Raw genomic sequence first — 115,096 nt, 5'->3', positions numbered from 1 at the left:
GACGAGGTGCTCCTCGACGCGCCCGACGACCGACTCGGGCCCGCGCTGGTCGCGGCCGGCCGGGGCGAGTACCGGGCCGCGTCCGAGCTGCTCACCGCCACCCGCGCGGCCGCGGACTGGGAGAACCGCGACCGGTACGTGCGCCGGCTGGCGGCCTTCGCCGGCTCGCGGGACGAGTGGTACGACGACTGGCACAGGGCCGCCCCACACGACCCGGACGCGCTGCTGGTCGGCGCCCAGCTGGCGGTGGACCGCGCCTGGCGGTCACCGGCCCGGGCGGAACTGCTGCGCGAGGTGAGCCCGCTGATCACGGCCGCCGCCCGCGGTGACGACCGCGATCCCGTGCCCTGGCGCCTGGCCCTGGACCACGCGCGCGGCGCGAGCGCCGGGCACCGGTACTTCGAGGAGCTGTGGGAGGCGGCGATCCGCCGCGCCCCGCACCACTACGGCTGCCACGTGGCCGCCCTGCGCTACCTCGCCGCCTCCTGGCACGGCTCCCACCACGCCTGCTTCGACTTCGCCGAGCTGGCCGCACAGGACGCGCCGGCCGGCTCCTTCGTCCAGGCACTGCCCGCGCGGGCCGCCCTCTCCTACCTGACCGACGGCTGCGGTCCCGAGGTGCCGGGCGCCCGGCTGGACGCGGCGGCCGACCGCGCGATCGCGTTCTCCACCCGGTTCCCGGCGGCCGACCCCTGGCCCGCCGAGGCCCGGAACAAGCTGATGTACGTCCTGGTGAGGCTGGAACGCTGGGCGGACGCCGGCGAGCAACTGCGCCTGATCGGCCCGTACGCCACCTCCTTCCCGTGGAGCCGGTTCTCGGACGACCCGCTCGGCCGGTTCCTGGAGATCCGCGACCTGGTCCGCCACCAGACCGCCTCCGGCCATCCACGAAGTGGGCACGGCGGACGCGCCCGCTCCGGCGACCATTAGGCTTTTGCGTCGTGACCACCGTCCGGCTCCCGCTCTTCCCCCTGAACACGGTGCTGTTCCCGGGGCTCGTGCTTCCTCTGAACGTCTTCGAGGAGCGCTACCGCGCCATGATGCGCGAGTTGCTCAAGACACCCGAGGACGAGCCGCGCCGGTTCGCCGTCGTGGCGATCCGCGACGGCCACGAGGTGGCGCCGAGCGCACCCGGCATGCCGGACCCCACGGCCGCGCCCGACCAGGGCCCCGGCGCCGGCTTCGGCGACGAGCCGCTCAAGGCGTTCCACGGGTTCGGCTGTGTCGCGGACGCGGCCACGCTCCGGGAGCGGGCCGACGGCACCTTCGAGGTGCTCGCGACGGGCACGACCCGGGTGCGGCTGCTGTCGGTCGACGCGTCGGGTCCCTTCCTGACGGCGGAGCTGGAGGAGCTGGAGGAGGACCCGGGCGACGAGGCGGGGGCGCTCGCGGAGGGCGTCCTGCGGGCCTTCCGCAAGTACCAGAAGCGCCTGGCGGGCGCCCGGGAGCGGTCCCTGTCCACCGGCGCCGACCTGCCGGACGAACCGTCGGTGGTCTCCTACCTCGTGGCCGCCGCCATGATGCTGGACATCCCGACCAAGCAGCGCCTGCTCCAGGCGCCGGACACCGCGTCCCGGCTGCGCGACGAGCTGAAACTGCTGCGCGCCGAGACGGCCATCATCCGTAATCTGCCCTCGTTGCCCGCGGCGGAGCTGACGCGCGGTCCGACGAGTCTCAACTGACGCACCACCTCCGGAAACTGGCGGAACAGGCGGGAACAGGCCGCGATGGCGAAGAAGTCGAAGAAGCAGCAGTCGGGCGGCACGCCCGCCACGGTCGCCCTGACGGCGGCGGGAGTGGCGTACACCGTCCACTCCTACGACCACGACCCGAGCCACCCCTCCTACGGCGAGGAGGCGGCCGAGGCGATGGGAGTCCCGCCGGAACGCGTCTTCAAGACGCTGGTGGCGGACGTCGACGGCGCGCTGACCGTGGCGGTCGTCCCGGTGGCCGGCCAGCTGGACCTCAAGGCCCTCGCGGCGGCGGTCGGCGGCAAGCGCGCCACCATGGCCGACCCGGCGCTCGCCGAACGCACCACGGGCTACGTCCGCGGTGGCATCTCACCCCTGGGCCAGCGGAAGAGGCTGCCCACGGTGCTGGACGAGTCGGCGGCCGCCCACCCCACGATCTGCGTCTCCGCGGGCCGCCGGGGCCTGGAGGTCGAGCTGTCCCCCGAGGACCTGGCCAAGCTCACGGAAGCGGTGGTGGCGCCCGTCGGGCGTGCGTGACCCTCGACGCGGGTCGGTTCGTGGGTTGAGTACGAGGACATGTCGAAGGGAACACGCAAGCGCAGGTGGCGCGTCAGGAAGGGCCGCTCCCACCACGGAAGGCGGCCCGCGTAGCGGGTCGCTACGCCGGCGGGCCTCCGTACCCGTCCTTCGGAGCCAGGCCCTGCTGGTCGGCGTAGGGATCCGGGTCACGGGGCCCGAACAGCCCCGTCAACCCCAGGTGCACCACCAGCGCGGCGATCGGCCACGCCAGCAGCGCGCCCTTCGCCCCCAGCTTCAGCGGCGCCGAGAACACGACCCCCTTGCCCACGTCTTTTGCGTGCGCGACGACGTCCTGGGTGGGGCCGAGCCAGACGCCGAGCCGCCACGCGAGGAGCGAGCCGAGCAGCCCTCCGACGGCCAGCGCCACCACCAGCGGCACTCCACCGCGCCGCCGAACCAGGAACACGGCGAGGGCGCTCAGGAGGCCGAAAGCGAGCGCGAGCAGGGTGAACGTTCCGTCGACGCCGACGGCCTGTTCGCCCTCGGTGTCCTGGAGGTAGACGACCCAGTTGCCCTGCTCGTCCAGACCGCCGATCAGCGGCACATGCGGAGCCAGCCACCACCACAGCAGCCCGAGCAGCACCCCGCCGAGCGCCACCGCCACGGTGACGACGGCGGCCTCCCGCACTTCGGTCTTCATCCCGGGACCGTCCTGTCCGTACGAACCGTGCTCGCCGTACGCGGCATCCCGCGCGGGAGTCCCGTACCCGGGGGGCGCGGCCTGCCACGCGCCGTGCGGGGTCGGTTCGTGCGGGGGCGGAGGGGGAGTCAACGGTGCGGTCACCCTGACATCGTGCCAGGCCCGCCTGTGCGACGCGTCATCGGACGGCCGCCCGGCGGTAGGCCCAGGTGGCGACGGCCAGCGAGACCACGCCGACCCCGCCGCACACGGCGAGGTCACCGAGCACGAGTGCCCAGTCGGGGTCCGGTCCGAAGGTCCGCGCCAGGGCCTCGACGCCGTACGTCGACGGCAGCAGGTCCCGCGCCAGCCGCACCACCTCCGGCATCCGCTCCGCCGGCAGGACGCCGAGCAGCAGCGCCGCGGACATGCCGAGCTGCCCGAGCAGCGTGGCCAGTTCCGGGCGCGGCGCGAGCAGCCCGAGTGCGGCCCCCAGTCCGGCGAGCGCGGCCCCCGCGAGCGGGATGACGGCGAGGAGCACCCACAGGTGGGTGAGCGGCAGCCCGAACAGCACACACCCGAAGACGGCGGTCACCACGGTCCCGGGCACGGTGAACGACGCGTACGCGCCCGCCGCCCCCAGCACCACGGCCGCCGGGGGCACCGGCAGCGTCGCGTAGTGGTCGAGCCCTCCGCTGGCGCGGAGCTGGCCGAAGTACTGGGCGAGCAGGTTGAGCGCGACGAAGGCGACGACGAGCACGGACGAGCCGGCGACGACCGCCTGTGCCTCGGCCCCGCCGTCCACGACCCCGCGCATCAGGATCATGATCCCGACCGACTGGAAGGTCGCCACGAACAGCAGGGGGATCCGCGCCACCCGCGCACGGGACAGCTGCGCCCGGTACACGGCCACGAGGGCCGGCCACAGCCGTGCGCGCGGTCCGAGCTCGGCCGCCTCCCGGACCGTCCCCTCCACGGCCAGGGTGCTGCCCGGCAGAACCTCGACGGGTACGACACTCACCTCGCGCGGCTCCCCTCTCTGGGTTTCACTGCGGCCCTCGTCCCGTTCCGTACGGATTCGACGGTCGGTGTACTCAAGGTGCTCAAGCCTTCACCAGCCCCTGTTGCGCGGCGCCGCCCAGCGCCAGGTACACGTCCTCCAGGCTCGGCGTGGTGAGCGTGAAGTCGTCCAGCGCGGCGAACGCGGCCCCGCCGGTCACGGTGGCGACCACCGTACGGGCTTCCTCGGGGGCAAGCCTCAGCGTCCAGCGGCGCCCGGACTCCACGGCCCGGTCCTGCAGCGCGGCGACCTCGGGGACGTGCAGCGGGGCCGCCTCGCGCCACACGAGGTCGACCCGCACCTCGCCGGCGACCTGCTCCTTGAGGCCGGTCGGGGTGTCGCAGGCGATCACCCGCCCCCGGTCCAGGACGGCGACCCGGTCCAGGACGGTCTCGGCCTCGATGACGTTGTGGGTGACCAGCAGGACGGTCGTACCGCGTTCGGCCCGGCGCCGGTCGACCGCGGACCACACCGCGCGGCGTGCCACGGGGTCCATGCCGGACGTCGGTTCGTCGAGGACCAGCAGCGGCCGCTCCCCCACCAGGGCGGCGGCGAAGCAGGCGAGCCGGCGCTGGCCGCCGGACAGTTTCCTGAGCGCCCGCCCGGCGAGGGACGTGAGGCCCAGCTCCTCCAGTACGGCGTCCCGCTCGGCCCGCGCCTCGGCGGCCTCCAGGCCGCGCAGCCGTCCGGTGGTCTCGGCGGCGAGCGACACGGTGAGCTCGTCGAGGGCGGTGGACTCCTGGCCGAGGTAGGCGAGGATGCGCGCGGCCCGCTCCGGGTGGCGCACGATGTCGTGCCCGAGGATCTCGACGCTGCCGTGGTCGGGCCGCATCAGGCCGGTCAGCTGGCGGACGAGGGTGGTCTTCCCGGCACCGTTGGGTCCGAGGAGTCCGAAGATCTCCCCGCGCCGGATGTCCAGCCGTACGTCGTCGGTGGCCCTCACCTCGGGCGTCGCCGGAACGCCGCGCCGTCCCCGTACCGGCGGATAGGTCTTGGTCAGTCCGCGCACCGCGCACACGACATCGTCACCGTGCCGAAGTGCCTGTGCCGCGCGCGTACTCACAAGGGACGAGACTACGGGGTCCGCGCGGCCCGCCGGTTCCCGGGGCTGCCCATAACGGCAAAACCGGCGGTAAAGATCCCAGCCGGCGTCTCAGTCGCCGGCGGGGGCGTGCTCCGCGGCCGTCCGTACGTCGATCTCCCGCCAGAACCCGGCCCGGATCGCGTACCGGTCGTGCTCGTCGATCTGGTCGTCCTTGTGGGCGAGCAGCCCGAACCGGGCGGCGTACCTCAGCAGCTCACCGTCGATCCGGTGCGGGATGCGGGGGTACATTCCGGACAGTTTCTGCAGGTGGCCCTGGTCACCGAGGCGCTCCATCCACCGGCGCGCGAACACCTGTCCGACCTCGTAGGGGTCGCCGCCGACGGTCGTGATGTCCTCCTCCCGGTCGGCCCACCGCTGCTCCGCCGTGGTCACCTGCGCCAGCGTCGGCATCGAGGCGACCTCGGGGGGCTCGGCCGCGCCGCCGGGCCGGTCGACCCACCCCTTGTCGGAGGACCAGCGCAGGGTCGCGGACTGTGCGGGCTGGGCGGGGTGGATGCCGGGGGCGCGCAGGGCGGCCAGGTCCTTCGGTGTGGGCACGCCCTTGGGCGCGGGCACCCGCTCCTGCGTGCCGTTGTCCGAGCCGGTGGCCGCCTGGGCGTGCTCCTCCTCGGCGGGCCGCTCGGCCCCCGACGAGGGCGCGGACTCCGGCAGCGGCGCGGAGAGGATCGCGGCGATCTCGGGCCGGGGCACGGGCTGGGGCGCGCAGACGCCGCCGAACTCCTTGGCGCGTACGGCCTTGGTGATCCACGCACGGTCGAGCACGCGCCGCTCGTCCGCCTCGGCGACCAGGTCCTCGGACTGGTTGTAGTCCCCGTCGGCGGCCTGGACGGCCCACAGGTGCACGGCGACGCCGTGCTCCTTGGCGGCCATCATGCCCGGCAGCAGGTCCCCGTCCCCGGTGACCAGGACGATGTCGGAACAGGCCCGGTTGCGGGCCAGCTCGGTCAGCTCCGCGTGCATCGCGGCGTCCACGCCCTTCTGGGCCCAGCGTCCGTCGCTGCGGGTCAGGGCGCCGAGGCGGACGGTGACCCGGGGCATCACGCGCAGCCTGCGGTGCTCTGGCTGCGGGACCCGGTCGGGCGCGCCGTCGAACCAGTAGATGCGCAACAGGGGCCGTTCCGTGTCGGACTCGGCGCGCTCACGCAGACCCTGGATGAGGGCGGCGTGGTCGACGGTGATGCGGGAGCGGGAGGGCTCCCCGGCAAGGAGACTGGCGGCGGCCCCCAGCAGATACCCGGCGTCCACCAGGACGATGCAGCGGTCCACGCGATCCACCCTCTTTCCGGGAGGTTTGCTTCGGGCTTCCTTCGAGTCTGCCCGACCACGCGGGGGTTAACGGCCCGAACTCGATCTTCGGCGTGGCGTTTCCGGCGTTCTCCCCCCGACAAGCCCTGTCACAGACGGTAATTATCCGAAATGCGCTCGTTGTCAGCCTATGTGAATCTGATCCCGGCCCTGGCCCCTAGAACCCCCACAGGAGGCATCACCATGGCCAAGAACAAGAACCGTGAACGCAAGCAGTCGCAGTCCGAGCGTGGCCCTCAGACGGCCCGGCAGTCGCCGATGGAGCCGCAGGTCGAGCCGCACGCCACGCAGGTGACTCCCGGCGACATGGCCCGCAAGGGGCGCCAGAAGCGCTTCGGTCACAACTGACATCTTCACAACGGGCTGTTGAAGCCCAGGCACACACCGAGGGGCGCGTCCGGTCACGGATGCGCCCCTCGTACACGTCAACAGCCCGCTGTCAGCAGCGCTGCCGGCAGCCCGCTGTCATAGCCCTGTCAGTAGCCCCTGCCAGCGGCAGGCACCGCGTCAGCCGGCCAGGCAGGACGGCCCCAGCAGCACCTTGAGGTCGCCGAAGAGCGCCGGGTCCGGCTTCACCCGGTGCCGGTCGAGGCGCAGCACGGTCGTCTTGCGCGGGCCCTGGAGCTTGATCCGGACCTCGCTCTCGCCCTTGTGGTGGGTGAGGATCTCGCCGAGGCGGCTCACCATCGGCGGGGTGACGCGGGTGGCCGGGATGGTGAGGATCACGGGCGCGTTGGTGCCCGCGTTCGACAGGTCCGGCACCTGGAGCTCCATCGCGACCAGACGCGGCACGTCCTCGCGCTTGTCCAGGCGCCCCTTGACGAACACCACGGCGTCCTCGACGAGTTGGGTCGACACGAGCTGGTAGGTCGCCGGGAAGAACATGCACTCGATGGAGCCGGCCAGGTCCTCGACCGTGGCGATGGCCCAGGCGTTGCCCTGCTTGGTCATCTTGCGCTGGAGGCCGGAGATGATGCCGCCGATGGTGACGACCGCGCCGTCGGAGTGCTCGCCCCCGGTGAGCTGGGCGATGCCCGCGTCGGCCTTGTCCGACAGCACGTGCTCCAGGCCGAAGAGCGGGTGGTCGGAGACGTAGAGACCGAGCATCTCCCGCTCCTGGGCGAGCAGGTAGGTCTTGTCCCACTCCTCGGTGGTGAACTCCACGTCGAGCCCGAAGCCGGGCTCGCTGGTGTCCTCCTCGCCCATGCCGCCGAAGAGGTCGAACTGCCCCTCCGCCTCCTTGCGCTTGACCGCCACCACGTTGTCGATCATCGGCTCGAAGTGCGCGGTGAGGCCCTTGCGGGTGTGCCCGAGGGTGTCGAACGCACCCGCCTTGATCAGCGACTCGGTGGTGCGCTTGTTGCAGGCGACCGCCTCGACCTTGTCGAGGTAGTCGGGGAAGGAGGCGTACTTGCCCTTGGCCTTGCGGCTCTTGATGATCGACTCGACCACGTTGGTACCGACGTTGCGCACGGCCTCGAGGCCGAAGAGGATCACGTCGTCGCCCTGCGCGGCGAAGTTGTGCACCGACTCGTTGACGTTCGGCGGGAGCACCTTGATGCCCATGCGCCGGCACTCGTTGAGATAGACGGCCGACTTGTCCTTGTCGTCCTTGACGGAGGTGAGCAGCGCGGCCATGTACTCGGCGGGGTAGTTCGCCTTCAGGTACGCCGTCCAGTACGAGACCAGGCCGTACGCGGCGGAGTGCGCCTTGTTGAAGGCGTAGCCGGCGAAGGGGACCAGCACGTCCCACAGGGCCTGGATGGCCTCGTCGCTGTAGCCCTTGTCCCGGGCGCCCTTCTGGAAGAGGACGAAGTTCTTGGCCAGCTCGTCGGGCTTCTTCTTGCCCATCACGCGGCGCAGGATGTCGGCCTCGCCGAGCGAGTAGCCCGCGATGATCTGGGCGGCCTTCTGCACCTGCTCCTGGTAGACGATCAGGCCGTAGGTGACCGCCAGGACCTCTTCGAGGGGCTCCTCCAGCTCCTTGTGGATCGGGGTGATCTCCTGGAGCTTGTTCTTGCGGAGCGCGTAGTTGGTGTGCGAGTCCATGCCCATCGGGCCGGGACGGTAGAGCGCGGAGACGGCGGAGATGTCCTCGAAGTTGTCGGGCTTCATCAGGCGCAGCAGGGAGCGCATGGGGCCGCCGTCGAACTGGAAGACGCCGAGCGTCTCACCGCGCTGGAGCAGTTCGAAGGTCGTCGGATCGTCGAGGGGCAACGAGAGCAGCTGTAGGTCGATGCCCTTGTTGGACCTCACCATCTTGACGGCGTCGTCCATGATCGTCAGGTTGCGCAGGCCGAGGAAGTCCATCTTCAGCAGGCCGAGCGACTCGCACTGCGGGTAGTCCCACTGCGTGATGGTCACGCCGTCCGTGTGGCGCACCCAGATCGGGGCGTGGTCGACGATGGGCTCGCTGGACATGATCACGCCGGCGGCGTGCACACCCATCTGCCGGACCAGGCCCTCGACGCCCTTGGCGGTGTCGATGACCTTCTTCACGTCCGGCTCGTTCTCGTACATCGCGCGGATCTCGCCGGCCTCGCTGTAGCGCGGGTGCGAGGGGTCGGTGATGCCGTTGAGGTCGATGCCCTTGCCCAGGACGTCGGCGGGCATCGCCTTGGTGAGGCGGTCGCCCATCGCGTACGGATAGCCCAGCACGCGCGCGGAGTCCTTGATGGCGTTCTTCGCCTTGATCTTGCCGTACGTGCCGATCATGGCGACCTTGTCGGCGCCGTACTTCTCCGTCACGTACCTGATCACCTCGACGCGCCTGCGCTCGTCGAAGTCGATGTCGACGTCGGGCATGGAGACACGCTCGGGGTTGAGGAACCGCTCGAAGATCAGGCCGTGCGGGATCGGGTCGAGGTCGGTGATGCCCATGGCGTACGCGACGATCGAGCCGGCCGCGGAACCACGGCCCGGACCGACCGCGATGCCCTGGTTCTTGGCCCACATGATGAAGTCGGCGACCACGAGGAAGTAGCCCGGGAACCCCATCTGGATGATGACGTCCATCTCGTACTCGACCTGCTTCTGGCGGTCCTCGGGGACGCCGCCCGGGAAGCGGCGCTCCATGCCGCGGCGGACCTCCTCCTTGAACCAGGTGATCTCGGTGAAGCCCTCGGGGATGTCGAACTTCGGCATGAGGTTCTTCGCCTCGAACATGCCGGTGGTGTCGATCTGCTCGGCGACCAGGAGGGTGTTGGCGCAGCCCTCCTGCCAGGCGTCCGAGGAGTCGATGGCGTACATCTCCTCCGTGGACTTCAGGTAGTAGCCGGTGCCGTCGAAGCGGAAGCGGTCCGGGTCGGAGAGGTTCTTGCCCGTCTGGATGCACAGCAGGGCGTCGTGCGCGGTCGCCTCGTGCGCGTACGTGTAGTGCGAGTCGTTCGTCACCAGCGGCGGGATGCCGAGCTTCCTGCCGATCTCCAGGAGGCCGTCACGGACCCGGTGCTCGATGTCGATGCCGTGGTCCATCAGCTCCAGGAAGTAGCGATCCTTGCCGAAGATGTCCTGGTACTCGGCGGCCGACTTCAGGGCCTCGTCGAACTGGCCGAGGCGCAGCCGGGTCTGGAGTTCGCCCGAGGGGCAGCCGGTGGAGGCGATGAGCCCCTCGGACCACTGGGAGATGGTCTCCTTGTCCATCCGGGGCCACTTCTGCAGCCAGCCCTCCGCGTACGCGTCGGAGGAGAGCTTGAAGAGGTTGTGCAGTCCGGTGGAGTTGGCCGCCCAGATCGTCTTGTGGGTGTAACCACCCGAACCGGACACGTCGTCCCGCTTCTGGTGCGGCTGGCCCCACTGGATCTTGCGCTTGTTGCGCCGGGACTCGGGCGCGACGTACGCCTCGATGCCGATGATCGGGGTGACCCCGGCCTTCTTCGCCGTGTGGAAGAAGTCGTACGCCCCGTGCAGGTTGCCGTGGTCGGACATCGCGATGTGGGTCATGCCCATCTCGTTGCACGCGTCGAACATGTCCTTGAGCCGCGCGGCACCGTCCAGCAGCGAGTACTGGGTGTGGACGTGCAGGTGCGTGAACGGCGGCTTTGACACGGCTTCGGCCTCCAAGGGAACGTGCGTCGACTGTGGTCCGGCAGGCTGCGATCAGTCTGGGGGACAGCGTCGAAGTCTATGCCTCGGGACTGACACCCGACGGGCACTCCCGCGTACCTTCGGACGTTGCAAGAAGGCGGACGGCCGTCCGGGGGAAGCCGACCCGTCCGCACCACACGTCACGCACCACCTGTCCCAGGAGGCACCCAGCGATGTCGGTTCCGCAGCTCAACGACGAGCACCGCGGCGAGGAGATCCTCGCCGTCTTCGACACCGCCTTCGGCCAGCTCCTGGCCGCCGACCCGGCCGCGTTCCGCGTGAAGTTCCGGAAGATGGCGGCCTCGGCGTTCGCGTTCTACCGCGGCACGGCCTGCCTCTTCTACCACGACCTGACCGCGAACAACGGCTTCGGGTCGCAGCGGGGCGGCCCGTACCTGGACGAGCGCACCTCGCGCGTGTGGATCCACGGCGACCTGCACGCGGAGAACTTCGGCACGTACATGGACTCCCAGGGCCGGCTGATCTTCAACGTCAACGACTTCGACGAGGCGTACGTCGGCCCCTTCACCTGGGACCTCAAGCGCTTCTCCGCCTCGATCGCCCTCCTCGGGTACGCGAAGGCGCTCGGTGACGACCAGATCACCGAGCTGGTGCAGGTGTACGCGGACGCGTACCGCGAGCGGATCCACGCCCTGGCCGCCGGCGCCAAGCGCGACGAGGTGCCGCCCTTCACCCTGGACACGGCCGACGGCCCGCTGCTGGGCGCGCTGCGTGTCGCCCGCTCCCTCACCCGCTTCGGCCTGCTCGACTCGATGACGGAGATCCGTGACTTCGAGCGCCGCTTCGCCCCGGGCGGCGGCTCCATCGAGCTGGACGCGGCCACGCGGTACAAGGTCCTCGCCGCCTTCGACGGCTATCTGGAGACGCTGCCGGACTCCTCACTGGCCCGCCCCGACTCGTACCGCGTGAAGGACGTCGTCGGCCGCCGCGGCATCGGCATCGGCTCGGCCGGTCTGCCGTCGTACAACATCCTGCTGGAGGGGCACAGCGACGCCCTGGAGAACGACGTCGTGATCTACATCAAGCAGGCCCAGACCCCGGCCGTCTCCCGGCACATCACCGATCCGGCGATCCGTGACTACTTCCAGCACGAGGGCCACCGCACGGTGATCTCCCAGCGCGCGCTCCAGGCACACGCCGACCCGTGGCTGGGCTGGACCGAGCTGGACGGCTCGGGCCAGCTGGTGGCCGAGGTCTCGCCGTACGCCGTGGACCTCGACTGGAGCGACCTCGACGACCCCGAGGAGATCGCGGCGGTCGTCGCCGACCTGGGCCGGGCCACCGCCACCATGCACGGGGCGGCGGACGACCAGTCCGGCGAGTCCCTGGTGCCGTTCTCCACCGAGCGGGCCATCGACGCGGCGATCGCCGCCGACGAGGACGGCTTCGCGGACCTCCTGGTGGACTTCGCGCACGGCTACGGCGCACGCGCGCGTGCCGACCACCAGATCTTCGTGGACCTCTTCCGCAACGGCCGGATTCCGGGTCTGTGACGGAACGGCCGCACACAGGGACCCTTTAGGGGTCCCTTACAGGCCTACGTGACAGACTCTCCTCCGCCATGGACATATCCGGGACCCAGCTCAGAGCCGTACGCGCGGCGCTGTTCACGGCTGTCGTCGTGACGCTCAGCACCGCGTCGCACGTTCTGCTGTCCCGGGCCCCGCTGCCGCTGAACACGGTGGCGGTGGTCACCGCCGCCGTGTTCGTGATCGCCTACGCGCTGGCCGGCCGCGAGCGCGGCTTCGGCCGGATCGCCGCCCTGCTGATCCCGCTGGAGCTGGCCGCCGACACGGTGTTCACCACCGGCCAGCACGTCTGCTACGGCGCCGCCGGTGGCCCGGTCGCGGGCCCGCTGCGCTCCGTCGGCTTCGACGTGCTGTGCGGCGGCGGCACCAGCGTGGGCGCCCCGCTGGCCCGGATGACCGGCACCGACACCGAGCGGCTCGGCGGGCTGCTCGCCCACGCCGACCCGGCGACCGCCTGGCTGCTGCTCGGCGCGCACGTCGGGGTCGGTCTTCTCGCCGCCGCCTGGCTGCGCCGGGGCGAGCGTGCGCTGGCCCAGCTGCTGCGGGCCGTGACCGCGACCACCTTCCGGCCCCTGCTGCTGGCGGTCGCGGCGGTGACGGTACGGCCGGCGCCCTCCGTTCGCCGCCCGCGGCGCCCCGGCCCCCGCACCACCACCGCGCGCGAGCGGCTCCTCGTGCACTCCTTGGGACGGCGTGGACCGCCGTGCTCGGCCGCTTCCGCCTGAGTACCACAGTCCCCCTTACGTATCCCCGCACACGACGTGTGCGCGTCCCCTTTACGGAGATCAACCATGAGCAAGCGGAACAGCCAGGCCGCGAAGACGGCCGCCCGTGAGCGGCTGCGCGTGGAGCGCGAGCGTCAGGCCAAGCGCGCCAAGGTCAAGCGGCAGCTCATCGTCGCCGGCTCCGTGGTCGGCGTGCTGGCGATAGCCGGCGGCATCGGCTACGCGGTCGTCCAGGGCAACAAGCCCGGCTACTGGGAGGCCGCGAAGGACGACAAGCTCGTCAAGCCGGCCAACACCACGGGCACGAACGGCACCACCGTCGTCATCGGCGAGAGCAGCGCCAAGAAGACCCTCGTCATGTACGAGGACCCGCGCTGCCCGGTCTGCGCCCAGTTCGAGCAGACCGTCGGCGCGACCCTGGACAAGGGCGTCGAGGACGGCAAGTACAAGGTCCAGTACGTCGGAGCGACCTTCCTCGACAACGGCCTGGGCGGCGAGGGCTCCAAGAACGCGCTCAGCGCGCTGGGCGCGGCGCTCAACGTCGACTCCAAGGCGTTCCTCGCGTACAAGACGGCGCTGTACTCGGCGAAGTGGCACCCGGAGGAGTCCGACGACAAGTTCAAGGACGACTCCTACCTGATCAAGGTGGCCGACACCGTCCCCGCCCTGAAGGGCAACACGAAGTTCCAGAACGCCGTGAAGAACGGCACCTTCGACAAGTGGGCGCTGGACATGTCGGCGAAGTTCGACGACAGCGGCGTGAAGGGCACCCCGACCCTGAAGATGGACGGCAAGACGCTGACCGGCTCCGACGGCGAGAACGCGCCGATGACGGTCGCCGATTTCAACAAGGCGATCGAGGCGGCCCTGAAGGCCTGAGCCGTTCCTGAACCGACCGTCAGCAAAAGAGCGGGCGAACTTTCCGAGTTCGCCCGCTCTTTTGTCGTACTGGTCAGTAATCTGATCGTCCGTGACCAGTCGATACAGATCACCCGAGAGCGCCAACTCCACGCCGAAAAGCGCCTCCTCGCCCTCTGCGAGCGGCAACTCCCTTTCCCCGCGCCGCCGTACGGTCGTCAAGGCCGCGGCCGCCACCGCCGTCCTGGCCGGCCCGCTGGCCGCCGCCCTGCCCGCCCGGGCCGCCGAGGACGCCCCCTCCTTCCTGCACGGCGTCGCCTCCGGCGATCCGCTCCCCGACGGCGTCCTGCTGTGGACCCGGGTGACGCCCACCGCGGCGGCGACCCCCGGCTCCGGACTCGGCCCGGACACCCCGGTCGACTGGGTGGTGGCCCGCGACAAGGCGCTGACGAACATCGTCGCCAAGGGGACCGTCACCGCGACCGCCGCCTCCGACCACACCGTCAAGGCGGACGTGCGCGGCCTGGCACCCGCCACCGACTACTGGTTCCGCTTCTCCGCCGGGGGCACCGACTCCCCCGTCGCCCGCACCCGCACCGCCCCCGCCACCGACGCGGCCGTCGCGGGCCTGCGCTTCGGCGTGGTCTCCTGCGCCAACTGGGAGGCCGGCTACTTCTCCTCGTACCGCCATCTCGCGGCCCGCGGCGACCTGGACGCCTGGCTGCACCTGGGCGACTACATCTACGAGTACGGCACCGGCGAGTACGGGACGCGCGACACCGTCGTACGACAGCACGCGCCCACCCACGAGATCATCTCCCTCGCCGACTACCGCGTCCGGCACGGGCGTTACAAGACCGACCCCGACCTCCAGGCGCTGCACGCGGTGGCGCCCGTCGTCGCCATCTGGGACGACCACGAGTTCGCCAACGACGCCTGGTCGGGCGGCGCCGAGAACCACACCGAGGGAGCCGAGGGCGCCTGGGTCGCGCGTCAGGCAGCCGCCAAGCAGGCCTACTTCGAGTGGATGCCGGTGCGCACGGCGATCGCGGGCACCACCTACCGGCGGCTGCGCTTCGGCAAGCTCGTCGACCTCTCGCTCCTGGACCTGCGCTCCTACCGCTCGCAGCAGGTCTCCGTGGGCAACGGCTCGGTCGACGACCCGGACCGCACGCTCACCGGCCGCGCCCAGCTCGACTGGCTGAAGGCCGGGCTGAAGGCGTCCGACACCGCCTGGCGGCTGATAGGCAACTCGGTGATGATCTCGCCGTTCGCGATCGGCTCCCTCACCGCCGACCTGCTCAAGCCGCTCGCCGAGCTGCTTGGCCTGCCGAAGGAGGGCCTCGCCCTCAACACCGACCAGTGGGACGGCTACACCGACGACCGCCGCGAACTGCTGGCCCACCTGCGCTCGAACGCGATCCGCAACACCGTCTTCCTGACCGGCGACATCCACATGGCGTGGGCCAACGACGTGCCGGTGAACGCCGGGACGTACCCGCTGTCCCCGTCCGCCGCCACGGAGTTCGTGGTCACCTCGGTCACCTCCGACAACCTCGACGACATCGTGAAGGTCCCCCAGGGCACGGTCTCCGCGGTCGCCGCCCCGATCATCAGGGCCGCCAACCGGCACGTCCACTGGGTCGACACCGACCGTCACGGCTACGGCGTCCTGGACATCACCGCCGACCGGGCGCAGATGGACTACTACGTCCTGTCCGACCGCACGCAGCCGAACGCGACCTCCTCCTGGGCCCGTTCGTACCGCACGCGGACCGGGACGCAGAAGGTGGAACGCGCCTACGACCCGGTCTAGGCGCCCCACCTACAGCGAGTCGAGGAAGCCGAGCGCCACCCGCCAGGTGGCCTCGGCGGCCTCCTCGTCGTAGTCGGGCAGGTCCGGGTCGGTGTACAGGTGGCCGGCCCCGGCGTATCTGTACACCTCCACGTCCGCACCCGTGCGGCCCATCTGGAGATACCAGGCGCTCAGCCAGTCGTCGGTCTCGAAGGCGTCCGGCTCGGCGACGTGCAGCTGGACGGGCAGGTCGTCCACGGTCGCGTTCGGCGCGATGTCCGAGGTGCCGTGCAGGAGCAGCAGCCCGCGGGCCCTCTCGTCGCCGAGCGCGAGGGTCTGGGCGATGGACGCGCCGAGCGAGAACCCGGCGTAGACCAGTCCCCGCTCCGAGTAGGGCGCGGCGGCCAGCACGGCCCGCTTGAGCAACTCGTCCTTGCCGATCTCGTCCTGGAAGGCCAAGCCCTCCTCGACCGAATCGAACGTACGCCCCTCGTAGAGGTCGGGCGTCCACACCTCGTGCCCGGCGGCGCGCAGCCGGTCCGCCGCCGCGCGCACCGCGGGCCTCAGGCCGAAGGTCGAGTGAAAGAGCACGATGTTCATGAGGCCCATGGTGCCAGCCGGGTACGACAACGCAGGTCACGGCATCGCGCCCGCGCCGTACCCACCCTGAGCGCGAAGTCACATGTTCATGAGTCCCCGAGGCCGGTTACGTTCGTGGTCATGGAGAACCTACTCCGCCCACTGATCGTGGTCGGCGGGTCGGTCGCGCTCACGCTGCTCATCGGCTGGGCCACCGACCTGCTGCTGCGCAAGGCCGACGCCCGGCATCACGAGACCCCCATGTGGGGTCTGCTTCGCCGTGGCCGCATCCCCTACCAGCTCGTGCTCTGCGCGGCCATGCTGAGAGGTTCGTTCGACGAGGCGCAACTGCTGCGGCAGCACAGCTCCGGCATCGGCAGGACGCTCACCCTGGTCCTCATCGGGGCCGCCGCGTGGCTGGTGATCCGCATCGCCGCCGCGGTGGTGGAGACGTCCTACAGCCGCTACGCACGCGCCCACCGCGACCCGGCCCGGGTCCGGCGCGTCCGCACCCAGGTGACGCTGATCATGCGGGTGGTCTCGGCGGTCGTCGGGGTGGTGGCCGCGGCCACCATGCTGCTGACGTTCCCCGCGTTCCGCGCGGCGGGCGCCTCGCTGCTGGCCTCGGCCGGAATCCTCGGCATCGTCGCCGGTGTCGCCGCCCAGTCCACGCTGAGCAACATGTTCGCGGGTCTGCAGATCGCCTTCGGTGACATGGTGCGCATCGGCGACACCGTCGTGGTGGACGGCGAGTGGGGCACGGTCGAGGAGATCACACTGACCTTCCTGACCGTACGGACCTGGGACGAGCGCCGGATCACCATGCCTGTGTCGTACTTCACGTCCAAGCCCTTCGAGAACTGGTCGCGGGGCACGCCCCAGATGACCGGGATCGTCTTCTGGCACGTCGACCACGGGGCGCCGGTGGAGGCGATGCGCGACAAGCTCCGCGACATCCTGCGCGAGTGCCCCGCCTGGGACGGCCGTGCCTACGGCCTGGACGTCACCGACACCACCCCGAACACCATGCAGGTGCGCGCCCTGGTCACCGCCAAGGACGCCGACGACATCTGGACGGTGCGCGTCACGGTCCGCGAGCAGATGATCAACTGGCTGGCCACCTACCATCCGTACGCCCTGCCCCGGGTCAACACGGCGGACGCGGCCCTGCCGCCGAGCCGCAGCAACGGCCACATCCCCCACGACCGGGCGCCCCGCGACGACGTGGCCCGCGACGGCGTGGCCGCCCGAAGCGCCCACGAGTCACCCCGAGGAGCCAACTGACCCAGCCCGCGCCCGGCCCGGCCCTCGACCGCCCCGACGGTCAGCGGCCGGGCCGCGCGCATTCCCCTCCACGACGCACAGCCGCCGACGGCGCGCCACCCCCGCAGCACCCCCACCCAGCCGCACCCGACTCACAGCCCACCGCTGACAGCTCACAGCCCACCGCTCACAGCCCACAGCCCACAGCCCACCGCTCACCGCTCACAGCTCACAGCTCACAGCTCACAGCTCGCTGTTCACAGCTCACAGCTCACAGCTCACAGCTCACAGCTCACCGCAAACTACGCACATCAAGATGCCGCAGCACCCGATCCACCACCTCGGGATCCGCCCCCGGCTCACTCCGCGCCGCCATCACCTCGTGCCGGGCCGCGCTCAGCATCTCCCCCTGGATGCGCCGCACCCGCTTCAGCCTCCGCACCCGCTGCTCATGCGCTTCCCGCCGCTCGTCATCGTCGATGTCCGGACTGATCCGCACCCCGATGTCGTGCGCCCGCCGCACCATCTGCTCGGACAGCTCCTCCGGCAGCTCCTCCGCCGCCTCGATCTCCCTGAGCCGCGTCTTCGCCGCCTTGGCCGCCCGCACGGCCAGCGCCTTCTCGAACTCCTTCTCCCGGTCGGTGTCGGCCTGTACCCCCAGCCGCTTCACCAGCCACGGCAGCGTCAGCCCCTGAAGCACCAGCGTCGCCATGATCACCCCGAACGCGATGAACACCATCTCGTCCCGGTCGGGAAAGGCCGAACCGTCGTCGGTCTCCAGGGGAATCGCCAGCACCAGCGCTACCGACGCCACGCCCCGCATCCCCGACCACCACATGACGACGGTCTCCCGCCAGCTCGTGGGGATGTCCTCGTCGTGGTCCCGCCTGGCGTGCAGCCGCTTGGTCAGCCAGGTGGCCGGCAGCAACCACGCCAACCGCACCAGTACGACGACCCCCACGACCGCCGCCGCCCACCCGAGCATCTCGCCCCACCGCCCGGACGCCGTACGGATCGCGTTGTGCAGCTCCAGCCCGATCAGCCCGAACGCGACCCCGGTGACCAGTGTGTCGACGATGTCCCAGAAGGTGTGCCCGGCGAGCCGTGTCATCACGTCGTCGGGGTCGGTGGCGTACTCGGCGAGGAACAGCGCGGTGGTGAGCACGGCGAGCACACCGGACCCGTGGAACTCCTCGGCCAGCACGTACGAGGCGAACGGCACCAGCAGCGTCAGCCCGATCTGCAGGGTCGGGTCCCCGAGCAGGTCCATCAGCCGGTTGGCGCCCCATCCGAGCGCGATACCGGCGATCACCGCCACCACCGCGGACAGGACGAGGTCCAGCCCCGCCTTCCACGGCGAGAAGGTGCCGCTCACGGCCGCGGCGATCGCCACGTGGTACAGCACGATGGCCGTCACGTCGTTGAAGAGCCCCTCGCCCTCCAGGATGGACACCAGCCGCCGCGGCAGCCCCAGTTGGCCGGCCACGGCGGTCGCGGCGACCGGGTCGGGCGGCGCGACCAACGCCCCCAGCGCGATGGCGGCGGCGATCGGCAGCCCCGGCACGATCGCGTGGGCCACGGCGGCCACGCACACGGTGGTGACGAACACCAGCGCCACGGCCAGCAGCAGGATCGGCCGGACGTTGGCGGCGAACTGGCGCCAGGACGTCCGCCGCACGGCCGCGTAGAGCAGCGGCGGCAACAGCAGGGGCAGGATGAGGTCCGGCGGGACGTTCACGTTCGGCACGAACTCGAGCAGCGCGAGGACGATCCCGAGCAGGGTCATCAACACCGGCGCCGGCAGCCCAAGCCGGTCCCCGACCGGGACGCTCACCACAGCCCCGAGCAACAGCATGAACAGCAGGGCCAACTGATCCACGGTCAGCGCTCCGGGGGCGTCTCGGCATCACACGACAGGCCTCAAGCGTGCCACGCCCCCGTCACCACCAGCACCATCCGCCGTCCGGCTCCGCGGTGGGAACCGAGGTCAGAGCGGGCGCCGCATCGCCCGGTGCGCGATCCCCGCGTCCGGGAACTCCGGCCCGTAGGCCACGTACCCCAGCCGCTCGTAGAAGCCCAGCGCGTGTGTCTGCGCGTGGAGATCCACGGCCTGGAGCCCCCGCGCGCGTGCGGCGTCCTCGACCGCCCGTACGAGCGCGGCCCCGACGCCGAGCCCCCGTGCGTCCTGCGTCACCGCGAGCCGCCCCAGCGCGCCGACCGCCGGGTCGCCGTCGGTCTTGGCCGCGGCCGCCTCGCCGTACAGCAGCCGTCCGGTCCCGAGCGGCGTCCCGTCCTCCCGCACCGCCAGCACGTGCACGGCATCGGCGTCGTACGCGTCGTACTCGATCTCCGCGGGAACCCCCTGCTCGCCGACGAAGACCTCCTTGCGCACCGCGAAGCACGCCTCACGGTCGGCGAGGTCATCGGCGACCCGGACGACGTACGACACGCTCACGCGTAGGTCTCCTCGCGAACCTGGTCCAGGGCCTGCTGCAGATCGTCCGGGTAGCCGCACTCGAACTCCACCCACTGCCCGTCCCCGGGGTGCTCGAAGCCCAGCCGGACGGCGTGCAGCCACTGCCGGGTCAGCCGGAGCCGCTTGGCGAGCGTGGGGTCGGCGCCGTACGTCAGGTCGCCCACGCAGGGGTGGCGGTGGGCGGCCATGTGAACGCGGATCTGGTGGGTGCGGCCCGTCTCCAGCTTCACGTCGAGGAGGGAGGCGGCGCGGAACGCCTCGATGAGGTCGTAGTGCGTGACGGACGGCTTGCCCTCAGCCGTGACCGCCCACTTGTAGTCGTGGTTCGGGTGGCGGCCGATGGGCGCGTCGATGGTGCCGCTGGTCGGGTCCGGGTGTCCCTGGACGAGCGTGTGGTACCGCTTGTCGACCGTGCGCTCCTTGAACTGGCGCTTGAGCGACGTGTACGCGTACTCCGACTTCGCCACCACCATCAGGCCGGAGGTGCCCACGTCCAGGCGGTGCACGATGCCCTGGCGCTCGGCGGCGCCCGAGGTCGAGATGCGGTACCCGGCGGCGGCGAGGCCGCCGATCACGGTCGGGCCACTCCAGCCGGGGCTGGGGTGCGCGGCGACGCCGACCGGCTTGACGATCACGACCACGTCATCGTCGTCGTGCACGATCTCCATGCCCTCGACCGGCTCGGCGACGATCTGCACCGGCGCGGGCGCCTGCGGCATCTCGACCTCCAGCCAGGCCCCGCCGTGCACCCTCTCGGACTTCCCGACCACCGACCCGTCGACCGTGACCTTCCCCGCGGCGGCGAGCTCGGCCGCCTTCGTACGGGAGAAGCCGAACATGCGGGAGATGGCGGCGTCGACGCGCTCGCCCTCCAGGCCGTCGGGCACGGGCAGGTTTCGGATCTCGGGAATCGTGCTCACCCGTCGAGTATGCCGGACGGGGCCGACACTCTCGTACGAGAGTCCGGGGCCCTCAGTCCTTGTGGACGGTGCCGTCCGGGTCGAGGCCCTTGAAGGACAGCAGCACGATCAGGATGCCGCCGCACACGATCGCCGAGTCGGCGAGGTTGAAGACGGCGAAGTGCTTGGGCGCGATGAAGTCGACGACCGCGCCCTCGAACACGCCCGGCGAACGGAAGATCCGGTCGGTGAGGTTGCCGAGCGCGCCGCCGAGCAGCAGTCCGAGCGCGATCGCCCAGGGCAGGCTGTACAGCTTGCGGGCGAGCCGGGCGATGACCACGATCACGGACGCCGCGATCACCGTGAAGATCACGGTGAAGGCCTCGCCGAAGCCGAAGGCCGCGCCCGCGTTGCGGATGGCCTCGAACTTCAGCCAGTCCCCGATGATCTCGATCGGCGCGTGGTGCTCCAGCTTGGCGACCACGATCAGCTTGCTGATCAGGTCGAGGGCGTACGCGACGGTCGCGACGGCGAACAGCACGGCGATCCGCCGCCTGCCCCGGGGCCGCTCCGCCGCAGCCGGGACCTCCGGCGCGTCCGCGGGGGACGGCTCGCCCGACGCCGGCTCGCCCGACGCCGGCTCGCCCGACGCCGGCTTCCCGACGTCCTCGGCGTGCGCGCCGGACTGCTCCGGCCCGCCTCCCGCCGCCCCTGGGATATCCGGCGTACCGATGATGCGCTCCGCCTCTGCCACGTGAGTCCCTCAACCTAGGTACCTGACTGAGGACGAGGGTACGTCACGCCCCCCGGCGCCCACGTGATCAGTACCGGCGTTCCTGCTTCTGCTTGCACTCCACGCACAGCGTGGCCCGCGGGAAGGCCTGCATGCGGGCCTTGCCGATGGGGTTGCCGCAGTTCTCGCACAGGCCGTAGGTGCCCGCCTCGAGCCTTTCCAGGGCGCGCTCGGTCTGGAGGAGCATCTCGCGCGCGTTGGCCGCCAGGGCCATCTCGCTCTCGCGCGTGATGTTCTTGGTGCCGGTGTCCGCCTGGTCGTCGCCCGCGCCGTCCCCGGAGTCCCGCATCAGACCCGCCAGGGACCGCTCGGACGAGGTGATCTCGTCGCGCAGCCGCGTCGCCTCGGACGACAGCTCGGAGCGGGCCTCCGTCACCTCTTCCGGCGTCCAGGGGTCCTCGCCGGGGCGCACCGCGAGCTCGCCGGGCTCCGCCGCGGCGAGCCGTGCCTTGGGAACGGCGGTCTGCGCCGCCGTGGCCGTGCCAGGAGTCTTCTTCGCAACCACTGTCGTGGCTCCCGTCTGCTCCGCGGCCTGCGCCGCGCCCGCCTTCTTGGACGTGCTCTTCTTGGCTGTGCTCTTCTTGGCCGCAGCCGTCCTGGCCGCGCCCTTCGTGGACGTGCGCTTCGTGGCGGCGCTCTCAGCGGGGGCGCTCTTCGAGGAGGATTCCTTCCGGGCGGCCTTGTGAGCGGTGGCCTGGTGGGCGGTGGCCTCGTGGGCGGCGGTGGCCTTCTTCGCGGACGCCGCCTTGGCGCCCGCCCCGTCCACCCCGTCCGCCCCCGTCGCCTTGGCGCCCGCCGCCTTCCTGGTCACCGTCTTCCGGGCGGACGCCTTCTTGGCCACGGTCTCCCCGGCCGCCGCCTTTGCTCCGCCCGCCGCCTTGCCCCCCGGTCTCTCCGTCTCCGCCGCCACCGCGGTCCTGGAAGCCGCCGCCTCGGCCGCGACGGCCTTCTTGGCCGCGGCCTTCTCGGCCGTGACCCTCTTCGCGGTGACCTTCCTCGGCGCCGCCTTCTTGGCGGTCGCCTTCTTCGCCGTGCCCCCCTGCGTGCTCTTCTTCCCACCTACGTCCTTGGCCGTACCGCCGGAGGCACCGGTGGACCCGGACGCCGACTGCTGTACGGCGGTCTTCTTCGCCACCATGGCCGCGGCCCCTTCACATATCGTGATCTTGCACGCGAATCGTGCTGGGACGATAAATCGACTTCAGGCCCGCGGCAACGGGGCGCACCGCCCATTTCGCCCGCCTCGCGGATACAGCGCGGCAAACCTGCATGCGTTGTGCCCAGCTCCCCGCCGGGTAATCCGCCCGGCCGGGCGTCCCGGGATGCGAACACACGCACGTCGCCATTCGGGTCATCCCGGTCCCCGCCGGGCCCCCGTCCCCCGCCGCCGGAAAACCGGTCGGCCGCCGTCCTCACGGCGCCGTACACTGGGCGCAGCGAAAAGCTTGGATGGGGACGAGTAGCGGCGTACGCAGCCCAGAGCGACCCGGGGACGGTGGAAGCCCGGGGGCGAGCGCGACGTGAAGATCACCCCGGAGCCGCCGGAAGAACGCCCGCGAGGGCAAGTAGAGCCGGCTTCGCGACCCCAATGAGGGGGCTCACCGGCGTGCACTGCGCACCGGAGGGCCAAGGAGGGTGGTACCGCGGGAGCGCGCCGACGGCGGCGCAGGGAATGACACAGCTCTCGTCCCTCCGGACGGAAGGCAGAAAGTCCGCCGGAGGAAGCTCGCTGATGACAACGCCGACGTACCGCCAGGTGCCCGCCCAGGTCGACCTGCCCGCGCTCGAGCACGCGGTGCTCGACTTCTGGCGCGAGCAGAAGATCTTCGCCAAGACCCTGGAGCAGTCCGAGGGCCGCCCCGAGTGGGTGTTCTACGAGGGCCCGCCCACCGCCAACGGCATGCCGGGCGCCCACCACATCGAGGCCCGCGTCTTCAAGGACGTCTTCCCCCGCTTCCGCACCATGCGCGGCTACCACGTGGCCCGCAAGGCCGGCTGGGACTGCCACGGCCTCCCGGTCGAGCTCGCGGTCGAGAAGGAGCTCGGCTTCAGCGGCAAGAAGGACATCGAGGCGTACGGCATCGCCGAGTTCAACGCCAGGTGCCGCGAGTCCGTGCTGCGTCACACCGACGCCTTCTCCGACCTGACGACCCGCATGGGTTACTGGACGGACCTCGACAACGCCTACGTCACGATGAACCCCGAGTACATCGAGTCGGTCTGGTGGTCGCTCAAGGAGATCTTCAACAAGGGCCTGCTGGTCCAGGACCACCGCGTCGCGCCGTGGTGCCCGCGCTGCGGCACCGGCCTGTCCGACCACGAGCTGGCCCAGGGCTACGAGACGGTCGTGGACCCCTCGGTGTTCGTCCGCTTCCCGCTGACCTCCGGTCCGCTCGCCGGCGAGGCCGCGCTCCTGGTGTGGACGACGACCCCCTGGACCCTCGTCTCCAACACGGCGGTCGCCGCGCACCCCGAGGTCACCTACGTGGTCGCGACGAACGGCGAGGAGCAGCTCGTCGTCGCCGAACCGCTCGTCGGCAAGGCCCTCGGCGAGGGCTGGGAGACCACCGGACAGACCTTCACCGGCGCCGAGATGGAGCGCTGGGCCTATCAACGGCCCTTCGAGCTGGTCGCGTTCCCGGAGCCCGCCCACTTCGTGGTGAACGCCGAGTACGTCACGACCGAGGACGGTACCGGTCTGGTCCACCAGTCCCCCGCCTTCGGTGAGGACGACCTCAAGGTCTGCCGCTCCTACGGCCTGCCGGTGGTGAACCCCGTCCGCCCCGACGGCACCTTCGAGGAGGACGTCCCCCTCGTCGGCGGCGTCTTCTTCAAGAAGGCGGACGAAAAGCTCACCGAGGACCTCCAGCAGCGCGGCCTCCTGTTCCAGCACATCCCGTACGAGCACAGCTACCCGCACTGCTGGCGCTGCCACACCGCGCTCCTCTACTACGCGCAGCCGTCCTGGTACATCCGCACCACGGCCGTCAAGGACCGCCTCCTCCAGGAGAACGAGAACACCAACTGGTTCCCGGACACCGTCAAGCACGGCCGGTACGGCGACTGGCTGAACAACAACATCGACTGGGCGCTGTCCCGCAACCGCTACTGGGGCACCCCGCTGCCGATCTGGCGCTGCGAGGACGACCACCTCACGGTCGCCGGCTCCCGCGCGGAACTGACCGAGCTGACGGGCACGGACCAGTCCGGCCTGGACCCGCACCGCCCGTTCATCGACGACGTCACCTTCGACTGCCCGCAGTGCCAGAAGACGGCCACGCGCGTGCCGGAGGTCATCGACGCCTGGTACGACTCGGGTTCGATGCCGTTCGCGCAGTGGGGCTACCCGCACAAGAACAAGGAACTGTTCGAGTCCCGCTACCCGGCGCAGTTCATCAGCGAGGCCATCGACCAGACCCGCGGCTGGTTCTACACGCTGATGGCGGTCGGCACCCTGGTCTTCGACAAGTCGTCGTACGAGAACGTGGTCTGCCTCGGCCACATCCTCGCCGAGGACGGCCGCAAGATGTCCAAGCACCTGGGCAACACCCTGGAGCCCATCCCGCTGATGGACCAGCACGGCGCCGACGCGGTCCGCTGGTTCATGGCGGCCGGCGGCTCCCCGTGGGCGGCCCGCCGCGTGGGCCACGGCACCATCCAGGAAGTCGTCCGCAAGACGCTCCTCACGTACTGGAACACGGTCGCCTTCCAGGCCCTGTACGCCCGTACCTCCGGATGGGCGCCGTCCGAGGCCGACCCGGCCCCGGCCGACCGTCCCGTCCTGGACCGCTGGCTGCTGTCCGAGCTCCACGCGCTCACCGACCAGGTGACGCAGTCTCTGGAGGCCTACGACACCCAGCGCGCCGGCAAGCTGCTCTCGGCGTTCGTCGACGACCTGTCCAACTGGTACGTCCGCCGCTCCCGTCGCCGCTTCTGGCAGGGCGACAAGGCGGCACTGCGCACCCTGCACGAGGTCGTCGAGACCGTCACCCAGCTGATGGCCCCGCTGACCCCGTTCATCACCGAGCGGGTCTGGCAGGACCTGGTCGTGCCCGTCACGCCCGGCGCGCCGGAGTCGGTGCACCTGACCTCCTGGCCGCAGCCGGACCTGTCCGCCATCGACCCGGAGCTGTCGAAGCAGATGGTCCTGGTCCGCCGCCTGGTGGAGCTGGGCCGTGCCACGCGCGCGGAGTCGGGTGTGAAGACGCGTCAGCCGCTGAGGCGCGCGCTGGTCGCGGCGACGGGCTTCGACGCGCTCGACCGGGAGCTGCACGCGCAGATCACGGAGGAGCTGAACGTCGAGTCGCTGGCGTCGCTGTCCGAGGTGGGCGGCTCGCTGGTCGACACCACGGCGAAGGCCAACTTCCGTGCGCTCGGCAAGCGGTTCGGCAAGCGGGTCCAGGACGTGGCGAAGGCCGTCGCGAACGCGGACGCCGCCGCCCTGTCCCTGGCGCTGCGCGAGGGCACGGCGTCGGTGGAGGTCGACGGCGAGACGATCACCCTCGCCCCGGACGAGGTCATCATCACGGAGACCCCGCGCGAGGGCTGGTCGGTGGCGTCCGACTCGGGCGCGACGGTCGCCCTGGACCTGGAGATCACCGAGGAGCTGCGTCGGGCGGGCCTGGCCCGTGACGCGATCCGCCTGATCCAGGAGGCCCGCAAGAACAGCGGCCTCGACGTGGCCGACCGCATCGCCCTGCGCTGGTCGTCCACGGACCCGGCGGTCGTCGCGGCGCTCGGCGAGCACGCCGAGCTCATCGCGGACGAGGTCCTCGGCACGGACTTCGCCCAGGGCGAGGCGGACGACGCCTACGGCGCCCCGTTCACGGACGAGGGCCTGTCCCTGACGTTCCGCCTTCGCAAGGCGTAGACCGCACCCCCCAGGGCCCGGTCTCCCCTCTCGGGGGGGGCCGGGCCCTGCGCTCGCGTCCCCGAGCGCGGCCCGTGAAACCGCCCGGCGGTCAGGACGGCTCTCATCACTCACGTCGGCCCTCGAACCGCCCGCCACCGACACCACCCCCAACGCGCGTAAAAAGGGCGGGACCCCGGATCGAAATCCGGGGTCCCGCCCTTTGAACGCTGCCGACGCCTAAGGCGTACTACTGGCCGTCAGTTGTCGTCCTCGTCGATGAGGAAACCGCGCATCGGCGAGGGAGCCTGCCCCATCGGCGACGGGCCCTGCGGCCGTACCGGCGCCATCGGCTGGGTCATCGCCGGGGACATCTGCTGCTGGCCGCCGTAGGACGGCGGGGCCGGAGCCGGGCCACCGCCCATGCCCTGGTTGCCGCCGTATGACGGGGCGCTCGCACCGGCCGGGGCCATGGAAGGCGCCGGGGACGGCGGCAGCGACGCGGTCGCCGGGGTACGCGGCGGGGCCAGCGAGTCGTCCGCCTGGGTCTCCAGCTGACGCAGCTGCGACTCCAGGTAGGACTTCAGACGCGTGCGGTACTCGCGCTCGAAGCCGCGCAGGTCCTCGACCTTGCGCTCCAGCGTGGCGCGGGCGGACTCCAGGGAGCCCATCGCGACGCGGTGCTTCTCCTGCGCGTCCCGCTCCAGGGCGTCGGCCTTGGCACGGGCGTCACGCTCGAGACCCTCGGCACGCGAACGCGCCTCGCCGACGATCTTGTTGGCCTCGGAACGGGCCTCGGCGATCGCCTGGTCGGCGGTCTGCTGGGCCAGCGAGAGGACACGGGCGGCGCTGTCGCCACCGGGGCCCTGACCGGGGCCGCCCATCGGGCCACCCATGGGACCGCCCATCGGGCCGCCCATCTGCTGCTGCATGGGCGGCTGACCGCCCATCGGACCCTGACCCATCGGACCCTGGCCCATCGGACCGGGACCCTGCGGGCCGCCCTGGCCACCGCTGGGGCCTGCAGGCAGCTGCGGTGCACCGCTCGGCAGCTGGGGCGGGCCACCCATGGGGCCACCCATCTGCTGCTGCGGCGGGCCAGATATGCCGGCAGGCACCGGTCCGCCGGGACCGCGCATGCCCTGCTGAGGCATGCCCTGCTGAGGCATACCTTGCTGCTGCATACCCTGCTGTTGCTGATCCTGTGGCTGTTCCGGAGGCTTGCGCATGTTCTGCTGGTTCTGAGCAGCAGCGCGCGTGGCCGCGGCCAGCTTGGCGCGCAGGTCCTCGTTCTCGCGGAGCAGGCGCGTCAGTTCGGCTTCGACCTCATCGAGGAAGGCATCGACCTCGTCCTCGTCATAGCCTTCTCGGAGGCGGACGGTCGTGAACTGCTTGTTCCGCACGTCCTCGGGGGTCAACGGCATCTCTTCACCTCAACGTAGTCATCGGCAGTCGGCAAGACCGTATCGTCCACAGTCACCTCGCGAGGTTCCCCACGACGGTGATCATGATGTAGACGATGATCATCAGGACGAAGAAGGACAGGTCGAGCGCCACGCCCCCGAGACGCAACGGCGGGATGACCCGCCGCAGAAGCTTGAGCGGTGGATCAGTGACAGTGTAGGTGGCCTCCAGAACGACCACCATCGCCTTGCCGGGTTGCCACGAGCGGGCGAACTGGAAGACGTAGTCCATGACCAACCGGAAGATCAGCACGATGAGGAAGCACATCAGCGCGATGTAGATGACATCCAGAACCACGCTCATTACCTGTGCTTCCCTCTCCCCTGTTCCGTGCTACTGGGTACTACTTGTACTGCCATTTCCGGTCGTGCGTCTCAGCTCTGGTTGAAGAACCCGCCCTCTGCGATACGGGCCTTGTCCTCCGCCGTGACATCGACGTTAGCAGGCGACAACAGGAACACCTTCTGCGTCACCCGCTCGATGCTGCCGTGAAGACCAAACACCAAACCGGCCGCAAAGTCGACAAGTCGCTTCGCGTCTGTGTCATCCATCTCAGTCAGATTCATGATCACCGGGGTGCCCTCACGGAAGTGTTCCCCGATGGTACGGGCCTCGTTGTAGGTCCGGGGGTGGAGTGTGGTGATCCGGTAAGGCTCTCGTTCGGACACGACCTTGGGCATGATCACCGGTGCGTTCTTCTCCAGGCTTGCGCGTTCTTGTGTGATGGATGCCACGGGCGCGATGCGCGCCGGACGCCCGGATTCCGCGCCTAGCGAAGCGGAACGGGGCAGCGGGTCGCGCGGTGCCGGGGCCTGCACCACTCGTACTGATTCGTCCCTTTCAGGCTGATGTGCCTGATGGGACTGGTGTGAACCGAGCGGCTGATGTGACAGCTCGTGCCGTCGCCGGTCCCGCTCGGGCTCCGGGTCCAGCTCGGGTTCGAAGTCGTCGTCGGGGTCGAAACCGCGGCCGTCGTACCCATCGTCCTCCACGAGGCCGAGGTAGACCGCCATCTTGCGCATCGCGCCGGCCATTCTCTGAGTCCTCCGCTCTGTGGTGGATCGGCTGACGACTGCCAAGTGCCCGCGATCCACGAGGTCGTTATGCCCGCTGTCCTGCGGTAATGACCATATTTTCTGCTGTGGTCCGACTTCCTGGCGACGTTACCGGAGCCTGGGGCGTACTCCGAGTACCGCGGTGCCGACGCGTACATGTGTCGCTCCGGCCGCCACGGCCTGTTCGAGGTCCGCACTCATCCCTGCGGAGACCATGTTCGCAGCCGGATGCGCTCGGCGCAGGTCGGTCGACAAATCCATCAACCGCCCGAACGCCGCCTGTTCGCGCCCCGCGTACTCCCCGGTGAGCGGAGCGACGGTCATCAGCCCGTCAAGTCGCAACCCCGGCGCGTCGGCCACGAGGCCGGCCAACTCCGCGACGCCGTCAGGACCCACGCCTCCCCGCTCGCCCCTTCCGCTCGCGCCCGCGTCGAGCGCCACCTGGATCAGGCAGCCCACTTCGCGCCCGGTCCGCTCCGCCTCCCTGGACAGAGTTGTGACGAGCTTGGAACGATCGACGGACTGCACGAAGTCCGCGTAACCGACCACGGAGCGCACCTTGTTGGTCTGCAGTTGACCGACGAAGTGCCAGACAAGGGGCAGATCCGCGCATTCGGCGGCTTTCGGCGCCGCGTCCTGGTCCCGGTTCTCCGCCACGTGCCGGACGCCGAGTTCCGACAGCATGCGCACATCGTCCGCCGGGTGGGTCTTGGTGACCACGATCAGCGTGACTTCCTCGCGGCTGCGCCCGGCGGCCGCACAGGCGGCTGCGATGCGCTCCTCGACTTTCGCCAGGTTTGCGGCGAGTTCGTCCTTACGGTCCGTCATGCCCCTTCAGCCCAACCAGACATATCCCGCGAGTCGCCCCGTGGTGCGATCGCGACGGTACGAGAAGTGGTCGCCCGACTCGCGTGTGCACACCGGCGACTTCTCCCGGTTTCGCACTCCGAGCCGTTCGAGCTGGGCGTGCACCCCGGCGGTCACGTCGACCGCGGGCGTCGACCAGCTCGTCTCGGCGTGTGCGGCCGGTTCCACGGCGGCCACCTCGGCGCGCATGGCCTCCGGCACTTCGTAGCACCGCCCGCAGACGGCGGGTCCGGTGCGGGCGACGATCCTGGACGGGTCGGCGCCGAGTTTGACCATGGCCCGTACGGCGGCCGGGACGACCCCGGCGACCATGCCGGGCCGGCCTGCGTGAGCCGCGGCGGCGACCTGGGCGACCGGATCGGCGAGCAGAACGGGAGTGCAGTCCGCGGTGAGGACGGCGAGCGCGAGTCCGGGCCGGGCGGTGACGACCGCGTCGACCGGGGCGACGGCCGAAGCGGCACCCCAAGGGCCGTCCACCACGGCCACGTCCGCCCCGTGCACCTGGTTCATCCAGACCACCTCGGCGGGGTCGAGCCCCAGGGACTTGGCGGCCAGTTCACGATTGGTCCGTACGGCCTCGGGGTCGTCACCGACCGCGCCCCCGAGGTTGAGCTCCTCATACGGAGCGGCGCTCACCCCGCCCCACCTGTCGGTGAAGGCGAAGTGCGCGCCGCTCACGGTCTCGCGCTGTCTTATCACTTCAGGAAGTCCGGCACGTCCAGCTCCTCGGCCGCGCTGTCAGAGTAGGCGCGCGACGGCGGGACCGGCGGGGCGACCGGGATGTCGGCCACCGGCTCGGGCGCCGGCTCCAGGTCCTCCTTCGGCGTGACGCTGCCGAGCGAGCCGAACGACGGGCGGCTCTCCGACGGCCGCGCCGGAGTGGGCTCCTCGCGGCGGGCCGAGGACGAGGACGAGCCGAGGACGGTGTCCCGCCGGGCCGGCGGCTGGCCGCCGTCGAAGCCGGCCGCGATCACGGTGACCCGCACCTCGTCGCCGAGGGCGTCGTCGATGACCGCGCCGAAGATGATGTTGGCCTCGGGGTGGGCGGCCTCGCTCACCAGCTGGGCGGCCTCGTTGATCTCGAACAGACCGAGGTCGGAGCCGCCGGAGATGGAGAGCAGGACGCCCCGGGCGCCGTCGATGGACGCCTCCAGGAGCGGCGAGGAGATCGCCATCTCGGCCGCGGCCACCGCGCGGTCGTCGCCGCGGGCCGAGCCGATGCCCATGAGGGCCGAACCGGCCTCGGACATGACCGACTTGACGTCGGCGAAGTCGAGGTTGATCAGACCGGGCGTGGTGATGAGGTCGGTGATGCCCTGAACACCGGAGAGCAGGACCTGGTCGGCCGACTTGAAGGCGTCCAGGACCGAGACCTGGCGGTCCGAGATGGACAGCAGCCGGTCGTTCGGGATGACGATGAGGGTGTCGACCTCTTCGCGGAGTTCGGCGATGCCGTCCTCGGCCTGGTTGGCGCGGCGCCGTCCCTCGAAGGTGAACGGACGCGTGACCACGCCGATGGTGAGGGCGCCGAGGTTGCGTGCGATGTTGGCCACGACGGGGGCGCCGCCGGTGCCGGTGCCGCCGCCTTCACCGGCCGTCACGAAGACCATGTCGGCCCCCTTGAGGACCTCCTCGATCTCCTCGCGGTGGTCCTCGGCGGCCTTGCGGCCCACGGCCGGGTTGGCTCCGGCGCCGAGTCCGCGGGTGAGTTCGCGGCCGACGTCGAGCTTGACGTCGGCGTCGCTCATCAACAGCGCCTGCGCGTCGGTGTTGATGGCGATGAACTCGACGCCCTTGAGACCGACCTCGATCATCCGGTTGATGGCATTGACACCACCGCCGCCGACACCGATGACTTTGATGACTGCGAGGTAGTTCTGCGGTGCTGCCACGTCGAAGGCCTCTCGCCTCGAGTTACGTGTCGCCGCTTCGCGGCCTTGCCGCGGTCCGACGACTGATGCCGATTGGGGCGGTCCGTATCGCCGACCCGAACCCTAACGTTGAAGTTTAGGGTTACCAGTGTGTCTGTTCCCTGGAGTCTTCTGAACAGGACACTAAGTCGACAAGTGGCGCGCGTTCAACGAACACGCCGAACCTCCCGTTTTTCTTTTCACCCTATGTGATCAGGCGTAGCGCTGCCCAACCAGGGTGCTGGCCTGCGCTGATGTGCGTCAACTCCCTGATGACGCAGGCGCGGTGGGAACACTGACGTCGAAGTGCCGCGCGGCGGGAGCTGCTTTCATGAGAGCCGTGAGCGTACGGGCCTTGGTGGCCCCCTTCTCCCCGCTCCCCCAGGCCACGGTCCGGCCGTCCCTCAACTCCAGCGAGATGTCGTCGTAGGAAAGCACCTTGACGGCCTGGGTCCGGTGCGCGACGGCGGCCGGAAGGGCACCGGCGACCCGGACCGCCTCCCGCACCAGCCGGCTCTCGCCGAACCGGCGCAGGCTCGCGGCGCGCGAACCCGGCTGAGACAGCGTCAATTCCAGCGCGGGTACGCCTTTCGGGGCCTCGGAAACCGTGGCGAAACGGACACCCCCGTCGTCCACTTCGACAAAGTTTCCGCCCTTTTGGACAAGCAGAACCGGAGTACGCTCAGTCACTTTCAGCCTGATTCCATGGGGCCAGGAACGCACTACGTCAACCACGTCAATTCGGGGCAATTTCCGGCGCAGTCGTGCCTCGATCGCGTCGGTGTCGACGGAAATCAACGGGTCCCCGACCGGAACGTCGGCGGCCTCGCGCACCTGCGCGGGCGTCAGCACCCTGGTCCCGGAGACCGTTACGCCTTCCACGCGGAACCAGTCGGAGCCGTACAACGCCCCGAACGTGCCCGACCCGAGGAACACCAGCGCGACCGCGAGAATGATGATCGTACGAAGCCGGGGAGGTGTGACCCGCCGGGCGGGCGGCGGGCCGGACGACTCCTGCTGGCGTTCACCGCGCTCGGCGGTCGTCGATCCGGCCACGCTCCCTGCCTTTCACCTACACGGAAACTCGGTCCCTACCGGTGTGCACGGCTGGCGGCGATCGCCTCGTACACCATGGCGACGAGCAGGTCGTCGGCGTCCCGGCGGCCGAACTCACTGGCGGAGCGGGACATCTGGTACAGCCGGTGCGGGTCGGCGAGCACGGGCAGCACGTTGTGCTGCACCCACTCGGGCGTCAGGTCCGCGTCGTCGACCAGGAGTCCGCCACCGGCCTTGACCACCGGCTGGGCGTTCAACCGCTGTTCGCCGTTGCCGATGGGCAGCGGGACGTAGGCGGCCGGGAGCCCGACGGCGGAGAGTTCGGCGACGGTCATCGCGCCCGCGCGGCAGAGCATCATGTCGGCCGCGGCGTACGCGAGGTCCATCCGGTCCACGTACGGTACCGGGATGTACGGGGGCATTCCCGGCATCTGGTGCACCTGCGGCAGTTCGTTCTTCGGGCCGACCGCGTGCAGGATCTGGATCCCGGCCTGCTGGAGGTACGGCGCGACCTGCTGGACGACCTCGTTGAGCCGTCGGGCGCCCTGCGAGCCGCCGGAGACCAGCAGCGTCGGCAGGTTCGGGTCGAGCCCGAAGGCGGCGCGGGCCTCGGGGCGCACGGCCGCCCGGTCGAGGGTGGCGATCGAGCGGCGCAGCGGGATGCCGATGTAGCGGGCGTCACGCAGCTTGCTGTCGGGCGTGGAGACGGCCACCTGGGCCGCGTACCGCGAGCCGATCTTGTTGGCCAGGCCGGGGCGGGCGTTGGCCTCGTGGATGATGATCGGCACCCCGAGGCGCTTGGCGGCCAGATAGCCGGGCAGGGCCACGTATCCGCCGAAGCCGACGACGGCGTCCGCCCTGGTGCGCTCCAGGATCTGCTCGGCGGCCTTGATGGTGCCCCGCAGCCGGCCCGGAACGGTGATCAGCTCGGGGGTCGGCTTGCGTGGCAGCGGTACCGCGGGGATCAGCGCGAGGTCGTAACCCCGCTCCGGTACCAGCCGGGTCTCCAGGCCGCGCTCCGTGCCCAGGGCCGTGATCCCCACGGTGGGGTCCTGCCTGCGCAGGGCGTCCGCGAGGGCGAGCGCGGGCTCGATGTGGCCGGCGGTCCCCCCACCGGCGAGTACGACATGCACCGAAATTCACCGCTCTCCGGACGAGCGCGCCGCCGAGGCACGCCGTCGCATCGTGTTCCATCTCCGAGGCTCCCGCACAGGGCCCCTGGCCCGCTTTCTACCAAAGCGGGGTTGCCGCATAGAAAGCGCCATCCGCGCAGCGGGATCCTCACGCGCGAAGGCGATCAGCAGTCCGATGGCGAACATGGTCGGCAGCAGGGCGGACCCTCCGTAGGAGAACAGCGGGAGGGGGACACCGGCGATCGGCAGCAGACCGAGCACCGCACCCATGTTGATCACAGCTTGAGCGGTGATCCAGGTGGTCACGCCTCCCGCGGCATACCTCACGAAGGGGTCCTCCGTGCGTCCGGCCACGCGGATACCCGCATAGCCTAGAGCCGCGAACAGGGCGAGTACCGACAGCGTCCCCGCCAGGCCCAGTTCCTCACCGGTGACGGCGAAGATGAAGTCCGTGTGTGCTTCAGGGAGTTGGCCCCATTTTTCCACACTCGCGCCGAGCCCGGAACCGAAGAGTCCGCCGGAGGCCAGCGCGTAGATTCCGTGCACCGCCTGCCAGCAGTCGGCCACGCCCGCCTTCGGCTCGGTGGCGCCGATGCACTGGAGGCGGGCCATCCGGTTGGGGCTGGTCTTGATGAGGATCACACCGAGGGTCGCGGCGATCGACAGTACGCCGACGAACAGCCGGGTCGGCGCGCCCGCCAGCCACAGAAGGCCGAACAGGATCGCGGTGAGGATGATCGCCGTGCCCATGTCGCCGCCGAGCATGATCAGCCCCAGCAGCATGAAGGCGGCCGGCACCAGCGGCACCAGCATGTGCTTCCACTGGGACAGCAGCTTCCTGTCCTGCTTGCGGGCGAGCAGGTCGGCACCCCAGAGCACCAGGGCGAGCTTGCCGAACTCGCTGGGCTGGATCTGGAAGGAGCCGCCGAGCGAGATCCAGTTCTGGTTGCCGTTGACCGACATCCCTATCCCCGGCACCTGGACCAGGGCCATCAGGAAGACGGCGCCGGCGAGGATCGGGTAGGCGAGGGCCCGGTGCAGCTTCACCGGCATCCGCGAGGCGACCAGCAGCAGCACCGCGCCGATGACGGCCGCCAGGAGCTGCTTGCGGAAGAAGTAGGAGCCCGGCAGGGACATCTGGAGCGCCGTGATCTGGGAGGCCGAGTAGACCATCACCAGCCCCAGCACGGTGATCAGCAGACTGCCGCCGAGGATCAGGTAGTAGGCGGTCAGCGGCCGGTCCCAGGCGCGGTGGGCGCGCAGGTACAGGCCGAGCAGCGGGTTCTCGCTCCGCGTACGGGGGGCGGCGGGGCGTTTGACGGCCCGCTGCACGGGCGGCCGCCCGGTACGGCTACCGGGCATCGGTGCCTCCCGCCGGATCGATCCCGGGCCACATCCGAGTCACGCGTCCCTCCAAGGGTCCCGATGCACCCGCCGTGGCCGAGATCCGCCGTCAGGTGCCCGCGCCGAGTTCGCGAACGGCCTCCGCGAACGCGTCACCGCGCTTGTTGTAGTTGGTGAACATGTCCATGGAGGCACAGGCCGGGGCCAGCAGGACCGTGTCGCCCTCGGCCGCGAGGCGCTTCGCCTCCTGGACTGCCTGGAGCATCGCCCCAGTGTCGGTCCGGTCGAGGTCGACGACGGGTACTTCCGGGGCGTGTCGCGCGAGGGCTTCCCGGATGAGCGCCCGGTCCGCGCCGATCAGGACGACACCGCGAAGTCGCTTTGCCGACTTGGTGACCAGTTCGTCGAAGGTCGCGCCCTTGGCGAGTCCGCCGGCGATCCACACGATCGACTCGTACGCCGCCAACGAGGCTTCCGCCGCGTGCGTGTTGGTGGCCTTGGAGTCGTCGACGTAGGCGACGCCGTCGACGTCCGCCACGTGCGCGATGCGGTGGGCGTCGGGCGTGAAGGCCCGCAGGCCGTCCCGTACGGCTGCCGCGGGCACCCCGAAGGCACGCGCGAGGGCCGCTGCCGCAAGGGCGTTGGCGACGTTGTGCGGGACGGGCGGGTTGACGTCGGAGACCTCGGCGAGCTCCTGGGCGTTCTTGTGCCGGTTCTCCACGAAGGCGCGGTCCACCAGGATGCCGTCCACGACACCGAGTTGGGACGGACCTGGCGTGCCCAGCGTGAAGCCGACGGCCCGGCAGCCCTCCTCGACGTCCGCCTCGCGCACCAGGTCCTCGGTGGCCTTGTCGGCGACGTTGTAGACGCAGGCGACACGATTGCCCTCGTAGACACGACCCTTGTCGGCGGCGTACGCCTCCATGGAGCCGTGCCAGTCGAGGTGGTCGGGCGCCAGGTTCAGCACGACGGCGGAGTGGGCGCGCAGCGAGGGCGCCCAGTGGAGCTGGTAGCTGGACAGCTCCACGGCGAGGACGTCGTACTCCTCCTCGCCGAGGACCGCGTCGAGGAGTGAGACGCCGATGTTGCCGACCGCTGCCGTGCGCAGGCCCGCCGCCTTCAGGATCGAGGCCAGCATCTGCGTGGTGGTCGTCTTGCCGTTGGTGCCGGTGACGGCCAGCCAGGGCGCGGCGTCCGGGCCGCGCAGCCGCCAGGCGAGCTCCACGTCGCCCCAGACCGGCACGCCCGCCTCGTGAGCCGCAGCGAACAGCGGCTTGTCGGGCTTCCAGCCGGGAGCCGTGACGATGAGCTCGGTGCCTTCCGGCAGGGTCGCGCCGTCGCCGAGGCGCACGGTGACGCCCAGGGCCTCCAGTTCGGCGGCCTGGGCGCGGGCGCGCTCGTCGTCGCCGTCGTTGACGACCGTGACGAGAGCACCGCGCGCGTGCAGCGCCCTGGCCGCCGGGATGCCGGAGACGCCGAGGCCTGCGACGGTGACGCGCTTGCCCTGCCAGTCGGTCACTTGTCCGCCGCCCATCCCGCGTAGAAGAGGCCCAGGCCGACGATCACGCAGATGCCCTGGATGATCCAGAAGCGGACCACCACCAATACTTCGGACCAGCCCTTGAGTTCGAAGTGGTGCTGGAGTGGCGCCATGCGGAAGACACGTTTGCCGGTCAGGCGGAAGGAGCCGACCTGGATGACGACCGACATGGTGATGAGGACGAACAGGCCGCCCATGATGGCCACCAGCAGCTCCGTGCGGGAGCAGATGGCCAGGCCCGTGAGGACACCGCCGAGCGCGAGCGAACCGGTGTCACCCATGAAGATCTTGGCGGGTGACGTGTTCCACCACAGGAAGCCCAGGCAGGCCCCCATCAGCGCGGCGGAGATGACGGCGAGGTCGAGCGGGTCGCGCACCTCGTAACAGGCGCCCGGGTTGGTCAGGTTCTCGCCGTTGGCGCAGGACTCCTGGAACTGCCAGACGCCGATGAAGGTGTAGGCGCCGAAGACGAGGACGGAGGCGCCGGTGGCGAGGCCGTCCAGACCGTCCGTCAGGTTCACGCCGTTCGACATCGCGAGGATCATGAACAGCGCCCAGACGACGAACAGCACCGGTCCGATCGTCCAGCCGAAGTCCGTGATGAACGACAGCTTCGTGGAGGCCGGGGTGTTGCCGCGGGCGTCCGCGAACTGCAGCGAGAGCACCGCGAAGCTGATGCCGACGATCAGCTGGCCGGCCATCTTCGCCTTGGCCCTGAGGCCCAGCGAGCGCCGCTTGACGATCTTGATGTAGTCGTCGAGGAAGCCGACCAGGCCCATACCGACCATCAGACCGAGCACCAGCAGGCCGGTGTAGGTCGGGGAGTAGCCGGTGATGGCCTTGGACAGGAAGTACGCGGCGACCGTCGCGAAGATGAAGGCGATACCGCCCATGGTCGGCGTTCCGCGCTTGCTGGCGTGCTCGCGCGGGCCGTCGTCGCGGATGTACTGGCCGTAGCCCTTGCGGGCCAGCAGCTTGATCAGCAGCGGGGTGCCGACCAGGGTCAGGAAGAGGCCAATGACTCCTGCGAACAGGATCTGCTTCATCATCGGGCGGCAACCTCACCCTCGGTGCCGCCGGCGAGCAGCGCCTCGGCGACGCTCTCCAGACCGACCGAACGGGACGCCTTCACGAGTACGACGTCCCCCGGGCGCAACTCGCTGCGCAACAGGTCGACCGCCGCCTGTGCGTCGGACACGTGCACCGACTCCTCACCCCACGAACCCTCGTTATATGCGCCCAGTTGCAGCCAGGACGCTTCCCTGCCCCCGACCGCGACGAGCTTGCCGACATTGAGCCGGACGGCCAGCCGTCCGACCGCGTCGTGCTCGGCGAGCGCCTCGTCCCCGAGCTCGGCCATCTTGCCGAGCACCGCCCAGGTCCGCCGCCCCTTGCCCATGGCCGCGAGCGCGCGCAGGGCGGCTCGCATGGACTCGGGGTTCGCGTTGTAGGCGTCGTTGACGACTGTCACGCCGTCCGGGCGCTCGGTGACCTCCATACGCCAGCGGGAGAGGGAGCCCGCCTCGGAGAGCGCGGTGGCGATCTCAGCTACGGACATGCCCAGTTCGTGGGCGACGGCGGCCGCGGCGAGCGCGTTCGACACGTGGTGCTCACCGTACAGGCGCATGGTCACTTCGCTTGCACCGGAGGGTGTGTGAAGCAGGAAGGCAGGCTGTCCGCTGTCCGTGAGTCTCACGTTCTCGGCGCGTACGTCCGCTTCGCCGGACTCTCCGAAAAGGATCACCTTCGCCTTCGTACGGGACCGCATGGCCCGTACGAGGGGATCGTCGGCGTTGAGGATCGCCGTCCCGTCCTCGGGCAGCCCCTCGACGAGTTCGCCCTTGGCCTGGGCGATCTGCTCCCGGCCGCCGAACTCGCCGATGTGGGCGGTCCCGACGTTGAGCACGAGGCCGATCTTCGGCGGGGTCAGGTCGGCGAGGTAGCGGATGTGGCCGATGCCCCGGGCGCCCATCTCCAGGACGAGGAACCGCGTCTCCTCGGTGGCGCTGAGGGCGGTCAGCGGCAGTCCGATCTCGTTGTTGAGCGAGCCGGGCGTCCACACCGTGGGCGCCTTGTGCTGGAGCACCTGGGCGATCAGGTCCTTGGTGCTGGTCTTGCCGGCGGAGCCGGTGAGGGCGACCAGGGTCGCGCCGAGCCGATGCACGACATGACGTGCGAGGGCGCCGAGGGCCGTCTGGACGTCGTCGACGACGATCGCGGGCACGCCGACGGGGCGCGACGCCAGTACGGCGACCGCGCCCGCCTCGACGACCGCGGCCGCGAAGTCGTGGCCGTCCACGCGCTCGCCGACGAAGGCGACGAAGAGGGTGCCGGGCCGCACCTCACGGGAGTCCCGGACGACCGGTCCGGTGACCTGGACGGACGGATCGGGTATGTCGTGCGTCTGCCCGCCGACGACTGCTGCGATCTCGGCGAGGGAGAGGGCGATCACAAGTTCATCCCTGGGTCTTCTGGATAGCTTCGCGAAGCACCTGGCGGTCGTCGAACGGACGGACCACCCCGGCGATGTCCTGGCCCTGCTCGTGGCCCTTGCCCGCGACCAGCACGGTGTCTCCGGGCCGTGCGCGGGACACGGCGGCGGCGATCGCGGCGGCCCGGTCCTCGAAGACCTGGACCTCGCCGCGCTCGTGTGCCGGTACGGACGCCGCGCCCTGGAGCATGGTGGCGAGGATCGCGAGAGGGTCTTCGGAGCGCGGGTTGTCGGAGGTCAGTACGGCGGTGTCGGCGAGCCGGGCGGCGGCGGCACCCATCGGCATCCGCTTGGTCTTGTCCCGGTCCCCGCCGCAGCCGAGCACGAGGTGCAGGCTGCCCTCGGTGACCTTGCGCAGGGCGCGCAGGACCGATTCGACGGCGTCCGTCTTGTGGGCGTAGTCGACGACCGCGAGGTAGGGCTGCCCCTCGTCCACCCGCTCCAGGCGCCCCGGTACGCCCGGCACGGCGGCGATCCCGTCGGCGGCTGCCTGCGGGTCGAGGCCGGCGGCGGCGAGGGCGACGATCGCGGCGAGGGTGTTGGCCACGTTGAAGGTCCCGGCGAGCGGCGACCTGGCGGTGATCCGCTCCTCCTTGGGGCCGATCACGGTGAACGTCGAGTCCATGGGGCCGCTCTGGACGTCCTGGGCGCGCCAGTCGGCGTCCGGGTGACCCTCGGCGGAGTAGGTGATGACGGGGACGCCGGCCTCCTTGGCCAGCCTGCGTCCGTACTCGTCGTCGACGTTGACGACGCCGAGCCTGCTGCGTTTCGGCGTGAACAGCTGCGCCTTGGCCCGGAAGTAGTCCTCCATGTCGGAGTGGAACTCCATGTGTTCCGGGCTCAGGTTGGTGAAGACGCCGATGTCGAAGACGCAGCCGTCGACCCGGCCGAGCACCAGGGCGTGGCTGGAGACCTCCATGGCGACCGCCTCGACCCCGCGCTCGCGCATGACGGCGAACAGGGCCTGGAGGTCGGTGGCTTCGGGAGTGGTGCGCTCGGACTTGATGCGCTCGTCGCCGATGCGCATCTCGACCGTGCCGATCAGACCGGTCGACCTGGCGGTCTTCAGGCCGCCCTCGACGAGGTAGGCGGTGGTGGTCTTGCCGGAGGTGCCGGTGATGCCGATCTGGAGCAGGTCGCGGCCCGGGCGGCCGTAGATGGTGGCCGCCAGCTCGCCCATGTGCGCGCGCGGGTCGTTGACGACCAGCACCGGGAGGCCGGTCGCGGCGGCCCGTTCGGCGCCCGTGGGGTCGGTCAGCACGGCGACCGCGCCGAGGCCCGCGGCCTGGGTGACGAAGTCGGCGCCGTGCAGACGGGCGCCCGGGAGGGCGGCGTACACGTCGCCGGGGCGGACGGCACGCGAGTCGTGGGTGATGCCCGTGACTCCCGCGCCGGTCCGTGGCGCTTCGGCACCCAGCTGGTCGGCGAGTTCCGCGAGGGGTGTGGCGGAGACCCGCATCGGCCGGGGCGGTCCGGGATATGTCACGGGTGCGCCCTTATGGGTGGTTTGGGACTGATCAGCGTGTGGCACGGCGGTGAGCGTACCGGGCGTACCCGCCTGGGGGCGAAGTGAGGGGCCGGGCTCGCCCGGGTTGCCGGAATGAGGGGTGATCGTCGTCACGAGCTGTTCCTGGGGGGTCCGTGCTGAACAGTGCTGAACAGTGCTGGTCAGGGTTTGAAGGCGACCGGCAGCTTCGCGGCCGGGGCGCCGGTGGGCGGTACCTGGAGGGTCTTCAGGGCGAACTCCATCACCTGCTTGTAGACGGGGCCGCAGATCTGGCCGCCGAAGTAGCTGCCCTCGGTGGCGTTCTGGATCGCGCAGTAGACGGTGACGCGGGGCTTGTCGGCGGGCGCGAACCCGGCGAACGACGAGGTGTATCCCTTGTACTTGCCGGTGTCCGGATCCACGCGGTTCGCCGTGCCCGTCTTGCCCGCGACCCGGTACCCGGGAATGCGCGCCTTGGTGCCGGTGCCCTCCGCGTCGTCCACGACGGACTCCAGCATCCGGGCGAGGGTCTTGGCCGTCTTCGCGCTGACGACCCTTGTCTGCTTTGGCTTCTCGGCCGGAGTGAAGGCTCCATCGGGCCCCTTGGTGCCGCGGACGATCGTGGGTTGGACCCGTACGCCGCCGTTGGCGATCGTCGAGTAGACGGACGCCGCCTGCATCGCGTTGATGGACACGCCCTGGCCGAAAGGAATCGTGTACTGCTGCGAGGTCGACCACTCGTCGGGCGCGGCGAGGATGCCCGGCGTCTCGCCGGGGAAGCCCAGCCCGGTGTAGCTGCCGAGGCCGAACTTGCGCAGGTACGAGTAGAGGACCTGGTTGGCCGCCTTCTGTGTCTTGCCGAGCTGGCCGGTGGCCAGGATGGTGCCGATGTTGCTGGACTTGGCGAGCACGCCGTTGAGCGTGAGGTACCAGGTCGGGTGGTCGATGTCGTCCTTGAAGAGCCGATCGCCGCGGTGCAGCCGGTTGGGTACGACGACGTGCGTGTCGGGCGTGGCGACGTTCTCCTCCAGTACGGCGGCCATCGACATCACCTTCGCGGTGGAGCCGGGCTCGAAGGCGTCCTGGAGCGCCGCGTTGCCCATGTTCAGCGAACTGGCCTTGGACAGGTCGTTCGGGTCGAAGCCGGGCGAGTTGGCCATGGCGAGGATCTCGCCGGTCCGCGTGTCCTGCACTATCACGTACCCGCGGTCCGCCTTGGACTCCTTCACCTGCTCGGTGATCGCGTTCTGGGCGGCCCACTGGATGTCGCGGTCGATGGTGAGCTCGACGTCGCTGCCGGGCACCGCGGGCGTCTCGGTGGAGCCCACCGTCGGCACCTGCCGGCCCCCGGACTGGGCGTAACGGATCTTGCCGTCCTTGCCGGCCAGCAGCTTGTTCAGTTGCTGCTCGACCCCGCCGCCGCCCTTGCCGTCGGCGTTGACCCAGCCCAGTATCCCGGCGGCGAGGTCTCCGTTCGGGTACACGCGCTTGCTGGTGGGGACGGCGAGGACGCCCGCGAGGACGTTGGCCGTGCCCGCGTCGCTCTCGGCCTTGGTGGCCAGCGCGGACTTCAGGTCCTTGATCTGCTTCCAGACCTGCGGGGTCTGGCGGTTGGCGAGCACGACATAGCGGAGGTTGCGGTCGGCCGGCCTGAGCTTCTTGACGAGGGTTTCCTGGTCCTGCCCGAGGATCGGGGCGAGCAGGGCGGCCGCCTGCTCGGGCCCGTCGTCGATCTTCAGCTGCTTGCGGTTGAACAGTGTGGGGTCCGCGGTGATGTTGTACGCGTCCACGCTGGTCGCCAGGGCCACCCCGTCCCGGTCGGTGATCCCGCCGCGCTCGGCGGCCAGGGTGTAGCCGACGTACCGGTTCTGCTCGGCCTTGGCCGCGTAGGTGCTGGCGTCGACGGCCTGCACCTGGAGCAGTCGCACGACGAAGGCGATCAGCACCAGGGTCAGCGCGAGGCCGACCATGCGCAGCCGCGGGCGGGGGCTGCCCAGCCGGATGACCTTGGGGGCCGCGGGGCGGGCAGCCGCCGGGCGGCGGGCCGGGCGGGCGCCCGGACCCGGACGTCGGCCGGCGGAGCGGGAGGGACGCTCGGGGCGTGCGGGTCCGGGCACGCGGCGGCGCGGCGGTTGCCTGTCGGACACTTCCGTCACCTGCCGGAGGTCGGGGGCGTGGGGGTCTGGGCGGGTTGCGCGGGGTCGAAGGGCCGCACGGGCTCGACCTGCTGTGGCCGGACGCCCTGCGGCGCGTCGGCCGACGGCGTCGGGGTGGGGGCCGGGGTCGGTACGGTCACGTTCTCGATCGCCTCGGGAGCGAGGACGAGCGGCGTGAACGCGGAAGCCGACCGGGCCGCGGAGGCGGGGCTAGGTACGCCCCTGACGGTGCCGTCGGGGTCGAGGAAGGCCGGGTCGCCACCGGGGACCATGCCGAGCTCGCGGGCGCGGCGCTGGAGGGCCTCGGGGGCGGAGTAGGCGTCGATGTCCCGCTGGAGCGCCTGTTCCTCGTCGGTGAGGGTCTTGGTCTCCTTCTGGAGGTCGTCGAGCTTGAACGAGCCCTCGCTGAGCGCCGAGTTCAGCACCAGCAGCCCGATGAGACCGCCGCCGAGGAGCAGGACGACGAGGAGCACGAAGGGAGTGCGGGCCGCCTGCCCGGAGCCCGTCGATCCCGGAATGAGCCGCGCGAGCCGGGCGGCCCGGCCCCTCAGCTGGGGTTTCGTACCCACTCGCCCTCCCCCGGAGTCCGCTTCCCCAACCCGCTCACTCGATGTCCTCCCTGATGCGCTCGGCCCCGCGCAGTCGCGCCGGTGCGGCCCGCCGGTTCTCGGCGACCTCTTCCTCGGTGGGAAGTTCGGCACCGCGCGTCAGCAGCTTGAGCCGGGGCTGGTACCGCTCGGGGACGACGGGCAGCCCGGGCGGGGCGGTGGTGGCGGCACCGGCCGCGAACACCTGCTTGACCAGCCGGTCCTCCAGCGAGTGGTACGACAGCACGGCGATGCGTCCGCCGACGTCGAGGGCCTTCACGGCCGCCGGGATCGCCCGCTCCAACACCGAGAGCTCGCCGTTGACCTCGATACGCAGGGCCTGGAAGGTGCGCTTGGCCGGGTTGCCGCCGGTGCGCTTGGCCGCCTGGGGCAGCGAGTCCCGGATGAGCTCGACCAGCCGCGCGCTGTTGGCGAACGGCTCCTTCTCGCGTTCGCGTACGACCGCCGACACGATGCGCTTGGCCTGCTTCTCCTCGCCGTACGCCCTCAGGATCCGCACGAGCTCGCCGGGCGGGTAGGTGTTGAGGACCTCGGCGGCGCTCATGCCGGTCGTCTGGTCCATGCGCATGTCGAGCGGGGCGTCCTGGGCGTAGGCGAAGCCGCGGTCTGCCTCGTCGAGCTGCATGGAGGAGACACCGAGGTCGAAGAGGACGCCCTGCACGCGCGCGATGCCGAGCCGGTCCAGGACCTCGGGCAGCTCGTCGTAGACCGCGTGCACGAGGGTGGCGCGCTCCCCGTAGGCCGCCAGGCGCTCGCCGGACAGCCGCAGGGCCTCCTTGTCGCGGTCGAGCGCGACGAGCCGGACCTCCGGGAACCGCGCCAGCAGGGCCTCACTGTGACCGCCCAGGCCGAGGGTGCAGTCGACGACCACCGCTCGCGGCCGCTCCACCAGAGCGGGGGCCAACATGTCCAGGCACCGCTGGAGCATCACCGGGACGTGTCGACTCTGGCTCAAGGGGCCCTCTCAGGTCCGGCGCGGGCGCCGTACGCACCGCCGGGTCCCCGCCCGCTCGTGAAGGGGAGGGCCTGCCGGCGCCGAAAGCGTCAGCCGGCCGGGAGCGGGAGGAGGCCGAGCCGTACGTACGCGCCGCGCACGTGGGGAGATCTCCGCAAAATCGCCGGAGTCTCCGGGGAATTCAGTCCGCAGGGAGGCCTCGCCTCCCGCTTCGCGTCACTTTAGTCCACGGTGTCGCGCGGTCAATCAACCGGCCTGCGCGTCGCGCACCCGGCTGCCGGCGAAGCGACGAATCCGGAAGAATCACTCGTGCGGTGGCTCTCACGCCACCCGTGTGGATTAGCTCACAACAAGGATCATTGACGTTCTTTGTCCTCTCTCACAGCGGGCCGGGACCGGAGGTGACCAGTACCGTCATGGGTATGACGACTTCCGCATCGGTTCCCGCAGGTCCCGAGGCCGCCATAGTCACCGGCGGCACTGTCACCGACCGTCTGGTCGAGGCGAACGAGCGCTACGCCGACGCCTTCACCGACCCGGGTATGGACGCCCGTCCCGTGCTGCACGTCGCCGTGGTGGCCTGCATGGACGCCCGTCTCGACCTGCACGCCGCGCTCGGCCTGGAGCTCGGCGACTGTCACACCATCCGCAACGCCGGCGGTGTCGTCACCGACGACGTGATCCGCTCGCTCACCATCAGCCAGCGCAAGCTCGGCACGCGGAGCGTCGTCCTCATCCACCACACCGGCTGCGGTCTGGAGGCGATCACCGAGGACTTCCGCACCGACCTGGAGATGGAGGTCGGCCAGCGTCCCGCCTGGGCGGTGGAGTCCTTCCGGGACGTCGACCAGGACGTCCGGCAGTCGATGCAGCGCGTGCGGACCTCGCCCTTCCTGCTGCACACCGACGACGTCCGCGGGTTCGTCTTCGACGTGAAGACCGGACTGCTGCGCGAGATCGACCCCTCGTAGACCTCGCACAGGCCTCTTCAGGCCCCTCGCAGGTCCTCACGCAGGCCCCTCACAGGCCCTCCCCGGACCCCCGTGAACCCCGCGCGATCGCCGCCCAACCTGTCGTTCAGCTGTTGATTTCGGGCCTGAGACTGCCCAAAACACCCTAAGACCCGACATAGTGCGGGCAGTTGTCCACAGGCGAGTGACACGAATCGGTAACGGCAGCAAGAATGCGGGTGTGGCGTCGCGCGGAACTTTTCACGCGTGGTGTCCGTGATTCGGGGTGGGCCGGTCGCGCATCGAGCGCGCCGGCCGGAAAGAACGGGCCGAGGAGGGCCGGGTGACGACCTATGACGATCGAGCGAGCCTCACTGATCTGACCGCCACTGTGGAGCGAGTCCGCAGTTCGGTGGAGGGTGTGATCGAGGGCAAGCCCGAGGTCGTACGGCTTTCGCTGACCGTACTGCTCGCCGAGGGACATCTTCTGATCGAGGATGTCCCCGGCGTCGGCAAGACCATGCTGGCCAAGGCGCTGGCGCGTTCCATCGACTGTTCGGTGCGGCGCATCCAGTTCACTCCCGACCTGCTCCCGTCGGACATCACGGGTGTGTCGATCTGGGACCAGCAGCGCCGGGACTTCGAGTTCAAGCCGGGTGCGATCTTCGCGCAGATCGTGATCGGCGACGAGATCAACCGCGCCTCGCCGAAGACCCAGTCCGCGCTGCTGGAGTCCATGGAGGAGCGGCAGGTCACCATCGACGGCCAGACCTACGAGCTGCCCAGCCCCTTCATGGTGGTCGCCACGCAGAACCCGGTCGAGATGGAGGGCACCTACCCGCTGCCGGAGGCCCAGCGCGACCGCTTCATGGCCCGCGTCTCCATCGGGTACCCGAGCGCCGAGGCCGAGCTGCAGATGCTCGACATCCACGGCGGGGCGAGCCCTCTGGACGACCTCCAGCCGGTGGCGCACGCGCACGACGTGGTGAAGCTGATCGACGCCGTCCGAGGCGTCCACGTCGCCGACACGGTCCGGCGGTACGCGGTGGACCTGGTCGCCGCCACCCGCACTCACCCCGACCTGAGACTCGGCGCCTCCCCGCGCGCGACGCTGCACCTGCTGCGCGCGGCGAAGGCGTCCGCCGCCCTCAGCGGCCGGGAGTACGCGCTGCCGGACGACGTGCAGGCACTCGCCGTCGCCGTCCTGGCCCACCGGCTGCTGCCCACCGCCCAGGCGCAGCTGAACCGCCGCACCTCGGAGCAGGTCGTGCAGGAGATCCTGCAGCACACCCCGGTGCCCGCGGCCGGGCCCCAGCAGGGCGGCATCGGCCTGGGCCGCACCGCGCCGGCCTACGGCCAGCAGCCGCCGCGGAGGCTGTGATGACCGCCGGGGGAACCGGGCACGCGGAGGTCGACCGGGGCGACAAGGGCGGTGTGCGCACGGCTCTGGCCGGTCTGACCACCCGCGGCCGCTCCTTCTTCGCGGCGGGCATCGCCGCGGCCGTCTGCGCCTACGTCCTCGGGCAGAGCGACCTGCTGCGCGTCGGACTGCTGCTCGCCGTGCTGCCCCTGCTGTGCGCCGCCGTGCTCTACCGCACGCGCTACCGGGTGGCCGGCAGCCGTCGGCTCTCCCCCGCGCGGGTGCCGGCCGGCAGCGAGGCCCGTGTCCATCTGCGGATGGACAACGTCTCGCGGCTGCCCACCGGCCTGCTGATGCTCCAGGACCGGGTGCCGTACGTCCTCGGCCCCCGTCCCCGCTTCGTGCTGGACCGGGTCGAGCCGGGCGGCCGCCGCGAGGTGTCCTACCGGGTCCGCTCCGACCTGCGCGGCCGCTATCCGCTGGGTCCGCTGCAACTGCGTCTGACCGACCCGTTCGGGATGTGCGAGCTGACCCGGTCCTTCTCGACGTACGACACCCTGACGGTCATCCCGCGCGTGGAGCCGCTGCCGCCGGTGCGGCTGACCGGCGAGGCGAAAGGATACGGCGACGGGCGGCAGCGCTCGCTCGCCCTGGCCGGCGAGGACGACGTCATCCCGCGCGGCTACCGCTACGGCGACGACCTGCGCCGGGTCCACTGGCGCTCCACCGCACGCTACGGCGAGCTGATGGTGCGCCGCGAGGAGCAGCCCCAGCGCTCCCGCTGCACGGTGCTCCTGGACACCCGGGGCCTCGCCTTCCAGGGCGCGGGCCCCGAATCCGCCTTCGAGTGGGCCGTGGCCGGCACCGCGTCCGTCCTGGTGCACATGCTCGAGCGAGGTTTCTCGGTACGTCTGCTGACGGACACCGGCAACTCGGTGCCCGGCGAGGGCGCCGACGGGTTCGCGGGCGCGAGCCAGGAGTCGGCGGACGCGGCCGGGTTGATGATGGACACCCTCGCGGTGATCGACCACTCGGACGGCACCGGCCTGTCGAGGGCGTACGACGTGCTGCGCGGTGGGAACGAGGGGCTGCTGGTGGCGTTCTTCGGCGACCTCGACGAGGAACAGGCCGCGGTGGCCGCCAAGATGCGCCAGCGCAGCGGCGGCGCGGTCGCCTTCCTGCTGGAGAGTGACTCATGGGTGCGGGAACCGAGCGATGTGCCCGGCCCGTCGGACCGGAGCGGGGAACGGCTGCGGATGCTGCGTGAGGCGGGCTGGACGGCACTGAGCGTGCCACGGGGCGCTCCTGTGGACGAGCTGTGGCGTCAGGCGGACCGGGACCGGACGGGCGTCGGCGCGGCTGGCGTCGGGGAGGGGTCGGCATGAGCGGACGGGCACGACTGGCGCTGTGCGCCTGGGCGGCCACGCTGATGGCGGCGTGTGCCCTGCTGCCGCTGGTCGAGCCGGTCACCTGGCTCCTGCAGGCGGCGTTCCTGCTCGGCGTGCAGACGGCCGTGGGCGCGGCGACCCGGCGGATACCGCTGGCCCGGCCGCTGACCGTGGCCGCGCAGACCCTGGTCACGCTGGTGCTGCTGACCCTTCTGTTCGCCCGTGAGCAGGCCTTCTTCGGGCTGCTGCCCGGGCCGGACGCCTTCGTGCACTTCGCCGACCTGTTGCGGCAGGGCACCGACGACATCGCGCGGTACGCGATTCCGGCGCCGCTGTCCTCTGACGGCATCCGACTGATGATCATCGGCGGGGTGCTGGTGATCGGGCTGGCGGTGGACACGCTCGCGGTGACCTTCCGCAGCGCGGCTCCGGCCGGACTGCCGCTGCTCGCGCTGTACTCCGTGGCCGCCGGGCTGTCCGACGGCGCCGCCGACTGGCTGTGGTTCCTGGTCGGGGCGGCCGGCTATCTGCTGCTGCTCCTGGCCGAGGGGCGGGAGCGGCTCTCGCAGTGGGGCCGGGTCTTCGGCGCGGCACCGCGCACGCCGGGCGGCGACGCCGGCGGGCCGGTGGCCCCGGTCCGCACCGGCCGCCGTATCGGTGTGGTCGCGCTGGGCGTCGCCCTCGTGGTGCCCCTCGCCCTGCCGGCGATGAACGGCGGTCTGCTGGACGCGGCCGGGGCGGGCGTGGGCTCCGGCAGCGGGGGCGGGGGCACGATCTCGGCGGTGAACCCGCTGGTGACCCTGCGGGACAGTCTTAACGTGGACGAGGACAGCCAGGTCCTGTCGCTGAAGACCGACGACAACACCGACGTCTCGAGCCTCTACCTGCGGATAGTCTCCCTGGACGACTTCGACGGCACCACCTGGAAGCCGTCCAAGCGGTCCATCACGGGGGTGCCGGACGGCGCGTTCCCGACGCCGATCGGCCTCGGCCCGGACGTCAAACGCACGGAGATCGACACCGTCGTCACAGCGTCCCGCGACTACGCCCAGAACTGGCTGCCGATGCCGTACCCGCCCAGCGGCGTCAGGATCGACGGCAACTGGCGCTACGAGCCCGAGGGCATGACCCTGGTCGGCGACCACGGCCAGACCACGCGCGGTGTGACCTACGAGGTGAAGAGCCTGGAGGTGCAGCCCACGGCCGAGCAGCTCTCTTCGGCACCGAAACCGTCCGCGGCCATGGAGCGCGAGTACACCGAGCTGCCGGACTCGCTGCCGTCGGTGGTGGCCGACACCGCTCGCGAGGTCACCTCGGGCGCCAAGAACCCCTACGAGCAGGCGGTCGCGCTCCAGGACTACTTCTCCGTGACCGGCGGCTTCGAGTACGACACCCAGGTGAACGTGGGCAGCGGCTCGCAGGCCATCGCCCGCTTCCTCAGGGACAAGCAGGGCTTCTGCGTCCACTTCTCCTTCGCGATGGCGGCCATGGCCCGGTCCCTAGGCATCCCGGCCCGGGTCGCGGTGGGCTTCGCGCCGGGGTCCCCGCAGGCGGACGGTTCGGTCTCGGTGGGGCTGAAGGACGCCCACGCCTGGCCCGAGCTGTACTTCGAGGGCGTGGGCTGGACCCGCTTCGAGCCGACCCCGAACCGTGGTTCGGTGCCGTCGTACACCGTGCCGGACGTGCCCGGCAGCAACCTTCCGGATGTGGAGCTGCCCTCCCAGGCTGCGTCCACGGCGCCCTCCGCCGCGCCGTCGGCGAGCGAGAGCTGCACGGCGGAGCAGAAGAAGCTGGAGGCGTGTGAGAGCGAGGCCCCGCTGGCCGCGGCCGGCGGCGGTGGCGACGGCCCGAAGTGGTGGGTGGCCCTGTTGTGGGCGCTGGGTGGGCTCGCCGTTCTGGTGCTCCCCGTCGCGCCGATGCTGGGGCGGCTGCGCACCCGGGCCGTCCGGCTGGGCGGGCACGGCCGCTCGGAGGCGGACGCGGTGCCGCACACGCTCGCGGTCTGGCAGGAGTTGACCGACACGGCGTGGGATCACGGGATCCTGCCGGACGAGTCGCAGACTCCGCGCAAGGCGGCCGCCCGGATCGTCAGGCTCGGCCACCTCGACCCGACCGCGGCGGCCGCGGTGCACCGCGTGGCGGACGCCGTCGAACAGGTGCTCTACGCGCCGCGGCCCCGTCAGACGGCGGGGCTCGCGGAGGACGTCCGTCAGGTCGTGGCCGGGCTGCGGAGCACGGTCAGCCGGGGCACGAGGCTGCGTGCGACGCTCGCTCCTCGTTCCACCGCACGAGTGGTGTGGGCGATGTCGGAGTGGTGGGCGGGCGTCACGGCCCGCGCGGCGGCGGCCCGGCCAAGCCTGCGCAAGCCGTCGAGTCAGCACAGCTGAGCATCGGCCACGTCGCACGGTACGCGGCGGGCCCCGGACCGCGTCATGGTCCGGGGCCCGCCGCGTTCCGCGTGTGTGACTCGGCCATCGGCGCATGAGGCGGCCGCGGGCCGAGGGGGCCGACGTGTCCGCGCGGCCGGTCACCCGTCGCAGATCATCCGAACGGGGACGTGCGTGAGGGGGTGACCACCAAAGCGGTGGTCACCCCCTCACGCAAGGTGCGTGCTGTTCGTCGGGCTAATGGCCCTGTTGTTCGTCGCGGCGCTTCTGCCAGCGCTGCTCGATCCGGTCCATCATGGAGCGCCGCTGCCGTCCCTGGCGGCGGCCCTGAGGACCACCGGCCGGGCCACCGGCGGGCTGTTCGCCCGGCTTGGGGGCCTTACGCCAGCCGGTCACCGCGAGTACCGCACAGCCGAGCATGACCAGGAAGCCGACCACGCTGAGCCAGACCTGCTTGGCGACCATTCCTGCCATGAGGAGCGCGATACCCACGAGGAAGCCCGCGACCGCTTGGTAGACCCGTCGCCGGGTGTACGTACGCAGCCCGCTTCCCTCAAGCGCTGTCGCGAACTTGGGATCTTCGGCGTACAGCGCTCGCTCCATCTGCTCGAGCATTCGCTGCTCGTGCTCCGAGAGCGGCACGGAGTCCTCCTCATCGTGCAGTCGCCGGGGCGACCCGGGGGTCCCTTCAGGATAGGCAGGGAATCGCCCCCGTGAAACCCGCCCCTCTACGCCAATTGGCCAACCGAATCCGCCATGAGCGTCTCGGCTCGCTGAAGATTCCATTCCCCAGCAGCCGACCCGTCATGCCGGGTGGTCTCCCTCGATCATACGGCGCACCGCGCCCGATCGGGGGGCCTGTGGCGTACTCCATGTGCACCCAAGTACCTGATCAGCAGCACGGCACGGGAGCGCGCTCAGCCCTCGGCGGTCCCCGCGGTCTCCCCGAGCACATGAAGCTGCGTGGCCACGGAGTGGAAAGCCGGAAGTTCGGCCGCCGCCTCCTCCAGCTTCAGCAGCGCCTCCACCGCGCCGGGCTCGGTGTCGACGAGCACGCCGGGTACGAGGTCGGCGAAGACACGCACGCCGTGCACGGCGCCGACCGTGAGGCCCGCTCCCTCGACCAGCCGGGTGAGCTGCTCGGCGGTGAAGCGGTGCGGGACGGGGTCGCCGTCGCCCCAGCGGCCGTTCGGGTCGTCGAGGGCCTGCTTGGCCTCCTTGAAGTGACCGGCGAGGGCCCGGGAGAGGACGGCGCCGCCCAGACCGGCGGCGAGCAGGCTGAGAACGCCCTCGGACCGCAGCGCGGCCACCGTGTTGCGGACGCCCTCGGCCGGGTCGTCCACGTACTCCAGGACGCCGTGGCACAGCACCACGTCGTAGCCGCCGCGCTCGACCACGTCGAAGAGGCCGTGCGCGTCGCCCTGGACGCCGCGCACCCGCTCGGCGACGCCGGCTTCGGCGGCGCGGCGCTCCAGGGCGAACAGCGCGTTGGGGCTGGGGTCGACGACGGTGACCTTGTGGCCGAGGCGGGCCAGGGGCACGGCGAAGTTGCCGCTGCCACCTCCGGTGTCGAGGACGTCCAGCGCCTGACGACCCGTGGCCTTGACCCGGCGGTCGAGGGCGTCCTGGAGGACCTCCCAGACCACGGCGGTACGGAGAGAGGCGCGGGGGCGCATCGGGTCCGACACGGCAGTTGACTCCTCGGCGCGGCACCGCCGCTGGCACGGCGGCGCGAACGAAACGGGGGCGCCTCCCCGCCCCGGGTGCCGGGACTGGGAAGGCTTCAGGCGCTGTCCACCCTATTGCCTCCGCCGCCCCGGCCCTCACCGCGGTGTCGTGCCCGCCGGGGCGGCCGGGCGGGACGTCAGCCCGCGTCCGGGTAGTCGCGGTCGCCGGTGGCCCCGGCCTCCGGCTGGTCCCCGTCCTGGCGTGGCTGGGGCAGGACGGGCTGGAGCACCAGCAAGCGTTCGACGAGCCGTAGGAACATCGCCACGTCGCGGATCAGATCGTCGGCGTCCCGGCGGCCGGCCGCGCCCTGGATGCCCGCCTCCGCCCGGGCCCGGCGCCGGGCGCCGGAGGCGAAGAGCGCGCTCCACTCGGCGAGCTCGGGCGCTATCTCGGGGAGCACTTCCCAGGCGCTCCGGATCCTGGCCCTGCGCCGGGGCGTGGGCTCCGGGCGCCCCCGCGCGGCGAGCACGGCGGCGGCGGTGCGCAGGGCGGCCAGATGTGCCGTGGCATAGCGCTCGTTCGGGGTTTCCAGTGTGGTGGCCTCGTCGAGGCCGGCGCGGGCCTGGGCGAGCAGGTCGAGGGCGGCCGGTGGGGCAGTCGTCCGGCGGAGCACGGGGTGCACGTCGCTCGCCGGGCCGTTCAGTGAGGGGGCAGGGCCGGAGGCGCGGCGCCGATGGGCGGCGGCTGCGTGGTAGCTGGCCATGACGAACCTCCTGTCGTCTGTGTGACGGCATGTCCTGTACGGGATGCCGTATGCGCCCATCGTGCGGTATGCCACTGACAATCCGTTCTGAGCTGGGCTTTTGCTTCGATCGAAGGTTCGGGCTAGTTTTTGCACTGACCAGTCAGTTCAAAAACCGTGTCGGTCCGGAAGCACGATGCGGAGACAGGGGGAGCTGTGGACGCAGTCGCTGTCACAGCCGAGGGGTTCGGGCTCAAGGGCCCGCGCGGCTGGGCGTTCCGCGGGGTCCACGTCGACGCGGCGCCCGGCTCGCTGACGGCCGTCGAAGGGCCCTCCGGGTCGGGGCGCACGTGTCTGCTGCTCGCGCTCACCGGGCGGATGAAGGCCACCGAGGGGACGGCGAGCGTGGGCGGGGCCCGGCTGCCGAAGCAGCTGACGGCCGTACGCCGGGTCAGTGCCGTGGCCAACGTCGCCGGTGTCACCGACCTCGATCCGGCCCTGACCGTGGGGGAGCACCTGCGCGAGCGGGCCCTGCTGCAGCGCCGTTTCGGCGACTCCCCTCGGGGGCTGCTGCGGCCGCGTGCCGAGCGGGTGCGGGAGGCGAAGCTGCGGATCGACGCCGCGCTCGGCGCCGCGGGGCTGGACCGGGAGGCGCTGCCCAAGGGTGTCCGGACCGCCGTACGCGACCTGGAGCGGCTGGAGGCGCTGCGCCTGTCCGTCGCCCTCGCCCTGATCAGCCGGCCTCGGCTGCTGGGCGTCGACGACGTCGACCTGAAGCTCTCGAGTACCGAACGGGACGAGGTCTGGGCCCTGCTCAGGTCTCTGGCCGAGGGCGGGACCTCGGTCGTGGCGGTGTGCAGCGAGGCCCCCGAGGACACCGTCCGAGTGGCTCTCCAGCGGGAGAACGAAGGCCCCGGGCCCGCCGACCACCGCGAACCCGACGGCCACGAATCCGAAGACGGGCACGAAACCGTCCACGAGCACGAGCACGAGCACGAGCACGAGCACGAAAGCGTGCACGAGACCGACGTGCACGAGACCGAGACCGAGACCGAGGGGAAAGCCGATGCGCTCGCCGCGACTCGCCACGCTTGAGCTGCGCCGCTTCGGCAGGGGGAAACTGCCGCGCGCCGCACTGGTCGCGCTGCTGGTGCTGCCGCTGCTGTACGGAGCCCTGTACCTGTGGTCCTTCTGGGACCCGTACGGCCGCCTGGACCGCATTCCCGTGGCGCTCGTGAACGATGACAGGGGCGCCCGTGCCGACGGGAAGAAGCTCGCGGCGGGCGACGACATCACCGAGGGGCTGCGCGACAGCCAGGTCTTCGACTGGCACGAGGTGAGTGCCGACCAGGCACGCGCGGGCGTGGAGGACGGCACGTACTACCTGTCGCTGACCATGCCGGCCGACTTCAGCCGCCGGATCGCATCCAGTTCGGGTGATTCCCCTCGGACCGGTGCTCTTCAGGTCCGTACGAACGACGCGAACAACTACATCGTCGGGCAGATCTCACGGACGGTGTTCAGCGAGGTGCGCACGGCCGCGTCGACCAAGGCGTCGCGGTCCTTCCTGGACCGGATCTTCGTCTCCTTCTCGGACATCCACGGTGAGACGGTGCGGGCCGCGCGGGGGGCCGACGACCTGGAGGGCGGCATCGGCAAGGCGGAGCAGGGCTCCAAGGACCTCGCCGACGGCCTCAAGGACGCCAAGAAGGGCAGCGGCAAGCTCTCCACGGGGCTGACGAAGCTCACCGGTGGCGCGGACGACCTGGAGGACGGGTCGAAGCGGGTCGCGCAGGGCACGCAGACCCTCGCCGACAAGGTCAACGGCCTCGCGGACAAGGTGGGCCCCTTCCTGGCGGACAACGACGAGTCCATCGGCGACACGGCACAGCTCGTCGCCGACTCGGCGGCCGGATTGCGCCGTGACCTCGACACGCTGGTGCGCAGGGCGCCGACCGCCGCCGAGGAGGCCCACACGAACTCAGCCACCCTGGACGCCGTCTACCAGGCGCGCTGCGAGGACCCCCTCCTGCCGGACGCCGCGTGCGCCGACCTGAAGAAGGCAAAGCAGGCCGCCGCGGACGCCGCCAAGGTCGCCGACGACGTCAACACGTTGATCGCCGACCTGAGCGGCGACCTGAAGAAGCTCGACGGCCACCTCGACACGCTCCAGAAGCACGCGCAGACGCTCGCCGACCGCGCGCCGCACCTCTCCGAGGACCTCGACGACGCCGTGTCGAAGATCAACGAGCTGAACACGGGCGCCGGCAAGGTCGCCGCGGGCGCCAAGCGGCTGCACACGGGGCTCGGTACGGCCGAGACCGGCGCCACCGACCTGGACCAGGGCGTCGGCGACCTGAAGACGGGTGCCGTGGACCTGAACGGCGGCATGTACAAGCTCGTGGACGGCTCGGGCGAGCTCTCCGACGGCCTGCACAGCGGCGCCGAGCAGATCCCGGACTACGACAGGCAGGACCGCGACCTGCGCACCGAGGTGATGGCGGACCCGGTGCGGCTCGTCTCCGAGGACCTGCACAAGGCGCCCAACTACGGCACCGGGTTCGCGCCCTACTTCATCCCGCTGTCCCTGTGGGTGGGCGCGATGGTGGCCTACATGCTGATCGCGCCGCTGAACCGGCGGGCCCTGGCCGCGGGCGCGTCGGCCTGGCGGATCGCGCTGGCGGGGTGGCTGCCGGTGGTCGCGATCGGAGTGCTCCAGACGGTGGCCCTGATGTCCGTGCTGCACTGGGCGGTCGGCCTGGAAATGGCCCGGGCGGCCGGGACCGTGGGCTTCCTGTTCCTGGTCACGGCGTGCTTCGCGGCGATCGTGCAGTGGCTGAACGCGCGCTTCGGAGCGGCGGGACGGATCCTCGTCCTCGCCCTGCTGATGCTCCAGTTGACGTCCGCGGGCGGCACCTACCCCGTGCAGACCAGTCCGGCCTTCTTCAACGCCCTGCACCCCTTCCTGCCGATGAGTCATGTCGTCGAGGCCCTCAGGAGGCTGATCACGGGCGGTGGCCTGGGCCCGGTGTGGGAGGCGTGCGCCGTGCTGGCCGCCTTCACCGCGGGCGCCCTGGCGCTGACCGCCGTGTCGGCCCGCCGCCGCCAGGTGTGGACGCTCGACCGGCTGCACCCGGAGCTGACCCTGTGAGGCCCGACGCGACTCCTCCGGCGACCGCGGTGACTGCTCCGGCGGCCGCTCCGGTGACTACGGACAGGCGTGCTCCTGTGACAATCAGGACCATGGAAAGCAGCAGCGCCACGCCGGGTGTCAGCACGCGCCGTGAGGCGACCCGGCAGAAGCTCTACGAGGCCGCCGTCACGCTCATCGCCGAGCAGGGCTTCTCCGCCACCACGGTGGACGAGATCGCCGAGCGGGCCGGGGTCGCCAAGGGCACGGTCTACTACAACTTCGCGAGCAAGTCGGTCCTCTTCGAGGAACTGCTGCGGCACGGCGTGGGCCTCCTCACCGCGTCCCTGCGGGAGGCGGCGGAGGAGACGGCCCGGCAGGGTGGCGGCAAGGTCGACGCCCTGGACGCGATGATGCGCGCGGGGCTCGTCTTCATCCAGACCTACCCGTCCTTCACCCAGCTCTTCGTGGCGGAGCTTTGGCGCACCAACCGGGCCTGGCAGTCCACGCTGATGGTGGTCCGCCAGCAGGCCGTCGCCGTCGTGGAGCGCGTGCTGCGCGAGGGCGTGGAGAACGGCGAGTTCAGCGACGAGCTCGACGTCCAGCTGACCGCCGCCGCGCTGGTCGGCATGGTCCTGGTGGTGGCCCTCGACTGGCAGGCCTTCCAGCCGGAACGCTCCCTGGACGACGTACACGCGGCGCTGTCCCGGCTGCTCCAGGGGCGGGTCAGCGGGCGCGGCTGACGGGCCGAGGTGCGGGTCAGCGGGCGCGGCGGAGCAACCGCGCCTGAGCCCGCCCGCAGACGAAAGCGCCGGTCCGCTGTGGCCGCGTCCCCCGCGGGCCACCTCGAACCGGCGCCTCCTCCTGCTCCCCCGTTCCCCCGTCCCCCGTACACCCCCGCTCCCCCGTTTCCCCGCCGGACCCCCGTTCGGCCGTCCCCCGGGTCCCCCCGTGCCTCGCTCCCGCCGACACCGGCCGGCGGAAGGAGCGGATCGGGGGCGGCTCCGTTCCGGCGCCCCGTGTCGCCGGTGCCGGAGCCGTGCCCCTTCTCCGTGCCTCCACTCTCTCGTTCACACAGGTCGGGGCCCATCCGCGCGCGTACTCATCTCTCCCCCTAGGTACGCGTACTCAGTCGTGCACGCTCACCCCTACGACGCCGTGTCGCCGACTGGTTACGATCGCGTCCGTGTCCGTACTCCCTCTCGTCTTCACCAGCGGCTGGGCCAGCGGCGTCAACGCCTACGCCGTGGTGCTGCTGCTCGGCGTGTTCGGCGCCACGGGGCTGAGCGACGACGTTCCGGAGACGTTGCGGCGCCCCGAGGTCCTCGTCGCGGCGGGCGTGCTGTTCCTGTGTGAGGCGGTCGCCGACAAGATCCCGTACGTCGACTCGGCCTGGGACGCGGCGCACACCGTGATCCGGCCGGTCGCCGGTGCCTGGGTCGGGGCGCTGCTCGCCGGGCAGAGCGGTTCGCTCTCCGACGTGACGGCGGGCCTGGTCGGCGGTTCGACCGCGCTGGCCAGCCACGCGGTCAAGGCCGGGACCCGGATGGCGGTCAACTCCTCCCCCGAGCCGTTCAGCAACGTGATCGTGAGCCTCGCGGAGGATCTCGGGGTCGGCGCGATCGTCACGTTCGCGATGTTCAACCCGCGGGCGGCGGCGATCATCGCGGGTGCGCTGCTGGTAGCGGGACTGTTCGTGCTCTACTTCCTCGTCTCTCGCATCCGCCGTTTCCTGCGGCGAAGAGCCCGGCGACGCGAGGAGAGACGGCCGGCCGCACGGACGGGTGGCCCCCGGGCCGACGTCCAGGCACCGGGGCCGACCGCCGACCCGCCTGTCGGTGGCGGCCGATAAGGTCGCGGGCATGGCACGGATTGCGGTGATCGGCGCCGGGATGGGCGCGATGGCGGCCGCTGCCCGGCTGGCCGTCGCGGGCCACCGGGTGGCGGTGTACGAGCGTACGGAGACGTACGGCGGAGCGGTGCGCCGCTTCGAGCGTGACGGCTTCTCCTTCGACACGGGTCCGGGGCTGCTCCCCCTCCCGGCGGTCTACCGCGACCTGTTCGTCAAGACCGGCAAGGAGCCGCTGGAGTCCTGCGTCGAACTGGTCCAGGTCGACCCGTCCTCCCACCACGTCTTCGCGGATGACACCCGCGTGTCGCTGCCGAACGCCTCGCGCGCGGGCGTCGTCGCCGCGCTGGACGAGGCGCTCGGCCCGGGTGCGGGACAACGCTGGGGCGACTTCCTGGTGCGGGCCCGCGAGGCCTGGGACCGCACCCGCAGGCCGCTCCTGGAGGAGCCCCTGTGGCCGAACTGGTCGGTGCTGGCCGAGCGCGAACCCTATCCGGCCGTCCCCCACAAGCGGCTGCTGCGCACCCGCCGGGCCGCCACCCTCGCCGAGATCGGCGCCTGGGAGCTGCGCGACCCCCGGCTCGTCGCCCTCCTGGACCACCACGCGCTCGCGTACGGCCTCGACCCGAGCGACGCTCCGGCGAGCGCGGCCGTGCTGCCGTACCTGGAACACGCCTTCGGCACCTGGTATGTCCGCGGCGGGATGCGGGAGTTGGCCCGCGCGGTGTACGAGCGGTGCGTGGCCAGAAAGGTCGAGTTCGTCTTCGGTGCCGAGGTCACCCGCGTACTGGAGAAGGACGGCCGGGCGGCCGGCGTCGAGTTCGCGGACGGGACCGTCGCGGAGGCGGACACGGTCGTCGGCACCGGGCCCGGGCGGCTGGGTGACCTGGTCCGGGGCGGCGCGCTGTACACGGCGGGGGCCGTCGAGCCGCGTCCTGAGGGCCTGGCCAACGGCCGGGTCGTGGTCTGTCTGGCGCTGCGCGGCGCCCGGGCGGCCGACGCCGCCCACCGCACCGTCGTGCACGGCCGGGACCCGGAGAGCGAGCTGGAGTTCTTCACGCTCGGTGTGCCGCCCGAGCACCCGACCGTCCGCATCGACCGGCCGGACGATCCGGCCCTGCGCCCCGACGACGCCCACGAGGCCGTGGTGCTCACCTCGACGGTGCCGTCACTGACGCGCTACGACTGGAGCGCGGCCGGTGCCGCCGACTCCGTCGCCGACCGGATGGTCACCGCCGCCGAGCGGGCGATGCCGGGGCTGCGCGAGCGGATCCTGTGGCGCGAGGTGCGTACGCCCGTGCACACCCGCGAGGAGACGGGCTCCGAGGGTGGTGGCGTACCCGCGCCGGCCCTGGCCTCGGCCGCGGGGACCCGGCTGTATCCGGCCAACACCACGGCGATACCGGGCCTGTTCAGCGTCGGGGGCTGGTCGCATCCCGGTGGCGGCCTCGCGCACGCCGGCATGTCAGGCGCGCTGGTGGCCGGACTGATCGTGGAGGGGCCGGAGTTCCGGGGCTCTCAGTGACGGCCGGTCAGAACCGGTACTGCTCGTCGTAGTCGTTGCCCTGCGCCTGGCCGTTGCCCTGGTAGGGATACGACTGCTCCGGCGGGAGGTCGCCGCCGTAGGGGTCGTCGGTGTTGCGCTGCTGCGGCACCCACACCCCGCCGGCCGGTGTCTCGCCATAGGTCCCGGTGCCGTACTGGTCCTGGCCGTAGCCCTGCTGGTCGTACTGCTGCTGACCGCCGTAGGAGGCGTCGTACGAGCCGCCGCCGTAGGTCTGGGTGCCGATGTACGGGTCGGAGTAGGCCGCGTACTGCTGCTGGCCGGCCGTTTCGTAGCCGTACTGCTGCTGGTCGTAGCCGGAGTAGCCGTCGTACCCGTAGGTCTGGTCGGCGCCCTGGGCCGCTGCCGCGTACTGGTCCTGGCCCTGGCCCTGGTCGGCGCCCGGGTAGGACGAGGCGCCGGTGTATCCGGGGTTTCCGTATATGCCGTAGGAGCCGGTGTCGTCGGGCATCGGCTGCGGCTCGTACACCGAGGTGCTCTCGGCGGCCGTGGGAGCGACCGGGCGGGCGGGGGTGAACACGTCGTCGCGGTCGTAGTCGTCCTGGCCGTAGGAGCCGGTGTCCTGACCGTACTTGGCGTCGTCGCCGAACCCGGTGTCGACCGCTTCGAGGCCGGTGACCTCAAGGGCGGGGTCCTGACGGTCCGCCTGGCCGCGGCGCCGCTTCGTGCCGTCGGCACCCGGCCGGCTGACCGCCCAACCGGCCGCGAAGCCACGGCGGAAGGAGAGCGTGACGTAGGTCTGGCCGACCGCGAAGGCGACGGCACCCAGACCGATGACGACGACCGAGGGGATCAGGACACCGAGGACGACGCCGAGGAACCCGCCGAAGGCCAGCAAACGCCAGCGCAGACGCGCCTTGTACTGCAGCAGCACCTCGCCCAGCAGCCACAGCGCGACGATGCCGAACGCGATGTAGAGGACCGTCCAGCCCATGTACGCCCCTCTCCCAGTGGCCGCTACGCAGTGTGTCGTATGTGGGTGCGACCGGTCTAGGCCTGCGGTGGGTGGTGCAAACCCAGGTTCTCGTAGATTTCCAGCGTCGCCGTGGAGTTGTTGAGCGTGATGAAGTGCAGTCCGGGCACTCCCTCGGCCAGCAGCCGTGCGCAGAACTCCGTGGCGTATTCGATGCCAATGGAGCGTACAGCGGCCGGATCGTCTTTTGCTGTGAGGATTCGCTCTTTCAGGGCGTCCGGGAAGGCCGCGTTGGTGAGCGAGGGGATCCGGTCCACGGTCTTCACACTGGCGATCGGCATGATCTCGGGAATGATCGGGGTGTCGCAGCCCGCGGCCGCGACCCGGTCCCGCAGCCGCAGATAGTCCTCCGGGTGGAAGAACATCTGGGTGATCGCGTAGTCCGCGCCGGCCCGGCACTTGTCGACGAAGTGGCGGACGTCGGTGTCCCAGTCGGCGGAACGCGGGTGCATCGCGGGGAAGGCCGCGACGCCGACGCAGAAGTCACCCGAAGCCTTGATCAGTTCGACCAGTTCGGCGGCGTAGGCCAGGCCCCGGGGGTGCGGCACCCAGTCACCCATGGGGTCGCCGGGCGGGTCGCCGCGCAGCGCGAGCATGTTGCGGATCCCCGCGTCGGCGTACTGCCCGATGATGTTGCGCAGGTCGGCCACCGAGTGGTCGACCGCGGTGAGGTGGGCGATCGGGGTGAGTGTGGTGTCCGAGGCGATCGCCTCGGTCGCCTTGACCGTGCCCGCGCGGGTGGAACCGCCGGCGCCGTACGTCACGGAGACGAAGTCGGGCGCCACCGCCTCGACCCGGCGCAGCGCGTTCCACAGGTTCCGCTCGCCCTTGGGGGTTTTCGGGGCGTAGAACTCGAAGGAGTACGTCGTCTTGCCGGTCGCGAGCATGTCGCGCACGGTGCGGGCGTGGTCCGACCTGGTGGATGCGGTGCCGAGGGCCATACCGGCAGGTTAGTCAGGGCGAGACGGTCACCCAACCAGATCACGGAACTTTGCCCGATTTGTCTTTTTGTTGTCCACCCCTCGGACACCTGGGGCCACGAGGGGCGTCACGCCTGCCGCAGCCGCTTGGTGAACTCGGCGGCCGCCGCGCCCGGGTCGTCCGCCTCCGTGATGGCCCGCACGACCACGACCCGGCGCGCCCCCGCATCCAGCACCTCGTCCAGATTGCCGAGGTCGATGCCGCCGATGGCGAACCAGGGGCGGTCGGTGCCGAGCGAGGCGGTGTACCGGACCAGGTCGAGGCCGGGGGCGTGACGGCCGGGCTTGGTGGGGGTGGGCCAGCACGGGCCGGTGCAGAAGTAGTCCACACCCTCCTGGACGGCGGCGGCCGCGGCCTCGGACTCGGAGTGCGTGGAACGGCCGATGAGGATGTCGTCGCCGACGATCGCGCGCGCCGCGGGGACCGGGAGGTCGCCCTGCCCCAGATGGAGTACGGAGGGACCCCAGGGATGCGCGGCCCGCGCCGCGTGCGCCACGTCGGCGCGGTCGTTCACCGCGAGGACCTTGCCGTGCGCCTGGCACCGGTCGGCGAACAGTTCCAGCCGGTCCAGCTCCTCGTCGGCCTCCAGGCTCTTGTCCCGCAGCTGGATGATGTCCACGCCGTTGTCCAGGACCGCGTCCAGGAAGTCGCCGAGGTCGCCCTGCTTCCCGCGGGCGTCCGTGCAGAGGTAGAGCCGGGCGTGGGGAAGCTGGGCGCGGGCATCGGTGTCGGACGTGTCGGGCATGCGTGGGTCCCCCCATCTCGATGGCGTACGGGCCGCAGTGAACCACGGCCGTGGCCTGGTCGGCCGCGGCCCGTACGCCGGACGGTGTTCGATCAGCGTGCGCGGATCAGACGGCGAGCGCCTGGGCCCGGCGCTTCACCTCCGTACCGCGGTTCTCGGCCAGCGCCTGTGCGGGGGTGCCGGGCAGGCTCTCGTCGGGGGTGAAGAGCCATTCGATCATCTCTTCGTCGGTGAAGCCGTCGTCCCGCAGGAGCGTCAGGGTGCCGGTGAGGCCCTTGACGACCTTCTGCTCGGCCCCGTCGATGAAGGCGGCGGGGACGTGCAGTGCGCGGTTCTCACCACGGCGTACGGCGATGAGCTGGCCCTCCTTGACCAGCTGCCGCACACGCGTCACCTCGACATCGAGCATCTCTGCGATGTCGGGGAGGGTGAGCCAGGCGGGGACGAGAGCATCGATCTTTGCGTCAATCTCGGTCACGGGACAAGCGTGCCATCCCGCACTGACAGTCGGAAGCCAGGCCCGCCCGGCCTGCGGCTTCGCACTACGCCGTGGCCGCCTTCAGGGGCCTCGCCGGGTCGGTCAGCAGCCCGGGGTCCATCAGTGTGCCCGCCTCGATCAGCCGGCGCCCCTGCGCCAGGTCCCGGGGGCGGCCCACCGCCAGCAGGGCGACCAGGCGGCGCTCGCGCAGCCAGCACACGGTCCAGGCCGGACCGGAGGGGTCGCCGCGCCACAGGGTGGTGTCGGCCGACGCGTGGTGGCCGGCGTACTGGACGAAGCGCCCGAACTGCTCGGACCAGAAGTACGGGACCGGGTCGTAGCGGGCCGGGGGCTCGTCGGTGACCTCGCCGACGATGTTCGCGGCCACCGTGCGCGGCCCCTGCAGGGCGTTGTCCCAGTGGTGGACCAGCAGACGCTCGCCGTACCTCCCGGACGGGAAGGAGGCGCAGTCGCCGACCGCGAAGACGTCCGGTACCGAGGTGTGCAGACGGTCGTCGGCGACGACCTCGCCGTGGGCGCCCAGCTCGATGCCGGAGCCCGCGAGCCAGGCGGTGGCGGGGCGGGCGCCGATGCCGACGACCACGGCGTCGGCGGGCAGCCGGGAGCCGTCGTCCAGCAGCACGGCCCCCGGTGCGACGTGCCGCACGCGCGCGTGGGTGCGCAGCGAGGCCCCCGCGTCGCCGTACCAGGAGGCCATCGGCGCGGCCACCTCGGCGGGCAGCGCGCCGGCGAGCGGCCGGTCGGCGGCCTCCACGACCGTCACCTGGCAGCCCGCCTCGCGGGCCGCCGTGGCGAACTCGGCGCCGATCCAGCCCGCGCCGACGACCACGATGTCGTGCTGCCGGGCGAGCACCGGGCGCAGCCGCTCGGCGTCGTCCAGGGTGCGCAGCAGATGCACGCCGGGCACGCCTTCCGCGCCCGGCAGCCGGATCGGTTCGGCACCGGTGGCGAGGACCAGGACGTCGTAGGGCACCGGCCCTTGGGCGGTGTCCAGCTCGTGCTCGGCGGGGCGGACGCCGAGGACCTCACGGCCGAGCCGCAGTTCGATGCCGAGCGCCTCGAAGTCCACGTCGAAGGCGGAGTTCTCGGCCTTGCCGAGCAGCACGGCCTTCGACAGCGGCGGCCGGTCGTACGGCTGGTGGGGCTCCGCGCCGATCAGTGTCACCGAGCCGGTGAAGCCCTGCTCCCGCAGGGCGACCGCGGTCTGCACCCCGGCCATGCCCGCGCCCACCACGACGACACGCCGCGGCGTGGGCGTTCCCGGTTCCTGCGTCTGCTCGCTCACCTGATCACCATAGACAACTGACAGACAGTCAGTCAGGGGCTGTGCTCGGTGACCTGCTCCACGACGCTCGTCCCGCTGCCCGTCTGCGACTCCCACTCCCAGCTCTCCTCGAGCCGCACCCGGCCGTCGGACAGCACGACGACGGCCGACACGCAGTGCCCCGAGGACGTCGTCCCGTCCTGCTTGAGCTGTACGTACCGGAAGTCCAGACGGTCGCCCTCGCGCGTCCCCACCAGGTGCCCGCGGACGACGTCCCCGCCCGCGTACTCGGCCCAGACCTCGCCGTCCCTCTCGTGGTAGGTGAAGCGGGTCCGTGTACCCACCTGACCCGGGGCCTGGTCGGCGACGGGTGCGAGGACGAGACCGTCCAGCGAGCGGGACATGACGAAAGGCTCCCTTACAGAGGCGCGGAACCAAGGGCTAGGGTGGCCAACGTAAAGCACTCGCGGGAGCCCGGACGCACCGGGCTGAGAGGGAGGCTGGCGGCCTCCGACCGTACGAACCTGATCCGGGTCATGCCGGCGAAGGGAGGGGCTGGACGCCCATGTCGCGTACGTCCGACACGTCACACACCTCGGAACACACCTCAGACGTCCTGGTCGTGGGGGGCGGGATCATCGGCCTGGTCACGGCCTGGCGGGCCGCGCAGCGCGGTCTCGCGGTCGCCGTCCTGGACCCCGAGCCGGGCGGCGGGGCCGCCCAGGTGGCGGCCGGGATGCTGGCCGCCGTCACGGAACTGCACTACGGCGAGCAGACCCTGCTCGGCCTCAACCTGGAATCCGCCCGCCGCTATCCGGACTTCGCGGCCGAGCTCACCGACCTCACCGGGCACGACCTCGGATACCGGCGATCCGGCACGCTCGCCGTCGCCCTGGACGCCGACGACCGCGCCCATCTGCGTGAACTGCACGCACTGCAACGGCAGTCGGGTCTGGACTCCGAGTGGCTGTCCGGGCGGGAGTGCCGGCGCCTGGAACCGATGCTCGCGCCGGGCGTGCGCGGCGGGCTGCGGGTCGACGGAGATCACCAGATCGACCCCAGACGGCTCGCCGCGGCCCTGGTGGCGGCGTGCGAGCGGGCCGGGGTCGCTTTCCACCGCACCTGGGCCGAGCGGCTGTCGGTGGTCCGGGAGCGGGCCGCCGGTGTGGTCACGCGCGAGGGCGAGGTCCTGGGCGCCGGACAGGTGGTGCTGGCGGCCGGCAGCCTCAGCGGACGGTTCCCCGGGGTCCCGGACGACGTACTGCCGCCCGTACGGCCGGTGAAGGGGCAGGTGCTGCGGCTGACCGTGCCGCAGCGGTACGCGCCGTTCCTGAGCCGCACCGTGCGGGCCGTGGTGCGCGGCAGCCAGGTCTACCTGGTGCCGCGCGAGAACGGCGAGCTCGTCGTCGGCGCGACCAGCGAGGAGCTGGGCTGGGACACGACGGTGACGGCAGGCGGGGTGTACGAGCTGCTGCGCGACGCGCACGAGCTGGTGCCCGGCATCACCGAGCTGCCGCTGACGGAGACCCGGGCCGGTCTGCGCCCCGGCTCCCCCGACAACGCGCCGCTGCTCGGCCCGACCGGCCTGGAGGGCCTGCTGCTGGCCACCGGGCACTACCGCAACGGCGTGCTGCTCACACCGGTCACCGGCGACGCCATGGCGCACGTCCTGACCACCGGTGAACTTCCGGACGAGGCCCGCCCCTTCACCCCCAGGCGCTTCGGCGCCGTCCTCACGGAGCAGCCCGCATGAACATCTCGGTCAACGGCGAGCGGCGCACGGTCGCTCCCGGCACCGCCCTCGACGCCCTCGTACGGTCCCTCACCGCGGCGCCCTCCGGCGTGGCCGCCGCGCTCAACGAGACCGTCGTCCCCCGCACGCGGTGGTCCACCACGTCCCTCTCCGAGGGAGACCGCGTCGAGGTCCTCACCGCCGTCCAAGGAGGCTGACCCGTGGCCGACGATCCCTTTGTCATCGGTGGTACGTCCCTCACGTCCCGCCTGATCATGGGCACCGGCGGGGCGCCCAGCCTGGACGTGCTGGAACGGGCGCTGGTCGCCTCCGGCACGGAGCTGACGACGGTCGCGATGCGCCGCGTCGATCCGACCGTGCACGGCTCGGTGCTGTCGGTGCTGGAGAAGCTCGGCATCCGGGTGCTGCCCAACACCGCGGGCTGTTTCACGGCCGGCGAGGCCGTCCTCACCGCCCGTCTCGCGCGCGAGGCGCTCGGCGGCGACCTGATCAAGCTGGAGGTCATCGCCGACGAACGGACGCTGCTGCCGGACCCGATCGAACTGCTGGACGCGGCGGAGACGCTGGTGGACGACGGGTTCACGGTGCTGCCGTACACGAACGACGATCCGGTGCTGGCACGGAAGCTGGAGGACGTGGGCTGCGCCGCGATCATGCCCCTCGGATCGCCCATCGGGTCGGGGCTCGGCATTCGCAACCCGCACAACTTCCAGCTGATCGTCGAGCACGCGGGCGTGCCGGTGATCCTGGACGCGGGGGCCGGTACGGCGTCGGACGCCGCGCTGGCCATGGAGCTGGGGTGCGCGGGTGTGATGCTCGCCTCGGCGGTCACGCGGGCGCAGGAGCCGGTGCTGATGGCTTCCGCGATGCGCGGCGCGGTCGAGGCGGGGAGGCTGGCCCGGCTGGCGGGGCGGATTCCGCGGCGGCACTTCGCCGAGGCGTCGTCGCCGGTGGAGGGCCTGGCGGTGCTGGATCCGGAGCGCCCCGCGTTCTGAGCGGGCGAGCGGCGTCGTGCTTCCGCTTCGGCGGCTGCGACCTTCTTGTGGGTTGCGTCACAGGTCCGCTGCAGTCAAGCCTCGATCCCGGCCGAACCCGCGGACGTGTCAGCTGTGCCTCGTACACTCGCCTGCGTGGATACGACCCTTCAGGACCCGCTGGTCGGGCACGTGCTCGACGGGCGCTACCGCGTGGACGCGCGGATCGCGGTCGGCGGGATGGCCACGGTCTACCGGGCCGTGGACACCCGTCTGGACCGCGTGCTCGCGCTCAAGGTGATGCACCCGTCGCTGGCGGCCGACGGGAGCTTCGTCGAGCGGTTCATCCGGGAGGCCAAGTCGGTCGCCCGACTGGCCCATCCGAACGTGGTGCAGGTCTTCGACCAGGGCACCGACGGGTCGTACGTCTATCTGGCCATGGAGTACGTCGCCGGCTGCACCCTGCGCGACGTGCTGCGCGAGCGTGGTGCCCTGCAACCGCGCGCCGCCCTGGACATCCTGGAGCCGGTGCTCGCCGCGCTGGGCGCCGCGCACCGCGCCGGATTCGTCCACCGGGACATGAAGCCTGAAAACGTGCTGATAGGGGACGACGGCCGGGTCAAGGTCGCCGACTTCGGGCTCGTTCGCTCCGTGGACACCGTCACCAGCACCACCGGGGCCGTGCTCGGCACCGTCTCCTACCTCGCGCCCGAGCAGATAGAGCAGCCGGGCGCCGCCGATCCGCGGGTCGACGTGTACGCGTGCGGTGTCGTCCTCTACGAGATGCTCACGGGTGAGAAGCCCCACGACGCCGAATCGGCCGCCGTGGTGCTCTACAAGCACTTGCACGAGGACGTCCCGCCGCCCTCGGCCGTCGTGCCGGGTCTGCCGTTCGAACTCGACGAGCTGGTCGCTTCGGCGACCGCCCGCACCCCCGCCGTCCGCCCGCACGACGCGGTCGCGCTGCTCGCCCAGGCGCGCGAGGCGCGTTTCGCGCTCAGCGAGGACCAGCTGGACGCGGTGCCGCCCCAGGCGCTCGCGGCGGCGCACGACAACGCGGACGACCTGACGAGTGTGATCCCGCGCTCGCTGACCGTGCCGCGCCCGCTGCCGGTGAACGAGGACGACACCGGCGCCGAGGCGGAGTTCCACCGCACGAGCCGGCTGGAGAGCCCGCCGCCGCTCCCCCCGCGCCGCCGCGGCCACTCCCGGCGCCGGGTGGTCACGATCGTCGCGGCCGTGCTGCTGGCCCTCGGCCTCGGCGCGGGCGTCTGGTACATCAACTCCGGCCAGTTCACCCGGGTCCCGCCGCTGCTGGCGAAGACCGAGGCGCAGGCCCGGGACCGGCTGGAGCAGTCCGGTCTCGAGGTCTCCCAGGTCAAGCACGCCTACAGCGACTCCGTGAAGCGCGGCACCGTCATCAGCTCCGACCCGGCCTCGGGCGCCCGGATCCGGGACAACGACTCGGTGGCGCTCACCATCTCCGACGGCCCGCGGACCGTGCGGGTGCCCGATGTGGAGGGCTACCGGCTGGACAAGGCCAGGGACCTGCTGAAGGACAGCGGACTGGATCCGGGCATGGTCACCCGGGCGTTCAGTGACGAAGTCCCGAGGGGCTCCGTGATCTCCACGGACCCGGAGAAGGGCACCGAGCGGCGCGCGGGCTCGGCGATCGCCCTCACCGTCAGCAAGGGCCGCCCGATCGACGTCCCGGACGTCACCGGCGAGTCCCTCCAGGACGCGAGGGCGGACCTGGAGGAGGCGGGCCTGAAGGTGAAGGTCGCCACCGAGGAGGTCAACTCCGCCGAGTACGACAAGGGCCAGGTCGCCCGGCAGACGCCGGCGGACGGCAGCACCGCCGCCGAGGGCGACACGGTGACGCTGACCCTGTCCAAGGGCCCGGAGATGATCGAGGTCCCGGACGTGGTCGGGGACAGCGTCGACGAGGCCAGGCAGCAGCTGGAGGCGGCCGGCTTCTCGGTCGACGAGGACCGCGGGCTGCTCGGCCTCTTCGGTGACACCGTCAAGGGCCAGTCGGTGGCGGGCGGGGAGAGCGCCCCCAAGGGTTCGACGATCACGATCAAGATCCGCTGACCGGCCGGGCCGGGCCACATGACACCCTGCACGGGTGAAGAGTCAACAGCCCGGCACCACCTCCGGCACGGTGCGCAACCCCGTCGGCGGCCACGTCCCCGTGGCCGGCGGTCTCCACTCCGTGGGCCTGTCGTACGCCCACGACCTGAAGGCCGAGACCGTGCAGGTCTTCGTCGCCAACCCGCGCGGCTGGGCCACGCCCGTCGGCAACCCGCGGCAGGACGAGGAGTTCCGCGCGGTGTGCGCGGAGGAGTCGATCCCGGCGTACGTGCACGCCCCCTACCTGATCAACTTCGGCTCGCACACCGAGGCGACCGTGGAGAGGTCGGTGGACTCGCTGCGGCACTCGCTGCGGCGGGGCCGGGAGATCGGGGCGCTGGGCGTGGTCGTGCACACCGGCAGCGCGACGGGCGGCCGGGACCGGTCGGTGGCGCTGAAGCAGGTGCGGGAGTACCTGCTTCCGCTGCTCGACGAGCTGACCTGCGACGACGATCCGTTCCTACTGCTGGAGTCGACCGCCGGGCAGGGCTCCTCCCTCTGCTCGCGGACCTGGGACTTCGGGCCGTACTTCGAGGCTCTGGACGCCCATCCGAAGCTGGGCGTGTGCCTGGACACCTGTCACATCTTCGCCGCCGGGCACGACCTGACCGGGCCGGCCGGAATGCACCAGACCCTCGACCTGCTGGTGGACACGGTCGGCGAGGGCAGGCTGAAGCTGATCCACGCCAACGACTCCAAGGACGTCGTCGGCGCGCACAAGGACCGGCACGAGAACATCGGCGCCGGCCATATCGGCGAGGACCCGTTCCGCGCGTTGATGACCCACCCCGCGACCGAGGGCGTACCACTGATCATCGAGACGCCCGGCGGCAAGGAGGGACACGCGGCGGACGTGGAGCGGCTGAAGAAGCTCCGGGACGGGTGACGCCAAAAACCGTCGTAGGCGCCCGGCCCCGGCCTCAGAGCTCGGGGCCCTCCCCCGGCTGCTCCTGGTAGGAGTAGCGCTGCTCGCGCCAGGGGTCGCCGATGTTGTGGTAGCCGCGCTCCTCCCAGAAACCGCGGCGGTCGGCGGTCATGTACTCCACGCCGCGGACCCACTTGGGGCCCTTCCAGGCGTACAGGTGGGGGACGACCAGGCGCAGCGGGAAGCCGTGCTCCGCCGTCAGGAGTTCGCCGTCCTTGTGGGTGGCGAAGATCGCGCGCTCGGACGCGAAGTCGGCGAGACGCAGGTTCGAGCTGAAGCCGTACTCCGCCCACACCATCACATGGGTGACGGCCGGCGCGGGCGGGGCGATGTCCAGGATCGTGCGCGCGGGGATGCCGCCCCACTCGGCGCCGAGCATGCTGAACTTGGTGACGCAGTGCAGATCGCCCATGACGGCGGTGTACGGCAGGGCCGTGAACTCCTCGTGGGTCCAGCAGTGCTTCTCGCCGTCGGCGGTGGCGCCGAAAACCCGGAACTCCCAGCGCTCGGGCCGGAACTTGGGCACCGGTCCGTAGTGGGTGACCGGCCATCCGCGTTGTACGCGCTGCCCCGGCGGAAGCTCGGAGTGTGCCGCTTCTCCTGACTCGCGTTCCACCGGCTGACCCATGACTCCATCCTGACAGACCCAGGGCAGTGCACATGACCAACGCCCGCCCATATCGGGCAATTAGAACTAAGCATGCCCTTACTTACTAAGTGAAGACTTACTGGACGATCTTCGTTGCCGGTGCAAGGATTCGGCGCAACCTGCCAGTTCCCCCCGGTTGGAAGGAGCCTCTGCGATGCAGGGCGACCCCGAGGTCATCGAATTCCTCAACGAGCAGCTGACCGCCGAGCTGACCGCGATCAACCAGTACTTCCTGCACGCGAAGATGCAGGAGAACTTCGGCTGGACCAAGCTCGCGAAGTACACGCGGCACGAGTCCTTCGACGAGATGAAGCACGCGGAGGTGCTCACCGACCGGATCCTCTTCCTGGACGGGCTGCCGAACTACCAGCGTCTCTTCCACGTGCGCGTGGGGCAGACGGTCAGGGAGATGTTCGAGGCCGACCGGCAGGTCGAGGTCGAGGCGATCGACCGCCTCCGGCGCGGCATCGAGGTGATGCGGAACAAGGGCGACGTCACGTCCGCGAACATCTTCGAGTCGATCCTCGCGGACGAGGAGCACCACATCGACTACCTGGACACCCAGCTGGAACTGCTGGACAAGCTCGGTGAGTCGCTCTACATCGCCCAGCTGATCGAACAGCCGGAGAGCTAGGCCGCGTCCTTGAGGTCCGCGAGCACGGATCCCGCCTGCTCCGTCTGACCCACGAGCTCCCGACCCGGGTGCGCACCCCGGCCGAGAAGGGCCTGTATGCGCCGCACGCACGACCCGCAGTCCGTGCCCGCCTTGCAGGCCGAGGCGATCTGGCGGGGGGTGCAGGCACCCTTCTCCGCGTGCTGCTTGACCTGCGCCTCGGTCACACCGAAGCAGTTGCAGACGTACACGCGGCTCACCTCCCGGCGGGATTCGTAGTCGTGCCATCCCCGACTCTTGATCGGTGAGGCTAACCTAACCTTACCCGTCGGGCAGGAGCCGCAAAAGTGGAGTGGGGCGCGGATCGTATGTGATCCGCGCCCCATCCTTTGTGCCTGTAACAGGCGATCCGGCTACTGGTCCCTGTACATCTCCGCGACCAGGAACGCCAGGTCAAGGGACTGGCTGCGGTTCAGGCGCGGGTCGCAGGCCGTCTCGTAGCGCTGGTGCAGGTCGTCGACGAAGATCTCGTCGCCGCCGCCCACGCACTCGGTGACGTCGTCACCGGTGAGCTCGACGTGGATGCCGCCCGGGTGGGTGCCGAGTGCCTTGTGGACCTCGAAGAAGCCCTTGACCTCGTCGAGCACGTCGTCGAAGCGGCGGGTCTTGTGGCCCGAGGCCGCCTCGTAGGTGTTGCCGTGCATCGGGTCGGTGATCCAGGCCACGGTCGCACCGGAGGCGGTGACCTTCTCGACCAGCTCGGGCAGCTTGTCGCGGACCTTGTCGGCGCCCATCCGGACGATGAAGGTCAGCCGGCCCGGCTCGCGGTCGGGGTCGAGGCGCTCGATGTACTGCAGCGCCTCCTCGGCCGTGGTCGTCGGGCCGAGCTTGATCCCGACCGGGTTGCGGATCTGCGAGGCGAACTCGATGTGCGCGTGGTCCAGCTGCCGGGTGCGCTCGCCGATCCACACCATGTGCGCCGAGACGTCGTACAGCTGCCCGGTGCGGGAGTCGACCCTGGTCAGGGCGGACTCGTAGTCGAGCAGCAGCGCCTCGTGCGACGAGAAGAACTCGACGGTCTTGAACTCCTCCGGGTCCACCCCGCAGGCGTGCATGAAGTTCAGCGCGTTGTCGATCTCACGGGCGAGCTGCTCGTAGCGCTGACCGGACGGGGACGACTTCACGAAGTCCTGGTTCCAGGCGTGCACCTGGCGCAGGTCGGCGTAACCGCCGGTGGTGAAGGCGCGCACCAGGTTGAGCGTGGAGGCGGAGGCGTTGTACATCCGCTTCAGGCGCTCGGGGTCCGGGATGCGGGCGGCCTCGTTGAAGTCGAACCCGTTGACCGAGTCGCCCCGGTAGGTCGGCAGCGTCACGCCGTCGCGGGTCTCGGTGCCCTTGGAGCGCGGCTTGGAGTACTGGCCGGCGATACGGCCGACCTTCACCACGGGCACGGACGCGGCGTACGTCAGCACGGCGCCCATCTGGAGCAGGGTCTTGAGCTTGTTGCGGATGTGGTCGGCGGACACCGCGTCGAAGGCCTCGGCGCAGTCGCCGCCCTGGAGGAGGAACGCCTCTCCCTTGGCGACGGCCGCCATCCGGGCGCGCAGCTGGTCGCACTCGCCCGCGAAGACGAGCGGCGGATACGACTCGAGGTCCGCGATCACTGCGCGCAGAGCCTCGGTGTCGGGGTACTCGGGCTGCTGCGCCGCGGGCAGGTCTCGCCAGGTGTTGCCAGCGCTCGCGCTGGTCTTAGCGTTCACGGTCACGCCCTCCACATTACGGGGTCGTGTCGAGACGTTTTCTCCCGGCTCGACAGGTGAGACACACCCTCGCTCAGGTGCGCGTGGGGTAGGGTGCGTCGCATGTTCGCGCACTCGACCCAGAACTGGTGGTGGACCGCTCATCCGGCGGCCCACTGACTGCGCGTACGCAAGACTTCGCGAAGGCCGCCCGAGGGGCGGCCTTCGGCGTTTCCGGGGCCCGTTCCTCCCAGCGAGAAGGAAAACGGACCCATGCAGCTGCTCGACCTGCTCGACGATCCCCGCCCGTTCGCCCTGCTGCGCCGGCGTACACCGGGCCACGACGAGAACACCGTGGAGATCTTCCTCGGCCCCGTCACCACCTGCGACCGCCTCGCCGAGCTCCCCGACGAGGGCCTCGCCCTCATCCCGTTCCGGCAGATCCGCGAGCGCGGCTTCGACGTCCGGGACGACGGGACACCGCTTTCGGTGCTGACGCCCGAGGAGACCCACACGCTGGCCCTGGACGAGGCGCTCGCTCAGCTTCCCGCCCATGACGTGCGGGTGGAGGGCGGCGGATTCGACGTCGGCGACGAGGAGTACGCCGAGATCGTCGGACGGGTGCTGCGCGAGGAGATCGGCGCCGGCGAGGGCGCGAACTTCGTGATCCGGCGGACGTACGAGGGCGGGATCCCCGGGTTCTCCCGCGCAGACGCCCTCGCTCTGTTCCGGCGGCTCCTGGAGGGCGAGCGGGGTGCGTACTGGACCTTCGTGGTGCACACCGGGGACCGGACCCTGGTCGGGGCCAGTCCCGAGGTGCACGTGCGGATGTCGGGCGGGACGGTCGTGATGAACCCGATCAGCGGGACGTACCGCTATCCGGCCGAAGGACCCACCCCCGAGCACCTGCTCGACTTCCTCGCGGACGGAAAGGAGATCGAGGAGCTGTCGATGGTCGTCGACGAGGAGCTCAAGATGATGTGCACGGTCGGCGACATGGGCGGGGTCGTGGTCGGGCCCCGGCTGAAGGAGATGGCGCACCTCGCGCACACCGAGTACGAGCTGCGCGGGAAGTCCTCGCTGGACGTGCGGGAGGTGCTGAAGGAGACCATGTTCGCGGCGACCGTCACCGGCTCGCCGGTGCAGAACGCCTGCCGGGTCATCGAGCGGCACGAGTCCGGTGGGCGGGGCTACTACGCGGGTGCGCTGGCGTTGCTGGGGACGGACTCGGGCGGCGCCCAGACCCTCGACTCCCCCATCCTCATCCGTACCGCCGACATCGACGCGGCGGGGCGGCTGCGGGTGCCGGTGGGGGCCACGCTGGTGCGCGGCTCGGACCCGGCGGGCGAGGTGGCGGAGACCCACGCGAAGGCGGCGGGCGTGCTGGCGGCGCTCGGTGTACGGCCGGGCAGGCCGCGGGCGCAGAACACGCGCCCCCGGCTGGCCGACGACCCCCGGGTGCGGGCCGCCCTGGACGGACGCCGCGGCTCGCTGGCGCCGTTCTGGCTGCGGATGCAGGAGCGGGCCGAGGACCTGGGCGGGCATGCCCTCGTCGTCGACGGGGAGGACACCTTCACGGCGATGCTCGCGCACGTGCTGCGCTCGTCGGGCCTGACCGTCACCGTCCGGCGCTACGACGAGCCCGGTCTCACCGAGGCGGTCCGCTCGCACGAGGGGCCGGTCATCCTCGGCCCCGGGCCGGGCGACCCCGCCGACACCGCCGATCCCAAGATGCGGTTCCTGCGGGCACTGACCGCGGAGGTGATCCGCGAGAACCGGCACGGCGTGCTCGGCGTCTGCCTCGGGCACGAGCTGATCGCGGCCGAGCTGGGTCTTGAGATCGTCCGCAAGGAAGTGCCCTACCAGGGGGCGCAGACGGAGATCGACCTGTTCGGGCGGCGGGAGACCGTCGGCTTCTACAACAGCTTCGTGGCGCGCTGCGACGAGCACACCCTCGCCGAACTGGCCGCGCACGACGTGGAGGTGAGCCGCGGCGACACCGGTGAGGTGCACGCCCTGCGCGGCCCCGGGTTCGCGGGCGTGCAGTTCCACCCGGAGTCGGTGCTCACCCTGAACGGGGCGGCGGTCGTGCGGGAGCTGGTGGGTCAGCTGCGCGGGACCAGCACGTTCTCGGAGCGGCGGCCGGCCCGGTAGTCGAGGACGTTGCGGAGCGTGGCGTCGACGATCTGGTCGACGGCGTCCTCGGTGTAGTACGCCTGGTGGGAGGTGACCAGGACGTTCGGGAACGTGACGAGGCGGGCCAGGGTGTCGTCGTCGACGGCCTCCAGGGACCGGTCGAGGAAGAACAGGCCCGCCTCGGCCTCGTAGACGTCGAGGCCGACGCCGGTGAAACGGCCCGCGCGCAGCTCGCTGACGAGGGCCGCGGTGTCGATCAGGCCGCCGCGGCTGGAGTTCACCAGGATCGCGTCGTCCTTCATCGACTTCAGGGCCGCCGCGTCGATGAGGTGTCGGGTCTCGGGCAGCAACGGGACGTGCAGCGTGACCAGGTCGGACTCGGTGAGGAGTTGCTCCTTGGGCACGTACTCCATGCCGAGCCGGAGGCAGGCGGGGTTCTCGGCGACGTCCCAGCCGAGCAGCCGCATGCCGAAGCCGTGGGCGATCCGGGCGAACGCCTCGCCGATCTTGCCGGTGCCGAGGACGCCCACGGTGCGGCCGTGCAGGTCGCGGCCCATCAGGCCGTCGAGGCGGAAGTCGAAGTCGCGGGTGCGGGTGGAGGCGCGGACGATACGGCGGTTGACGGCCAGGGCGAGGGTCCAGGCGAACTCGGCGACCGAGTAGGGCGAGTAGTACGAGACCCGGGCGACCGTCAGGCCGAGGCGTTCGGCGACCTGGAGGTCGATGTTGTTGAAGCCGGTGGAGCGCTGGGCGATCATCCGGGTGCCGCCGGCCGCGAGGATCTCCAGGACCCGCGGGCCGAGGTCGGCGTTGACGCTGGTGGAGATCACCTCGTGGCCGGCGGCGATGGGGGCGGTGTCCTCGTTGACGAAGACGTCCAGGCAGCGGACGGCGTGGTGGCCGGCGAAGGCCCGCTCGATCAGGGGCTTCTCGTCGGCCTGGACGCCGAAGGCGAGGATCTCCAAGACTGCTCCCGTTTCGTAGGGTTACGGCCGAATATACGGCCCTCGACCACCTGCCGCGGGCCGGACGGGACCCGCCCCGGGGCCCCGTCCCGCCGGGCCCGGCCGCCCGAGGCGGAAGGGTCAGCCGAAGAACACCCCCACCTCCTCGTACAGCTTCGGGTCCACCGTCTTCAGCCGGGCCGTGGCCTCGGCGATCGGCACGCGGACGATGTCCGTGCCGCGCAGGGCGACCATCTTGCCGAAGTCGCCGTCGCGGACGGCCTCGACGGCGTGCAGGCCGAACCGGGTGGCGAGCCAGCGGTCGAAGGCGCTGGGGGTGCCGCCGCGCTGGATGTGCCCGAGGACCGTGGTGCGGGCCTCCTTGCCGGTGCGCCGCTCGATCTCCTTGGCCAGCCACTCCCCCACCCCGGACAGCCGTACGTGCCCGAAGGAGTCCAGCGAACCGTCCTTGAGGACCAGGTCGCCGTCCTTGGGCATCGCGCCCTCGGCGACGACCACGATCGGGGCGTACGAGGCCTTGAAACGGGAGGTCACCCAGGCGCACACCTGCTCGACGTCGAAGCGCTGCTCCGGGATGAGGATGACGTTGGCGCCGCCGGCCAGGCCCGAGTGGAGGGCGATCCAGCCCGCGTGGCGGCCCATCACCTCGCAGACCAGGACGCGCATGTGGGACTCGGCGGTGGTGTGCAGCCGGTCGATGGCCTCCGTGGCGATACCGACCGCGGTGTCGAAGCCGAAGGTGTAGTCGGTGGCGGACAGGTCGTTGTCGATCGTCTTCGGCACGCCGACGCACGGCACCCCGTACTCGTCGGACAGCCGGGCGGCGACGCCGAGGGTGTCCTCGCCGCCGATCACGATGAGCGCCCCGACCTCCCGCGCGGCGAGGTTCTCCCTGATCCGGCGGATGCCGTCCTCCCGCTTCAGCGGATTGGTGCGCGAGGAGCCGAGGATGGTGCCGCCCCGGGGCAGGATGCCGCGCACCGCGGGGATGTCGAGGCGCACGGTGTCGCTGTCGAGGGTTCCTCGCCAGCCGTCCCGGAAGCCGACGAAGTCGTAGCCGTACTCCTGCACGCCCTTGCGGACGATGCCGCGGATGACGGCGTTGAGTCCGGGGCAGTCGCCGCCTCCGGTCAGTACTCCGACGCGCATGGAAGTGTCCCTTCGCCGCGGTTGCCTGAGGGGATCACGCTAGTAGTGATCCAGGTCACACAGGGATGGGCGGGAGTGACAATTCCGTTGGAACGTAAGGAAGTTGATCTACTCGTCGTCGAGTCCGCGTTCTATCGCGTACCTCACCAGTTCGACCCTGTTGTGCAGTTGGAGCTTGCCGAGGGTGTTCTGGACGTGGTTTTGGACCGTGCGGTGGGAGATGACCAGCCGCTCGGCGATCTGCTTGTAGCTCAGGCCCTTGGCCACCAGGCGCAGCACCTCGGTCTCACGGTCGGTGAGCTGTGGCGCCCCCGGCCGGCCGGTGTCCGCGGCCGGCTCGGGCTCGGCGGCCAGGCGGCGGTACTCACCGAGGACCAGCCCGGCCAGCCCGGGGGTGAAGACCGGGTCGCCGACAGCCGTACGGCGGACCGCGTCCAGCAGTTCCTCCGTGGAGGCCGACTTGAGCAGATAGCCGGTCGCGCCGGACTTCACCGCCTCCAGGACGTCGGCGTGCTCACCGCTCGCGGACAGCACCAGGACCCGCAACGCCGGGTTGGCGCCGACCAGTTCCTTGCACACCTGGACGCCGGGCTTGGCGGGCAGGTTCAGGTCGAGCACCAGCACGTCGGGGGCGACGGCCCTGGCGCGGCGTACCGCCTGCTCGCCGTCACCCGCGGTGGCGACCACCTCGAAGCCCGACTCGCCGAGGTCCCGGGCCACGGCGTCGCGCCACATGGGGTGGTCGTCGACCACCATCACCCTGATCGGCTCCTGCCGCTCCCGGCCGCTGTCCGTCATCGCTGTTCCGCCTTCCCCCGTGAAGACTTCGTCTCCTTCGGTACCTTCAGTTCCACCTCGGTGCCCTGGCCGGGCACCGAGATCAGTTCGGCGCTGCCGCCGAGGTCACGCAGCCGGCCCCGGATCGACAGGGCCACCCCCATCCGGCCCTCGCCCTCGGCCTGCGCGAGCCGACCCTCGGGGATGCCCGGGCCCTCGTCCCGTACGGTCACGATCACCTCGCCGGGTTCGTCCTCGACGAGGATCCAGGCACGCGCGTGCTCGCCCGCGTGCTCGCGCACGTTGTCCAGGGCGGCGCCGACGGCCGCGGCCAACTCCCGTGCCGAGGCCCCGGGCAGCGGCACCGGGGCGCCGGGCTCGGCGAGGTTGACCTTCGCGGAGGCGTACGGGGCGAGCAGTGCCCGCAGGTCGACGGGGCCGGTGGAGTCGTCCGGTTCCTCCACCGCCCGTACGACGGCGCCCTGGGCCGCGTCCTCCGACGCGCGGGAGACCGGCACCAGCCCGCCGGAGACCAGGGTGCGCAGCGCGACCTCCTGCTCGCCCGCCATCCGGCCCAGCTCGGCCGCCTCGCCGCCGATGACCGCGCCCCGCCGCTGCACCATGGCCAGCACCTGGAGCACGCCGTCGTGGATGTCCCGGGCCAGCCGCTCCCGCTCCCTGGTCGCGGCCTCGATCTCCAGGGCGCGGGCGAGGGTGCGCTCGGAGGCACGGGCGACCTCGACCACGTAGCCGATGGCGATGGAGGCGACCCAGACCAGGATGACGTTGTGGACGGTGTCGCGGGCCGGGGCGCCACGCTCGACGAGGTTGGCGACGGCGACCGCGCTGGAGGCGAGGGCCGCCCAGCGCCAGCCGCCCTTGACGGCGAAGGCCAGCACGGCGCCGGCGGTCCATATCGACGGCAGCGTCGGGCCGCCCGACTGGACCCGCTCGTGCGCGTCCGCGACGGGGGTGAGCAGGATGCCGACGACCGCGATGGTCAGGTCGACGGCGAGGAACCGCTTGGTGCAGGCCGCCGCGCTGGCGACCCTGGGGAGGGTGGCGAGGGTCCATCCGGCCAGGACGACGTAGTAGCCGACGGCGATCCAGGGGCGGGTGAACTCCTCGTACGCGGTGGCGAAGAGACCGATCGCGTACAGCATCGTCAGGACGCGGTATGCGGTGAGCGCACGCCACAGCGGCTGCTCCACCGACATCCGCATCACTCGCTCGCGTCTGGCCATCTCCCCCACCCCGGCCGGCCCCCCGGACCGCCGCCTAGGACTCGGAACTGTCCGCGTCCGTGTCCGCCTGCGCGGCACTGTGCCGCGCGGCCTTCTCCTGCGCGGCCTTCTCCTTGGCCGCCTGTTCCTTCGCCGCCTGCGCGAGCGCGGCCTTCGCCGCCTTCTCCGCTTCCTTCTCGGCCTTCGCCGCGTCCGCGATCTGCCGCTTGGCCGCGGTCGCGTACATGTCGACGTACTCCTGGCCGGAGAGCTTCATGATCTCGTACATGACCTCGTCGGTCAGGGCGCGCAGCACGAAACGGTCGTGCTCCATGCCCTGGTAGCGGCTGAAGTCCAGCGGCTCGCCGATGCGGATGCCCGGCCGCATCAGCTTGGGCATCACCTGCCCGGGCGGCTGGATCTTCTCCGTGTCGATCATGGCGACCGGGATGACCGGCGCGCCGGAGGCGAGCGCCACGCGCGCGAGGCCGCCGGGCTTGCCCCGGTAGAGACGGCCGTCGGGCGAGCGGGTGCCCTCCGGGTAGATCCCGAACAGCTCACCGCGCTCCAGTACCTCGATGCCGCTCCTGACGGCCGCCTCGCCCGCGCCGCGCGCGCCGGAGCGGTCCACCGGGAGCTGGCCGACGCCCTTGAAGAAGGCGGCCGTGAGGCGGCCCTTCACTCCGGGCGTGGTGAAGTACTCGGCCTTCGCGATGAAGGTGACCTTGCGGTCGAGGACCGCGGGCAGGAAGAACGAGTCGGAGAACGAGAGGTGGTTGCTGGCCAGGATGGCGGGACCCTCGGCGGGAATGTTCTCCAGGCCTTCCACCCATGGCCTGAAGGCGACCTTCAGCGGTCCTCCGATGGCTACCTTCATCGTGCCGTACAACAACCGAGTGCCTCCTGTGTCTGTCGGTGAGACCTTAACCCGGGGCGCCCGCAAAGAGCCCTACGGCCCTGGTCGGTGTCAGTGCGGTCGCGTACGGTGAAGCACACCCGGAGTCGTTCACGCCCTTCTCATGAACAGGAGACCGAAGGTGCCGGTCCTCCCTGGAGCCGAGCCGTTCCGCCATGAGGGCGGGGAGACGGGGATCCTCCTCTGTCACGGCTTCACCGGTTCACCCCAGTCGCTGCGCCCCTGGGCGGAGTATCTGGCCGAGCGCGATCTGACCGTCTCGCTCCCGCTGCTGCCCGGCCACGGCACCCGCTGGGAGGACATGCAGCTCACCGGCTGGCAGGACTGGTACGCCGAGGTGGACCGCGAACTGCGGGCCCTGCGCGAGCGCTGTGCGCGGGTGTTCGTGGCGGGCCTGTCGATGGGCGGCACGCTCGCGCTCAGGCTGGCCGCCCGGCACGGGGACGCGGTCAGCGGTGTCGTGGTCGTCAATCCGGCGAACCGTATGCACGGCCTGGCCGCGTACGCCCTTCCGGTGGTCCATCACGTCGTCCGGTCGACGAGGGGCATCGCGAGCGACATCGCCAAGGAGGGCAGTACCGAACTGGGGTACGACCGGGTGCCGCTGCGCGCCGCGCACTCCCTGCGGACCTTCTTCCGGCTGGTCGACGGCGAGCTGCCGCAGGTCACCCAGCCGCTGCTGGTCCTGCGCAGCGCCGAGGACCACGTGGTGCCGGCGGCCGATTCCGCGCGGGTGCTGAGCCGGGTGTCGTCCACGGACGTACAGGAGATCGTGCTGGAACAGAGCTACCACGTCGCGACGTTGGACCACGAGGCGGACCGGATCTTCGCGGAGAGCCACGCGTTCATCGGCCGCCTCATCCCCAGCATCGGCAAGGAAGGGACGACCGCCCGTGGCTGAGCACGACTCCGACCGGGAGGACCGTGAGGAGCGCGAGGACCGCGAGCCCGAGGAGCAGCACGTCCCGTTCGACGAGGACGCCGCATGGGCGGCCATCGTCGCCGGGTACGGCGACGAGCCGCCGGACCCGCCGGGCTCCAAGCCCTTCAAGTCCGTGGACGACCTCGCGCTCCTGGAGTCCGAGACGAACGAGACGAACGACTCGGGCCTCAAGGACGTCAAGGGCGTCACGGAGACCAAGGAGGAGGAGAAGCCCGTCAAGCCGCTGGGCGGCTCCGTCGCCTTCGCCCCCGGGGTCGGCCCCCGTGACTACAGCGTGCCCGAGCCCGCCGAGGAGGACTTCGAGGACGACGACGAGGGTCACTTCGTCCCGCCGGAGCCGCCGCCGCTGCCCGCCGCCGACGCGACCGCGAAGTTCGCCTGGCTGGGGCTGCTCGGCGGTCCGGTCCTGCTCCTGCTGGCCGTGCTGCTCGGCTGGGACATGACCTGGTGGCTCGCCACGCTCGGCATCGGCGGCTTCCTGGGCGGCTTCGCCACGCTGGTGATGCGCATGCGCTCGGACGACGAGGAGGACGACGACCCCGGCCGGGGTGCGGTGGTCTAGGGCCGTCGTTTGGATCATGCCGACCCGAGCGGGGCGGCCGAGAGGTGCGGTGCCTCCCAGCCGACCTGATCCAAACGACAGGCAGGCCCTAGCTCGCGGGGACGCGGAGGGCGGCCAGCACCGGAAGGTGGTCCGTGGCCGCCCTCAGGTCTGTCTCCGTCACCCCCGGATGGCCCAGGGGCACCCCACAGCCGAGGACCTCGACGCCCTTGGACGCGAAGATCGCGTCGATGCGCCGGTGGGGGCCGGTGCGTGTCCAGGTGTGCTCGCCGCCCCAGGAGGCCGTGGCCCAGCAGTCCTGGAGGCCCTCGGCGAGCCGGCCGAAGGCGCGGCCGCCGGGCCGTTCGTTCAGGTCGCCGCCCGCGACCGCGTGCTGGACGCCCAGGCCGGCGAGCCGGTCGAGGAGCAGGCCGGCCTGCTCGTACCGCTCGTCCCGGCGCAGCGACAGATGGCAGCTCAGTACGCCGAGGCGGGCGCCCCCGAACCGGACCACGGCGGTGGCGAAGCCACGCCGGTGCTGGCCGGGGGTGAGCGGGAGCAGGACGTCCTCGGTGCGTTCGACAGTGGCCCGGAGCGTGCAGAGGATCGCCGGGCCCGCGGCCGTGCCGCCGCCGGAGAGGATCACCTGTCCGGACGCGGCGGCGAGCCGCGCGAGCTTCTTGCGCCAGCGGAAGAAACGGGGGGCTTCCTGCACCAGGACCAGGTCGGGGGCGCAGGCGGTGATCACCCTTGCCAGGGCTTCGGTGTCGTCACGCAGGGAGCGGACGTTGTAGCTCAGAACGCGGAGGAGGGCTGAACCATCGGGCTCGGTACGGGAGTCGGGAAGCAGCACCATGTGGATCAATGTACGCCTGACAGGTCGGGGCGCGGGGGCTGTGTGCGACCGCCGGTCGAGCGTGGCGGTCGCACACAGCCCCCGCGCCCCTCAGGCACGTAAGGGCGCCGCGAGTTACATGATCGGGTCGGGCTCGCGGGCCAGGTCGGCCGCGCCGACCAGGCCGGCCTCGTTGCCGAGCCGTGCGGCGATCACGTCGGCGACCGGGCGCCAGTTACCGCCGACCAGCCAGCGCTTGTACGACTTGCGGATCGGGTCGAGGACCAGTTCGCCCTCGTCCGAGAGGCCGCCGCCGACGATGAAGGCGGAGGGGTCGAAGAGCGAGGCCAGGTCGGCGAGGCCGGCGCCGGCCCAGCGGGCGAGCTCGCGGTAGGAGTCGACGGCGACCGGGTCGCCCTGGCGGGCGGCCATGGAGATGTGCTTGCCCTCGATGCCGTCGGGGCTGCCGTCACCGAGACCGAGCAGGATCTCGGCGTTCTCGGGGGTGGCGTTGGCGCGCTGCTTGGCGTACCTCACCAGGGCGCGCCCGGAGGCGTACTGCTCCCAGCAGCCCTGGCTGCCGCAGCCGCACAGCAGGCCGTCGGGGACCATGCGGATGTGGCCGAACTCGGCGGCCACGCCGAAGTGCCCGCGGCGCAGCTTGTTGCCGATGATGATGCCGCCGCCGAGGCCGGTGCCGAGGGTGATGCAGATGACGTTGCGGTGGCCCTTGCCTGCGCCGAACTTGTACTCGCCCCACGCTGCCGCGTTGGCGTCGTTCTCCACGACGACCGGCAGGCTCACGCGAGCCTCGACCTTCTCCTTCAACGGCTCCTGGCGCCAGTCGATGTTCGGCGCGAAGTAGACCGTCGAGCGCTGACGGTTGACGTAACCGGCCGCACCGATACCCACGCCGACGATCTCGTGCCCGGCGCGCGCGCCCTCCACGGCGGAGGCGATGGCGTCCACGATGCCCTCGGGCGTGCCCGGGGTCGGCACCTTGTGGGTCGAGAGGATGTTGCCTTCCTCGTCGACCACGCCGGCCGCGATCTTCGTGCCGCCGATGTCGACGCCGATGGTGAGTCCCATGAATCCCTCAGTTTCGGTCGAGCCCCGCTACGGCCAACCGTACCCGAGGGGGGCGTCAGTCCAAGTCGATGCGCTCGCCGGGGCCGGGCTCGTCGCCGCGGTCGTCGCGGGGGTCGCCCGGGTCGCGCGGGCCGGTCCCGCGGCTCGTCCAGCGCTGCTCCTGGGCCTGGACCGCGGAGCGGTAGGCGGCGAGCAGTTCGTTGCCCGCGGCCGCCAGGTGGTCGAAGACGTCCGGGTTGCGCTCGATGACGGGTTCGACGGCCGCCTTGGCCTGCTGCACGACCTGCTTGACCACCTGCTGGGCGGCGGGCCCCGCGACCGCGCCGAACAGCGGGGACTGGAGGCCGGACAGCTTGTCGGCGACGCTGTCGACGAGTTTGCGCAGCTCCTCGGCTGCGGCACCCGGCTGCGGGCCGTGCTCCGCGCGGCGGCGGGCCTTCTCCGCCGCGAGGTCCTCGGCACACGCCGTCGCCCACGCGTCGGGGTCGCTCGCCCGCACCTCGTCGACAGCCTCACGCTCGCCGGAGTCGGGCGGGGGGAGCTCTTCGCTCATGACGGACTCCTGACTACGGTTCGTCCCTACGACGTTACCCGAACGGGCGTATGCGGTTCACCGTGTCCCCGGCCAGAGACCCGGGTCGGGCGCGAACCGGATCCGCAGCTCGCCCTCCCGCAGCGCGGCGCCGTCGACGGTGCAGCGGCGCAGGGCCGACGGCAGCGGGACGATCCGGCGGAAGTGCCCCGCGCTGACGACGAGTTCATCGCCGCGCCGGATGAGGTCCAGGTCGTCCCGTATCGCGCCGGGCAGCGGGATGGTCCACAGGAGGACGCCGTCCTCGGCGAGGTGGTCGGTGACGGGCCACCCGACCGTGGAGGGCTCGGCTTTGACGCCGGGGACGGTCAGCCGGGACAGGTCGTCGGCGCCCCGCGGGTCGCGGCCGAGGTGGGCGACGGCCCGGACGTCGTACGACTCCTGCCACTCCGCGAGGATCTTGCGCTGCTGGGCGACGGGCCCGGCGAGCCAGCCGTCCCCCGCGGTCTCCGGCAGGACCCGGTTGGCCACCAGCGCGTCGGGGCGCAGGCCGTGCAGGGCGAGGCCGAGGGTGGCGTCGCGTACGGCGTCGGCGCCGGACGGGGAGGGCTCGGCGACCAGCCGTACGGAGGTGTCGCGGTCGGCGACGACGGCCTCGACGGCGGCCAGCTCGACGTCCCAGCGGCCGGCGGTCTCGTAGAGCCACTCCGCGGGCATCGGCACGCCGGCGAGCCGGCCCAGGACGGGGCGCAGGGCGCGGGCCGCCTGCCGTTCGGCCGGCAGCAGCCTGCGCAGGTAGCGGCGCAGTTCCTCGGGCAGGGCGAGCAGGGCGAGGGCCTGGGCGGTGGCCGGCAGGTCGACCACGAGCAGGTCGTGGGCCTCGGCGAGGGCCGCGTCCCGCAGCGCGCGCAGCAGGCTGAGCTCCTCGGCGCCGGGGAGGGGGGTGACCTCCTCGGGGTCCAGACGCGAGGCGCCGAGCAGGTCGAGGACGGAGGCCGCGCGGGTCTGGAACGCGGTGAGGTCGTCCCGGAAGCGCTGCACCGCGTCGGGGCGCCAGGCCGTGAGGTTGGGCGCCACCTGTCGCGGGACCGGGCCGGTCTCGGCCCCCAGGATCGCGCCGAGGGTGTCGGTGCGGTCGGCGCCTAGCACGAGGGTGCGGGTGCCCTCGCGGGCGGCGGCGAGCGCGGTGGCGGCGGCGACCGTCGTACGGCCGCTGCCGCCCGGGCCCGTGATCAGGATGGTGCGCATGGGGTTGAACGGTACCTCCGCGTACCGCCCGGGGCGGTACGCCTACGCGGCCCCCGACTCCACCCGCTTCTTCAGCCCGGCCAGCGCCCGGTCGATGATGACCTTCTCGGCCTTGCGCTTGATCATGCCGAGCATGGGGATCTTGACGTCGACGGTCAGCAGGTAGGTGACCTCGGTCGCCCCGGAGCCGGCCGCCTTCAGGATGTACGAGCCGTCGAGCGACCGCAGCATCTGGGACTTCACCAGGGTCCAGGAGACCTCGTTCTCGCCGGTCCAGGTGTAGCCGAGGACCTGGTCGTCCTTGATGGCGCCCGCGTCCATGACGAGGCGGACCTGTTCGGCGCGGCCCTGGGCGTCGGTCGCCAGGACCTCCGCCTCCTTCACCTCTCCGGTCCAGTCCGGATAGCGGGCGAAGTCGGCGATCACCGCCATGACGTCGGCCGGTGCCGCCTCGATCGTGATGCTCGAGCTGGTGTGTTCCGCCATCGCGGTGGCTCCTCCAGATGCGGTCCGGTGAGGCAGGGTCGTGCGCACGTGTGTGCAGCGTGAAGGCTACCGCGCAGGCGACCGCCCGACTTCACCCCGTCCACCCCGGTCACCGGGGACGGCTCACCACTCCAGGGCCCACGGCTCGCCGCTTCCCGCGAAGTGGCCCACGTTGACGCACTCGGTCGACCCGATCCGCATCCGCCGCGCCAGCGGCTGGTGGACGTGACCGAACAGCGCGTACCGGGGCCGGGTGCGGCGGATCGCGTCCAGCAGGGCCCGGCTGCCGCGCTCGAAGCGGCGCGCGACGGTGTCGTAGACCAGCTCGGGGACCTCCGGCGGGATGTGCGTGCACAGCACGTCCACCTCGCCGACCGCCTCGATCTTCGCCGCGTACTCCTCGTCGCTGATCTCGTACGGCGTGCGCATCGGCGTCCGCAGTCCGCCGCCGACGAAGCCGAAGACCCGGCCGCCGATCTCGACCCGCTCGCCGTCGAGCACGGTGGTGCCGGGTCCGGCGTACTCCGGCCACAGGGGCGGCATGTCGACATTGCCGTAGGTGGCGTACGTCGGTGTCGGGAACGCCGCGAACAGCTCGGCGTACTGCTTGCGCACCGCCCGCTCGATCACCTCGGCCCGGTTCTCGCCGATGCCCGCCCACAGCCCGGCCTGGAAGTCGCGCGCCTCCGTGAAGCGGCGGGCGGTGCGCAGCTCGACGATGCGGTGGGCGTTCTCCTCGCCGAAGAGGTCGGGGAAGATCCCGCGCGAGTGGTCGGCGTAGTCGAGGAAGAGGACGAGGTCACCCAGGCAGATCAGGGCGTCGGCGCCCTCGCCGGCTCGGGCCAGGTCACGGGCGTTGCCGTGCACGTCGCTGACCACATGAACGCGTGTCCTCCGGTTACCGGCTGGTGTGGGTGCCATGGCGATCAAGCGTAAGGGTGTGGGGCATACGTGAACAGTGGCGGCCGTACCAGCGGTTACTGGCCAGTCAGTTAGTGCGTGGACTACTGTGCGCCGAGGAAAAGCAATCTGTGTGACGCAGCGAACATCTCGCCGGGACCCCCTGTCGAAGAAGCCATACCGGCGGGTAACGTCCGGTCGGTCCAGTCGTGCTCAGGGTTTCAACCACCGGGATTCCCAGACCCGGGGTAGGCCTTCGAGCACCCGCCCGAGCCGTGGACCGCACCGTCGCATCACACAACGTCGTGGCGCCGGCGCCCTATGAGGAGCAGCAGTCTTGCGCGAGTTCAGCCTTCCGGCTTTGTACGAGGTCCCTGCGGACGGCAATCTCACCGACATCGTCCGGAGAAACGCCGCGCAGCATCCGGATGTCGCCGTGATCGCCCGCAAGGTCGACGGTGCCTGGCAGGACGTCACGGCCACCACCTTCCTCGCCGAGGTGCACGCGGCCGCCAAGGGGCTGATCGCCTCCGGTGTCCAGCCCGGTGACCGGGTCGGCCTGATGTCCCGCACCCGGTACGAGTGGACCCTCCTCGACTTCGCGATCTGGAGCGCGGGCGCGGTCACCGTGCCGGTGTACGAGACCAGCTCCCCGGAGCAGGTCCAGTGGATCCTCAGCGACTCGGGCGCCACGGCCTGCGTCGTGGAGCTGGACAGCCACTCGGCCGCCGTCGAGTCGGTGCGCGAGGGCCTGCCCGCCCTCAAGCACGTCTGGCAGATCGAGGGCGGTGGCGTGGAGGAGCTCGGGCGGCTCGGGCAGGACGTCACGGACCGGGCCGTCGAGGAGCGCGGCTCGCTGGCCAAGGCCGACGACCCGGCGACCATCGTCTACACGAGCGGCACCACGGGCCGGCCCAAGGGCTGCGTGCTCACCCACCGCAGCTTCTTCGCCGAGTGCGGGAACGTCGTCGAGCGGCTGCGCCCGCTGTTCCGCACGGGTGAGTGCAGCGTGCTGCTCTTCCTCCCGCTCGCGCACGTCTTCGGCCGGCTGGTCCAGGTCGCGCCGATGATGGCGCCGATCAAGCTGGGCACCGTCGCGGACATCAAGAACCTCACCGACGAGCTGGCCTCGTTCCGGCCCACGCTGATCCTGGGTGTGCCGCGCGTCTTCGAGAAGGTCTACAACTCGGCGCGCGCCAAGGCGCAGGCGGACGGCAAGGGCAAGATCTTCGACAAGGCCTCGGACACCGCGATCGCGTACAGCAAGGCGCTGGACACCCCGTCGGGCCCGTCCCTCGGTCTGCGGATCAAGCACAAGACCTTCGACAAACTCGTCTACAGCAAGCTGCGCGCGGTCCTCGGCGGCAGGGGCGAGTACGCCATCTCCGGCGGCGCCCCGCTGGGCGAGCGCCTCGGTCACTTCTTCCGCGGCATCGGCTTCACGGTCCTGGAGGGCTACGGCCTGACCGAGTCCTGTGCCGCCACCGCGTTCAACCCGTGGGACCGCCAGAAGATCGGCACGGTCGGTCAGCCGCTGCCCGGCTCGGTGGTGCGGATCGCGGACGACGGCGAGGTGCTGCTGCACGGCGAGCACCTGTTCAAGGAGTACTGGAACAACCCGGGCGCGACCGCCGAGGCGCTCGCCGACGGCTGGTTCCACACCGGTGACATCGGCACCCTCGACGAGGACGGCTACCTCAGGATCACCGGCCGCAAGAAGGAGATCATCGTCACCGCCGGCGGCAAGAACGTGGCCCCGGCCGTGATCGAGGACCGCATCCGGGCGCACGCGCTGGTCGCGGAGTGCATGGTGGTCGGCGACGGACGGCCGTTCGTGGGCGCGCTGGTCACCATCGACGACGAGTTCCTGGGCCGGTGGGCCGCCGAGCACGGCAAGCCGGCGGGCTCCACCGCGGCGTCGCTGCACGAGGACGCGGACCTGCTGGCCGCCGTCCAGTCGGCGATCGACGACGGCAACGCCGCGGTGTCGAAGGCGGAATCGGTGCGGAAGTTCCGCATTCTGTCCTCCCAGTTCACGGAGGAGTCGGGCCACCTCACGCCGTCCCTGAAGCTCAAGCGCAACGTGGTGGCGAAGGACTACGCTTCCGAGATCGAGGCCATCTACCAGAAGTAGCAGGGCCTTTGACGGATCGTCATGGCGCGGTGTCCTCGGCGAGGACCCGCGCCATCGTCCGTTCGGCGAGCGCGGTGATCGTCACGAACGGGTTCACCCCGATCGACCCGGGCACGAGCGAGCCATCGGTGACGTACAGCCTGGAATACCCCTTCACCCGGCCGTAGTCGTCGGTCGCCTTCCCCAGCACGCAGCCGCCCAGCGGGTGGTAGGTGAAGTCGTCGGCGAAGACCTTGTCGGCGGAGCCGAACAGGTCGTAGCGGTAGATCGTCGAGTTCGCCGCGTTGATCCGGTCGAACAGCTTCCTGGCCATGGCGACCGAGACCGCGCTGTGCGCGGCCGTCCAGCCGAGCCGCACCCCTCCCGTCCCGCTGTCGTACGAGAACGCCGCGCGCGAGGGGTTCTTGGTGATCGCCAGATACAGGCTGACCCAGTGCTCCAGGCCGGTCGGCAGCGGGGCGATCTCCGCGAAGACGGGGTTGGCGGTGTTGGCCCAGTCGTCGATGCCCATGACCGGCATGGTCGACTGGTTCGCCCCGACCGTGTCCCACAGGTGGTTGGCGCGCCCGAGCATCACGTTGCCGTTGGTTCCCCAGCCGGCGCCCACGCTCGCGGGCAGGGCCGGCAGCGCACCCGTCTCCCGGGCTCGGACGAGCAGTTCGGTGGTGCCGACGCTGCCGCCGCCCAGGAAGAGGTAGGTACAGCCGTACTGCCGGGTCTCGACGACCTTGCCGGTGTGGTCGATGCGGTCGGCGGTCAGCAGCCAGGAGCCGTCGGCCGCCCGGCTGACGGCCCTGACCTTCTCCAGGGTGTGGATGGTGACGTTCCCGGTGCCGAGCGCGTCGGCCAGGTAGGTCTTGTCGAGGCTGCGCTTGCCGTGGTTGTTGCCGTAGATGACCTCGCCGCCGAGCGCGGACCTGGTGGCCGTGCCGGCGGCCTCGCGCTGCATGTGACCGAAGTCGTAGACGCTCGGCACGAAGGTGGTCTTCAGGCCGGTCCGCTGGGCGTGGGCGCGGGAGACGCGGGTGAAGCGGTACCAGTCCGTCGACTCGAACCAGGCGGGGTCGACGGTGTTGACGCCGAGCATGGAGCGGGCGCGCGGGAAGTAGGTGCCGTACATCTCCGCGGCGTCCACGGTGGGGAACTGCTCCTTGAAGTACGACCGGAGCGGCGTGACCGCCATCCCGCCGTTGACGAGGGAGCCACCGCCGACGCCCCGGCCCACGTAGACCGACATGGCGTCGAAGTGCACCCGGTCCAGGACCCCCGGATAGGAGCTGATGTCCTTGTTGACGACGTCCAGCCACAGGAAGGTGGCCAGCGGGGCCTCGGTGCGGGTGCGGAACCACATGGACCGCTCGTCCGGGGCGCTGGTGGAGCAGAAGACCTTGCCGTCGGAGCCGGGGGTGTTCCAGGCCCGGCCCATCTCGAGGACGAGGGTGCGGATGCCGGCCTGGCCCAGGCGGAGGGCGGCGACGGCACCGCCGTATCCCGAACCGACCACGATGGCGGGGGCGTTGTCGACGGCGGCGGGCTCCGCGCCGTAGGCCGTCTGGAGACCGATGCGGGTGAGACCGGACGCGGCGGCCGTCTGCAGGGCCACCATCCCCAGGATATGACGTCTCGTCAGCTGACGTTGCATCAGTTTTGCTGTCATGTGCGCAGCATGGGCGGATTTTCCCGTTCCGCCTAGAGCTACCGCACGGTTCACAGCAGCGTTCTGAGCTTCTCCGCCAGCAGGTCCCACCGCCACTTCTCCTCGACCCACGCCCGCCCACGCTCGCCCATGCTGCGGCGCAGCTCCGCGTCACCGAGGAGCACGACGATCCGGTCGGCCGCCTCCTCGGCACAGCCGCCCCGCACGACCCAGCCGGTCTCGCCGTCGAGCACGGCGTCCGGGGCACCGCCCGAGTCGCCCGCGACGACGGGCAGACCGGTCGCGGAGGCCTCCAGGTAGACGATCCCGAGCCCCTCGACGTCCAGCCCGCCCCGCCGGGTCCGGCACGGCATGGCGAACACGTCACCGGCGCCGTAGTGCGCGGGCAGCTGCGACCAGGGCACCGCGCCCGTGAAGCGGACCGAGTCTGCGACCCGGGTCTCCTGTGCCAGCCTGCGCAGCTCCTTCTCGTAGGGCCCGCCGCCCACGATCAGCAGCACGGCGTCGGGCTCGGCCGCCAGGATCCGGGGCATCGCGAGGATCAGCGTGTCCTGCCCCTTGCGCGGCACCAGCCGGGAGACGCAGACGACCACCGGCCGGTCGGTCAGCCCGAGCCGCGCCCGCACCTCGTCGCCGCCCGACCCGGGATGGAACGTCTTCTCGTCGACGCCCGGCGGCAGCTGGGCCATCCGCCCGGCCGCGTCCGGCGTCAGCGCGGTGGCGATCCGCGAGCGGGTGTACTCGCCGAGATAGGTGACGGTGTCCGTGGACTCCCCGATCCGGCGCAGCAGTCGACGCGCGGCGGGCAGCTGGGCCCACCCCGCCTCGTGCCCGTGGGTGGTGGCCACCAGCCGCTCGGCGCCCGCCTTCCTGAGCGCCGGAGCCATCAGCCCGAGCGGCGCCGCCGCCCCGAACCACACCGACGTGCACCCGTGCTCGCGCAGCAGCCCGACGGCCCGCCGGGTCGCCCCCGGCGTCGGCAGCAGCATCGTGGTGGAGTCCCGTACGACGGTGAAGGGCTGCTCGGCGTCGAAGGCGGCGGTCGCCTCCGCGCCCTCCCGGCCGCGCTTCCAGGTGGAGGCGTAGACGACCAGCCGCTCCGGGTCGAGCCGCAGCGCCATGTTGTGCAGGAACGCCTGGATGCCGCCGGGCCGGGGCGGGAAGTCGTTCGTCACGATCAGGGTCTTGTGCATCGCCGCAGACCCTATCGAACCCCTGCTCACAGCCGGGCGCGGCCGCGTTTGTGGCAGGCTCACAGGAGGGGACGACATTATGTTCCCCTCGACGCGGGAAATCGAACGGGCAGGGGATCACGTGGAGACGACGGGTGCGCGGCGGTCGCTGACGTGGCTGCTCCTGACCTGGGGCGTGACCAGGCTGCTGCTGCTGCTCTTCGTGTTCAAGGTGTACGTCTTCCCGGGCCCGGACGTCACCAGCGACGTCTCGGTGATCTACCACGGCTGGTACGACGTGCTGCGCACCGGCACCTTCCCGCTGGACGACGTGACCTGGCAGTACCCGCCGGCCGCGGCCCTGGCGATCCTCTCCCCCGGCGTGCTGCCCTTCCTGGACTACGCGTCCGCCTTCTTCGTCCTCGCCTGCCTCGCCGACCTGGTCGCCCTGTCCCTGCTGGTGTACGGCGGTCTGCGCCCGGGCCGGCGGATCGCGGGCGCCTGGGTGTGGGTGCTGGGCGTACCGCTGCTCGGCCCCACCGTCTACGCCCGCTACGACGTCATGGTCACCGCGGTCGCGGTCGCCGCCCTCCTCGCGGGCGCCCGGCACCCCCGGCTGATGGGCGTCCTCGTGGGCTTCGCGGCGATGCTGAAGGTGTGGCCCGCTCTGCTCCTCCTGGGCGTCCGGAGGCGCGCCGCCTGGGCCTGGGCGGTGGGGACCGTCGCGGCGCTGGCCGCGGTGTTCGCCGTCACGATGCCCGGCGCGTTCACCTTCCTGACCTTCCAGCGGGAGCGGGGCACCGAGGTGGAGTCGCTGGGCGCGCTGGTCTTCCACGTGGCCCGGCACCACGGCTGGGACGGCCAGGTGCTGCTCAACTACGGCTCGATCGAGTTCCTCGGTCCGTGGGTGAACGTGGTGAGCTCGGCGGCGCTGGCCCTGACCGGCATGGCCTTCGGCTGGCTGCTGCTGTGGCGGCTGGTGGCGACCCGCTTCCAGGCGCACACCGCGGCGGACGCGGCGTTCGTCGCGGTGCTGATGTTCACCGTGACCAGCCGGGTGATCAGCCCGCAGTACATGGTGTGGCTGGTCGGTGCCGCCGCGGTCTGCGTGTGCTTCCGCGCCAGCCGGATGGGGGTGCCGGCCGTCCTGGTGCTGGTGGCGTGCTTCGTGACGGTCCTGGAGTTCCCGCTCTACTTCGGGGACGTCGTGACGAGCGATCCGTTCGGCATCACCCTCATGGTGGTCCGCAACGGCCTGCTGGTCGCCGCCACGGCCGTCGCGGCCCGCATCCTGTGGCGTTCGACGGTCACGAGGAAGCCCGTCCCGGCCGGGCTGCCCGATCAGGCCGCCCGCGCCAAAAAGGCGTCGGCGTCGTCCTGACGCGGAACCCTGCGGAGCAGCACCGGCCCCGCCGCGCACCGCACCGCCATGGCCGGCGCCGACGCCAGGCAGCTCCCCGGCATGCCCAGACCCGTGAGGCCGTGCGCCAGAGGCAGCTGCACCGCCGTGCCGACCAGCGTCGCCCGCAGCAGCGCCGGTGCTGCCCCGCTTCCCTCGAAGACCCCGCCGACCGCGATGAAGCAGGCCGTCAGCCACGGGTAGGCCCCCGCCGCGCAGGAACAGCACACCGCCGTGGGCGACCGCGGGGGCGGCGCCGAAGGCGGCCATGATCCAGGGGGCGGTGACGAACAGCAGTACGGCGGCCACGAGCCCCACCGCCCCGGACACCAGCACCGCCTGCCGCCCGATCTCCCGCCGGGCGTCCCTTCCGGCGCCCGGGTGTGCGCGGTGTGGATGGCGGCGGCCTGTTCCGGGAGGGGATGCTGCGGGTGGCCCGCGCCACCCCGACGGCCGAGAAGGCCTGGCTCAAGGAGGCCGTCGCCAAGCCGGAAGGGTGATCGGCCCGGCCGATCGCGCAGGCGACCCGTGCGTTCAGGCGAGCTGGACGCGCAGATACTCACGCCACTGTTCGGTGAACTCCCCCGGCGTCGTCCCGAGCACCCGCTTCATCGCGTCCTCGACCGCCCCGGCCCGCTTCTCGTGCGCGCCCACGGCCCGGTAGAACTCCCCCAGCCGCACCTCGCCCCAGCGCTCGGCGATCATCCGGCAGGCCATCCAGCCGCCCTCGTAGGCCCGTGCCAGCCCGGCGGCGTCGCCGCTGAAGCCGAAGTCCCGGTCGGAGGGCAGCGCGGCCGGCAGCCTGCCCTCGGTCACCGCGTCCCACAGCTCGGGCGCGGCCTGCACCGGTGTGCGCCCGCTGTCCCGGTACCCGACCCAGTCGGCGTACCCCTCCGACAGCCACAGGGGCGTCGCCGGGGTGGTGTCGGCGCGGGTGGCCACATGGGTCGTCTCGTGGGTGAGCACCACCTGCTTGCCCACGGCTCCCAGGACGCCGTAGGCCTCCGGGTTGACGATGATCCGGTCCGCCGGCGCCTCGGCCGGAGCGCCCGTCTCACCGGTGGTGACCGCCGCGATCCCCCGGTAGGAGGAGGCGGGGGAGCCGAGCAGCCCCGCCATGCCCTCCAGCGACCTCGGCACCAGCACGACGACGCGCCGGGGCCACTCCCGGCCCCACGCGTCCGACACGGCGGGCACCGCACGGTCCGCCAGATCCGCGTAGGAGTGCAGCTGTTCGCCCGACTGCCCGACGCCCAGGACCATGCTGTGCTCACCCCGGACGACCATGACCTCGCCCTGGTCCCACAGCTGTTGGGCGGTCTTCTTCGCGGGCAGTTCGGCGTCCACGTACCACTGCCCGCCCGCGTCCAGGCTCAGGGTCAGGGTGCGGCCGACGGTGACGGGGGCCCGGTCGTAACCCTGGACGCGGTAGCGGAGTTCGACGTCGGCGGTGGCGTCGTCGCCGGTGCGGTGCACGGCGGTGACGCGGTAGGACCAGTCGGCGAGCGGGACCGCGGTGAGGTTCCCGAACCAGCTCAGCGCGCCCGTCCGCACGAACGCCGCCTTGTCGCGGTCGAGGACCGCGGTCGCCCGCCGGTCCAGGACCCGCTGCACGTCGGCCCGCGCGCTGTCGGTGGCCGGTCCCCCGCAGCCCACCAGGGCCACGAGCAACACCAGGCACAGCGCCACGACTCCGCGCCCCGACGCCCGCCCTCGACCAGCCACGTTCCCGATCGTACGGGGGGCCGTGGCCTCTCGGTCAGACCCTGGTGACGGTCGCGCCCGGGATCATGCCGACCGGGTCGTAGCGCACGGGTGCCCCCGGGTAGGGCGCGTGGATCACCTGGCCGTTGCCCATGTACATCGCCACATGGCTGGCGTCTGAGCGGTAGGTGACCAGGTCGCCGGGCTGGGCCTGGGAGAGCGGGACCTGCCGGCCCGCGAAGCGCTGACCCTGCGAGGTGCGCGGCAGGGAGACGCCGGCCTGCGCGTACGACCACTGCATCAGGCCCGAACAGTCGAAGCCGGAGGGGCCGTTGGCGCCCCAGACGTAGGGCTTGCCGAGCGCGGAACGGGCGGCGGCGATCGCGGCGGCGGCGCGGGCGGACGGCGGGACGGAGCTGCCGAGGTCGGGCACGCCGGAACGGCCGGAGCGGGAGGCCCGGTCGTAGGCGTCGCGTTCGTCGGACGGCAGGGCGTTGAGGAGCGCGCGCGCCTTGGCGAGCTTCCTCTCGACGGTCCGCTTGTGCGAGGCGACGGCCTTGCGGCTCCTCTCCAGTTCGCCGAGCTTGCCCGACGCCTCGGAACGCTCCTGGGCGAGTACGCGCATGGCGTCCTGGAGGTCCTTCAGTTCGCCCGCCTGGTGCGTGGTGATGCGGTCCAGGACCGCGGCCTTGGCGAGGTAGTCGTCCGGGTCGTCGGAGAACAGCAGCGCGAGGGAGGGGTCGAGGCCGCCGGAGCGGTACTGGGCCCCGGCCAGCGCGCCGAGCGCCTCCCGCATGCGGTTGATGCGCTCCTGCTGCCGGGCGATCCCGTCCTGCGCGAGACCGACCTCCTCACGGAGGTCGTCGGCGCGTTCGTCGGCTTTGTTGTAGGCCTCGGTGGCCTGCTCGGCCTCCTCGTAGAGGCGGTCCACCTCCGCGCGGGTGTCGTCGTGCGGCGCGGCGACGGCCGACGTGGCCGGCAGGACGCCGAGGGCCGCGGCGGCGGCTGACATGACACAGAGCGCTGCACCGGCGCCCCGGTCGAACCCGGACGGTGCAAGGCGGCGATGGGACCCCACGGGAAGCCGCACTCCTTCCGCTGGCGGACAGGGAAACGCGGCAGACAGTAGCCCCGTGGAGGGGGCCTCACCAAAGACCTCGACGGGCACACAAAGTGACGCCCCGCCCCAGACGCAGGTCATGGGCGGGGCGTGGGGTCAGTTCACGTTCTCGCGATTCGCCCGAACGGGCGGTGCGGTGTCCTGATCTTGAAGCTGATCGGACCCGCCGAGGGGACGGTCAGATGCGCACGCCGAACTGGAACGGCATGTTGTTGATCGACTCGTAGCGGACGACCGTGCCGGTGCGCGGGGCGTGCAGCACCTGGCCGTTGCCCGCGTAGAAGCCGACGTGGTGCAGGTCGCCGTAGAAGATGACCAGGTCGCCGACCTTGAGATCGGCCTGCGAGTAGATCCTGGTCCCGGCGTTGGCCTGGGCCTGCGAGGTGCGCGGGATGGAGACGCCGGCCTGGGCGTAGGCCCAGGAGGTGAGGCCGGAGCAGTCGTAGGAGGCGGTGCCGGTGGCGCCGTAGACGTACGGCTTGCCGATCTGGCTCTGGGCGGCCTGGAAGGCGGCCATGGCCCGGCCGGAGCCGGCGGCGGTGTTGCCGAGGTCCACGCGCTCGCCGGCGTCGCGGCTGGCGCGGGCGTCCTCGGCGGCGAGGGCGGCCTTCTCGGCGGCCGTCAGCGTGTTGAGAAGCCTCTGCGCCTCGGCGAGCTTGCCCTGGACTTCCTTCTTCTTCTTGCCCAGCTCGGTGCGGGTGCTCGCGAGGTCCTTGAGCTTCTCGGAGGCCTCGGAACGGTCCTGGGCGAGCTCGCGCTGCTTGTCCTGGATCTTCTTCAGCGCCTCGACCTGCTGGGAGCTGAGCTGGTCCGCGGTGGACGCCTTGTCCAGGTAGTCGTCCGGGTTCGACGACAGGAAGAGCTGGAGGGAGGAGTCGATCGTGCCCGTGCGGTACTGGGCGGCGGCCGCCAGACCTATGGAGTCGCGCAGCTCGTTGAGCTCGTCCTGGCCGCGGGCGACGTTGTCCTGGATCGTGGAGATCTCCTTCTGGAGCTTCTCCTGCTTCTCCGTGGCCCCGTTGAGCTTCTCGGTGGCCTGCTCCGCCTGCTCGTAGAGCTTGTCGACCTTGGCCTTGACCTCGTCCTTGCTCGGCTTCTCGCTCGGCGCCGCGTTGGCGGCCTGAGAGCTCAGAGCGACGGCAGCGGCGGCTGCGGTGGTCAGCACGGTCACGCGCGCGCGACTGGGCTGCTTGGGTCGACGGTGGGACGCCACGGAGGTGAACTCCTTCTTTTGAGTGATCACCCGCTCGGAGGTTTGAGCCCAGACCCTAGTGACCTTCCTGTGATCGTTCAAATCCTCAGGCGCAAAATCTCGTCACACCTTGCAATCTTTACTCTCAACTCACATGCAGTGATGCCCGATTGACACTACGTTGCGTGACGGTTGGGTCAATTCGCGATCAATTCGGGCATTAAACCTCTACGTTGACCTTTTCAGGACAGCCGCTTCAGAAGCACCGCAGATGCGACCGGCCGCGCTCCCGCCCTGGCCACCCCGTCGGCCACCTCACGGTCGGTCGAGGCGACGATGACCGGACGGCCCGGCGGCTCCGCGCGCACCAGCTGGCGGATCAACTCGTCGGCGGTGACACCCGGTTTGGAGAACAGCACCCGCACCCCGCGCGGCGGCGCCAGCAGCACCGGCGCGGCCAGCTCGGCCCCGTCGAAGACACAGGTCACCTCGGCGCCGGTCTGGGCGGCGAGCTGGGAGAGCTGCCCGAGGAGCCTCAACCGCTGCTTCTCCAGCGGCATCTGGGGATAGCCGGTCTTGGTCACGTTGTAGCCGTCGACGACCAGATGGGCCTGCGGCAGCGCGAGGAGCTGGTCGAGGATCGCGGGGTCGTTCTCGGACAGGGCCCGGGCGGCGATGTCCTTCGGGGTCATTCGTCCCGGTTCGACCGCGTCCACGGTCTCGGCCGGCCGTACCGAGACGGGCGGCAGGGCGAGTTCCCGCCGCAGCCCCTGGGTGGCGTCGAGCAACGTGTCCAGAAGCAGCCGTACGCGCATGTCCTCGACGCTGCGCCCCTCACGGGCCGCCTTGCGGGTGGCCTCCAGCGCGGCCTCCGCCTCGCCGAGCCGCGCCTTGAGCCGCCGGGTCTCGCTCTCGGCCGCGGACACCTGGGCGTGCCCCTCCGCGCGGAGGGTGTCCATCTCGCCGTGCAGCTTGCGCAGCGCGGCCTCGCCGCGCTTGACGTCACTGTGGGCGGAACGCAGCTTGCGGTGCAGCGACTCCGCTTCCTTCTTGGCCGAATCCAGCTCGGTACGCAGCCGTTCGGTCTCGGTCCGGGTGTGCTCGCGGGCCCGGTCGAGCTCCTCGCGCAGCCGCTCCAGCTCGGCCCGGCTCTCCTCGTCGGCGCGCTCGGCGTCGGCCCGCTGGGCCTCCTCGCCGGCCGCGGTCACGAGCTTCACCCAGTCGGTGGGCCGCAGTACGTAGGCCGCGGCCGCCACGTCGAGCGGGTCCGCGGCCGGGGGCGGCGAGCCGGAGTCGAGGGCGCCGGCGAGTTCCGGCTGCGCCTCTCTGAACTTCTCCCCGATGCGCTGCCGGAACAGCGGGTCGGTCTCCAGGGCGGCCGCCATGGCGTTGCCGGCGAACTTGGCCCGGCGGTTCGGCGCGAACCGGGCGTACTGCCGCAACTGGGCGGGCAGTTCGCCGACGGTCAGCCCGCCGAAGCCGTCCGAGACGATCTGCACGACCCGGCGGCGCACGCCGTCGGGCAGCGGACGGTCGAGCACCTCGGCGGCGCCGTCACCCGGCCCCCCGCCTGCGGTCTCCACCATCGTCACCCCAATGCTGTGCGGGGCCCTCCCCCGCTCTCGACTTCGCTCGAGCGGGGGGACCCCCGTCGTCAGGAGCCGGCGCCCGGCCTGTCCACGAGTTCCACCTGATCCACGGCGTTGCACCAGCGGCAGCGCACCGACTCGATGGTCTCACTGACCACGTCGCGCTCCTCGACCTTCGGCTCACCGGCCAGGTCGAGGTGGACGTACTCGACGACCTTCGACGAGCGGGTCACGTCGAACCGCGTGAGGTTGCCGCAGAGGGTGCAGCGCCACCGCGTCGAGGCCGTCGGCAGAGGAACCGTCATCGTGGCTGTTCGCCTTCTTTCCTGCTCGTGCTTCCAGTGTCCGTGACGCGCCGGGCAGGCCCGGTGCGTGTGGCTCGTTACCCTACGGCCTGGCGGGGACTCGCCGCTCCGTCGTCCACGGCGGCGAGGCGGTCTGTGACGTTCGGTCCCCTTACGTCATGCTCTGTGTTCATGATCGGCAACTGGAGCGGGACGGTCGGCAGGGCGGTCGGGGCGGTCCGGCGGCCGACGGCGCCGGTGACGTACGGGCTGATCACCGCCTGCTGTCTCCTCTTCCTCGTCAGCCCGTCGTCGGGGCTCAACCCGGCGTACGGCGCGCAGGACGCGCTGCTCGCCGCGCAACGGGCCTATTTCCACCGTTGGGGGGTGGTCCCCGCCGAACTGTTCGAGGGCTCGGCGCGGGCCGCGCTCACCCCCGCGACCGCCCTCTTCGTCCACGGCAGCTGGGTCCACCTGCTGGGCAACATGCTCTTCCTCTACGTCTTCGGCGTACTGACCGAGGAACGGATGGGCCGCGTCCAGTTCACCCTCTTCTACCTGGGCTGCGGCTACCTGGCCCTGCTGGGCTACGCGGCCGCCAACGCGGGCTCCGAGCAGTCCCTGGTCGGCGCGTCCGGGGCGATCTCGGCCGTCCTCGGGGCGTTCCTGTACCTGTTCCCCGGCGCCCGGGTCACCAGTCTCCTGCCGTTCCTCTTCTTCCTCCCCCTGCGCTTCCCCGCCTGGGTCGTCCTCCCCTTCTGGGCGGCCCTGCAGTGGCTGGCGGCCGGCCAGGCCGGCCAGGGCCCGGGGGTGGCCTACCTGGCCCACCTGGTGGGGTTCGGCCTGGGCCTCGCCTTCGCCTGGGCCCGGTTCGGGCGTGGGACTAAAGTGAGGGCCGCCCCAGCTCCGTCCCCCGAGGGAGAGAACCAGCCGTGATCACCGCGATCGTCCTCATCAAGACCAGCGTGGACCGGATCCCCGAGATCGCGGAGCGGATCGCCGCGCTGGAGAGCGTGAGCGAGGTCTTCTCCGTCACCGGGACGTACGACCTCATCGCCATGGTGCGGGTGAAGCAGCACGAGGATCTCGCGGAGGTCATCCCGGGCAGCATCAGCAAGATCCCCGGCGTGGAGGGGACGGACACGCACGTGGCGTTCAGGACGTACTCGCAGCACGACCTCGAGGCGGCCTTCGCGATCGGTCTCGACAGCTGAGGATCGCGCGCGGCCCAGGATGAGGAGTTCTTCATCCTGGGCTCATCCGCGCCACCGGGAGGCCCCCGCAGGATCGGCCCATGGTCTTCTCCCGCCGGCTGGCGGCCCTCGCCGCCGTCGTGGTGATCCCGCTGGGTATCGCCGCGACCAGTTTCGCCCTCGCCGACAGCCCCGAGTCCCCGAAGGTCCCCGCCAAGGTGGAGCTGGACAGCGGCGCCCCCACGGCCACGCCGACCCGGCCCGGTCCCACGCCGAGCGACGAGGTGGTGAACCGGCCGGAGGTGACCGACAGCCCGGCGGGGGACGACGATGACGACGATCGGGGACAGGACGGCCAGGACGACGGTTCCCGTGACGACGGACCCGGCGATGACGGGCCCGGTGACGACGGACCCGGTGACGGCTGACGGCCCGCGCCGCCGGGTCACCGCCCGGGTCCGCATCCTGCTGTGGCTGCTGTTCGTGATGGCGGTCGCGCTCGCCTCGGTGGCCACCACCACCCGCTCGATCCTGCTGCGGGACGCCGACCACCGGATCGGCGGCCTGCTGGCCCAGGAGGCCGGTGAGTTCACCAACTTCGAGGAACGGGGCGTGGACCCGGTCACGGGCCGCCCCTTCACCGATCCGGCCCGGCTGCTCAGGGTCTTCCTGGAACGGCAGTACGCCGACCCCGACGAGGAGCTGATCGGCCTGGTCGGCCGGGTGGACCGCGGCCCGGCGCAGATCATCCAGCCGCGGGACATCGCGGTCTCGGTGCCGCTGCACCAGGACGCCGACGCCCGGCGCCGCATCTTCTCCTCCCCCGGCTCCACCGGCACCCTCGACCGGCCGTCGGGTGAACTGCGCTGGGCCAAGGTCGCCGTCGCCCGGCACGGCAGCGAACCGGACGCCGCGTTCGTCGTCGCCTTCCACCCGGAGCGCGAACAGGCCCGCGCCGACGAGGTGTTCCGCATCCTGCTCGCCATCTCCGGGGTCGCCCTGCTGCTGACGACCGGCATCGGCTGGGTGGTCGCCGGCCGGATCCTGGAGCCCGTACGGCTGGTGCGGACCGCCGCCGCGCAGCTCACCGAGCAGGACCTCACCCGCCGTATCCCGGTGCACGGCCACGACGACATCGCGGCCCTCGCCGAGACCTTCAACGCCATGCTCGACCGGCTGGAGCGCGCCTTCGCCGCCCAGCGGGAGTTCGTCGACGACGCGGGGCACGAACTGCGCACCCCGATCACCATCGTGCGCGGCCATCTGGAACTGATGGGCGACGATCCCGCCGAACGCGAGGAGACCGTCCGCCTCGTCACCGACGAACTGGACCGGATGAGCCGCATCGTGGAGGACCTGCTGCTGCTCGCCAAGGCCGAGCGCCCCGACTTCGTCACCCCGCAACCGGTCCAGCTCGCCGAACTCACCGCCGACGTCTTCGTCAAGGCCCGCACCCTCGGCGACCGCGACTGGCGGCTCGCCGAAGTCGCCGACCGACAAGTCGAGTTGGACTCCCAGCGGATCACCCAGGCGATGGTGCAGCTGGCGCAGAACGCCGTGCAGCACACCACGCCCGGCCAGAGCGTGCGCATCGGCTCCCGTACCGAAGGGACGCGGATCGAGCTGTACGTCGCCGACTCCGGACCCGGCGTCCAGCCGCAGGACACCGAGGTCATCTTCGAACGCTTCCGGCGCGGCACCGCCCGGCGCGGCGCCCGCGGTACGGGGGCGGGGCTCGGCCTGTCGATCGTGCGGGCGATCGCGGAGGCGCACGACGGCCACATCCGCCTGCACGACACCGAGGGCGGCGGCGCCACCTTCGTACTCACCTTTGAAGAGGTACGTCCATGAACCGCATCCTCATCGTCGAGGACGAGGAACGCATCGCCTCCTTCGTGGAGAAGGGCCTGCGGGCCAACGGATTCACCACGACAGCCGTCGGCGACGGCGACTCGGCCTACGAGTACGCCCTCACCGGCGGCTTCGACCTCGTCGTCCTCGACATCGGCCTGCCCGGCCGCGACGGCTTCACGGTCCTGCGCGCCCTGCGCGAGGCCCGGGTGACGGTCCCGGTGATCGTGCTGACCGCGCGGGACTCGGTACGGGACACGGTGGCCGGTCTGGAGGGTGGCGCCGACGACTGGATGACCAAGCCGTTCCGATTCGAGGAACTGCTCGCCCGGGTCCGCCTGCGACTGCGTACGGCGGCCCGCGCGCCGGAGGTGACGGTGCTGCGGTCGGGCGCGCTCAGCCTGGACCTGCGGACACGGCGGGCCCGGGCCGGGGAACGGACCGTGGACCTCACCGCACGCGAGTTCGTGCTGCTGGAGCTGTTCCTGCGCCATCCCGGCCAGGTGCTGTCCCGCGAGCAGATCCTGTCGCACGTGTGGGGCTACGACTTCGACCCGGGCTCCAACATCGTGGACGTGTACGTCCGGGCGCTGCGCAGGAAGCTCGGGTCCGAGCGGGTGGAGACGGTGCGCGGGATGGGGTACCGGCTGCCGGGCGGGTGAGGGCGCACGCGTGAAGTTCCCTTCATGTGCGGCTCATCGGGTGCTCACGGCCGGCGTGGAGTCTCGATGACGTGACCCTGAACCTCCGGCTGACGGCGGCCCTGTGCGTGGCGCTGTCCCTGTGCGCGCTGCTCGCCGTCCCCGGCAACCTCCCGGGCCTCGGCGGGGACGCCCGTCTCACCCTCGCGGTGTTCGTCCTGGCGACCTGCGCCTGGATCGGCACTCCGATCGACGACACGTACATCGCGCTGGGCGCCGGACTCGCCCTCACCGTGACCGGGGTGATCAGCAGCGACACCCTCTTCGGCACCCTCGGCGACTCGACGGTGTGGCTGCTGATCTGCGCCTTCGTGCTGGCGGCGGCGGTGGCGCGGACCGGGCTCGCCGGACGGGCGGCGGCGTTCCTGGTGGGCGGGGCGCGCACGGTACGGCAGCTGGTGCACCTGACGACGGCCGCCCTGGTCGTCACGGCGTTCGCGGTACCTGCGACCTCCGGCCGGGCCGCGCTCGCGCTGCCGGTGTTCCTGGCCCTGGCCAAGGCGCTCGCCGACCGGAGACGACTGGTCGTGATGCTGGCGCTGCTCTTCCCGACCGTGATCCTGCTGTCCGCGGTGGCGACCTTGATCGGGGCGGGCGCGCACCTGATCACCGTGTCGGTGCTGTGGGAGACGGCCGGCGAGCGGATCGGGTTCACCGAGTGGCTGCTGCTGGGACTGCCGCTGGCCGTCACCTCCTCCCACCTGGCCGCCGAGGCCGTCCTGCTGACGACCACCCGGCGCGCGGACCGCGCGGGCCCGGTGCACATCACCGCCGAGGAGATCCAGCGGCACACCGCCACCCCGGTCAGCGGCCCCTGGACCCAGGCCGAGACGCGCTGCGCCCTGCTCCTGGGCACGGTCGTGCTGCTGTGGTGCAGCGAGCCCCTGCACCGGGTGCCGCCCGCGGTCGTCGCGCTGATCGGCGCGGTCGTGGCCGCCTCGCCCGCGCTGGGCACCGTGGGCCTGAAGGACGCGCTGAAGACCGTGCCCTGGTCGCTGCTGCTGTTCATGGCGGCGACCATGGCGATGGGCGTCGCGCTCGCCGACTCGGGCGCCGCGAGGTGGCTGGTGTCGGGACTGCCCGCGGGCGTCACCCCGACCGTCTTCCTGGCGGTGGTGATCGCGGTCAGCACGGCCGCGCACCTGATACTCCAGTCACGCTCGGCCCGCTCCTCCGTACTCGTCCCGCTGGTCGTCGCGGCGGCCGTCGGGGCGGGGGTGAACCCGGTGGCGGCGGCACTCGCGTCCACCGCCGCTGCGGGGTTCTGCCACACGCTGCCGGCCTCTGCCAAGCCGGTCACGCTCTTCGCGGAGATCCCCGGCACACCCACCTACACCCCCCGCGACCTGCTGCGCCTGTCCGCCGTCCTGGCGCCCCTGACCGCGGCGCTCGTCCTGCTGTTCGCCGTCGCGGTGTGGCCGCTGCTCGGCGTACCCGTCGTCCGATAGGAGCTGGTCCGCCATGCTGAGCCGAGTCGTCGTAGCCCCCAGCGGCTTCAAGGAGTCCCTGTCCGCGCAGGCCGCCGCCGACGCCATCGCGGACGGCGTCCGCCGGGTCCTGCCGGCCACCGCTGTCGACCTGATCCCCCTGGTGGACGGCGGCGAGGGCACGGCCGTCACCCTGGCCGCCGCGACCGGCGGCCGGCTGGTGGCGCTGCCCGCCACCGGGCCGGTCGGCGAGCGGGTCGGCACCCACTTCGCCCTGCTGGGCTCCCGGGACACGGCGGTCGTGGAGATGGCCGCGGTCGCCGGTCTCTCCCTCGTACCGCGCGCCCTGCGCGACCCGGGTGCCACCACGACGTACGGCGTCGGCGAGCTCATCCGCGCGGCCCTCGACACCGGCGCCCGGCGGATCCTGGTCGGCTGCGGCGACTCGGGCACCTCCGACGGGGGCGCGGGCGCCCTTCAGGCGCTCGGGGCCAGGCTGCTGGACGCCGACGGCTTCGAACTACCGCAGGGAGGGCGGGAGTTGATCCGGCTGACGCGCATCGACCCGTCCGGCCTGGACGCCCGGCTGCGCCGGGTGGAACTCCTCGTCGCCTGCAATCCCTACAACGTGCTGTGCGGGGAGCGGGGCGTGGCACGGGTCTTCGGTCCGCAGAAGGGGGCCACGCCCGCGCAGGTCGAGGAGCTGTCGACGGCACTCGAACACTGGGCCCACGTGCTCACCCGCGATGTCGGCCGCCCGGGCGTCGATCTGCGCCACGGCCCCGGCACCGGCGCGTCCGGTGGTCTGGGCGCCGGCCTCGCCGCCCTCGGCGCCCGCCTCCTCCCCCGCTTCGACGTGCTGCTGGACCACCTCGACCTGGACGCCCGGCTGGCCCGCGCCGACCTGGTCGTCACCGCCGAGGGCGCCCTGGACCACCAGACGGCCCGGGGGAAGGTCCCGGCCGAGGTGGCCCGGCGGGCCAAGCTGCACGGCCGGCCGGTGCTCGCGCTGGCCGGCACCCTCGGCGAGGGCGCGCACACGGTGCCGGGCGTGGACGCCTACAGCGGGATCCTGCCGGCGCCGATGGCTCTGGCCGAGGCGCTGGTCCGGGCTTCGGAGCTGCTCACCGACGCCACCGAGCGCGCCCTGCGGATGATCCTGCTGGGCGCCCGGCTACCGGTGACCCGCACACTTCACGCGGAGGTGTCGGGCACGCAACGCCCGTCCTCGGTGCGGTAGTTCCACTTCGCCCCGTCCCGGACGAGGTCCTTCACGGCGTTCACGAACCGCTCCACGTGCTCGTCGGGTGTGCCCGCGCCGAAGCTCACCCGGATCGCGTTGAGGGACTTCTCGCCGGGCGCGGCCTCGGGGGCTCCGCACTCGCCCTGGCTCTGCGGGTCGCTGCCGAGCAGCGTGCGGACCAGCGGGTGGGCGCAGAAGAGACCGTCGCGGACGCCGATGCCGTACTCGGCGGAGAGCGCGGCGGCGAAGTGGGAGCTGTTCCAGCCCTCGACGACGAAGGAGATGACACCGACGCGCGGGGCGTCGTCACCGAAGAGGGACAGGACCCGGACCGCCGGCACCTCCGCGAGACCCTCGCGGACCTTGGCGATCAGGTACTGCTCCCGGGCGACCAGCCGGTCGAACCCGGCCTCGGTCAGCGCCCTGCAGGCGGAGGCGATGGAGTGGACGCCGATGACGTTGGGCGAGCCGGCCTCGTGACGGGCGACGCTGTCGTGCCACTCCACGTCCACTCCCCCGTCCTCGCGCCGGGTGACCTTGCGGCTGGCGCCACCGCCCGCGAGGTACGGCTCGGCCGCGCGCAGCCAGTCGGCCCGGCCGGCCAGCACACCGGAGCCGAAGGGCGCGTACAGCTTGTGCCCGGAGAAGGCCACCCAGTCGACGTCGAGGTCGCGCACCGACACCGGGTGGTGCGGGGCCAGCTGGGCGGCGTCCAGGACGATGCGGGCGCCGTGGGCGTGCGCGGCCGCGGCCAGTTCACGGACCGGCCACAGCTCGCCGGTGACGTTGGAGGCGCCGGTCACGCAGACCAGGGCGGGGCCGTGCGGGTCGCGGTCGGCGAGGGCGCGCTCCAGGGTCGCGACCGCCTGCCGGGGGGTGCGCGGGGCGTCGAGGTAGGTGACCCGGGCGTCCTTCCAGGGCAGCAGCGAGGCGTGGTGCTCGGTCTCGAAGACGAAGACCTGGCAGTCGGCGGGCAGCGCGGTGGCGAGGAGGTTGAGCGAGTCGGTGGTGGACCGGGTGAAGACCACCTGGTCGTCCTCGCGGCAGTCCAGGAACCCGGCGACCGTCCCGCGGGCGTTCTCGAAGAGGTCGGTGGAAAGCTGGGAGAGGTAGCCGGCACCGCGGTGCACGCTGCCGTAGTAGGGCGCGTACGCCGCCACGTCGTCCCAGACCCGCTGGAGCGCCGGTGCGCTGGCGGCGTAGTCGAGCGCGGCGTAGGTGACCTCGCCGCCGGTGACGAGCGGCACGGTGACGTCCCGGCCCAGAACGGGCAGCGACGCCGAGGTGTCACGGCAGGCGGACCGGGCGGCGGCAACGGTGGAGACAGACATGGCGAACTCCCGTGAGAGGCAGGGGGAATCACCGTGCGAGCGCGTACGGCTCCAGCACGGAGGAAGGTGAAAGGGGTATGCGGAGGCGGGGCTCTACGCCCTATCGCATTCGCTTGCTCACGGAAGGCTCCTCGACGACCAGGACCCCTGGTGTGCGAGGGGTCCGCGCTTGCCGCAGGCCTTTGTGCCCACGACCTGGTCTTCACCCGGGGCACCCCGCCACGGACGGAGGGTTGCCGGACAGTCGGCCGGGGCCTCATGACTGTCACTCATGACCTGGTCCGAAAAACTACGCGAGATGATCGTGGTCCCGCAACCCGTGTCCGGATCGCGGGACCACCCGACCGGTCGCGCTACGCGTTACTGGCCGCCACCCAGCGCTCCAGCGTCCGCTTGGCCGCCCCGGAGTCGACCGACTCCGCCGCCTTGGCCATCCCGGCGGCGATCTGCTCGGCCAGCGGCGCCCCGGTCGGCTCGAGCGCCACCAGCGCCGCCGCCGAGTTCAGCAGGACGGCGTCGCGCACCGGGCCCTTCTCGCCGTCCAGCAGGCGCCGGGCGACCTCGGCGTTGTACGAGGAGTCCGCTCCCCGCAGGGCCTCCACCGGGACCAGTTCGAGGCCGACGTGCCGCGGGTCGAAGGTCTCCTCGGTGACCTTGCCGTCGCGGACGACCCACACCCGGGAGGTGGCCGTGGTGGTCAGCTCGTCCAGGCCGTCGTCACCGCGGAACACCAGCGCCGACGAGCCGCGCTCGGCCAGTACACCGGCGATCAGTCCCGCCATCCGGGTGTCGAAGCAGCCGACCGCCGAGGCGGTCACCTTGGCGGGGTTGGTCAGCGGGCCGAGCAGGTTGAACGATGTGGGGATGCCCAGGTCCCGCCGCACCCCGCCGACGAACCGCATCGAGGGGTGGAACTTGGCGGCGAAGCAGAAGGTGATCCCGGCCTCCTCCACGACCCGCGCCACCCCTTCGGGCGACAGGTCGAGGTTGATGCCGAGCTTCTCCAGCACGTCGGACGACCCGCTCGCCGAGGAGGAGGCCCGGTTGCCGTGCTTGACGACCTTCGCGCCGGTGCCGGCGATCACGATGGCGGACATCGTCGAGATGTTGACCGTCTTGGCCAGGTCGCCGCCCGTACCGACGATGTCGACGGCCGGACCCGGGATGTCCAGCGGCTGGGCGTGCGCGTACATCGCCTCGACGAGGCCGGTGACCTCCTCGACCGTCTCCCCCTTGGCTCGCAGCGCCACCATGAAGCCGGCGATCTGCGCGTCCGAGGCCTCGCCGCTCATGAAGCGGTTCATCGCCCACGCCGTGTCCGCGGCGCTCAGGTCCCGTCCGCCGAGCAGCGTGCTCAGTACCCGGGGCCAGGAACGGTCCGCCGCGGTGTCGCCTCCTGCGGGGGTCACAGCGCTCATAAGCCGCTCCTGGATCAGTCCCGTACAGCGGGACACGAGTTTCGAGGGGTCCCACCCTATCCAGCCGGGGGGACGGCAAAGGGCCCCGTCCGGTGTTCGGACGGGGCCCTTCTACCGCGCGTGGCGAGCGCAGCGATCAGTGGTGGCCGTGGCCGCTCGTGATCTCCTTGTACTCCTCGACGGTGGGCTTCGGAATCTGGGACTCCTCGCCGTAGTACGCCTCACTGAGCTTGGCGCGCAGCTTCTCGGAGCCCTTCACCTTGCGCTCGACGCCGTTCTCGTCGACCGTCGGGCCGATCTCGGCCGGCTTGTACTGCTCGTGCGCGGTGAGCGTGTGCAGCGCGTCCTGGCTGAGCGGCTCGTGGACCTCGATGAACTCACCGTGCGGCAGGCGCTTGATGATGCCGGACTCGCGGCCGTGCAGCACCTTGTCCTTGTCGCGGCGCTGGAGGCCGAGGCAGATCCGCTTGGTGATGATGAACGCGATGACCGGGGCGACGAAGAACGCGATCCGGACGAACCAGGTGATGGCGTTGATCGACAGGTGGAAGTGGGTGGCCCAGAGGTCGTTTCCACCACCGATCAGCAGCACCATGTACCAGGTGATCCACGCGACACCGAAGGCCGTACGCGTCGGCACGTTGCGCGGGCGGTCCAGGATGTGGTGCTCACGCTTGTCGCCGGTGACCCAGGACTCGATGAACGGGTAGACCGCGATAGCGACCAGGACCAGCGGGAAGATCACCAGCGGGATGAACACGCCCAGGACGAGCGTGTGGCCCCAGAAGTTGATCTCCCAGCCCGGCATCACGCGGATCAGGCCTTCGGAGAAGCCCATGTACCAGTCGGGCTGGGCGCCGGTGGACACCTGGTCCGGCCGGTAGGGGCCCATGGCCCAGATCGGGTTGATCGAGGCGATCGCCGAGATGGCCGCGATGACACCGAAGACCAGGAAGAAGAAGCCTCCGGCCTTGGCCATGTAGACCGGCAGCAGCGGCATGCCGACGACGTTCTTGTTGGTGCGTCCGGGGCCCGCGAACTGCGTGTGCTTGTGGTAGAAGACCAGGATCAGGTGGCCGACGACCAGGCCGAGCATGATGCCCGGCAGCAGCAGGACGTGGATCGAGTAGAAGCGGGCCACGAAGTCGCCGCCCGGGAACTCTCCGCCGAAGAGGAAGAACGACAGGTACGTGCCGACGATCGGCACGGACAGGACCGCGCCCTCCATGAAGCGGACACCGGTGCCGGAGAGCAGGTCGTCCGGGAGCGAGTAGCCGGTGAAGCCGGTGAACATGCCCAGGACGAACAGCAGGAAGCCGAACAGCCAGTTGACCTCACGGGGCTTGCGGAACGCACCCGTGAAGAAGACGCGCATCATGTGCACGAACATGCCGGCGAGGAAGATCAGCGCCGCCCAGTGGTGGATCTGCCGGATCAGCAGACCACCGCGCACATCGAAGGAGATGTGCATGGTCGAGTTGAACGCCTCGGACATCAGCTGACCCTGCAGCGGGACGTAGCTGCCGTGGTACTCCACCTCGTTCATCGACGGGTGGAAGAACAGCGTCAGGTACACACCCGTGAGGATGATGATGATGAAGCTGTAGAGGCAGATCTCACCCAGCATGAACGACCAGTGGTCGGGGAAGATCTTGCGCATGTTGGCCTTGGCCAGGGAGTAGATCCCCAGCCGGCCGTCGGCCCAGTCGGCGACGCGCTCGCCGGCCGGTGCCTTCTCGCGCGAGCGCGAGTCCTTGGAGGTGCTCTCAGTGCTCATCCGCGCTCCCAGAAAGCAGGACCGACGGGCTCGTCGAAGTCGCCGAGCGCCTCGAGGTAGCCCTCGTCGTTCACGCCGATGCGCAGCTGCGGCAGGGCGTGACCGGCGGGGCCGAAGATCACCCGGGCACCGTCGGAGAGGTCGAAGGTGGACTGGTGGCAGGGGCACAGCACGTGGTGCGTCTGCTGCTCGTACAGGGAGATCGGGCAACCGACGTGGGTGCAGATCTTCGAGTACGCCACGATGCCCTCGTGCGACCACTCGAGTTCGCGCTTGTCCTTGATGTCGTCCGGCTGGATGCGGACGATCATCAGGGCGGCCTTGGCGATCTCGGTCTGGAACTCGTGGTCGTGCTCCTCCAGGCCCTCGGGCTTGGCGAAGGTCAGCGAGCCCACCGCGACGTCCGAGGGACGCAGCGGCTGGTTGGTGTTCATGTTGACGAGCAGCTTGCCCTTGGACCACAGGGTGTGGCGGAGCTTGGTGCCCGGCAGCGGACCGAGGTCGCGCAGCAGCATGACGCCGGAGAGCGGGAACAGGGCCAGCGCGCCGAACATCGTGTTGCGGATCAGCTTGCGGCGGCCGAGCGCGGACTCCTTGGCACCCTGCTTGAAGTCGGCCATGACCTTGGCCTTGACCTCGGGCGGCGCCTCGATCGCGTGACGCTCGTCGGCGATCTCCTCGTCCGACATCAGGGTGCGGGCCCAGTGGACCGCGCCCGCGCCGATCGAGAACAGCGCCGTACCGAGGGTCAGGCCCAGCGCGAAGTTCAGCGCGTTGATGTGCCCGATCGGGAAGACGTAGATCGACTTGTCGTGCGGGATCGCCACGTACGCGACGATGAAGGCCACGGTGGCCAGCATCGACAGTACGAACAGCATGGCGACCGCGCGCTCGGACCGCTTGGCGGCCCGCTCGTCGATGTCCTGGACGCGGTGCTCGTGAGGCGGCAGACCGGGGTCGGCGAACGGGTTCTTCTCGTCCGCGACGCCTACCGCACCGTGCGCGTGGCCCTGCTCAGCGGGCAGGTTCTCTTCTGGAATGTCTTGGCTACTCATGACTTCTTGGCCTTTGCGGTCCGAGCGGCGACCCAGACGGCGACCGCGATCAGCGCGCCGAGTCCGAAGATCCAGGCGAACAGGCCCTCACTGACCGGACCGAGTCCGCCCAGCTCGAGACCACCGGGGCTCTCGGTGTCGTCGCCGTTGACCGCGTCGAGGTACGCGATGATGTCCTTCTTGTTCTGCTCCGACAGCGTGGTGTCGGGGAAGGAGGGCATGTTCTGCGGGCCGGTCTGCATGGCCTCGTAGATGTGCTTCGGGCTGACGCCCTCGAGGTCGGGCGCGAACTTGCCGTGCGTCAGCGCGCCGCCCTTGCCGGTGAAGTTGTGGCACTGCGCGCAGTTGGTGCGGAACAGCTCGCCGCCCTTGGCGATGTCGGCACCCTCGGGGCCGTACTGCGCGTCGGTCGGGACGTTCGGTCCGGCACCCAGCGAGGCGATGTACGCCGCGAGCTGGTCGATCTCGGCCTGCGTGTAGATGACCTTCTTCTTCGGGACCTGCGCGCCCGGCTGCTGGGCCGGCATGCGGCCGGTGCCGACCTGGAAGTCGACGGCCGCGGCGCCCACGCCGACGAGGCTCGGACCGTCAGTGGTTCCCTGACCACCGGTGCCGTGGCAGCTGGCGCAGCCGACGGCGTAGAGCTTCTTGCCCTCGTCGATGGCCAGGGACTGGGCGGTTTCGTCGGCCTTCGCCTTGTCCGTGGGTGCGAACAAGGTGTACAGCCCCCCGGTGCATGCCAGCGCGAGGAGTAGGACGACGAGCGCCGCCATCGGGTGGCGTCGTCGTGCGGAGAGCTTTTTCACGGATTACCCCGGTGTCAGGATCTTCTGCGTCGATGCTTGGGAAGTGCGGGAGCGGGCCCGGCTACTTGATCAGGTAGATCGTGGCGAAGAGGCCGATCCACACGACATCGACGAAGTGCCAGTAGTAGGACACGACGATGGCCGCGGTCGCCTGTTCGTGGGTGAACCTCTTCGCCGCGTAGGTGCGGCCGAGGACGAACAGGAAGGCGATGAGGCCGCCCGTCACGTGCAGGCCGTGGAAGCCGGTGGTCAGGTAGAACACCGAGCCGTACGGGTCGGAGGAGAGCGAGAGCCCGTCCTTCTTGACCAGCTCGGTGTACTCGTACACCTGCCCGCCGATGAAGATCGCACCCATGATGAAGGTGACGATGAACCACATCCTGAGCTTCTTCACGTCCCCGCGCTCGGCGGCGAACACGCCGAGCTGGCAGGTGAGGGAGGAGAGCACCAGGATCGTGGTGTTGGTCGCCGAGAACGGAAGGTTCAGGGCGTGCGCCATTTCCTTCCAGTGATCAGGACCGGTCACCGATCGCAGGGTGAAGTACATCGCGAAGAGGGCCGCGAAGAACATCAGCTCGGAACTCAGCCAGATGATGGTTCCGACGCTGGTGAGGTTCGGCCGGTTGACCGACGGGTGCGCGTGCCCGGTTTCTACTGTCGTTGCTGTCGCCACGACCGACATTATGTCGGTCGCTTATCCCGCCCTCACCCCGGGGGGTGCCGTTCGGAGTGTCCATACCGTGTGTACTGCCCGGATGGCCCATCGAAGCGGTGTTCCAACAGGTGTTGACGAGGTGGCCGAAGGAGTAGCATCCGCCGCATCGGTTCTGTCTGTACGACGCTGATGTCCCGGAGGAAGCATGCAACCGACCGCCACGGTGCTGGTCTACAGCGACGACTCCAACACCCGCGAGCAGGTGCGGTTGGCCACCGGCAGGCGGCCGGCTCCCGACGTGCCGTTGGTGGAGTTCGTGGAGTGCGCCACTCCTGCCGCTGTGATCAAGGAGTTGGACAAGGGCGGGATCGATGTCTGCGTCCTGGACGGCGAGGCCGTGCCCATGGGAGGCATGGGGATCTGCCGTCAGATCAAGGACGAGATCTTCAACTGCCCGCCGGTGCTGGTGCTCATCGGCCGGCCCCAGGACGCCTGGCTGGCCACCTGGAGCCGTGCGGAGGCCGCTGTGACGCATCCTGCGGACCCCGTGGAGTTCGCGGCGGCGCTCGCCTCCCTGTTGCGGGAGAACAAGGCCCTGAGCGCCTAGGAACCCCTTCCTGCCCGCTCTCAGACGCTCTGCGGCCTCAGCCTGGCCTGTTCCTCCGGGCCGGGGCCGTCCGGGGTGCCCGCGACCAGGGCGCTGCCGTTGCGCCATTTCGCCCAGGCGAGGTTCCAGTCACCGAAGCCGTTGCCGAACGTCTCCATCGTGTGGCCGAACGAGTTGACGACCTGGACGAGGTCGCCCTCGCGGACGTTCTCGAAGAACCACTCGGCGTTGCCGGTGCTCATGCCGGTGCAGCCGTGGCTGACGTTCGCGTAGCCCTGTGAGCCCACCGACCAGGGGGCGGCGTGGACGTACTCGCCGCTCCAGGTGACGCGGGTGGCGTAGTAGACCGGGAGGTCGTACGACTCAGCGGAGCCCTCGGCGATGCCGATGCTGGTGCCGCGCATCCGTACGAAGTACTCCTTGCCCAGGACGACCTTGACGCCGTTGCGGGTCTCGAAGCCGGGCTTTCCGGTGGTGACGGGGATCTGCTTGATCGCCTCGTCGTTCTTGTAGACCGTCATCTGGTGGGACGAGGCGTCGGTCACCGCGATCACGCGGTCACCCGTGGTGATCTTCAGGGGCTTCACCTTGCCGCCCCAGAGGCGGTCGCTGATCTTGATGCCCTCCAGGTTGCTGCGGACCTGGATGGTGGCGTGGGCGGGCCAGTACTCCTTGGGGCGGTAGTGGAGTTCCTTGTCGTTCACCCAGTGCCAGCCGCCGCCGGCCGCCGCGGGCACGGAGTCGACCTTGAGGGCGCGCTCCACGACGGCCCGCTGGGCCTTGTCCTTGACCGGTCGGCTCAGCTCGGCCGTGATGGGCTGGCCGACGCCGTACGTGCCCGCCTTGGGCCCGAACGTCGCCGTGAGGCGCTTCTTGCTCAGGGGCTTGCTGGTGTCGAAGCTGAGCACCCGGCGGCCGGGGGCCCCGTCCTCGTCCTCGGTGCTCACGCGGACCGTGTAGTGGGCGTTGGCGGCGAGCGGGGCGGTGCTGTGCCAGCGGCGGCCGTCGGCGGACAGTTCGCCCGCCAGGTACCGCCCTGCCGCGTCTATCGCAGTGACGTCCGTGATGCGTCCGTCGTCGTCCTCGGCGGTGACTTCCAGGGGCTTGTCGGGGTCGGCCTTCTTGCCGTCGCCGGTGGGACCGTTGAAGGAGATCTGGTCCGCCGCGTCGTAGGGCGCGGCGGACAGCGGGTGGCCGTCGCTGCCGCAGGCGGTGACGCCGCCCGCGCCCAGGGCGGTCACCAGCAGCGTGCAGCTGACGACGGTACGGATGCGGGGTGTGTGGGTCATGACTTCACGCTAGGAAGCTTCGTCAAGGGCGGCGCGCTGAGTAACTCGTACGAGGGACCCACATTGCGGCAAAAGCAGGAGCCCGGACTCTCCTGACGGAGTGTCCGGGCTCCCTGGAGCTCAGCTCGTGCTACTGGGTGCGGTTCTCACCGCGGTAGTACTCGAAGACCCAGCCCCACAGACCGATCAGGATCAGCGGCGCCGAGAAGTACATCAGCCACCAGCCGATCGCGACCGACAGGAAGGCGAGCGCGCCGCCGACCGCGAGGGAGAGAGGCTGCCAGCTGTGCGGGCTGAAGAACCCGACCTCGCCGGCGTCGTCCGCGACGTCCGCTTCCTTGTCGTCCTGGGCGCCCACGTCGACCCGCCGGGCCGTGAAGCCCAGGTAGAAGCCGATCATGATGGACAGACCGAAGGCCAGGAAGAGGGCCGTGGTGCCGGCCGGCTCCTTCGACCACACGCCGTAGACGATGGCCATGATGAGGATGAAGACGCTCAGCCAGACGAACATCCTGCCCTGGATCTTCACTTGCCGGCCTCCTTGCCGCCGTTGCCGGCCAGAGCCTTCTCGCCGTGACCGACGTTCTCGAGCTGGTCGAGCGCGGCGATCTCCGGGTGGTGCAGGTCGAACGCCGGGGATTCACTGCGGATCCGCGGCAGCGTGAGGAAGTTGTGCCGCGGGGGCGGGCAGGAGGTGGCCCACTCCAGCGAGCGGCCGTAGCCCCACGGGTCGTCGACGCCGACCGGCTTGCCGTACTTGGCCGTCTTCCACACGTTGTAGAGGAACGGCAGGATCGACAGGCCCAGCAGGAACGAGCTGATCGTCGAGATCGTGTTCAGGGCGGTGAAGCCGTCGGCCGCGAGGTAGTCCGCGTACCGGCGGGGCATGCCCTCGGCACCCAGCCAGTGCTGGACCAGGAAGGTGCCGTGGAAGCCGATGAACAGCGTCCAGAAGGTGATCTTGCCGAGCCGCTCGTCGAGCAGCTTGCCGGTCATCTTCGGCCACCAGAAGTGGAAGCCGGAGAACATCGCGAAGACGACGGTGCCGAAGACCACGTAGTGGAAGTGCGCCACCACGAAGTACGAGTCGGACACGTGGAAGTCCATCGGCGGCGAGGCCAGGATGACGCCGGTCAGACCACCGAAGGTGAAGGTGATCAGGAAGCCGG

The 115,096-nt window shown here is 71.2% G+C and carries 105 protein-coding genes, 1 pseudogene and 2 riboswitches (1 of these 108 cut by a window edge); of the genes and pseudogenes, 39 read left to right on the top strand and 67 right to left on the bottom strand.

Features of this window, described 5'->3' with window-relative positions; genetic code table 11:
* The 3 genes in view from AQJ84_RS28100 to ybaK are tightly spaced (at most 45 nt apart) and all read left to right on the top strand, a layout consistent with a single transcriptional unit that may run on beyond the window.
* A protein-coding gene (locus AQJ84_RS28100; RefSeq protein WP_030039417.1) for a hypothetical protein crosses the window boundary here: on the top strand, positions 1-930 show its 3' portion. 93 nt of this gene lie to the left of the window's left edge; the window shows 930 of its 1,023 coding nt (coding positions 94-1,023); its start codon lies off the left edge, out of view; its stop codon occupies positions 928-930.
* 11 nt (positions 931-941) lie between these two features.
* On the top strand, positions 942-1,682 hold the full coding sequence (locus AQJ84_RS28095) for an LON peptidase substrate-binding domain-containing protein (protein WP_030039416.1): 741 nt from the start codon (positions 942-944) through the stop codon (positions 1,680-1,682).
* A 45-nt stretch (positions 1,683-1,727) separates the two neighbouring features.
* Positions 1,728-2,228, top strand: a complete 501-nt coding sequence (gene ybaK / locus AQJ84_RS28090) for a Cys-tRNA(Pro) deacylase (RefSeq protein WP_053191245.1) — start codon at positions 1,728-1,730, stop codon at positions 2,226-2,228.
* Positions 2,229-2,349: 121 nt separating this feature from the next.
* Here ybaK and AQJ84_RS28085 read toward each other — a convergent pair whose 3' ends face one another.
* From AQJ84_RS28085 to AQJ84_RS28070, 4 genes are all read right to left on the bottom strand, one after another.
* Positions 2,350-3,054 carry an AAA family ATPase gene (locus tag AQJ84_RS28085; RefSeq protein WP_078631742.1) on the bottom strand — a complete coding sequence of 235 codons (705 nt, stop codon included), beginning with the start codon at positions 3,052-3,054 and terminating at the stop codon, positions 2,350-2,352.
* A 34-nt stretch (positions 3,055-3,088) separates the two neighbouring features.
* A complete protein-coding gene (locus AQJ84_RS28080; protein ID WP_030039414.1) occupies positions 3,089-3,910 on the bottom strand; it encodes an ABC transporter permease in 822 nt (273 codons plus the stop codon).
* An 82-nt stretch (positions 3,911-3,992) separates the two neighbouring features.
* Positions 3,993-4,967 carry an ABC transporter ATP-binding protein gene (locus AQJ84_RS28075; protein WP_030039413.1) on the bottom strand — a complete coding sequence of 325 codons (975 nt, stop codon included), beginning with the start codon at positions 4,965-4,967 and terminating at the stop codon, positions 3,993-3,995.
* Between the two features lie 135 nt (positions 4,968-5,102).
* Positions 5,103-6,320, bottom strand: coding sequence for an NYN domain-containing protein (locus tag AQJ84_RS28070; RefSeq protein WP_030039412.1), 1,218 nt, complete (start codon positions 6,318-6,320; stop codon positions 5,103-5,105).
* Positions 6,321-6,542: 222 nt separating this feature from the next.
* On the opposite strand from AQJ84_RS28070, the gene AQJ84_RS43595 reads away from it, so the two are divergent.
* Complete coding sequence (locus AQJ84_RS43595) at positions 6,543-6,707, top strand: hypothetical protein (protein WP_164873030.1); 165 nt, start codon at positions 6,543-6,545, stop codon at positions 6,705-6,707.
* A gap of 159 nt (positions 6,708-6,866) precedes the next feature.
* Here the strand turns inward: AQJ84_RS43595 and dnaE are convergent, their stop codons facing one another.
* Positions 6,867-10,406, bottom strand: a complete 3,540-nt coding sequence (gene dnaE, locus AQJ84_RS28065) for a DNA polymerase III subunit alpha (protein WP_053191244.1) — start codon at positions 10,404-10,406, stop codon at positions 6,867-6,869.
* 212 nt (positions 10,407-10,618) lie between these two features.
* Between dnaE and AQJ84_RS28060 the strand changes: the two genes are divergently transcribed.
* The 4 genes from AQJ84_RS28060 to AQJ84_RS28045 all read left to right on the top strand — a co-directional run bounded on the left by AQJ84_RS28060 (position 10,619) and on the right by AQJ84_RS28045 (position 15,394).
* Positions 10,619-11,959, top strand: a complete 1,341-nt coding sequence (locus AQJ84_RS28060; RefSeq protein ID WP_053191242.1) for a DUF2252 domain-containing protein — start codon at positions 10,619-10,621, stop codon at positions 11,957-11,959.
* Positions 11,960-12,027: 68 nt separating this feature from the next.
* Complete coding sequence (locus AQJ84_RS28055; RefSeq protein WP_030039410.1) at positions 12,028-12,720, top strand: hypothetical protein; 693 nt, start codon at positions 12,028-12,030, stop codon at positions 12,718-12,720.
* Between the two features lie 66 nt (positions 12,721-12,786).
* Entirely contained in the window at positions 12,787-13,599 is an 813-nt protein-coding gene (locus AQJ84_RS28050; protein WP_030039409.1) for a thioredoxin domain-containing protein, read from the top strand.
* Positions 13,600-13,690: 91 nt separating this feature from the next.
* A complete protein-coding gene (locus AQJ84_RS28045) occupies positions 13,691-15,394 on the top strand; it encodes an alkaline phosphatase D family protein (RefSeq protein WP_030039408.1) in 1,704 nt (567 codons plus the stop codon).
* 9 nt (positions 15,395-15,403) lie between these two features.
* Here the strand turns inward: AQJ84_RS28045 and AQJ84_RS28040 are convergent, their stop codons facing one another.
* Complete coding sequence (locus AQJ84_RS28040) at positions 15,404-15,973, bottom strand: dienelactone hydrolase family protein (protein ID WP_030039407.1); 570 nt, start codon at positions 15,971-15,973, stop codon at positions 15,404-15,406.
* Between the two features lie 120 nt (positions 15,974-16,093).
* Here AQJ84_RS28040 and AQJ84_RS28035 point away from each other — a divergent pair, with 120 nt between their 5' ends.
* Positions 16,094-17,236 (top strand): mechanosensitive ion channel family protein, encoded by a 1,143-nt coding sequence (locus AQJ84_RS28035; RefSeq protein ID WP_053191240.1) that lies wholly within the window; start codon positions 16,094-16,096, stop codon positions 17,234-17,236.
* A 271-nt stretch (positions 17,237-17,507) separates the two neighbouring features.
* Here AQJ84_RS28035 and AQJ84_RS28030 read toward each other — a convergent pair whose 3' ends face one another.
* The 5 genes from AQJ84_RS28030 to AQJ84_RS28010 form a co-directional block, all read right to left on the bottom strand.
* The gene (locus tag AQJ84_RS28030) at positions 17,508-19,094 is read right to left on the bottom strand and encodes a Na+/H+ antiporter (RefSeq protein ID WP_030039405.1); all 1,587 of its coding nucleotides are present in this window, start codon (positions 19,092-19,094) and stop codon (positions 17,508-17,510) included.
* 108 nt (positions 19,095-19,202) lie between these two features.
* Positions 19,203-19,670, bottom strand: coding sequence for a GNAT family N-acetyltransferase (locus AQJ84_RS28025; protein WP_030039404.1), 468 nt, complete (start codon positions 19,668-19,670; stop codon positions 19,203-19,205).
* A complete protein-coding gene (locus tag AQJ84_RS28020) occupies positions 19,667-20,611 on the bottom strand; it encodes an RluA family pseudouridine synthase (RefSeq protein ID WP_030039403.1) in 945 nt (314 codons plus the stop codon). Before AQJ84_RS28020 ends, AQJ84_RS28025 begins: the two co-directional genes overlap by 4 nt.
* Positions 20,612-20,663: 52 nt before the next feature.
* Positions 20,664-21,344 carry a signal peptidase II gene (gene lspA, locus AQJ84_RS28015; protein ID WP_030039402.1) on the bottom strand — a complete coding sequence of 227 codons (681 nt, stop codon included), beginning with the start codon at positions 21,342-21,344 and terminating at the stop codon, positions 20,664-20,666.
* Positions 21,345-21,411: 67 nt separating this feature from the next.
* On the bottom strand, positions 21,412-22,521 hold the full coding sequence (locus tag AQJ84_RS28010; protein WP_053191238.1) for a TraR/DksA family transcriptional regulator: 1,110 nt from the start codon (positions 22,519-22,521) through the stop codon (positions 21,412-21,414).
* A gap of 594 nt (positions 22,522-23,115) precedes the next feature.
* Between AQJ84_RS28010 and ileS the strand changes: the two genes are divergently transcribed.
* On the top strand, positions 23,116-26,253 hold the full coding sequence (gene ileS / locus AQJ84_RS28005; protein ID WP_030039399.1) for an isoleucine--tRNA ligase: 3,138 nt from the start codon (positions 23,116-23,118) through the stop codon (positions 26,251-26,253).
* Between the two features lie 239 nt (positions 26,254-26,492).
* Here the strand turns inward: ileS and AQJ84_RS28000 are convergent, their stop codons facing one another.
* The 16 genes from AQJ84_RS28000 to rsmH form a co-directional block, all read right to left on the bottom strand.
* Complete coding sequence (locus tag AQJ84_RS28000) at positions 26,493-27,656, bottom strand: DivIVA domain-containing protein (protein WP_059198879.1); 1,164 nt, start codon at positions 27,654-27,656, stop codon at positions 26,493-26,495.
* Positions 27,657-27,708: 52 nt separating this feature from the next.
* Positions 27,709-27,999, bottom strand: coding sequence for a YggT family protein (locus AQJ84_RS27995; protein ID WP_053191236.1), 291 nt, complete (start codon positions 27,997-27,999; stop codon positions 27,709-27,711).
* Positions 28,000-28,070: 71 nt separating this feature from the next.
* Positions 28,071-28,730 (bottom strand): cell division protein SepF, encoded by a 660-nt coding sequence (locus tag AQJ84_RS27990; protein ID WP_030039397.1) that lies wholly within the window; start codon positions 28,728-28,730, stop codon positions 28,071-28,073.
* Positions 28,731-28,859: 129 nt separating this feature from the next.
* Positions 28,860-29,579 (bottom strand): YggS family pyridoxal phosphate-dependent enzyme, encoded by a 720-nt coding sequence (locus AQJ84_RS27985; RefSeq protein WP_030039396.1) that lies wholly within the window; start codon positions 29,577-29,579, stop codon positions 28,860-28,862.
* 6 nt (positions 29,580-29,585) lie between these two features.
* Complete coding sequence (gene pgeF, locus AQJ84_RS27980; RefSeq protein ID WP_030039395.1) at positions 29,586-30,317, bottom strand: peptidoglycan editing factor PgeF; 732 nt, start codon at positions 30,315-30,317, stop codon at positions 29,586-29,588.
* A complete protein-coding gene (ftsZ, locus tag AQJ84_RS27975) occupies positions 30,314-31,510 on the bottom strand; it encodes a cell division protein FtsZ (RefSeq protein WP_053191234.1) in 1,197 nt (398 codons plus the stop codon). Before ftsZ ends, pgeF begins: the two co-directional genes overlap by 4 nt.
* 279 nt (positions 31,511-31,789) lie before the next feature.
* Positions 31,790-32,584 carry a cell division protein FtsQ/DivIB gene (locus AQJ84_RS27970; protein WP_030039393.1) on the bottom strand — a complete coding sequence of 265 codons (795 nt, stop codon included), beginning with the start codon at positions 32,582-32,584 and terminating at the stop codon, positions 31,790-31,792.
* A 35-nt stretch (positions 32,585-32,619) separates the two neighbouring features.
* Entirely contained in the window at positions 32,620-33,717 is a 1,098-nt protein-coding gene (gene murG, locus AQJ84_RS27965) for an undecaprenyldiphospho-muramoylpentapeptide beta-N-acetylglucosaminyltransferase (protein ID WP_030039392.1), read from the bottom strand.
* 6 nt (positions 33,718-33,723) lie between these two features.
* Entirely contained in the window at positions 33,724-35,079 is a 1,356-nt protein-coding gene (gene ftsW / locus AQJ84_RS27960) for a putative lipid II flippase FtsW (protein WP_030039390.1), read from the bottom strand.
* 91 nt (positions 35,080-35,170) lie between these two features.
* Positions 35,171-36,595, bottom strand: a complete 1,425-nt coding sequence (gene murD / locus AQJ84_RS27955; protein WP_053191232.1) for a UDP-N-acetylmuramoyl-L-alanine--D-glutamate ligase — start codon at positions 36,593-36,595, stop codon at positions 35,171-35,173.
* Entirely contained in the window at positions 36,577-37,647 is a 1,071-nt protein-coding gene (gene mraY, locus AQJ84_RS27950; protein ID WP_030039389.1) for a phospho-N-acetylmuramoyl-pentapeptide-transferase, read from the bottom strand. Before mraY ends, murD begins: the two co-directional genes overlap by 19 nt.
* Entirely contained in the window at positions 37,647-39,053 is a 1,407-nt protein-coding gene (locus AQJ84_RS27945) for a UDP-N-acetylmuramoyl-tripeptide--D-alanyl-D-alanine ligase (protein WP_030039388.1), read from the bottom strand. The genes mraY and AQJ84_RS27945 overlap by 1 nt, the downstream gene beginning before the upstream one ends.
* A gap of 4 nt (positions 39,054-39,057) precedes the next feature.
* Positions 39,058-40,578 (bottom strand): UDP-N-acetylmuramoyl-L-alanyl-D-glutamate--2,6-diaminopimelate ligase, encoded by a 1,521-nt coding sequence (locus AQJ84_RS27940; protein WP_030039387.1) that lies wholly within the window; start codon positions 40,576-40,578, stop codon positions 39,058-39,060.
* A 182-nt stretch (positions 40,579-40,760) separates the two neighbouring features.
* The gene (locus AQJ84_RS27935; protein WP_310591767.1) at positions 40,761-42,725 is read right to left on the bottom strand and encodes a peptidoglycan D,D-transpeptidase FtsI family protein; all 1,965 of its coding nucleotides are present in this window, start codon (positions 42,723-42,725) and stop codon (positions 40,761-40,763) included.
* A 5-nt stretch (positions 42,726-42,730) separates the two neighbouring features.
* Positions 42,731-43,303, bottom strand: a complete 573-nt coding sequence (locus AQJ84_RS27930) for a septum formation initiator family protein (protein ID WP_078631740.1) — start codon at positions 43,301-43,303, stop codon at positions 42,731-42,733.
* Between the two features lie 34 nt (positions 43,304-43,337).
* On the bottom strand, positions 43,338-44,297 hold the full coding sequence (gene rsmH / locus AQJ84_RS27925; RefSeq protein WP_078631738.1) for a 16S rRNA (cytosine(1402)-N(4))-methyltransferase RsmH: 960 nt from the start codon (positions 44,295-44,297) through the stop codon (positions 43,338-43,340).
* 422 nt (positions 44,298-44,719) lie between these two features.
* On the opposite strand from rsmH, the gene AQJ84_RS27920 reads away from it, so the two are divergent.
* The 4 genes from AQJ84_RS27920 to AQJ84_RS27905 all read left to right on the top strand — a co-directional run bounded on the left by AQJ84_RS27920 (position 44,720) and on the right by AQJ84_RS27905 (position 50,382).
* Positions 44,720-45,268 carry a beta-class carbonic anhydrase gene (locus AQJ84_RS27920; RefSeq protein WP_030039382.1) on the top strand — a complete coding sequence of 183 codons (549 nt, stop codon included), beginning with the start codon at positions 44,720-44,722 and terminating at the stop codon, positions 45,266-45,268.
* A gap of 322 nt (positions 45,269-45,590) precedes the next feature.
* Positions 45,591-46,628: an AAA family ATPase gene (locus AQJ84_RS27915; RefSeq protein ID WP_030039381.1), complete on the top strand. Its 1,038-nt coding sequence runs from the start codon at positions 45,591-45,593 to the stop codon at positions 46,626-46,628.
* The gene (locus AQJ84_RS27910; RefSeq protein ID WP_053191230.1) at positions 46,628-47,992 is read left to right on the top strand and encodes a DUF58 domain-containing protein; all 1,365 of its coding nucleotides are present in this window, start codon (positions 46,628-46,630) and stop codon (positions 47,990-47,992) included. Before AQJ84_RS27915 ends, AQJ84_RS27910 begins: the two co-directional genes overlap by 1 nt.
* Positions 47,989-50,382, top strand: a complete 2,394-nt coding sequence (locus tag AQJ84_RS27905; protein WP_053191228.1) for a transglutaminase TgpA family protein — start codon at positions 47,989-47,991, stop codon at positions 50,380-50,382. Before AQJ84_RS27910 ends, AQJ84_RS27905 begins: the two co-directional genes overlap by 4 nt.
* A 237-nt stretch (positions 50,383-50,619) precedes the next feature.
* Here AQJ84_RS27905 and AQJ84_RS27900 read toward each other — a convergent pair whose 3' ends face one another.
* The 3 genes from AQJ84_RS27900 to AQJ84_RS27890 form a co-directional block, all read right to left on the bottom strand.
* Complete coding sequence (locus AQJ84_RS27900) at positions 50,620-51,024, bottom strand: DUF3040 domain-containing protein (RefSeq protein ID WP_030039375.1); 405 nt, start codon at positions 51,022-51,024, stop codon at positions 50,620-50,622.
* Between the two features lie 275 nt (positions 51,025-51,299).
* Positions 51,300-52,070, bottom strand: coding sequence for a methyltransferase (locus AQJ84_RS27895; RefSeq protein WP_030039374.1), 771 nt, complete (start codon positions 52,068-52,070; stop codon positions 51,300-51,302).
* A 176-nt stretch (positions 52,071-52,246) separates the two neighbouring features.
* Positions 52,247-52,813: an SAV_6107 family HEPN domain-containing protein gene (locus AQJ84_RS27890; protein ID WP_030039373.1), complete on the bottom strand. Its 567-nt coding sequence runs from the start codon at positions 52,811-52,813 to the stop codon at positions 52,247-52,249.
* A gap of 195 nt (positions 52,814-53,008) precedes the next feature.
* Between AQJ84_RS27890 and AQJ84_RS27885 the strand changes: the two genes are divergently transcribed.
* The 5 genes from AQJ84_RS27885 to AQJ84_RS27865 all read left to right on the top strand — a co-directional run bounded on the left by AQJ84_RS27885 (position 53,009) and on the right by AQJ84_RS27865 (position 59,296).
* Positions 53,009-53,887, top strand: coding sequence for an ATP-binding cassette domain-containing protein (locus tag AQJ84_RS27885; protein ID WP_078631736.1), 879 nt, complete (start codon positions 53,009-53,011; stop codon positions 53,885-53,887).
* Positions 53,859-55,943 (top strand): YhgE/Pip family protein, encoded by a 2,085-nt coding sequence (locus AQJ84_RS27880; protein WP_053191226.1) that lies wholly within the window; start codon positions 53,859-53,861, stop codon positions 55,941-55,943. Before AQJ84_RS27885 ends, AQJ84_RS27880 begins: the two co-directional genes overlap by 29 nt.
* Before the next feature lie 92 nt (positions 55,944-56,035).
* Positions 56,036-56,665 carry a TetR/AcrR family transcriptional regulator gene (locus AQJ84_RS27875; protein ID WP_030039371.1) on the top strand — a complete coding sequence of 210 codons (630 nt, stop codon included), beginning with the start codon at positions 56,036-56,038 and terminating at the stop codon, positions 56,663-56,665.
* 443 nt (positions 56,666-57,108) lie between these two features.
* Positions 57,109-57,774 (top strand): DUF4126 domain-containing protein, encoded by a 666-nt coding sequence (locus tag AQJ84_RS27870; RefSeq protein ID WP_051869712.1) that lies wholly within the window; start codon positions 57,109-57,111, stop codon positions 57,772-57,774.
* Between the two features lie 10 nt (positions 57,775-57,784).
* Positions 57,785-59,296, top strand: coding sequence for a phytoene desaturase family protein (locus AQJ84_RS27865; RefSeq protein WP_198536371.1), 1,512 nt, complete (start codon positions 57,785-57,787; stop codon positions 59,294-59,296).
* A 7-nt stretch (positions 59,297-59,303) separates the two neighbouring features.
* Here AQJ84_RS27865 and AQJ84_RS27860 read toward each other — a convergent pair whose 3' ends face one another.
* The 6 genes from AQJ84_RS27860 to AQJ84_RS27835 form a co-directional block, all read right to left on the bottom strand.
* Positions 59,304-60,269, bottom strand: coding sequence for an SCO2102 family sporulation regulator (locus tag AQJ84_RS27860; RefSeq protein WP_030039368.1), 966 nt, complete (start codon positions 60,267-60,269; stop codon positions 59,304-59,306).
* A gap of 56 nt (positions 60,270-60,325) precedes the next feature.
* Complete coding sequence (metF, locus tag AQJ84_RS27855) at positions 60,326-61,249, bottom strand: methylenetetrahydrofolate reductase [NAD(P)H] (protein ID WP_030039367.1); 924 nt, start codon at positions 61,247-61,249, stop codon at positions 60,326-60,328.
* 107 nt (positions 61,250-61,356) lie between these two features.
* The gene (gene thiE / locus AQJ84_RS27850) at positions 61,357-62,034 is read right to left on the bottom strand and encodes a thiamine phosphate synthase (protein ID WP_030039366.1); all 678 of its coding nucleotides are present in this window, start codon (positions 62,032-62,034) and stop codon (positions 61,357-61,359) included.
* A 106-nt stretch (positions 62,035-62,140) separates the two neighbouring features.
* On the bottom strand, positions 62,141-62,512 hold the full coding sequence (locus tag AQJ84_RS27845) for an Rv2175c family DNA-binding protein (protein WP_030039365.1): 372 nt from the start codon (positions 62,510-62,512) through the stop codon (positions 62,141-62,143).
* Between the two features lie 64 nt (positions 62,513-62,576).
* The gene (locus AQJ84_RS27840; protein ID WP_079022723.1) at positions 62,577-63,818 is read right to left on the bottom strand and encodes an NAD(P)/FAD-dependent oxidoreductase; all 1,242 of its coding nucleotides are present in this window, start codon (positions 63,816-63,818) and stop codon (positions 62,577-62,579) included.
* Between the two features lie 32 nt (positions 63,819-63,850).
* On the bottom strand, positions 63,851-64,201 hold the full coding sequence (locus AQJ84_RS27835; protein WP_030039362.1) for a hypothetical protein: 351 nt from the start codon (positions 64,199-64,201) through the stop codon (positions 63,851-63,853).
* A gap of 52 nt (positions 64,202-64,253) precedes the next feature.
* A riboswitch (TPP riboswitch) is annotated at positions 64,254-64,365 on the top strand.
* On the opposite strand from AQJ84_RS27835, the gene thiO reads away from it, so the two are divergent.
* The 5 genes from thiO (at position 64,363) to AQJ84_RS27810 (ending at position 69,543) form a co-directional block, all read left to right on the top strand.
* Positions 64,363-65,550 (top strand): glycine oxidase ThiO, encoded by a 1,188-nt coding sequence (gene thiO, locus AQJ84_RS27830; RefSeq protein ID WP_030039361.1) that lies wholly within the window; start codon positions 64,363-64,365, stop codon positions 65,548-65,550. (Overlaps the previous riboswitch by 3 nt.)
* Positions 65,547-65,747 (top strand): sulfur carrier protein ThiS, encoded by a 201-nt coding sequence (thiS, locus tag AQJ84_RS27825; RefSeq protein ID WP_030039360.1) that lies wholly within the window; start codon positions 65,547-65,549, stop codon positions 65,745-65,747. Before thiO ends, thiS begins: the two co-directional genes overlap by 4 nt.
* A 3-nt stretch (positions 65,748-65,750) precedes the next feature.
* Positions 65,751-66,545 carry a thiazole synthase gene (locus AQJ84_RS27820; protein ID WP_030039358.1) on the top strand — a complete coding sequence of 265 codons (795 nt, stop codon included), beginning with the start codon at positions 65,751-65,753 and terminating at the stop codon, positions 66,543-66,545.
* A gap of 135 nt (positions 66,546-66,680) precedes the next feature.
* Positions 66,681-68,618 (top strand): Stk1 family PASTA domain-containing Ser/Thr kinase, encoded by a 1,938-nt coding sequence (pknB, locus tag AQJ84_RS27815; protein ID WP_030039357.1) that lies wholly within the window; start codon positions 66,681-66,683, stop codon positions 68,616-68,618.
* A 34-nt stretch (positions 68,619-68,652) separates the two neighbouring features.
* Positions 68,653-69,543: a deoxyribonuclease IV gene (locus AQJ84_RS27810; protein WP_051869710.1), complete on the top strand. Its 891-nt coding sequence runs from the start codon at positions 68,653-68,655 to the stop codon at positions 69,541-69,543.
* A gap of 34 nt (positions 69,544-69,577) precedes the next feature.
* Here AQJ84_RS27810 and AQJ84_RS27805 read toward each other — a convergent pair whose 3' ends face one another.
* On the bottom strand, positions 69,578-70,210 hold the full coding sequence (locus AQJ84_RS27805) for a sulfite oxidase-like oxidoreductase (RefSeq protein ID WP_030039355.1): 633 nt from the start codon (positions 70,208-70,210) through the stop codon (positions 69,578-69,580).
* A gap of 175 nt (positions 70,211-70,385) precedes the next feature.
* On the opposite strand from AQJ84_RS27805, the gene bfr reads away from it, so the two are divergent.
* Positions 70,386-70,865, top strand: coding sequence for a bacterioferritin (bfr, locus tag AQJ84_RS27800; protein WP_030039354.1), 480 nt, complete (start codon positions 70,386-70,388; stop codon positions 70,863-70,865).
* On the opposite strand, the gene AQJ84_RS27795 is transcribed toward bfr, so the two are convergent.
* Both AQJ84_RS27795 and AQJ84_RS27790 read right to left on the bottom strand, forming a co-directional pair.
* Positions 70,862-71,104, bottom strand: coding sequence for a (2Fe-2S)-binding protein (locus tag AQJ84_RS27795; protein WP_037802542.1), 243 nt, complete (start codon positions 71,102-71,104; stop codon positions 70,862-70,864). The genes bfr and AQJ84_RS27795 overlap by 4 nt on opposite strands.
* A 153-nt stretch (positions 71,105-71,257) precedes the next feature.
* Positions 71,258-72,610 (bottom strand): class II 3-deoxy-7-phosphoheptulonate synthase, encoded by a 1,353-nt coding sequence (locus AQJ84_RS27790; protein WP_030039352.1) that lies wholly within the window; start codon positions 72,608-72,610, stop codon positions 71,258-71,260.
* A 96-nt stretch (positions 72,611-72,706) separates the two neighbouring features.
* Between AQJ84_RS27790 and AQJ84_RS45170 the strand changes: the two genes are divergently transcribed.
* A complete protein-coding gene (locus AQJ84_RS45170; protein WP_071528813.1) occupies positions 72,707-72,763 on the top strand; it encodes a trp operon leader peptide in 57 nt (18 codons plus the stop codon).
* A gap of 93 nt (positions 72,764-72,856) precedes the next feature.
* Entirely contained in the window at positions 72,857-74,737 is a 1,881-nt protein-coding gene (locus AQJ84_RS27785; RefSeq protein ID WP_030039351.1) for an anthranilate synthase family protein, read from the top strand.
* On the opposite strand, the gene AQJ84_RS27780 is transcribed toward AQJ84_RS27785, so the two are convergent.
* From AQJ84_RS27780 to AQJ84_RS27760, 5 genes are all read right to left on the bottom strand, one after another.
* Positions 74,689-75,684 (bottom strand): 2-hydroxyacid dehydrogenase, encoded by a 996-nt coding sequence (locus tag AQJ84_RS27780; RefSeq protein ID WP_030039350.1) that lies wholly within the window; start codon positions 75,682-75,684, stop codon positions 74,689-74,691. The genes AQJ84_RS27785 and AQJ84_RS27780 overlap by 49 nt on opposite strands.
* A 120-nt stretch (positions 75,685-75,804) precedes the next feature.
* The gene (locus AQJ84_RS27775; protein ID WP_030039349.1) at positions 75,805-76,833 is read right to left on the bottom strand and encodes a 6-phosphofructokinase; all 1,029 of its coding nucleotides are present in this window, start codon (positions 76,831-76,833) and stop codon (positions 75,805-75,807) included.
* Between the two features lie 108 nt (positions 76,834-76,941).
* The gene (locus AQJ84_RS27770; protein WP_030039348.1) at positions 76,942-77,631 is read right to left on the bottom strand and encodes a response regulator; all 690 of its coding nucleotides are present in this window, start codon (positions 77,629-77,631) and stop codon (positions 76,942-76,944) included.
* Positions 77,628-78,854 carry a MacS family sensor histidine kinase gene (macS, locus tag AQJ84_RS27765; RefSeq protein ID WP_030039347.1) on the bottom strand — a complete coding sequence of 409 codons (1,227 nt, stop codon included), beginning with the start codon at positions 78,852-78,854 and terminating at the stop codon, positions 77,628-77,630. The genes AQJ84_RS27770 and macS overlap by 4 nt, the downstream gene beginning before the upstream one ends.
* A gap of 34 nt (positions 78,855-78,888) precedes the next feature.
* Positions 78,889-79,710 (bottom strand): lysophospholipid acyltransferase family protein, encoded by an 822-nt coding sequence (locus AQJ84_RS27760; RefSeq protein ID WP_037802614.1) that lies wholly within the window; start codon positions 79,708-79,710, stop codon positions 78,889-78,891.
* Positions 79,711-79,870: 160 nt separating this feature from the next.
* Between AQJ84_RS27760 and AQJ84_RS27755 the strand changes: the two genes are divergently transcribed.
* Positions 79,871-80,650, top strand: coding sequence for an alpha/beta hydrolase (locus AQJ84_RS27755; RefSeq protein WP_030039345.1), 780 nt, complete (start codon positions 79,871-79,873; stop codon positions 80,648-80,650).
* Positions 80,643-81,254 (top strand): hypothetical protein, encoded by a 612-nt coding sequence (locus AQJ84_RS27750; protein WP_030039344.1) that lies wholly within the window; start codon positions 80,643-80,645, stop codon positions 81,252-81,254. The genes AQJ84_RS27755 and AQJ84_RS27750 overlap by 8 nt, the downstream gene beginning before the upstream one ends.
* 88 nt (positions 81,255-81,342) lie before the next feature.
* Here AQJ84_RS27750 and AQJ84_RS27745 read toward each other — a convergent pair whose 3' ends face one another.
* From AQJ84_RS27745 to AQJ84_RS27720, 6 genes are all read right to left on the bottom strand, one after another.
* On the bottom strand, positions 81,343-82,089 hold the full coding sequence (locus AQJ84_RS27745; RefSeq protein ID WP_030039343.1) for an endonuclease/exonuclease/phosphatase family protein: 747 nt from the start codon (positions 82,087-82,089) through the stop codon (positions 81,343-81,345).
* A gap of 114 nt (positions 82,090-82,203) precedes the next feature.
* Entirely contained in the window at positions 82,204-83,157 is a 954-nt protein-coding gene (locus AQJ84_RS27740; protein ID WP_030039342.1) for an ROK family glucokinase, read from the bottom strand.
* Between the two features lie 55 nt (positions 83,158-83,212).
* On the bottom strand, positions 83,213-83,710 hold the full coding sequence (locus AQJ84_RS27735; RefSeq protein WP_030039341.1) for a DUF5304 domain-containing protein: 498 nt from the start codon (positions 83,708-83,710) through the stop codon (positions 83,213-83,215).
* Between the two features lie 57 nt (positions 83,711-83,767).
* A complete protein-coding gene (locus tag AQJ84_RS27730) occupies positions 83,768-84,937 on the bottom strand; it encodes an ArsA family ATPase (protein ID WP_030039340.1) in 1,170 nt (389 codons plus the stop codon).
* 42 nt (positions 84,938-84,979) lie between these two features.
* Entirely contained in the window at positions 84,980-85,423 is a 444-nt protein-coding gene (locus tag AQJ84_RS27725) for an SRPBCC family protein (RefSeq protein ID WP_030039339.1), read from the bottom strand.
* Between the two features lie 123 nt (positions 85,424-85,546).
* Positions 85,547-86,344, bottom strand: coding sequence for a metallophosphoesterase family protein (locus AQJ84_RS27720; RefSeq protein ID WP_079022722.1), 798 nt, complete (start codon positions 86,342-86,344; stop codon positions 85,547-85,549).
* Positions 86,345-86,660: 316 nt separating this feature from the next.
* On the opposite strand from AQJ84_RS27720, the gene AQJ84_RS27715 reads away from it, so the two are divergent.
* Positions 86,661-88,457: an AMP-dependent synthetase/ligase gene (locus tag AQJ84_RS27715; RefSeq protein WP_030039338.1), complete on the top strand. Its 1,797-nt coding sequence runs from the start codon at positions 86,661-86,663 to the stop codon at positions 88,455-88,457.
* A gap of 19 nt (positions 88,458-88,476) precedes the next feature.
* Here AQJ84_RS27715 and AQJ84_RS27710 read toward each other — a convergent pair whose 3' ends face one another.
* Both AQJ84_RS27710 and AQJ84_RS27705 read right to left on the bottom strand, forming a co-directional pair.
* The gene (locus AQJ84_RS27710) at positions 88,477-90,099 is read right to left on the bottom strand and encodes a GMC oxidoreductase (protein WP_450370790.1); all 1,623 of its coding nucleotides are present in this window, start codon (positions 90,097-90,099) and stop codon (positions 88,477-88,479) included.
* A 65-nt stretch (positions 90,100-90,164) separates the two neighbouring features.
* Positions 90,165-91,307, bottom strand: coding sequence for a glycosyltransferase family 4 protein (locus tag AQJ84_RS27705; RefSeq protein WP_030039336.1), 1,143 nt, complete (start codon positions 91,305-91,307; stop codon positions 90,165-90,167).
* Positions 91,308-91,428: 121 nt separating this feature from the next.
* On the opposite strand from AQJ84_RS27705, the gene AQJ84_RS27700 reads away from it, so the two are divergent.
* Entirely contained in the window at positions 91,429-92,667 is a 1,239-nt protein-coding gene (locus AQJ84_RS27700) for a glycosyltransferase family 87 protein (protein WP_030039335.1), read from the top strand.
* Here the strand turns inward: AQJ84_RS27700 and AQJ84_RS41425 are convergent.
* The 6 genes and pseudogenes from AQJ84_RS41425 to AQJ84_RS27670 all read right to left on the bottom strand — a co-directional run.
* Positions 92,628-93,095, bottom strand: a pseudogene (locus tag AQJ84_RS41425) (MATE family efflux transporter); the annotation flags it as partial. The gene AQJ84_RS27700 and the pseudogene AQJ84_RS41425 sit on opposite strands and share 40 nt — an antisense overlap.
* 124 nt (positions 93,096-93,219) lie before the next feature.
* Positions 93,220-94,410 (bottom strand): hypothetical protein, encoded by a 1,191-nt coding sequence (locus AQJ84_RS27690; protein ID WP_030039333.1) that lies wholly within the window; start codon positions 94,408-94,410, stop codon positions 93,220-93,222.
* 34 nt (positions 94,411-94,444) lie between these two features.
* Entirely contained in the window at positions 94,445-95,467 is a 1,023-nt protein-coding gene (locus AQJ84_RS27685; protein WP_030039332.1) for a C40 family peptidase, read from the bottom strand.
* A gap of 220 nt (positions 95,468-95,687) precedes the next feature.
* The gene (locus AQJ84_RS27680; RefSeq protein ID WP_030039331.1) at positions 95,688-96,722 is read right to left on the bottom strand and encodes a C40 family peptidase; all 1,035 of its coding nucleotides are present in this window, start codon (positions 96,720-96,722) and stop codon (positions 95,688-95,690) included.
* Between the two features lie 221 nt (positions 96,723-96,943).
* The gene (locus tag AQJ84_RS27675) at positions 96,944-98,287 is read right to left on the bottom strand and encodes an NYN domain-containing protein (RefSeq protein ID WP_030039330.1); all 1,344 of its coding nucleotides are present in this window, start codon (positions 98,285-98,287) and stop codon (positions 96,944-96,946) included.
* Positions 98,288-98,355: 68 nt separating this feature from the next.
* Positions 98,356-98,595: a hypothetical protein gene (locus AQJ84_RS27670; RefSeq protein WP_030039328.1), complete on the bottom strand. Its 240-nt coding sequence runs from the start codon at positions 98,593-98,595 to the stop codon at positions 98,356-98,358.
* Positions 98,596-98,766: 171 nt separating this feature from the next.
* On the opposite strand from AQJ84_RS27670, the gene AQJ84_RS27665 reads away from it, so the two are divergent.
* From AQJ84_RS27665 to AQJ84_RS27635, 7 genes are all read left to right on the top strand, one after another.
* Positions 98,767-99,510, top strand: coding sequence for a rhomboid family intramembrane serine protease (locus tag AQJ84_RS27665; protein WP_030039327.1), 744 nt, complete (start codon positions 98,767-98,769; stop codon positions 99,508-99,510).
* The gene (locus AQJ84_RS27660) at positions 99,507-99,788 is read left to right on the top strand and encodes an Lrp/AsnC family transcriptional regulator (RefSeq protein WP_020115829.1); all 282 of its coding nucleotides are present in this window, start codon (positions 99,507-99,509) and stop codon (positions 99,786-99,788) included. Before AQJ84_RS27665 ends, AQJ84_RS27660 begins: the two co-directional genes overlap by 4 nt.
* Positions 99,789-99,868: 80 nt before the next feature.
* Positions 99,869-100,195, top strand: a complete 327-nt coding sequence (locus AQJ84_RS27655; protein ID WP_030039326.1) for a hypothetical protein — start codon at positions 99,869-99,871, stop codon at positions 100,193-100,195.
* Positions 100,158-101,618, top strand: a complete 1,461-nt coding sequence (locus tag AQJ84_RS27650; protein ID WP_198536372.1) for a sensor histidine kinase — start codon at positions 100,158-100,160, stop codon at positions 101,616-101,618. Before AQJ84_RS27655 ends, AQJ84_RS27650 begins: the two co-directional genes overlap by 38 nt.
* Positions 101,615-102,280: a response regulator transcription factor gene (locus tag AQJ84_RS27645; RefSeq protein WP_030039324.1), complete on the top strand. Its 666-nt coding sequence runs from the start codon at positions 101,615-101,617 to the stop codon at positions 102,278-102,280. Before AQJ84_RS27650 ends, AQJ84_RS27645 begins: the two co-directional genes overlap by 4 nt.
* A 71-nt stretch (positions 102,281-102,351) precedes the next feature.
* On the top strand, positions 102,352-103,767 hold the full coding sequence (locus AQJ84_RS27640; protein ID WP_053192462.1) for an SLC13 family permease: 1,416 nt from the start codon (positions 102,352-102,354) through the stop codon (positions 103,765-103,767).
* 13 nt (positions 103,768-103,780) lie between these two features.
* Positions 103,781-104,986, top strand: a complete 1,206-nt coding sequence (locus AQJ84_RS27635; RefSeq protein ID WP_053192460.1) for a glycerate kinase — start codon at positions 103,781-103,783, stop codon at positions 104,984-104,986.
* Here the strand turns inward: AQJ84_RS27635 and AQJ84_RS27630 are convergent.
* The 6 genes from AQJ84_RS27630 to ctaE all read right to left on the bottom strand — a co-directional run bounded on the left by AQJ84_RS27630 (position 104,941) and on the right by ctaE (position 112,058).
* A complete protein-coding gene (locus AQJ84_RS27630) occupies positions 104,941-106,320 on the bottom strand; it encodes an aminotransferase class V-fold PLP-dependent enzyme (RefSeq protein WP_030039320.1) in 1,380 nt (459 codons plus the stop codon). The two genes, AQJ84_RS27635 and AQJ84_RS27630, sit on opposite strands and share 46 nt — an antisense overlap.
* 160 nt (positions 106,321-106,480) lie before the next feature.
* Positions 106,481-106,597, bottom strand: a riboswitch (SAM riboswitch).
* Between the two features lie 76 nt (positions 106,598-106,673).
* Positions 106,674-107,738, bottom strand: a complete 1,065-nt coding sequence (gene trpD / locus AQJ84_RS27625) for an anthranilate phosphoribosyltransferase (RefSeq protein WP_053192458.1) — start codon at positions 107,736-107,738, stop codon at positions 106,674-106,676.
* 136 nt (positions 107,739-107,874) lie between these two features.
* On the bottom strand, positions 107,875-109,515 hold the full coding sequence (gene qcrB, locus AQJ84_RS27620; RefSeq protein ID WP_030039317.1) for a cytochrome bc1 complex cytochrome b subunit: 1,641 nt from the start codon (positions 109,513-109,515) through the stop codon (positions 107,875-107,877).
* Positions 109,512-110,570: a cytochrome bc1 complex Rieske iron-sulfur subunit gene (gene qcrA, locus AQJ84_RS27615; protein WP_030039316.1), complete on the bottom strand. Its 1,059-nt coding sequence runs from the start codon at positions 110,568-110,570 to the stop codon at positions 109,512-109,514. The genes qcrB and qcrA overlap by 4 nt, the downstream gene beginning before the upstream one ends.
* The gene (gene qcrC / locus AQJ84_RS27610) at positions 110,567-111,376 is read right to left on the bottom strand and encodes a cytochrome bc1 complex diheme cytochrome c subunit (RefSeq protein WP_030039315.1); all 810 of its coding nucleotides are present in this window, start codon (positions 111,374-111,376) and stop codon (positions 110,567-110,569) included. Before qcrC ends, qcrA begins: the two co-directional genes overlap by 4 nt.
* Positions 111,377-111,437: 61 nt before the next feature.
* The gene (gene ctaE / locus AQJ84_RS27605; RefSeq protein WP_030039314.1) at positions 111,438-112,058 is read right to left on the bottom strand and encodes an aa3-type cytochrome oxidase subunit III; all 621 of its coding nucleotides are present in this window, start codon (positions 112,056-112,058) and stop codon (positions 111,438-111,440) included.
* A 178-nt stretch (positions 112,059-112,236) separates the two neighbouring features.
* Between ctaE and AQJ84_RS27600 the strand changes: the two genes are divergently transcribed.
* Positions 112,237-112,638: a response regulator gene (locus tag AQJ84_RS27600; protein WP_030039313.1), complete on the top strand. Its 402-nt coding sequence runs from the start codon at positions 112,237-112,239 to the stop codon at positions 112,636-112,638.
* A 20-nt stretch (positions 112,639-112,658) separates the two neighbouring features.
* Here the strand turns inward: AQJ84_RS27600 and AQJ84_RS27595 are convergent, their stop codons facing one another.
* From AQJ84_RS27595 to AQJ84_RS27585, 3 genes are all read right to left on the bottom strand, one after another.
* Complete coding sequence (locus AQJ84_RS27595; protein WP_053192456.1) at positions 112,659-113,927, bottom strand: L,D-transpeptidase; 1,269 nt, start codon at positions 113,925-113,927, stop codon at positions 112,659-112,661.
* 130 nt (positions 113,928-114,057) lie between these two features.
* Positions 114,058-114,456, bottom strand: a complete 399-nt coding sequence (locus AQJ84_RS27590) for a cytochrome c oxidase subunit 4 (RefSeq protein WP_030039311.1) — start codon at positions 114,454-114,456, stop codon at positions 114,058-114,060.
* A partial coding sequence (locus tag AQJ84_RS27585) for a cytochrome c oxidase subunit I (RefSeq protein ID WP_211276882.1) occupies positions 114,453-115,096 on the bottom strand: 644 nt, incomplete at its 5' end. The genes AQJ84_RS27590 and AQJ84_RS27585, both read right to left, overlap by 4 nt.

It is taken from the genome of Streptomyces resistomycificus, from assembly GCF_001514265.1.
Classification (GTDB): Bacteria; Actinomycetota; Actinomycetes; order Streptomycetales; family Streptomycetaceae; genus Streptomyces; species Streptomyces resistomycificus.
This window is presented reverse-complemented; position numbering and strand designations above follow the sequence as displayed.

Coding starts and splice junctions, on each gene's coding strand:
- AQJ84_RS27710 (WP_450370790.1), bottom strand. CDS start 90,099: ATGCAACGTCAGCTGACGAGACGTCATATCCTGGGGATGGTGGCCCTG.
- AQJ84_RS27860 (WP_030039368.1), bottom strand. CDS start 60,269: ATGGGCTGGACGGTCCTCTACATCGCGTTCGGCATCGTCGCGCTGTGG.
- AQJ84_RS28035 (WP_053191240.1), top strand. CDS start 16,094: ATGGAGAACCTACTCCGCCCACTGATCGTGGTCGGCGGGTCGGTCGCG.
- AQJ84_RS43595 (WP_164873030.1), top strand. CDS start 6,543: ATGGCCAAGAACAAGAACCGTGAACGCAAGCAGTCGCAGTCCGAGCGT.
- thiS (WP_030039360.1), top strand. CDS start 65,547: ATGAACATCTCGGTCAACGGCGAGCGGCGCACGGTCGCTCCCGGCACC.
- AQJ84_RS27665 (WP_030039327.1), top strand. CDS start 98,767: ATGATCGGCAACTGGAGCGGGACGGTCGGCAGGGCGGTCGGGGCGGTC.
- AQJ84_RS27675 (WP_030039330.1), bottom strand. CDS start 98,287: ATGGTGGAGACCGCAGGCGGGGGGCCGGGTGACGGCGCCGCCGAGGTG.
- ybaK (WP_053191245.1), top strand. CDS start 1,728: ATGGCGAAGAAGTCGAAGAAGCAGCAGTCGGGCGGCACGCCCGCCACG.
- AQJ84_RS28055 (WP_030039410.1), top strand. CDS start 12,028: ATGGACATATCCGGGACCCAGCTCAGAGCCGTACGCGCGGCGCTGTTC.
- AQJ84_RS28050 (WP_030039409.1), top strand. CDS start 12,787: ATGAGCAAGCGGAACAGCCAGGCCGCGAAGACGGCCGCCCGTGAGCGG.
- AQJ84_RS27655 (WP_030039326.1), top strand. CDS start 99,869: ATGGTCTTCTCCCGCCGGCTGGCGGCCCTCGCCGCCGTCGTGGTGATC.
- AQJ84_RS27720 (WP_079022722.1), bottom strand. CDS start 86,344: ATGGCACCCACACCAGCCGGTAACCGGAGGACACGCGTTCATGTGGTC.
- AQJ84_RS27760 (WP_037802614.1), bottom strand. CDS start 79,710: ATGAAGGTAGCCATCGGAGGACCGCTGAAGGTCGCCTTCAGGCCATGG.
- thiO (WP_030039361.1), top strand. CDS start 64,363: ATGTCGCGTACGTCCGACACGTCACACACCTCGGAACACACCTCAGAC.
- AQJ84_RS27600 (WP_030039313.1), top strand. CDS start 112,237: ATGCAACCGACCGCCACGGTGCTGGTCTACAGCGACGACTCCAACACC.
- AQJ84_RS27905 (WP_053191228.1), top strand. CDS start 47,989: ATGAGCGGACGGGCACGACTGGCGCTGTGCGCCTGGGCGGCCACGCTG.
- macS (WP_030039347.1), bottom strand. CDS start 78,854: ATGGCCAGACGCGAGCGAGTGATGCGGATGTCGGTGGAGCAGCCGCTG.
- AQJ84_RS27920 (WP_030039382.1), top strand. CDS start 44,720: ATGACGACTTCCGCATCGGTTCCCGCAGGTCCCGAGGCCGCCATAGTC.
- AQJ84_RS27865 (WP_198536371.1), top strand. CDS start 57,785: ATGGCACGGATTGCGGTGATCGGCGCCGGGATGGGCGCGATGGCGGCC.
- AQJ84_RS27985 (WP_030039396.1), bottom strand. CDS start 29,579: ATGACGGACCGTAAGGACGAACTCGCCGCAAACCTGGCGAAAGTCGAG.
- AQJ84_RS27835 (WP_030039362.1), bottom strand. CDS start 64,201: ATGTCCCGCTCGCTGGACGGTCTCGTCCTCGCACCCGTCGCCGACCAG.
- AQJ84_RS27735 (WP_030039341.1), bottom strand. CDS start 83,710: ATGAGCGAAGAGCTCCCCCCGCCCGACTCCGGCGAGCGTGAGGCTGTC.
- ctaE (WP_030039314.1), bottom strand. CDS start 112,058: ATGTCGGTCGTGGCGACAGCAACGACAGTAGAAACCGGGCACGCGCAC.
- metF (WP_030039367.1), bottom strand. CDS start 61,249: ATGGCCCTCGGCACCGCATCCACCAGGTCGGACCACGCCCGCACCGTG.
- AQJ84_RS27630 (WP_030039320.1), bottom strand. CDS start 106,320: ATGTCTGTCTCCACCGTTGCCGCCGCCCGGTCCGCCTGCCGTGACACC.
- AQJ84_RS27875 (WP_030039371.1), top strand. CDS start 56,036: ATGGAAAGCAGCAGCGCCACGCCGGGTGTCAGCACGCGCCGTGAGGCG.
- trpD (WP_053192458.1), bottom strand. CDS start 107,738: ATGAGCGCTGTGACCCCCGCAGGAGGCGACACCGCGGCGGACCGTTCC.
- mraY (WP_030039389.1), bottom strand. CDS start 37,647: ATGAAGCAGATCCTGTTCGCAGGAGTCATTGGCCTCTTCCTGACCCTG.
- AQJ84_RS27650 (WP_198536372.1), top strand. CDS start 100,158: ATGACGGGCCCGGTGACGACGGACCCGGTGACGGCTGACGGCCCGCGC.
- AQJ84_RS27740 (WP_030039342.1), bottom strand. CDS start 83,157: ATGGGACTCACCATCGGCGTCGACATCGGCGGCACGAAGATCGCGGCC.
- AQJ84_RS27725 (WP_030039339.1), bottom strand. CDS start 85,423: ATGGCGGAACACACCAGCTCGAGCATCACGATCGAGGCGGCACCGGCC.
- AQJ84_RS27705 (WP_030039336.1), bottom strand. CDS start 91,307: ATGCACAAGACCCTGATCGTGACGAACGACTTCCCGCCCCGGCCCGGC.
- AQJ84_RS27775 (WP_030039349.1), bottom strand. CDS start 76,833: ATGCGCGTCGGAGTACTGACCGGAGGCGGCGACTGCCCCGGACTCAAC.
- murD (WP_053191232.1), bottom strand. CDS start 36,595: ATGGGCGGCGGACAAGTGACCGACTGGCAGGGCAAGCGCGTCACCGTC.
- bfr (WP_030039354.1), top strand. CDS start 70,386: ATGCAGGGCGACCCCGAGGTCATCGAATTCCTCAACGAGCAGCTGACC.
- ileS (WP_030039399.1), top strand. CDS start 23,116: ATGACAACGCCGACGTACCGCCAGGTGCCCGCCCAGGTCGACCTGCCC.
- AQJ84_RS27670 (WP_030039328.1), bottom strand. CDS start 98,595: ATGACGGTTCCTCTGCCGACGGCCTCGACGCGGTGGCGCTGCACCCTC.
- AQJ84_RS27745 (WP_030039343.1), bottom strand. CDS start 82,089: ATGGTGCTGCTTCCCGACTCCCGTACCGAGCCCGATGGTTCAGCCCTC.
- thiE (WP_030039366.1), bottom strand. CDS start 62,034: ATGCCCGACACGTCCGACACCGATGCCCGCGCCCAGCTTCCCCACGCC.
- AQJ84_RS28010 (WP_053191238.1), bottom strand. CDS start 22,521: ATGGTGGCGAAGAAGACCGCCGTACAGCAGTCGGCGTCCGGGTCCACC.
- AQJ84_RS27595 (WP_053192456.1), bottom strand. CDS start 113,927: ATGACCCACACACCCCGCATCCGTACCGTCGTCAGCTGCACGCTGCTG.
- AQJ84_RS27805 (WP_030039355.1), bottom strand. CDS start 70,210: ATGGGTCAGCCGGTGGAACGCGAGTCAGGAGAAGCGGCACACTCCGAG.
- AQJ84_RS27785 (WP_030039351.1), top strand. CDS start 72,857: ATGCAGCTGCTCGACCTGCTCGACGATCCCCGCCCGTTCGCCCTGCTG.
- AQJ84_RS27995 (WP_053191236.1), bottom strand. CDS start 27,999: ATGAGCGTGGTTCTGGATGTCATCTACATCGCGCTGATGTGCTTCCTC.
- ftsW (WP_030039390.1), bottom strand. CDS start 35,079: ATGCCCGGTAGCCGTACCGGGCGGCCGCCCGTGCAGCGGGCCGTCAAA.
- AQJ84_RS28000 (WP_059198879.1), bottom strand. CDS start 27,656: ATGCCGTTGACCCCCGAGGACGTGCGGAACAAGCAGTTCACGACCGTC.
- qcrA (WP_030039316.1), bottom strand. CDS start 110,570: ATGAGTAGCCAAGACATTCCAGAAGAGAACCTGCCCGCTGAGCAGGGC.
- AQJ84_RS27890 (WP_030039373.1), bottom strand. CDS start 52,813: ATGGCCAGCTACCACGCAGCCGCCGCCCATCGGCGCCGCGCCTCCGGC.
- AQJ84_RS27990 (WP_030039397.1), bottom strand. CDS start 28,730: ATGGCCGGCGCGATGCGCAAGATGGCGGTCTACCTCGGCCTCGTGGAG.
- AQJ84_RS28040 (WP_030039407.1), bottom strand. CDS start 15,973: ATGAACATCGTGCTCTTTCACTCGACCTTCGGCCTGAGGCCCGCGGTG.
- AQJ84_RS27730 (WP_030039340.1), bottom strand. CDS start 84,937: ATGCGCACCATCCTGATCACGGGCCCGGGCGGCAGCGGCCGTACGACG.
- AQJ84_RS27645 (WP_030039324.1), top strand. CDS start 101,615: ATGAACCGCATCCTCATCGTCGAGGACGAGGAACGCATCGCCTCCTTC.
- AQJ84_RS28060 (WP_053191242.1), top strand. CDS start 10,619: ATGTCGGTTCCGCAGCTCAACGACGAGCACCGCGGCGAGGAGATCCTC.
- qcrB (WP_030039317.1), bottom strand. CDS start 109,515: ATGAGCACTGAGAGCACCTCCAAGGACTCGCGCTCGCGCGAGAAGGCA.
- AQJ84_RS27635 (WP_053192460.1), top strand. CDS start 103,781: ATGCTGAGCCGAGTCGTCGTAGCCCCCAGCGGCTTCAAGGAGTCCCTG.
- AQJ84_RS27770 (WP_030039348.1), bottom strand. CDS start 77,631: ATGACGGACAGCGGCCGGGAGCGGCAGGAGCCGATCAGGGTGATGGTG.
- AQJ84_RS27880 (WP_053191226.1), top strand. CDS start 53,859: ATGCGCTCGCCGCGACTCGCCACGCTTGAGCTGCGCCGCTTCGGCAGG.
- AQJ84_RS27910 (WP_053191230.1), top strand. CDS start 46,628: ATGACCGCCGGGGGAACCGGGCACGCGGAGGTCGACCGGGGCGACAAG.